Origin of the sequence: Streptomyces sp. NPDC006296 (assembly GCF_040613235.1) — a bacterium.
Classification (GTDB): Bacteria; Actinomycetota; Actinomycetes; order Streptomycetales; family Streptomycetaceae; genus Streptomyces.
This window is the reverse complement of sequence record NZ_JBEXRT010000003.1, coordinates 171044-262543: the sequence shown is the minus strand read 5'-3', so window position 1 is coordinate 262543 and position 91500 is coordinate 171044. Positions and strand designations below refer to the sequence as shown.

Here is a 91500-nt window from a genome sequence, read left to right as displayed (position 1 = left end):
CGCCGGTCCGCGCCGCGCTCGGCACGCCCCGGCCGGCCCGCGCCCGCCGGCCGAGCCCGGTGCGTACGGCGCCGCTCGCCGCCGCCCGGCTCCGACGGCGACGCGTCCTCCCCCTGGCCCGTGAGGCCCACCGCGGACAGCTCGGCCTCGAAGGCCGCCAGCCGGCCCAGGAACTGCCGGGTCGGCGCCGTCAGGTCCGTACCGCGCGAACTGCGCAGCAACAGCCGTGCTCCGAGACGGAGTTCGAGCCGGTGGATGCGCCGGGTGAGCGCCGACTGGCTGATCGAGAGCACCGCGGCGGCGCGGTTGATGCTGCCGTGGTCGGCCACCGCCCGCAGCAGACGCAGGTCCTCCACGTCGATCTGGGCGGACTCGGCGGGCAGCGGCGGCGGGGTGCGGAGACTGTCCACCGCCTCCTCCGTGCGCCGGGCCAGTTCCGCCCGCTGCCCGTGCAGCCAGTCCGCCCACCACGGATCGCGGAGCAGGTCCCCGTGGCGCTCGGTGAACCTGCTCAGACAGCGGTCGGTGAGCAGCGCGGCCAACTGCTGGGCCACGGCGCCCGGCACGACGGAGGGGTCGACCAGCAGGCCGGCCGCCCGCCGGGGGCGCTCCCGCAGCGAGCGGCGCACCAGCGAGGGCGCGAACACGGCGGGACAGGCCGGCGAGCCCAGCCCGACGGCGTCCCCGCGGCGCAGCATCCCCCGCGCCACCGAGGCCCCGGCCACCTGGATGCGGGCGGGCGGGGTGAGACCGGCCGACTGGTAGACCCGGCTCACCAGGACCTCTCCCCGCGGACCGGCCTCCGAGACCCAGTTCTCGTCCCGCAGGTCGGCGAGGGAGACGGTGTCGCTGCCCGCCAGCGGATGCCCGAGGGGCAGGGTCACCCAGAGCGGGTCGTCGAGGACCTCGTACGTGCGCACGGTCCGTTCGACCGCGTGGGAGAGCGTGTCCAGGCCCCAGGTGTGCGCGGCGTCCACCCGGTAGCCGTCGAGCTGCCGGAGCACCTGGAGCGGCGTGTCGTGACTGACCGACAGCAGCAGGCCCAGGGAGTCGGCCGCGTCCTCGACCAGATCCTCCATCAGCGGCTCGGCGGTGGCGATGTCCAGGATGCGGGGCGCGTTGAGCGCCTCCGTGCCCCGCCCGTAGATCTCGGTCTGCACCGCCTGGTCGACCTGCCGGAAGAAACGCCGCCCCGCCACCAGCACCCGGGTGCCGTCCGCGCTCAGCCGGGCCGTCCGCGCGTCCCGCAGCGTCAGCCGCAGCCCGGTCTCCCGGTCCAGCCGGTCGAGCCGCCGTTCGGCGGCCGGCGCCCTCAGCCCCGCCCTGCGCGCCGCTTCGGTGAGATCACCGCACTGTCCGATCGCGTCCAGCAGGCGGAGATCCGGACGCGACAGCGGCAAGCGCGTCACCCGGTCGGGAACGGAGGGCACGTGTATCGCAGAGGGCACGGACGGCTTCCTTACGGTTATGGACGACGCCTCTTCTTCACCGGTGACGGCCTGATGCGGCTCACGTTAGGCACGCGTTCTCTTCGCTCGCTCCTCTCGCCCGGCCCGCCCCCGGACAGCACGACGGCGGGCACCCCCGAGGGGGTGCCCGCCGCGCGGAAAGAGGTCAGGCCTGGTCGGTGGGGCGGATGAAGATCTCGTTGACCGTCGCGTGCGGGGGAGCGGTGACCGCGTACAGCACCGCGTCGGCGATGTCCTCGCTCTGCAGCTGACGGATCTTCGCGACCCGGTCGGCGATGGCGGCCTTGGACGGCGCGTGCGTGATGTGCTCGCGCAGCTCGGTCTCCACGGTGCCCGGCTCGATGACCACCACGCGCACCCCGCGCTCCGTCACCTCCTGGCGCAGCCCCTCGCTGAACCCGTTCACGGCGAACTTGGTCGCGTTGTAGACGGCGCTGCCGCGTCCGACGACCCGGGCCGCGATCGACGAGATCTGGACGATCGTCCCCTGGTTCCTGATCAGTTCGGGGAGGGCCGCGTGGGTCGTGTACATCAGGCCCATGACGTTGGTGTCCATCATCCGGGTCCAGTCCGTGGTGTCGGCGTTCTCCACCGGCCCCAGCAGCATCAGCCCCGCGTTGTTCACCAGGATGTCGAGCCGGCCCAGCCGCTCGGTCGCGGTCCGCACGGCGGCGGCCACGGCCTGCTCGTCGGTGACGTCCAGTTCGAGGACCAGGACCGTGGCGCCCCCGGCCTCCAGCTCGGCGCGGAGCTCCTCCAGCCGGTCGACGCGCCGCCCGGCGACGGCCACCGACGCCCCCGCGGCGGCGAGGGCGCGGGCGGTGGCCCGGCCGATCCCTGAGCCGGCTCCTGTGACGAGTGCGACGTGTCCCTCTAGCGATGAACTCATGGGGTCCTCGTTCTCGGGGTGGTGGGCCGGGCCCGGAGATCCGGGCCGAATGGCCTGCAACGGTACGGCGCGCCGAACGTACCAGCCGGTCCGGCGGCCGGTGAACGGCTTCCGGCACCCGCGGTTATGTGCGTTCGTGGCCGGTTATGCAGGTCGGCCCGCCCTCCGGGGAAGGGTGCCGGGCGGGCGGTGAGGATGGGGCCGCTACTTCACGTCGGCATGCCCGTGCAGCGATAGGTGGGACCCATGACGCAGGACGCAGCATCCCCGAAGGCGACCGCCGTGCCGTCCTACCCGATGGAGCGCGTCTCCCCGATCGACCCGCCACCGCCGCTCGCCCTGCTGAGGTCCGGGCCGGCCGCGAGCCGCATCACCATGTGGGACGGCAGCCAGGTCTGGCTGGTCACGGCGCACCCGCACGTCCGGACGGTGCTCGGCGACCGCAGGTTCACCGCGGTGACCAGCGCGCCCGGCTTCCCGATGATGACGACCACGTCCGTCCTGGTGCGGGACAAGCCCCACACCGCCTCCTTCATCCGCATGGACGACCCCGACCACTCGCGGCTGCGGTCCATGCTCACCCGCGACTTCCTGCACGGCAGGGCCGAGGCCATGCGGCCGCTGCTGCGGGAGCACCTGGACGAGATGCTCGGCGAACTGACCCGGGGCGAGCGCCCGGTGGACCTGGTACGCGGCCTGACCATCCCCGTCCCCTCGCGGGTGATCGCCCTGCTCTTCGGTGTGTCCGACGAACAGCGCGAACTGATCGAGAACCGTGCGGGCATCCTCATCGACCGCGGCTACCGGCCGGAACAGGTCGCCGCCGCCCGCGACGAGCTGGACGGCCTGCTGCGCGACGTGGTCGAGGAGCGCATGCGGATGCCCGAACCCGGCGACGACCTGCTGAGCCGGCTCGTCACCGACCAGGTGCGCACCGGGAGGCTGACCGTCGAGGAGATGGTCCCCATGTGCCGGCTGCTCCTGGTCGCCGGACACGGGACGACGACCAGTCAGGCCAGCCTCAGCCTGCTGAGCCTGGTCACCGACCAGGGCCTGGCCGACACCCTGACCAAGGACCCCGACCTGCTGCCGCGGGCCGTCGACGAGCTGCTGCGCTACCACTCCATCGTGCAGAACGGCCTCGCCCGCGCCGCCCTGGAGGACGTGGAACTGGGCGATGTGACGATCCGGGCCGGCGAGGGGGTGGTGGTGTCCCTGTCGGCGGGCAACCGCGACGCGTCGGTCTTCCCCGACCCCGACACCCTGGACCCCCACCGCGACGCCCGCCGGCACCTCGCCTTCGGGCACGGCATCCACCAGTGCCTCGGCCAGTGGCTGGCCAAGGTGGAGCTGGAGGAGATGCTGGCCGGCGTGCTCCGCTGGATGCCCGGCGCCCGTCTCGCCGTGCCGTTCGGCGAGCTGGACTTCCGGCACGAGGTGTCCAGCTACGGCCTCGGCGCGCTCCCGGTGACCTGGTGAGCGCCGGCCGGCTGCGCGTGACCGTGGACACGGACGCCTGCTGCGCCATGGGCCGCTGCGCGGCGACCGAACCCCGGGTCTTCGACCAGGACGACGACAGCGGCACCGTCGTCCTGCTCCAGGCCGAACCCCCGCCCGAACTGCACGAGACGGTCCGGCTCTGCGCCGACCTCTGCCCGTGCACGGCCATCACGGTCACCGAGGACTGACATCACCGGCCGGCAACGGCCGTCGAGGAGCGATGATGATCGATCTGCCCGGTTCCGACGCCTCCGCACGCCCCGGCGCGCAGGCCGCGCTCGACGGTGACGACACCCTGCTCGGGCGTCGCACCCGCTGGGCGGTGGAACTGCTGACCGCCCCCGAGGCACCCCGGGACGAGGACCTGTCCGGGCACTTCGTCCCCGTGTTCCTCGCCCGCCACCCGCAGGGCTTCGCCGCGACGGTCGAACAGTGGCGCGGGCTGGGCCCGTTCACCGTCGCCGACTACCAGCCGGTGGCCCACAAGTCGTGGGTGACCCTCCAGGGCCCGACGGGGGTCCGCTCCACGCTGTCCCTGACGCTCGACTCCACCGGACCGATCCGCGTCCTGCACCTGGGACCCGAGGTCGTGACCCCGCCCGTGCACAAATGGGACGACCTGGTCGCGGCGCTGGAGCAGCCGGGAGTGACCTGGTCGGCACTGGTGACCCGGGAGGAGGGCGGGGCGACCGAGACGCTGTACGCCAAGGACGCCGACCGGCCCATGCCCAACGGCTCCTCCTACAAGCTGTACCTGATGCGGGCCCTCGCGGCCGCCGTCGCCTCCGGTTCCGTCCGGTGGGACGACGAGGTCACGGTGACACCGGCCCTGCGCAGCCTCCCCACCGGGGACATGCAGGAACTGCCGGACGGCACACGGGTCACGGTGCGCGAGACGGCGTACAAGATGATCGCGATGAGCGACAACACCGCGGCCGACCTCATCCAGGACCTGCTCGGCCGGGACACCGTGGAACGGGCCGTCGAGGAGGCCGGACACGCTGATCCCGCCCTGCTGAGGCCGTTCCTGACGAGCCACGAGGTCTTCGAGATCGGCTGGGGCGCCCCCGGGCTGCGGGAGGAGTGGGCCGCCGCCGACGAGGCCGGCCGCAGACGCCTGCTGGAGCGGATCGCCGGCCCCATGACCGTGCGCGGCTCCGACCTCGGCCCCACCGTGCACCGGCTGGGGCTGGACTGGCACATGAGCGCCTGGGACGTCGCACGGGTGCTGGGCCTGCTCGCCGAGGACGGGGTGCGGGACGACGGCGGGGACGTCGAGGAGATCCTGACGGCGTACCCGGGAGTCCCCGTCGACACCGCCCGCTGGCCGCGCGTCGTGTTCAAGGGCGGCTCCTGCCCCGGTGTCATGATGTTCTGCTGGCTGCTCGAGGACCCCGACGGCGTCCGCTGCACGCTGGTCCTCCAGCAGCGCGCCGACGACCAGAAGCTCATCGGCGACGGGCAGTTCCTGCGGGGCATGGGCGGCCGTGTCATCGCATCCGGCCTGCTCTCCGGCACCTCCCGGTGACCGCCCGGGACCGCTCGCTGGCCGTCCTGGTGGCCGTGCTGTGGGGACTGAACTTCCTCGCGGTGCGCGTCGGCCTCGACCACTTCCCGCCGTTCTTCCTGGCCGCCCTGCGCTACCTCGTCCTGGCGGTGCCGGTGGTCCTGTTCGTCCCACGCCCCGGCGTGCCCCTGCGCTGGCTGCTCGGATACGGACTCGGCTTCGGCGCCGCCCAGTTCGGGCTGCTGTTCCTCGCCATCGAACAGGGCATGCCGTCGGGTCTGGCGTCCGTGGTCGTGCAGGCCGCGGCGCCCTTCACGGTGCTGCTGGGAGCCCTCCTGCTGCGCGAGCGCGTCACCGGACGACAGCTGGCCGGCATCGGGCTGGCCGTGCTGGGGATGGCGGTGATCGCGGTGGACCGGGCGCGCACCGCCCCGCTGCTGCCGCTGGTGCTCACCGTGCTGGCCGCGCTGGGCTGGGCGGTGGGCAACCTGGCCAGCAGGCAGGCGAAACCGGAGTACCCCCTGCGGTTCGCCCTGTGGATGGCGGTGGTGCCGCCGCTGCCCCTGCTCGCGCTGTCCGCGGTCATGGAGGGACCCGCCACGGGATGGCGGGCCCTCGGGTCCGCCTTCGGCCCCGACGGCTGGCCGAGCCTGGTCGCCCTCGTCTACATCGCGGTGCTGGGCAGCGTCGTCGGCTCCGGCATCTGGACCGCGCTGCTCAAGCGCTACCCGGCCGGAGTCGTCGCGCCGTTCTCCATGCTGGTCCCGGTGGTCGGCATGGCCGCCGCCTGGCTGGCCCTGCACGAGCGGCCCAGCGGATGGGCCGTGGCCGGCGCCGCCGCCGTGGTCGCCGGGGTTCTGCTCGGCACGGGCTGGCTGCCGCGCTTCCTGCGGGACCGCAGAACCGCGCGGAACGGCCCCCGCCTCCCCGAGGGGGACGGGGGCCGGTCCGCGGACGGTCAGCCGGCCGGCGCGACCGGTGCCTCCCAGGAGACGAACCGCTCCTGAGGGACAAAGCCCATCGCCTCGTTCAGGGCGATCATCGGACGGTTGCCGTCCGCGTTCGCCGTCTCGATCAGCCGCACCCGGGGCTCGTACTCCCGGACATGGGCGAGGTTGGCGAGCTTCAGCAGGAGCCCCAGGCCGTGACCGCGGTGCGCCTCGGCCACCACGGTCATGCCCTGGAGGAGGTGTTCCGGATTGCCGGTGGTCTTGGACGCGCTGGTGAACCCGGCGAGCCGGCCCGTCTCCTCGTGCACGGCGCCCACGTGGTACGCCCGCCGTCCACGGCCCACCCGCATCCGCTCGAAGCGCCGCACCCGGCTGGTGCGGACCGCTTCCGGTCCCTCCTCCCAGGTCTCCGGCAGGCTGGTGCCCAGCGAGGTCTCGAGCCGGGACACCGCGACCGCGAGCCGGTCCGGGGTGATCGTCCCCCACCGCTGGAGCCGGTAGCCGGCCGGGACCTCCGGCACGCCGCCGGACAGCGGGTCGTGACGGTCCAGGTCCAGCCACTGGTGGATCCCCTCGGGCCCGTCCGGCACGGTGGCGCCCATCGCCGCCGCGAACGCGGCGGGGCCCTCCTGCCGCTCGGGTCCTCCGGGCAGCGCCCCGACCACGTCGCCGACCAGCAGGGTGCGGCCGTGCTCCGCCGCCAGCGCACCGGCCCGCCGGAACAGCGCGGTCCCGATCCCCCGGCGGCGCTCCTTCGGAGCGGTCAGCAGCTGGTCGACGACGGCGACCGGCGCCCCGTCGGGAAGCACCAGGCGGACCGCGCCGACCGCCTCCCCGCGGAGGAGGGCGACCTCACCCGCCAGAGCGGTGTCCGGCGGCGCGAAGCGCACCGACCCGGCCAGGTCCACGGCGCAGGGCGGCGCGGCGGAGAGGGGGACGTCCTCCGCGCCGTCCAGGGTCAGCCGGAGCCAGGCGTCCAGGGTGGCCGGATCGCCGGCGTCCAGCGGGACGAAACGGAGGTCCGCTGCGGTGTCGTTCATACGGTGTCGCTCTCCCGTTCGGTGCGGGTGTCGGTGACGCCCATGGCCTGGACGTCGTACAGGCCGAAGGCGGGGTGGACGAAGACGTTGGTGGCACGGGGGCCCCGGTAGTGCAGGGTCTTGTCGTGGACCAGCGGGAGGATGACCGCGTGGTCCATGACCCGGCGCTCCACCTCCCGCCAGAGCTCGGCGCGGGCGGCCGGGTCCGCGGTGTGCAGCCCGGTGTCGATGAGTTCGTTGACCTTCGGGTCGTCGAGCTCCGCGATGTTCCAGTTGCCGCCGCCGGGGCGGATCAGCCGGCCGTCCACCAGCGGGGCCAGGAAACCGTACTCGGTGGGGAAGTCCGCGCCCCAGTCGGTGACGATCAGACCGAGGCCGTGGGCGCGGATCGTCTCCGGCGAACCGGCGCCCTGGCTGAAGTACGTCGCCACGTCGAGTTCCTTGACGGTCAGCCGGATACCGACCCGGGCCAGTGACTCCACGACGGCGTCCGCGACCAGCCGGAACTTGCCGCGCTGGGTGCCGATGACGGCGTCGAAGCCGTCCGGCAGGCCCGCGGCCCGCAGCTCCGCCCGGGCGGCGTCGAGGTCGCCGCGCAGATCGGGGCCGGTCGGATAGCGGTCCAGCGCCTGGTGGGCCGGCAGCCTCGGCGGGAACAGCGCGGTCGTCAGGTCGCCCCCGGTGACCGGTCCGCCACGGGCCTCCTGGAGCAGGATCTTGTCGGCCGCGTAGTGCACGGCCCGGCGCACGTGGACGTTGTCGAACGGCGGGATGTGCGGCTGGACCGAGACGAAGTGCAGGAAGCTCGTCCTCGGGTTGTCGGTGCGCGACCGCAGCACCGGGTCGTCGGCCAGACGCTTCTGGGCGGCGTGCTGGAGCCCGCGCCCCTCCAGGTTGATGTCGAACTCCCCGGCCGTCAGCCGCTCGTCCATGTCGTCCGGGTCGAACCCGATGGCGATGTCCACCCGGTCCGGGAGCGCCGGCCGCACCGGGTCGGTGGCACGGTCCCAGTGCGGGTTGCGTTCCAGCAGCAGCCTGCTGCCCGGCCGGTGCTCGGCGACCCGGTAGGGACCGGTGCAGCGGGGGTCCTCGCCGTACCGGGCCCCGGTGTCGGCGTGCCGCGGCACGGGGGAGACGCACGGCTGGGCCATCAGGTGGTCGAAGTCGGAGAACGGCGACCGCAGCCGGAAGACGATCGTGCGCTCGTCCGGGGTCAGCACGGACGGCAGACCCCCGGCACCGTCCCGGTAGGGCCCGGCGTACGGGCGGTCCGGATCGTCCAGGAGCGGCACCAGATAGGTCGGCCCGCCCGGCAGCACGTCCTGCGCGAACACCCGCTGCACCGCGTACCGCACGTCGGCCGAGGTCACCGGGGTGCCGTCGTCGAACAGCACGCCCTCACGGAGCCGGTAGGTCCACGTCCGGTTCCCGTCGCTCGCCACCCCCGGCCCCTCGGCGAGGTCCGGTACGGGCACCAGGCCGGCGGGCCCGGGATCGGTCGGGTACGCCATCAGCGTGCGGTTGAGCAGGCGCTGGAGCAGCCACACCCAGACGTAGTAGGTCCGTGCGGGGTCGAGGGAGTCGACGTCGGCGGAGGAGACCAGCCGCAGGGTCCCCCCGCGCCGGTCGGAGGGAGCGACGCGCGCCCCGACACCGGCGTTCCAGCCGGCGCCCTCCTGCGGATCGGTGGCGGCACTCATCGTGTGTTCGTCTCCCGGTCGTCGGCGGGCGCACCCGCGGTGCCTGCGCCACCCGGTACGGGCAGCAGGTAGGAGCGCTGCTCGCTGGCCCGGCAGCCGCGGGCGAGCTTCGCCTGGACGCTGCCGATCCCGGCGTGCAGGACGGTGGCGCCCTCCTTCGCCGCCGCGTCCAGCACCTGGTAGTACAGGACGTCGTAGTAGAGCGGCAGCTTGCCCTGGGCCTCGTAGTCGAAGCCCGCGCGGTGGCCGTACCACTGCTCCTCGCCGCGCGCCCGGGACCGCAGCACCATGCCGAAGCCGATGATGCTGCCGCGCTGCCGGGCCACGGACACGAGGACGTCGTCGCCCATGATCTCGGCGATCCGGCCGATCATCCGGGCCGAGCCCTCGTCACTGGCCGGATTCCCGTACTTGCGCAGCAGGTTGGCGTCCAGCTGCCCGAGTCGGGGGCAGAGCGCCTGGCTCAGCGGCTCGACGGTCACCTCGACCCCGGCCTCCGCGAGCGCCCGGCGCTCCAGGCGCACCCGGCGGCGGCGGTGGGCGCTCATCTCCTCGACGAACTGGTCGAAGCCGCCGGCCGGTATGTCCAGCCAGGCGTAGTGGTCCGAGGGATGGTGGCGGTAGCCGCGGCTCTCCAGCACGCCGGTCAGCGCGGTGTCCCGCACGTCGACGTGCGGGAAGCAGACGGTCGCCGCTCCCCGCTCCGCCGCCATCCCCTCGGCCCGCTCCAGCAGCGCGGCGAGGTCGTCCGCGGTGGCCTCGGGCGCGGCCAGCGTCCTGGTGCGCCCGAGGTGCCGCCCGCCGCACACCAGGGAGGGCAGCAGCCGGTCCGGGTCGCCCCCGGCGACCTCGCTCAGCACACCGGCGGCCTCGGGCACCTCCCGCTCCAGGGCGCGCTTCAGCATCGCGTCCGGCCGGGCCAGCAGCCAGGCCACCGAGGCGTCGGCCCACGCCGTCACCAGCCCGGCGACCGGCCGCCCGCCCCGCTCGCGCACCAGGAAGTCCATCGCCGTGCCCGAGTTGACCTCCTGCACGGTGAGCCACCGGGGGGTCTGGAAGAAGTCCTCCGCCCCCAGCAGCCCGTTCCAGCCCGCCGCTTCCAGCCCGGCCGCGTCCGCCACCGCGCGCACGGCGTCCGGGCCCTCGGTATACGGGCTCACCGAAGGTCTTCCTCGACGACGAAGTCCAGCAGGGCCGCCGCCTTGTCCGCCAGCTCCTGGGCGACGAGCCGGTCCGGGCCGTTGCAGTAGGTGAAGCCGACGCAGGAGGAGTTGTCCATCCGCTGCAGCAGATGGTCGCCCTTCTCGACGTGCAGCAGGACCTGGACGTTCTCCACGGCCGCGGCCGCCTCCAGGCCGTCGATGTGCGAGAGCGTGCCGCGCCGCGTCGGGTAGATCATGCGGACCGCGGCACCCCCTCGGTGCACGACCGGCTCGATCGGCGGGGTGACGCCGATGGTGAGCAGCCAGGCGTCCAGGATCGGGCTGCGGCCGGTGACGTCGGTCACCAGCATCGTCATGCAGCTCGACGGCGTACGCGGGTTGGCCTCGATGATCCGCCAGCCGGACTCGGTCCGCCGGACCTCGGTGTGGCAGGGCCCGTGCCGGTAGCCGATCATCTCCAGGGTCGTGCGGACCACGTGGTAGAGCTCGTCGCGCGACTCGTCGGAGAGCGGCACGGGGAAGGTGTGCCCGCACTCGATGTAGGCGGGGTCGCCGAAGAGGTCCTTGGAGGTGACGCCGAAGACATGGGTGTGCCCGTCCACGGTCATCGTCTCGACACTGACCTCCTCGCCCTCGACGTACTGCTCCAGCAGCACCTCGCCGCTGCGCGGCTGGCCCCGCAGGCTGTGCCGCACGGCGGACAGCTCCTCCCAGGCCTCGACGAGCCCGGCCATGTCGTCGACCCTGCGCACCCCGTAACTGATGGCCTCGGCCGGGGGCTTGGCGATCATCGGGAACCCGAGCCTGCGGGCCGCCTCGTCGAGCTGGCCCCGGTGGCCGACCAGCACGTGGGGGATGTTGAACGGCTCGTCGCCCAGCGCGATCCGCAGCTGGTCCTTGATGTTGGCGGTGCGCACGGCGGCCGGATCGGGACCGGGCAGGCCGAGGCTGCGGGCGGCCTGCGCCGCGAGTTCGGTGTGGTAGTCGGAGAACGAGGTGAGACCGTCCACCAGCGGGGCGCCGTCCTCACCGGTGACGACCGCCAGCACCGCGTCGAGGTCGGTGGTGTCGACGTCGATCACCCGGTCCACGATGGCCAGCGGGTGGGTGTCCCAGTCGTGCCCGTGGGTGTACCAGGTCCGGTCGCCCGTCAGCAGCCACACCTCCAGGCCGTGTTCCTGGGCCTGCCGCAGCCCCAGGACGAAGGGGTGGTTCTGCATGTGCTCGACGATCGCGATCCGTTTTCCGGCGAACTGTGCGTAATCGGCCAGAGGTGTTGTCATCGGACGCCTCCCGTGTGGGTGTGGGCAATCGACCGGTTCCGGGTCATCGGGGTTCAGTTGAACCGCCCCCGGCCCGGTGTGCCATGGATCGGGAGGCAGGACGCATAGGCGGCGGGCGAGGTGCATAGGAGGTGCGGCGGCCCGGGAGGTCCGGGTCCCCGGGGTGCGGGGAGCAAGGTCGTGCCTGGTCGCAGGTCTGGAGCGGCGCGGAGAGGGAAGACGGCGAGACGCCGGGACGAGCCCCGGCCTCCTCGTGGCCCGGGGGGACACACCGCAGCGACGGGAACGCCATGCCGACCGACACACCCGAGAGACCCGCAGCCCTCGCCGACGGGCCGGCCGGGGGACGGCCGCCGCGCTCCGGCCCTGACCGCCGGGCCGGGAGCGCGCACGGCGACGCCCCGCCCCGGCAGGAGGACGCGCGCCCGTCCCACGAGGCCGGTGCCGCGCGGGACCGCGCCCCCGGCGCGCACCCGCACGGCGACCCCTGGCACCCGCACGCGGAAGCGCTCCCGTCCGGCGACTCCGGGCGCCGCCGCGCCGGTGCCGTCCGCACGGCCGGGGGGACCGGCCGGGCCGCCGGGATCATCGCCTCGGCCGCGGTCTGCCAGGCCGCCCTGATGGTGGGGCTCGGGCTGCTGATCACCGGCCCCGGCGCCCGGCTGTGGCCGCTCACGTCCGAGGACGCGGTCACCGACGCCCTGGAGGGGGCCCGCACCCGCACCCTGGACACGGTGTCCCTCGTCGTGTCCGAGGCGGGGAACACCGTCACGGTCGTCGCCGGGACCCTCCTGGCCTGCCTGCTCCTGCTGCTCGTCCCGAGGCTGCCGCGCTGGCGTGACGCGCTCTTCCTGGCCGTCGCCGTCTCGCTCCAGGCCCTGGTGTTCCTGGCCGTCACCACGGCGGTGGACCGCGACCGGCCGGAGGTCGAGCGCCTCGACGCCTCGCCCCCCACCTCCAGTTACACCTCCGGCCACACCGGTGCCGCGACCGCCCTGTACGCCGGCCTCGCGGTCCTGGTCCTGCACCGGGTCAGGGGGCCGTGGCGCCGCCCCGTGGCGGTACTGCTGCTCCTCGTGCCCCTGCTGGTGGGCCTCGCCCGGATGTACCGCGGGATGCACCACCCGACGGACGTCCTGGGCGGCCTGCTGAACGGCGGGCTGTCCCTGCTGGTCGTCGGCCGCGCCCTGCTGGCCGGACCGCATGTGCCCGCCCCGGCGCCCGCCGAGGCGGAGCCCGTCCCCGCGACCCCGGCCGGCCCGGACACCGGCCGCACCGTCGTGGTCTTCAACCCCACCGTCACCGGCGAGACGGCCCGCGCACGGCTGGACCGCGTGCTCCAGGAGCACGGCCGGCCCGGAGCGGCCTTCGTGCCGACCACGGCCGACGACCCCGGGAGGGGACAGACGGCCCGAGCGGTCCGGGAGGGCGCCTCGCTGGTCGTGGTCTGCGGCGGCGACGGGACGATCCGGGCCGCCGCGGAGGCACTGGCCGGCACGGGCGTCCCGCTCGCCGTCGTGCCCTGCGGCACCGGCAACCTCCTCGCGCGCAACCTGGGGCTGCCGGTGAAGCCGGCGGAGGCCCTGGCGGGCGCCCTCGGCGGCACCCCGCACCCCATCGACCTCGGGTGGATCGAGGGCGACGACCTGCCGGCGTCGCACTTCACGGTCATGGCCGGGGCCGGGCTCGACGCCGCGATGCTGGAGAGCACCAGCGACCGCGTCAAGGCGATGCTCGGCTGGCCCGCCTACGTCATGGCCGGGCTGAGAGAACTGCGCGCACCCCGGATGCGGCTGACGGTGGCGGTCGACGGGGCGCGGCCCCTGCGGCGCACCGCCCGGATGGTGCTCGTCGCCAACACCGGCAAGGTGCAGGGCGGTGCCGCGCTCGTCCCCGCGGCCCGGCCGGACGACGGCCTGCTCGACCTGATGATCCTCGACCCCCGCGGACCGGCCGGCTGGCTGAGCGCCGCGGTGTCGGTGCTGCGGCCCCGTCCGAAGGCCGGTGACGGTGACGGCGACGGGGCCGGCCGGGCCGGCACCCACCGCTCGGTGGAGTACTTCACCTTCCGCCGCGCCGAGGTCCGCTTCGACACACCGCAGCAGCGCGAGCTGGACGGCGATCCGGTGGCCCCGGGCCGGCGCCTCCTCGCCGAGGTCAGGCCCGGCGCGCTGACCGTGCTCATGCCCCGGGGAGGCAGCTGAGATGGGCACCGCCACCCGGGTCCCGGAGACCCGCGACATGGTCGGCAGCGAACTCTCCGGTGACGAGGCCCTCGTCACCCTGCGCCGCTACGGCCGCTGGCCGCTGCTGCGCGACTCCTTCGTCCGCTTCCGCTACGCCGACGGCTTCAGCCACTCCCGGGCCCTCGCCCTGCAGACCGTGCTGGCCGTCGTCCCCCTGGTCATCGCCTTCGTCGGACTGTCGACGGCCCTGCACACCGAGGACCTGGGGAAGGTCGCGGAACTGACGATCCACCGGATCACGGCGGGCCCGAGCGCCGAGGTGGTCGACGACGCCCTGGACCGCAGCCGCCGCCGGGCCGACGACGGCGCCCAGCTGGCCCTGTGGTTCGGGCTGGTCTTCTCCCTGACCAACACCACCACCGCGATGTGCCAGATAGAGCGCGGCGCCAACCGCATCTACGGGGTGGAACGCGACCGGGTCTTCCACCGGAAGTACCTGCGGGGCCTGGTGATGTCGCTGACCGCCGGCATCCCCCTCGGGATCGGCTTCGTCGCGATGGTGGCCGGAGGCGACCTGGTCGCGGCCGTGGTCGACGTGTACGACCTCGGCGCCCGCGCGCGTTCGGTCTGGGACCTGCTGCGCTGGCCCGCCGGGGTGCTGCTCGTCATCCTGTCGGCCAGTGCCATCTTCCGCCGCTCCCCGCGACGCCGTCAGCCCGGCTACACCTGGCTCGCCTTCGGTGCGGCCGTCTACCTGGTGCTCTGGACCACGCTGACCTGGCTGCTCAGCCTCTACCTGGAGATCAGCGGTTCGTTCGACACCGTGTACGGCCCGCTCACGGCCTTCATGTCCCTGCTGCTCTGGGCCTACCTCACCTCCATCGCCCTCTTCCTCGGCCTCTCCTTCGCGGCCCAGCTGGAAGCGGTGCGGGCCAGGAGGCCCGGCCCCGTACAACCCGACCCGGGAGTCTGAATGACCGCACGACCCGCCTCTCCCGCCCTGCGACGGCAACGCCGGGACGCCGACCGCAGATTCGGGATCCGGCTGTTCGGCTCCGCGGCCGTCGCCGCGGTCGCCGCCGTCCTCTTCGGCGTGGTGCTCGTCCTGGTGGAGAGCGGCTGGCATCCGCTGCGCCGCCTCGACGCGGGCGCCGCTCGCTGGCTGAACCGGACCGCCCTCGACCATCCGGCGTGGACCGGCACCCTGCGCTTCTTCTCCGACGTGGTCTGGGACCCGGTGACCCTGCGCGCCGCGGTCGCGCTGCTCACGCTGTGGCTGCTGCACCGCCGCGCCTGGCGTCTCGCCGCCTGGTCGGCGGTCACCGCCGTGGCCGGGGGACTGATCGGGCTGCTCGCCAAGACCGTCGTCGAGCGGGCCAGGCCGGTCCTTCCGGACCCGGTCGCCCACGCGCCCGGCTTCTCCTTCCCGTCCGGCCACGCGATGACGGCCACGACCTCGTTCGCCATCCTGCTGCTCGTCCTCCTTCCCCTGGTGCGCCGCGGCCTGCGACCGCTCCTGTGGGCGGTGGCGGTGGTCTCGGTGCTGGGCGTGGGCTTCACCCGCGTCGCCCTGGGCGTCCACTGGTTCAGCGACGTGGCCGGCGGCTGGACCCTCGGACTGGCCGTGGTGGCGCTGACGGGCTGGTCCTTCGGCGCGTGGCGCACCGACGCGGGCCTGGGCCGTGCTGAAGTGACCGAGGGACTGGAGCCGGAACTGGGCGACGACGACCCCGAGGCGGCCGGCCCGAGCAAATAGGAACGGGTGTTCTAGTGAATGGGTAGACTCGTGGACATGTCCGTTCATCTCCAGGGTTCGCTGTTCGACCAGGCCGACCGCCCGCAGCTGGGCGACCTCTCCGGGCTGCGCAGGACGGTCCTCGGCGACGGGGCGTGGATCGACCTGCTGCCCGGCTGGCTGAGCGGTGCCGACGCGCTCTTCCCCGAGCTCGTGCGGGGTGTGCCGTGGCGGGCCGAGCAGCGCCGGATGTACGACCGCACGGTCGACGTGCCGCGGCTGCTCGCCTTCTACTCCGCCCGGGACGAGCTGCCCAGCCCGGTCCTCGCCGCGGCGCGCGAGGCGCTGTCCCGCCACTACGGCGACGAGCTGGGTGAGCCCTTCACCACGGCGGGGCTCTGCTACTACCGCGACGGGCGGGACAGCGTGGCCTGGCACGGCGACCTGACCGGGCGCAGCGCCCACCAGGACACGATGGTCGCGATCCTCTCCCTCGGCGCACCCCGGGACCTCCTGCTGCGCCCGTGCCGGGGCGGCGACACCGTGCGCCGGCCGCTCGGCCACGGCGACCTCATCGTCATGGGCGGCTCGTGCCAGCGCACCTGGCAGCACGCCGTTCCGAAGACGGCCCGGGCCGAGGGGCCGCGGATCAGCGTCCAGTTCCGCCCGCACGGAGTGCGCTGACCCGCAGGCGGGGTCCGCACCGCGGATGACGGCGCCCGGCGGCGGGCCCGGCCCCGGGCCGCGGCCGGGCCCGCCGGTTCACGCGCCCGGCGCGACGGCCTTCGGCGTCCCCACCGCCGGACGGCGCGGCCGGGTGCGCGGGCCGAAGACGGCGAGAGCCACGGCTCCCACCATCCAGACGCCGGCGATGAAGTAGAAGACGCTCTGGTAGCCGGTGCTGTTGTAGAGCGAGGCGATGATCAAGGGGCCCGCCGCGTTCGACAGCCGGCCGATCCCGTAGGTGATGCCCGTCCCCAGGGAACGGCTCCGGGTGTCGAAGAGCTCGGGGGAGTAGGCGTACGCCAGGGCGGTGTAGCCGCGCTCGAAGAGGTTCACCAGGAAGCCGAAGACCACGATCAGGACCGGGTCGAAGGTCAGCCCGTACAGCAGGCCGCACAGCGCGATGACCGTGCCGAAGGCGACCAGGCACCACTTGCGTTCGAACCGGTCGGTGACCAGCGAGGCCAGGAAGGAGCCGAGGGGCGCGCCGACCGTGGTGAGGGCGATGTAGAAGACCGACTTCTCGACGCTGAAGCCCTCCTTGGCCAGCAGGGTGGGCGCGAAGCTCGAATAGCCGAAGAAGCCGATCGTCTGCGTCACCCACAGGACCGTCAGCAGGAGCGTCGGCGCGAGGTACCTCTTCCGCAGCAGCAGGCGCAGCGGGGCCTTGACGGCCGGGGGCTCCGCCACGGGCGCCGCCGGTTCCGCCAGCGGTCCCTTCTCCGCGCTCACCGAGGCCTCGATCTCCCGCAGGACCGCGTCGGCGGCCGCGTGGTCACCCCTGCTCTCGTGCCAGCGGGGCGACTCCTTGAGGTGCCGGGAGAACAGCACGAGGAGGACGCCGAGCGCACCCCACAGGTAGACCAGGCGCCAGGACCAGTCGCTGAGCGGCACGACGAGACTGGCCACGAGGTTGGTGGCCGGAGTGCCGCAGATGCCGATGACCATGGCGTACGCCTGGTACTTGCCGCGGACGGCGGCCGGGTACATCTCGTTGACGTAGATGACCGCCACGACGGTCATGGCCGACAGCCCCGCCGATGTCAGCACCCGGAAGACGCCCAGGGACAGCACGTCCCAGGAGAACACCGAGACGAACGAGAAGAAGCCGAAGAACACCGTGGTGCGCAGCAGGGTCTTCCTGCGGCCCCACCGGTCGGCGACGGCTCCGGCCACGATGGACCCGAGGAACATGCCGACGAAGGACAGCGAGGTGACGTAGGCGACCTGGTCGACCGTCACTCCCCAGAGGTCGATGAGCTTCGGAGCCGTCGTCGCGAAGCTGTTGATGTCCGCGAACTCGAAGAAGTAGGCGAAGGCGACGGCCAGCAGGGTGGTCTTGTGGAAGCGTGAGATCGGCAGCCGGTCCAGCCGGTTCGCCGCATTGGCGTGCTGCATGGGGACGGTCCCTGTCGAGTGCGGGTGCGGGTGCGGAGGGAGTCAGGCGTCTTCGCCGGGCCAGTAGAGGTTCACGGGGTTGTCCACGAGGAGCCTGCGCTGCTGCTCGGGGGTGACCGCGATCCGCGGTACGAAGTCGACCAGGAGCCCGTCGTCGGGCATGTGGTCCGTGAGATTGGGGTGCGGCCAGTCCGTGCCCCACAGGACCCGGTCGCCGAACTCCTCGACCACGCGTCGGCCGAAGGGCACGACGTCGCGGTAGGCGTGCCGCTCCCCGTCGAGCGCGGCGGGTCCGGTCACGCTGAGGCGTTCGGGACAGGTCACCTTCACCCACACGTCGTTCGCGTCGACGAAGCGGAGGAAGCGGGTGAACTGCGGGCCGCCGGGCGGCAGGGTCACATCGGGCCGGCCCATGTGGTCGACCACGAGCGGGGTCGGGAGGGAGCCGAAGAAGCCCTCCAGCTCGGGGAGGTCGGCGCTCTCGAAGTAGAGCACCACGTGCCAGCCCAGCGGGGCCACCTTCCGGGCGATCACGGCCAGGTCCTCCTTCGGGGAGGTGTCGACCAGCCGGCGCAGGAAGTTGAAGCGGACCCCGCGCACCCCCGAGGCGTGCAGTGCGTGGAGCTCGGCGTCGGAGACGTCCGGCCGGACGGTCGCGATGCCGCGGGCCCGGTCGCCCGCCGCGCGGACCGCGTCGGTCATGGCGGTGTTGTCCGCACCGTGGCAGGTCGCCTGGACGACCACGGCGCGGCTGACGCCGAGCCGGGCGTGCAGCGCGGCGAGCTCGTCCTTCCCGGCGTCGCACGGGGTGTACTTGCGCTCCGGCGCGAAGGGGAACGCGGCCTGCGGCCCGAACACGTGGCAGTGGGTGTCGACGGTGCCGGCCGGAAGCCGGAACACCGGCACGGACGGATCCCGGTACCAGTCCAGCCAGCCCGGGGTCCTGGGGGAAGGCGCGCTCATGATGTCTCCTCGTGGTTCGTGGGGGAGGGCGTCCGCCCGTCCCGGCGCACGGGTGCGGACGGGGCGCACCCGGGTCCGCGGGACGGCGGAACCGGCGGGCCCGCCGCCCTGCGGCCGTTCAGTCGATGTAGCGCAGTCCCGCGGCGGCGAGCGGCTCGCGCATGCCGTACATGTCGAGGCCGAGCTCTCCCGCGGCGAGGCGGCGGCGCTTGTCCTCCTCGTTGTCCTCCCTGCGCCGGGAGGCGCCGGCGACCTCGGCGACCCGGCCGGCCGGCACGACGACCACCCCGTCCGCGTCCGCCACCACCACGTCGCCCGGGTGCACCAGCGCGTTGGCGCACACCACGGGTACGTTCACCGAGCCCAGGGTCGCCTTGACGGTCCCCTTCGCGTGGACGGCGCGGCTGAAGACGGGGAAATCCATCTCCCGCAGCTCGTCGACGTCCCGGCACCCGCCGTCGATGACCAGGCCCACCCCGCCCCGCGACCGGACCGAGGTGGCGAGCAGCTCGCCGAAGAACCCGTCCTCGCACTCCGTGGTGCACGCCGCGACGAGCACGTCGCCCGGCTTCAGCTGCTCGACGGCCACGTGCAGCATCCAGTTGTCGCCCGGCTGCAGCAGCACGGTGACCGCGGTGCCGATGAGGGCGGCCCCCGGATAGACGGGGCGGATGTGGGGGCGCATCAGCCCGGTGCGGCCCATCGCCTCGTGGACGGTGCTGACACCGAAGGGCCTCAGGGCCTCGACGTCCGCGGGGTCGGGGCGTTCGACCGTGCGGTGGACCACTCCGAGTTCGTACATGGCGGTGCTCTCACTTCCTTCGGGGGAGTTCTCAGCGGCCCTGGCGCTTCAGCAGGGCGTCCAGGCGCGGGTAGACGGAGCGCGCGTTGTGCTCCTGGATGCCGGCCAGCGCGGCGGGGGACAGCCCGGCGGCCTCGGCGTAGCGGCGCGTGTCGTCGAAGTGGTGGCCGGTGCGGGGGTCGACGTCCCGGACGGCGCCGATCATCTCCGAGGCGAAGAGGATGTTCCGGGCCGGCAGGACGTCGAAGAGGAGGTCCGAGCCGGGCTGGTGGTAGACGCACGTGTCGAAGAAGACGTTGTCCAGCACGTGCTCCTCCAGGGGCGGCTTCCCGAGCGCCATCGCCAGGCCCCGGAAGCGGCCCCAGTGGTACGGGACGGCCCCGCCGCCGTGCGGGATGACCAGCCGGAGGGTGGGGAAGTCCCGGAACAGGTCGCCCTGGACCAGCTGCATGAACGCGGTGGTGTCCGCGTTGAGGTAGTGCGCCCCCGTCGTGTGGAAGGCGGGGTTCACGCTGGTGCTGACGTGGATCATCGCCGGTACGTCGTACTCGGCCATCTTCTCGTAGAGGGGGTACCAGGACCGGTCGGTGAGCGGAGGGGACGTCCAGTGCCCCCCGGAGGGGTCCGGATTGAGGTTCAGCGCGACCGCGCCGTACTCCTCGACGCAGCGGGTGAGCTCCGGCACGCAGGTCGCGGGGTCGACGCCCGGCGACTGCGGCAGCATGGCGGCCGGGACGAAGCGCTCCGGGTAGAGGCGGCTGACCCGGAAGCACAGCTCGTTGCAGAGCGCGGCCCAGGCGGCGGACGTGCGGAAGTCCCCGACGTGGTGGGCCATGAAGGACGCCCGCGGCGAGAAGACCGTCATGTCGATGCCGCGCTCGTCCATCAGCCGCAGCTGGTTCGACTCGACGCTCTCGCGCAGCTGGTCGTCGCTGATGCGCAGATCGGCCGCGCGCGGGGCGACGGACGGGTCGTCGAGGCCGGCGATCTGCTGTTTCCGCCAGGCCTCCAGCGCGGGCGGGGCCGTCGTGTAGTGGCCGTGGACATCGATGATCATCGCGGTTCCTGTCCGAAGTTCCTGGGGTGGGGGTGGCCGGATGGCCGTCCGACCCGTGGCTCCCGGCCGGCTGCCACGCCACGTTAACCGTCGATGAAATTGTTGACAATATGCCTGACGAGAAAGTTTCGGGCATCATCGATCATGCTGTGGCGCACCTGGCGCCGCGGCGTGGATGTCCCGAGGACAGAGGGAAGGCGGAGGGGTGACGTCGAATCAGGCCACCGGCCGGGCGGGCCGGAGCGCGGTCGCCGGCGGGATCAGGCAGGCGCTCGCCGCGGGTGACATGGTGCCCGGGCAGCGGCTGGTGGAGCAGGAGCTGTCCGAGGTCTACCGGGCGACCCGGAGCTCGGTGCGCGAGGCGCTCCAGGACCTGGCCGCCGAGGGGCTGGTGGAGCTGATCCCGCGGCGCGGGGCGCGGGTGCGCGTGATCTCCGTCGAGGAGGCGGTCCAGATCACCGAGTGCAGGGCCCTGCTCGAAGGGCTGTGCGCCCGGCGGGCGGCGGAGTACGCCTCGGACGAGGTGCGCCAGGAGCTCCGGGACATCGGCGCGGCCATGCGCCGGGCCGTGGCGGACGGTGATCCCGACGCCTACTCCGTGCTCAACCGCAGGCTCCACGAGTGCATCGGCGAGGTCAGCGGCCAGAAGGTCGCCCAGGCCCTGCTGGAGCGCATGAACGGCCAGATGGTGCGCTACCAGTTCCGCCTCGCCCTGCGCCCCGGCCGCCCCGCGCGCTCCCTGCCGCAGCACCTGGCGATCATCGACGCGGTCGTGGCCGGCGACCCGGACGCGGCCGAGGCGGCGGCCCGGGCCCATGTGGACAGTGTCGTGGAGGCGCTGAAGGAGACCCCGGTCCCGGTCACCCCCGGCTGACCGCGCCGCCCGGCGCGCCGGGCGGCGGCGGGAGCTGACGGCGGCGGGAGCGCACGGCGGACGGCCCGCCCGGACGACGGTCCGGGCGGGCCGTCCGCCGTGTGCCGGCCACCGCCGGTCGTCCTCCGCGCGCTGCGCCGCAGGTCGCCCGCAGGTCGCGTGCCGCGTGGCGTTCACCGCACGGTGTCCGCCGCAGGCCGTCCGCCGCGCCGTCGCCCGTTGCGGGCCGGGCGTCGCGGCTCAGACGAGGAGCTTCTGCTTGGCCTTCTCGTACTCCTCCTGGCTGAGGTGGCCCCGGTCCTTGAGCTCGGCGAGCTGGGCGAGCTCGGACACATGTCCGCCGCCGGGCCCGGCCTCGCTCTCGTCGCGGGCCGCCTGGCGCACGTACTGCTTGAAGGCCGCTTCGCGCTCCTTCGCCTGCTGGACCTCGCGCCGGCCCATGCCCCGGCCGCGGGCGATCAGGTAGACGAACACGCCCACGTAGGGCAGGACGATCACGAAGATCACCCAGGCCGCCTTCGCCCAGCCGCTCAGCGAGTGGTCCTGGAAGATGTCCGTGACCACCTTGAACAGCAGGAAGAACCACAGCACCCACAGGAACACGTACATCATCGTCAGGAAGAGGTTCAGCAGCGGATAGTCGTTCACGGGTCCACTCCGATCGTCCGGATGGTCCCTTCCTTGATACGTCCGGCCCCGCCCGGCCGCACCTCCTGCCGCTCGCTCAGGTGGCGAGCAGGTCCAGGAAGGCGGTGAGCTTCTGCCTGGTCCGCTCGATCTGCTGCTCGACGGTCAGCGACTCGTCGAAGCGCCCGCCGGGGGCGGGGGTCTTCTTGCCGCGCACGTACAGCGAGCAGTCGAGGTCGGTGCAGAGGTAGATCCCGGCCGAATTGCCGTCCCGGCCCGCCTGTCCGCGCTTCCTGGCGGTCATCAGGGACACCCCGCTGCCCGGGTGCGTGGTCAGGCAGACCGAGCACATGCTGCGGTGCAGGAAGCCGCGGCGGTGCGACGGGAAGCGGAGGGTGACGCCGGTCAGCTCGCCGCGCAGCTCGGTGACGATGTAGCTCCGGTCCGGGGCCGACAGGTCGCGCCAGCCCAGGAAGTCCAGGTCCTCCCAGCGGCGCTCCTCCAGATCGCGGGGGAGGGGGAGTCGCTTCGCCTCTCCCTTGGAACAGTTGACGAACGACGCCCGGATGTCCTGCTCACTGACGGCTCTCATGGCGTCGACGCTAACTCTGCCTATGAGTCCTAGGCAAATAATTAAATGCCTTAGGCCCAATCCTGGGGTGTCACGATGCGCAGGTGGTGGGCGGCGGGATGCGCGATCGCGAGGTCGGGCCGCCAGACCGCCAGGATCTGGGCCGAAGGATCGAAGAGGGGGCCCGGCAGGTCCTCGGGCGCGAACCACCGCCACGCGCTGATCAGCTCCGGTTCGGTGACCCGGGCGACCGCGGACCCGGCCTCCACCAGTGCGGCCATGCTGATCCGGTTGATGCCCGCCACCACGTCGTGGACCATCGCGAACACGGTCACCCCGTCCACCGCGACCCGCAGCCCCGTCTCCTCGCGCAGTTCGCGGGCGGCCGCCGCGGCGACCGACTCGTGCGTCGGGTCGACCTTCCCGCCGGGCAGCTCCCAGGTGCCGCCCCGGTGCCTGCCGAGCAGGACCCTGCCCTCCCCGTCCCGCACCACGACCCCCACGCCGAGCGCGGCCTGGGCGATCGGCGGGCGGGAGTTCCGGGAGGGTGTGGTCGAGGGATCGGTGCTCATCGCTCATCTGCTCCGGCCGGTCGGGTACGGGGTCGTGCGGACCCGGTCATCCTCACACGGCGTTCACGCCACCAGATTGAGCGTGCTGCCGGCGACACCCAGCCGGACGGACTGCCCCCACGTCAGCTCCAGCGCGTCGGACTCCATCCCGTCGCCGAACACGACCATCCGGTCCGACTCGACGGTGAGACGGAGGCCGTCCCGCGGCCCCAGTTCGCCCGCGACCATCGAGGTGCCGGTGGCCGGCGACGGCCAGGCCTCGCGGACGAACCAGACCAGCCGGCTCTCCGAGGGGGCCGGCAGCCGCAGCCGGCCGCCGCGTTCGAGCCAGAGGGAGCGCAGCCAGCCGGTGGATCCCGTGCCGGTGCCGACCAGGACGCCCGAGGACGCCTGGGACTCGCCCGCGGACGGTTCCGCGTCCGGGCCGATGCGGTAGCGGGCGGTCTGATGGCCCGGCGACCCCAGATAGATCTCGTTGAGGGCGAGCAGGCGCTGCGTGTCGTCGGCGACGGCCTCCGTCATCGTGAGCGCGTCCACCCGCCCGCCGGGCGACACGGCGGCCCGGCAGAGCGCGGCCGTGTCGCGTGCCCGGTGGCGCACGAGCACCCCGGGGTTGCGGCCGGGGTCGGTGTCGATCCCCACCACCGGCTGGCCGGACAGGTACTTCGCGGCGTTCGCGACCAGTCCGTCCTGTCCGACCACGACGACCACGTCCTCGGGCCCGAACAGGAAACGGTCGAGATCGGCCCGCTCCACCCGGGTGCGGCGCCACCGCAGCGGCACGGCCGCGGCCACCTCGGTGAGCGCCTGCTCGTGGCGCCGGTGGCGCTCCGCCACCTCCTCGACGGACCGGCCGCGCCCGGCCAGCACGAACGCGGCCTGCCCGTGGGTCCCGTGCCGGGCCAGGAGCTCCTCGTACTCGGTCGTGCGGTGCACCAGCACCGCACGCGGTGCCAGGCTCACGCCCGCGCCTCCGGCTCCGGCTCCGGCCTGCCGAGCCGGGCGAGCAGGCCGGTCAGGACGTCGGGGGAGAGGGTGAGGCTGTCGATGCGCGGCAGGTTCTCGGCCAGCCGGGTCGCGGCCAGGGCGTGCAGCGTGCCGGGATCGACGTCCGCGTGCGCCCGGAGCCAGGCCGACTGCGCCTCGGCGCGCGCCGCCCCCACCTCGCGGGCGGCCTCCGCCTCCGCGCGCGCCAGCCGCACGGTCCGGTCCGCCTCGGCGGCCGACCGCACCCCGTCGGCCGCCGACTTCTCCTCGGCCTCCCTGCGGGCGTTGGTGCCCCGCTGGTCGACCAGCTGCTCCTCGCGGCGGGCGAGCTCGATCTTGCTGGCGAGCTCGTTCTCGGCGATGGTGCGCTCGCGCTCGACCGCGACGGCCCGGCGCTCGTACACCGACCGGTCGGCCTCCTGCTGGATCTGCTCCCTGGCCGGGGTGCGCAGCGCGCGCTCGACCTCCGCCTCGGGGCGGATGGCGACGACGCGCACCGCGACCACGTCGATGCCGGTGGCGGGCAGCCGGGGCTCGGTCGCGAGCCCGGTGGCCACCCGCTCGCGCACGGCCGCGACCCCGTCCACCAGGGCGGCGGCGAGAGGGGTGCGGGCCAGCACGTCCAGGGTGTGCTGCTGCGCGGTCTCGGTGAGCAGGGTGGCGATCTGCTCCAGCGGCGCACCGCGCCACACCCCGGAGTCCGGGTCCACCGAGAAGTCGAGCCGGGCGGCCGCCACGGCGGGGTCGTCGATCCGGTAGGTCACGGTCGCCTGGACGGTGACGTCCTGGAAGTCGGCCGTACGGGCGTGGAACGCCATCGCCAGCTCCCGGTCGTCGACCGGCACCTCGGAGAGCGCCGCGGAGAGCGCGCGGTACCAGAAGCTCAGACCGGGGCCGTCGTGGGCGAGGCTGCCGCGCTTGTGGTGGCGGATGTGGGCGGTCGGTGCGGAGCGCAGGTGCCGCCAGCCGAAGCGGCGGGTGATGTCGGCCATGTCAGGACCCCCTCTTTCTCGTCATGAAGACGATAAAGGGGATCGCCTCATATCGTCAAGAGGACGAGAAGGGGGTGCGGGCACGGAACGGCCGGCCGGCGGTCTCCACGGAGACCGCCGGCCGGCCGTTCGGGCGCCGTCCCCGTCCTCACGGTGCGGCGCGCGGGTGGCGCCGCTGTCCACCGGGGCGACGGGCCACGTTCCTCAGCTCACGTCTCTCCGTGCGCGGGGGCGGGACCGGGCGCGGGGAGTCCGAGGGCGGGGAGCACGGCGCACTCGATGAAGCGGGTCAGGAAGGCGTCGTCCCCGTACCGGCCCTCCAGCAGCGGCCGGGCGCGCATGATGCCCAGCATCTGGGCGGCCACGTAGTCCGCCGCGGGGTTGTCGGACGCGATCTCGCCGCGCCGCACGGCGCGCTCGACCATCGCGTCGATCGCGGTGATGGCGGGGGCGATCAGGGTGGAGCGCATCGCGCAGAGCAGGTCGGGATTCTGCAGGGCGGCGTGGCCGAGTGCGTGCATCAGCGCGGTGTCCCGGCCGGACGCCGCGTCCACCGCCCGTGCCGCCTCCCGCAGGTCGCCGGCGAGACTTCCGGTGTCGATGTCGGAGAACCCGGAGAGCGTGGCCCTGCGGGTGCCGTGCAGCGCGGCGACGACCAGCTCCGGCTTCGAGCCCCACTGGCGGTAGAGGGTCGACTTCCCGCACCGGGTGCGGGAGGCGACGCCCTCCATCGTCAGTGCGTCGTAACCGCCCTCCCGCAGCAGGTCCAGCACCGCGGTGTAGAGCTCCTGCGCCCGCTCCGGTGTGATCTTCGACCGGCGTGACGCGGGTACGGACTGCTGGGCGGGACCGGGCGGCGGCATCGGCTTCCCTCTCTGCGGCGGTGCGGCTGGGGATCCTCGGAGCGCCAGTGTACCGATACGCGTGTGTACCGATACGCCTCCGTATCGGTACACTGGCGTATCGATACGGCATGGAGCGGCCATGCCGGCGTCGTACAGCGCACCGTCAGTAAAGGGGCACGGGTGATGCACACCCGCAGTGAGCCTGCGGAGCGGGAGCCGGACAGCTCGGCCCGACCGCCCCTCGTCCGCGCGGCTCTTCCGGCGGCCGGACTCCTCTCCGCCCGCACACCCGGCCGGCGGGCCGCGGGCGGCCACGCCCGGGACGCCTTCCCGCACGCCGGACACGACCGGAGCGCCGCGGTCCCACCGCGCCCGCCGGTGCACACCCGGGCGCCCCGGTCCGTCCGTGACCAGGCGGGACCCGTCTGCGCGGCCCCGGGAGCGCACCGATGAGCGCCACGCTCTGGGCCGTCGCCCTGTCCCTCGTCTCCGCCGGTGCCTACGCGGCCGCCGCGGTCGCACAGGCCCGGCTCGCCGGCCGGACCCCGCCCTCCGCCGGTCCGCTCCGGCTGCTGGGCCGCGGCGCCTGGTGGTCGGCGGTCGGACTGAACGCCGGGGGAGCGCTGCTGCACGTCGCTGCGCTCCGGTACGGCCCGCTCACCCTGGTCCAGCCCCTCGGGGCGCTCACCCTCGTCGCGGCCGTCCCGCTCGGGGCGCGTTCCGCGGGCCGCCGCGTCAGCCGCGCGGAATGGCGCGGCACCCTCCTCACGCTCACCGGCCTGGCCGCGCTGCTGCTGGCCGCGGGCGGCGCCTCGCCGCACGACACGCTCAGCCTTCCCGAGGCCCTGGGCGTCGGCGCCGTCACCATGGGGCTGGTCGCGGTGCTCGGCCGTCCGGGGAGCCGGCCCGGCCTCCGGCACGCCGCGGCCTCGGGCATCACCTCCGGGGTGGCCTCCGCGCTCACCCAGACCCTCACGGTCGCCGCGACCGACCACACGGGCCCGCTGCTGAGCCTGCGGCTGGTGACCGTCGCGGTGCTCGTGTCGGCCTTCGCCCTGGGCGGGCTGATGCTCTCCCAGACCGCGTACCGGGGCGGCCTGGGCGCCCCGCTCGCCGTGGTCACCCTCGCCAACCCCGTCGCCGCCGCGGTGATCGGCCTGATCCTGCTCGGCGAACGCCTCCAGGGCGGGGCGCTCGGCCTGCTCCCGGCGCTCGTCGGCGCCGCCGCGGCCGGCCAGGGTGTGCTCCTGCTCAGCCGTGCGCAGGCCGGCGGCCCGCCCGCCGCCCCGGCGCCGTCCCGCGTCGTCGCCTCCGGCCCCGTCCGGTCCGTGCCGCCGTCCTCCGTGCCGCCGGAACAGCGGGTGGGGACGGCCGGGGCGACGGCGGACGGACTCCGGGTGGCGGCGGGCGCACGGGAGACGACCGGGGCGGGCTGACCGGGTCCGTCCCCCGTGCGCCCGCCGCCGGATCAGGTCAGGCTGCGCTGGAACCGGTCGGTCACGATGCCGTCGGTGAGGTAGAAGGTGGCGGAGGGCGGGAAGAGGCCGGTGGCCGCGGCGCAGTAGTACTTCTCGGCCACACCGTTCAGGGCCGGCCAGTTCGGATAGCTCTCCCCCTGCTGCACGCAGGAGTCCTGCGGAACCGCCGCCCACAGCTGGGCCTCGGTCATGCCCACCGAGGTCTTGTTGTAGTGCGACAGCCGCACCGACGGGTTCTTCGCCTTGTACAGGAACTCGTTGCGCTTGCTGAAGAGCTCGCCGTCCTCGGTGAAGGAGAAGCCGCCGTAGGGGGCGTAGTCGCTCGACTCGGTGAAACAGAGGATCGAGTCGCCGATGACGCCGCCGGTGTCGCAGGCCGCTTCCCCGCCGCCGATCTCCCAGACCTCGTCGAAGCTCATCCCGAACTGGATCTGCTCGTACTTCTCGACGGAGAAGCCGGAGTTGGCCTGCGCGGCCGAAGCCGTCGCGACCACCGCCGCCGCAGCCGCCACGAGGGCGACCCCCGTACGTGCCGTCCGTGCCTTCACCACATGTGTCCTCTCGTCGTCGCCCCGGGCGCCCGCGGCGGTACGCACCCGGCGAACGGGTGCCTGAGGCCGGTGCGGGCGGGCGGGACCACGGGGCCGGAGCACGGCTTCCCGCCACGGCGCCCGACGCTAGGGCGGGCCGCTCTCCGTCCCGTCTCCCCGCCGGGAGGCAGGGGCGGACTCCGGACACCCGCCGCGGGCCGCCGCCCCGCGCCCGGCTACCGGGCCGAACCGTCCAGATCGTCGATCGCCGCGGTCAGCCAGCCCGTCCAGAACGTCTCCAGGTCGATGCCCCCGCGCAGCACCAGACGGCGCAGCCGGTCCTCCTCGCCGGTCCGCTCCGGCGGGAAGTCGCGCCGCTCGATCTCCAGGTACTCCGCCAGCTGCGCCCGGTGCAGCGCCAGGTGCCGGCGCAGCTCCCCGGTCAGGCCGGGGGCGCCGACCACGGCGGCCGCGCGCAGCCGCAGCAGCAGCGGATCGCGGACGGGGCGCGGGTCCTCGGCCAGCGCCACCCAGGCCGTGAGCTCCGCACGGCCTGCGGGCAGCACCTCGTACTCCTTGCGCCGCCCGCGCGCCGGCTGTGCGGCGGGCAGGACCCGGACGTGGCCCGCGGCCTCCAGCTTCCCCAGCTCCCGGTAGATCTGCTGGTGCGTGGACGGCCAGAAATAGCCGATCGACCGGTCGAACCTGCGGGTCAGTTCGAGACCGGACGACGGCTTCTCCAGCAGGGCCGTGAGGATCGCGTGCGGGAGTGACATGGACCGCATCCTAGGGACAGCGGCACCGGTCCCTCACAGTTCCGCGGCGAGCTCCGTGCCCTGACGGATCGCGCGCTTGGCGTCCAGCTCGGCGGCCACGTCGGCGCCCCCGATCAGATGCACCGGACGGCCCGCGGCGCGCAGCTCCTCGTACAGCTCGCGGCGCGGTTCCTGACCCGCGCACAGCACCACCGTGTCGACCGGCAGGACGCTCCGCTCCCCGTCGACGGTGAGGTGCAGGCCCGCGTCGTCGATCAGGCCGTAGGACGCCCCCGCGATCATCGTCACACCGCGGTGCCGGAGTTCGGTGCGGTGGATCCACCCGGTGGTCTTCCCCAGCCCCGCCCCGACCTTGGTGGCCTTGCGCTGGATCAGATGCACCGTGCGCCCCGGCTTCGCGCGCTCCGGGGCCCGCAGCCCGCCCCGGTCCGCGTAGCCGGTGTCCACCCCCCACTGCCGGAAGAAGACCTCCGGGTCCCGGCTCGCCCCCTCGCCGCCGTCGGTCAGGAACTCCGCGACGTCGAATCCGATCCCGCCGGCCCCGATCACCGCCACCCGGTCGCCGACCTCCGCGCCGCCCCGCAGGACGTCCAGGTAGCTGACGACACTGGGGTGCCCGACGCCGGGGATCCCGGGGGTGCGGGGCTCCACGCCGGTGGCCAGGACGACCTCGTCGAAGCCGTCGAGCGAACCGGCGCCGGCCCGGGTGCCGAGCCGCACCTCGACCCCCTCCTCGGCGAGCCGGGTGCGGAAGTAGCGCAGCGTCTCGTCGAACTCCTCCTTGCCGGGGACCCGGCGGGCGACGTTCAGCTGGCCGCCGATCTCGTCCGCGGCGTCGAACAGGGTGACCGCGTGGCCGCGCTCGGCGGCCGTGACCGCGCACGCCAGCCCGGCCGGCCCGGCGCCGACCACGGCGACGCGCTTGCGCAGACGGGTCGGCGCGAGCACCAGCTCCGTCTCGTGGCAGGCCCTCGGGTTCACCAGGCAGGAGGTGATCTTCAGGCTGAAGATGTGGTCCAGGCAGGCCTGGTTGCAGCCGATGCAGGTGTTGATCGCGTCGGCCCGGCCCTCGGCGGCCTTGGCGACGAAGTCCGGGTCGGCCAGGAAGGGCCGCGCCATCGACACCATGTCCGCCCGGCCCGAGGCGAGGACCTCCTCGGCCAGTTCGGGGGTGTTGATGCGGTTGCTGGTCACCAGGGGCACCGACACCGCGCCCCGCACCCGCTCCGTCACCCAGGTGAAGGCGCCGCGCGGCACCGAGGTCGCGATGGTCGGGATGCGTGCCTCGTGCCAGCCGATCCCGGTGTTGATGAGGGTCGCGCCGGCCGCCTCCACCTCCCGGGCGAGGTGGACGACCTCCTCCAGGGTGGAACCGCCGGGCACCAGGTCCAGCATGGACAGCCGGTAGATCAGGATGAAGTCGGGGCCGACGCGTTCACGGACGCGGCGCACGATCTCGACGGGGAAGCGGATGCGGTTCTCGTACGAGCCGCCCCAGCGGTCCTCGCGGCGGTTGGTCGCCGACACGATGAACTCGTTGATCAGGTAGCCCTCCGAGCCCATGATCTCGACGCCGTCGTACCCCGCGCTCCGGGCCAGCTCCGCGGCCCGGACGAATTCCTCGACGGTCTCCTCGACCTCGTCGTCGTCCAGCGCGTGCGGGGTGAAGCCGCTGATCGGTGCCTTGAGCGCGCTCGGCGCCACCAGGTCGGGGTGGTGGGCGTAGCGTCCGAAGTGCAGGATCTGCATCGCGATCCGGCCCCCCGCCGCATGGACGGCCGACGTGACCTCGGCGTGCTGCCGGGCCTCCGCCTCGGTGGTCATCATGGCGCCGCCGGGGAACGAGCACCCCCGCTCGCTGGGCGCGATCCCCCCGGTGACCATGAGGCCGACCCCGCCGCGCGCCCGGGCCGCGTAGAAGGCGGCCATCCGCTCGAAACCGCGCTCCACCTCTTCGAGGCCGATGTGCATCGACCCCATGAGCACCCGGTTCGGGAGCGTGGTGAATCCGAGGTCGAGCGGGCTCAGCAGGGTGGGGTACGGGCTCATCCGGGTCTCCTCGCAGGTGTCGTCGAGCCAGTTGTAGACCACCCCGGGGGCCTTATGCAACAAGTTGCACAATGAGCTGCGTCGCAGTCCCCGCACGGCCGTGACACGAACGGCCCAGCACCACCGGCCCCCCGGCCGCGGTGCGCCGCACAGTGGAGCCGTACGGCTCAGGACTCCGCCCCCGACGGGAGACATCCCATGACCTGTATCAACCGGCGCGACCTCGGACTCCTCGTCCTCCGGGTCGGCACGGGAGCCGTCCTGGCGGCCCACGGCAGTCAGAAGCTGGGCGGATGGTTCGGCGGCGGGGGCATCGAGGGGACGACCGCGGCGATGGAGGCCATGGGCTTCGACCCGCCCCGGCACAGCGCGCTGGCCGCGGGCCTCGGCGAGACGGGCGGCGGGATCCTGCTCGCCCTCGGCCTCGCCACCCCGGCGGCCGGCGCCGCCGCGGCCGGCACGATGGCCGGAGCCGTCGCCGTGCACGCGCCCGCCGGATTCTTCGCGACGGGCGGAGGCTACGAGTACCCGGCGTTCCTCGGCTTCACCGCCGCCGCGATCGGGGTCACCGGAGCCGGCCGCTACTCGCTCGACCACGCCACCGGACACGTCCTGGACCGGCCCTGGGTCGTCGCGCTCGCGTTCGCCGGCAGCGCCCTCGCGGCGGCGGCCGTCGTCGGCCGCCGGGCCAGGGGGAGGACCGCAGGCCCGGACGAGCCGGAGGACACCGGGGCGTAAGGGTCGTCCCTCCGGCATTGATCGCCGATTCAGGGGCATCCGGCAGTGCATGAATGCGAACGCACTGTCGACGAACGCCCGGGGTCAGGCCAGAAGAGCCGCACGCAGCCGGGTGGTGGACATCGGCGCCCGCGCCGGGTTCGCGGCCCGCGGAGTCATCTACCTCCTGGTGGGCACGCTCGCCCTGCGCATCGGCTTCTCCGACGGAGGCGGCAAGCAGGCGGACCGGGGCGGGGCCATCGCGGAGATAGCCGAGAAGCCCTTCGGGAACATCCTGCTCTGGGTCCTCGGCGCCGCACTCGCGGGCATGGCCCTCTGGCGGCTGTCCGAGGCGGCCTTCGGCCAGGCCGGCCCCGACGGCGACAAGCCGGTCAAGCGCGTCATGGCCGGCGGCCGCGCCGTCTTCTACGCCTTCGTCTCCTACTCCGTGCTCTCCTACGCGGCCGGTGACAAGGGGAGCGGCAGCGGATCCAGCGACGCCCAGACCAACGACGTCACGGCCCGGGCCCTGGAATGGCCCGCGGGGCAGTGGATCGTCGGGATCGCGGGCGCCGTGGTCGCGGGCGCCGGCCTGTGGATCGCCTTCCGCGCCGTCGCCCGGAAGTACCACAAGCACCTCAAGACGGCCGAGATGTCGAAGAGGACCCGTCAGGCCGTCGACGTGGTCGGCGTCTTCGGCGGCGGCGTCCGCGGCATCGTCTTCGCGACGGCGGGCGGCTTCGCCATCGCCGCCGCCGTCCAGCACGAACCCGGCCGTGCCAAGGGCATGGACGACACCCTGCGCTCCTTCACCGAGACGCCCGCGGGACCCTGGCTGCTCGTCCTCGTCGCGCTCGGTCTCGCCGCCTTCGGCTTCTTCTCCTGGGCCAACGCCCGCTGGCGCAAGGTCTGAGCGGCGACGGCCGCCGCCGTCAGTCCAGCCCCCGCGCCTCCTTGAACCGGGTGAGCGCCTCCGACAGCCCGACCACCGGTGCCGGATAGCCGAGGCCCTCACGCTCCCGCCGCGGCAGCTTCCACGGCTCGTGCACGGCGGAGCCCCGGACCCCCGCCAGCTCCGGCACCCAGCGGCGTACGTAGGCGCCGTCCGGGTCGTACCGCTTGGCCTGCGTCACGGGGTTCAGCACCCGGTTGGGGCGGCTGTCCGTGCCCGTACCGGCCACCCACTGCCAGTTGAGCTGGTTGTTGGCGATGTCCCCGTCGACGAGCAGCTCCAGGAAGTGCCGCGCCCCGGCCCGCCAGTCCACGTACAGGGTCTTCGCGAGGAAGCTCGCGGTCAGCAGCCGGCCCCGGTTGTGCATCCAGCCCTCGTGCAGCAGCTGGCGCATCGCCGCGTCGACCACCGGATACCCGGTGCGGCCCTCCCGCCAGGCGGCCGTCTCGTCCTCCGCCGCTCGCCCGGTGCGCCAACGGTCCTGCCGCGTGCGGTAGTCGGACCGGGAAGCGGCCGGCCGGGCGGCCAGCACCTGGTGGTGGAAGTCCCGCCAGCACACCTGGCGCACGAAGGCCTCCGCACCCGGTCCGCCCGCGGCGCGCGCACGGTGGACCACCTCGGCGGGGGAGAGGGTGCCGAAGTGCAGGTGCGGCGACAGCCGCGAGGTCGCGTCGCCCGCCATGTCGTCGTGGCGGTCCTCGTACGCGGCGAGCCCGTCGCGGCGCCACGCGGTGAACAGCCTGCGGCCCTCCGTCTCACCACCCTCGGCGAGCCCGGGGGACACCCCCTGGGCCCGCGAGGGCAGCGCGGCGGACGCCGGCCCGTCCGGTACGCGCACGGCGCGCGGCGCCCGGAACGGGGACCGCAGCCCCTCACCGGACCAGCGCCGGAAGTACGGGGTGAAGACCGCGAAGTGGTCGCGTCCCGACCCGGAGGGGACCACCGCACCGGGCGCGACCGCGGTGACCACCGCGTCGTGCACGCTCAGCCGGCAGCCCGCCGGAGCCAGGGCCTCCCGCAGCCGCTCCTCCCGGCGCTGGGCATAGGAGCTGACCCCCGCCGCCATGTGCACCGTGCCCGCCCCCGTCTCGGTGACGATCCGGCCGACCTCCTCGGTGACGTCGCCCTCGCGGACGACCAGGCGCCCGCCGCGCTCCCGGAGCCCCGCGTCCAGGTCACGGAGGCAGTCGGCGAGGAAGGCGCGCCGGTTCGGCGAGCCGAACCCGGCGGCGTCCACCCCCTTGTCCAGGACGAAGAGCGGCACCACCTCGTCGGCCGAGGCAAGCGCCGCGTGCAGAGGCGGATGGTCGTGCAGCCGCAGGTCCGAGGTGAACAGCACGATCGCCACGGTCATCACTGACCACCTGCCTTTCCCCGGCCCGCCGCCTGGGCGATGTTGCGGGCCATTCCGCCGAAGACCACCGCGTGGAAGGGTGACACACTCCACCAGTAGGCGTGGCCCAGCAGCCCGAACGGATGAAAGACGGCCCGCTGCCGGTAGTGCGACCCGCCGCCCTCACGCTCCTCCGCGTACATCTCCAGCCAGGCCAGGCCGGGGAGGCGCATCTCGGCGCGGAGCCGGAGGAGCCGGCCGGGTTCGATCTCCTCGACGCGCCAGAAGTCGAGTGAGTCGCCGACCCGCAGGTGTTCGGCGTCGCGGCGTCCGCGGCGCAGTCCGACGCCGCCGACGAGGCGGTCCAGCCAGCCGCGGACCGCCCAGGCGAGCGGGAAGGAGTACCAGCCGTGGTCGCCGCCGATCCCCTCGATCACCTTCCACAGCGCCTCGGGGGAGGCGCCCACGTCCAGCTCGCGCACATCGGTGTAGAGGCTGCCGCCCGCCCAGTCCGGATCGGTGGGGAGCGGATCGCTGGGAATGCCCGGGGTGGACGCGGAAGACCACCGCGTCGTCACCCTCGCCTCCCGCACCCGTTGCAGGGCGAGCGAGAGGGCGGTGTCGAAGGAGAAGGGCAGTCCGGGGCCGTCGGGGACGTACTCGGCGATGTCGTGCTCGTGGCACACGACCTCGTAGCGCAGGGACTCGGCGAGGGGGCGTGCGATCGACGCGGGGACCGGGGTGACCAGCCCCACCCAGTGGCTGGACAGACCCGGCGAGAGCATCGGCACCGGCAGGATCAGCCGGTGGCGGAGCCCGGCGACCCGGGCGTACTTCTGCATCATGTCGCGGTAGGTCATGACGTCGGGGCCGCCGATGTCGAACGCGCGGTTCACCCCGGCGGGCATCCGCGCACTGCCCACCAGGTAGCGCAGGACGTCCCGCACGGCGATCGGCTGGATCCGCGTCGACACCCAGCTGGGGGTGACCATGACGGGCAGTCGCTCGGTGAGGTAGCGCAGCATCTCGAAGGAGGCCGAACCCGAACCGATGATGACCGCGGCGCGGAGCACCGTCGTCGGCACCCCCGAACCGAGCAGCAGGTGGCCGACCTCCGCACGCGAGCGCAGATGCGGTGACAGCTCCCGTTCGGGGACGTCCGCCGGGGTCAGCCCGCCCAGGTAGACGATCCGCCGCACCCCGGCGGCCTTCGCCCGCTCGCCGAAGGTGCGCGCCGCCGCGCGGTCGGTCCTCTCGAAGCCGGGCCCGGAGGCCAGCGCGTGCACCAGGTAGTAGGCGACATCGATGTCCCGCATCGCCGCGTCCAGGGAGTCCGCGTCGGTCACGTCCCCCTTGACCACCTCGACCTCGCCCGCCCAGGGGTGGTCGCGCAGCCGCTCCGGGGACCGTGCCAGGCATCTCACCCGGTGGCCGGCCTCCAGGAGCTCCGGTACGAGGCGGCCCCCGATGTACCCCGTCGCGCCCGTCACCAGGCAGCGCAGTCCGCCGGCGTCGTCGTCCTTGCTCTCCATGGCCCCTCGCTCCGGCTCGTGTCCCGTACGTCCACCGTGTCCCCGTACGGCGGATTCCGCTTGCCGGCGGGGCCGGAACACGCCGAAGCCCACCCCTCCGGGTGGCGGGGCGGGCAGGAGTGCGGGGGTTCAGCGAGGTCAGGGCTTCTCCGCGGCGGTCCCCCTGATGACGCGCGGGTCGTCCGGTCCGCCCGTGTACGGCTCCGGGTGGACGGTGGGCGGCGCGCCGTCGGACTTCAGGGCCCGCGCCTCGCTCTTCAGGATCCGCGCCGACTTGCCCAGGGAGCGGGCCAGTTCGGGGAGCTTCTTGGCACCGAAGACCAGGACGGCGATGAGGAGGAAGATCGCGATCTCGCTGATTCCGAACATGACGGCTGACTTCTCCCTGGTGGGTGTGAGGCGCTCTTCCGACGGCCCGGGGGAAGACCCCCGTGCCGCGGCGGCGCGCCAAATCTACAGCACTGTAGAGGGAGGCGGCAGGGCGTCTTCCGGCCCTGCCTCAGTCCTCGTCGCCCCCCTCTTCCTCCTCGTCACCCTCGAAGAAGTCGCCGACCTCGTCGACGACTTCGGCGGCGACCAGGCCGCCCACGACACCCACCGCGACCCCCGCGGCCCCGGCGGCGATCACGGTGCCCATCCCGGGGCCCGAGCGGTGCTCCGCGTGCCCGCCGTCGTGCCCGTAGGCCTCGTGCGCTCCGTACGCCCCGTGGGTCCCGTGCGCGGCGCGCGCCTCGGCCAGCGACCGCACCCAGCCGTCCACCTCGGTGGCCCAGTCGCGGCTGTGGGCCTCGTGGTGCCCCACGGTGAAACGGCCGAGGGAGTCCCCGCCGCCGGAGAAGAGCCCGCCCCGCTTGTCCGCCTCCAGCACGATCTCCACCGCGTCCGGGCCGGCCAGGAAGGTCACCTCGACCTCGTTGATCCGGCCCGCGTACTGCGGGGCCGGTGCGAGCTCGATCTCCTGGTAGAACGGCAGCCGCTGACCGGTGCCGCCGATGTGCCCCAGCTCCAGGTCGGCCGACCTGAAGCCGAAGCCGAGCTGCCCGAAGGCCTCCAGCACGGCTTCCTGGACGGGCAGCGGACCCACCGTGAGGCGGTCGAGGTCGCCCTTGTCCCGGGCGCCGGACACCGCGAGCTCCGTGCGCACCCCGAGGACGATCCCGAGGTCCTGCCCGTACAGCTCGGTGACCGGGGTCTCCCAGGGGAGGGTCAGCGTGAACTGGACGGCGCGCTCCTCGCCCTCCCCGAGCACGAAGCCCCCGGCGACGGTGAAGCGTTCGAAGACCACGGCCCCCTCGGACTCGCCGTCCTCGTGCTCCGCCTCCACGCGGGCCACCAGCTCCAGCGTGATGTGCTCGATCGTGGCCTCGGCGTTGCCGCCCTTCAGCCGGACCTCGCCGCTCAGCCCGCCACCGGGGACGACCGCACCGGGCTGCAGTACCGTGTCCACGGTGGGGCCGCCCACGCCGAGTGACCCGAGCAGCTTCTTGAACACCATCGTGGCGTTCACTCCTTCTTCCGTACGCGGAGAACGCTGTCAGCCGCGTTTCTACACAACTGTAGAAGTATAGAGGCGAGATGGGCCGCGTGAGGGGTCTTCGCGCAGGTCGGGAAGGTAGTCGGCGTGTCGTCGGGTGCGTCCTATCATGGGGCGGTGGACAGAGCAGAGGACCCTCGTGACGGCCCGGGCGCGCAGGCGGCCGGGAGGCCGGAGCTCCTGGCCCTCGCCATGGAGCTGCGCCGGATGAACGGCGAGATCAACCGGCTGGTCCACGCCTTCGCGCACGCGCAGGGTCTGCACGCCACGGACGTGCAGGCGCTCGGCGCGATCCTCGACGCCGAGACGCCGCTGACCCCCGGGCGGCTGCGCGAACACCTCGGCCTGACGTCCGGCGCGGTCACCGCGTGCCTGGACCGGCTGGAGCGCGCGGGGCACATCAGACGGGCGCGCGAGAGCGCCGACCGCCGCGTCGTGCACCTGTACTACGAGTCCGGGGCGAAGGCGGCCGCCCGGTCCTTCTTCATGCCCCTGGCGGAGGCGGCGACCGGCGCGCGCGAGGCCTCCGGGCCGGGTGAGCTGGAGGCGGCCCTCCGCTTCCTCGGACGGATGAACGGCGAACTCTCCCGAATACAGGTCCCGCGGGGCTGAGTTGCGCGCGCCCCGATGCCGGCACGGGAGTCCTGGATTGCCGGACCGGTTCGGGGGCAGTCGGTGGTGCATGTAATCTCAATCATTGAGATACATCATTATCGAGAGATCGCGGCGACCCAGGAGTGCCATGTCCACCGCATCGAAGCCGGGCCGCCGGCTTGTTCTAGTCCCCGTGTTCCTCGTCCTGGCCTGGCTCGTCGTGGGCGGGGCGTTCGGCTCGTACGCGGGGAAGCTCGGGGAGGTGGCCACCAACGACCAGGCCTCGTTCCTGCCCCAGAGTGCCGAGTCCACGCAGGTCGTCGAGGCCCAGAAGGCGTTCACCCGCCAGGAGACGGTGCCCGCCGTCGTGGTCTGGACGGCGAAGGAGGGCGGGGAGCTCGGCCCGCAGCAGCAGAAGCAGGCCACCGCCGCCCTCGCCTCCGCCAAGAACGGGCCGGGCGTCACCGGGGAGGTGAGCCCCGCGCTGCTGTCCGACGACCGCAAGGCGCTGGAGGGCGTCGTCCAGCTGAGGCCGGACCTCGGCGACGAACTCCCCGACGCGCTCGACCGGATCAGGAGTGCGGCGCAGGAGGTCCCCGGGACCACGGTCGGTCTCGCGGGCCCCGCGGCCTCCCAGGCCGACCTCTCGGACGCCTTCGCCGGCATCGACGGACTCCTGCTCGGGGTCGCCCTGGTGACCGTGCTCGTCATCCTGCTCCTGGTCTACCGGAGCGTCCTGCTGCCCCTGATCATCATCATCGGCGCGGTCTTCGCGCTCGGGGTCTCCTGCGCGATCGTCTACGTTCTCGCGGACCACGACGTCGTCCGCGTCGACGGCCAGGTCCAGGGCATCCTGTCGATCCTGGTCATCGGGGCGGCGACCGACTACGCGCTGCTGCTCACCGCACGGTTCCGCGAGGAGCTCGGGCGGTGCCCCGACCGGTGGACCGCGATGCGCGCCGCACTGCGCGAGTCCGCCGGCCCGATCGCGGCCAGCGCCGCCACGGTGGCCCTGGGACTGCTCGCCCTCCTGCTCAGCGACCTGACCAACAACCGCGCGCTCGGCCCGGTGGGCGCCATCGGCATCGTCTGCTCCGTCCTGAGCGCCCTCACCTTCCTGCCCGCCGTCCTGGTCCTGCTCGGCAGGGCCGCGTACTGGCCGTCCGGCCCGAAGAAGGGCGAGGACGCGCCCGAGGCCGGTTCGACGGGCATCTGGTCCCGGGTGGCGGGCCTGGTCGACCGTTCCCCCCGCAAGGTGTGGGCCGTCACCCTGGTCGGCCTCGTGGCCTGCGCGGCCTTCATGCCCACCCTCAACTCCAAGGGGGTGCCGCTCGAGGAGATCTTCGTCAACGAGGCGCCCTCCGTCACCGCGCAGGAGACCCTGGGCCGCCACTTCCCCGGCGGATCGGGCAACCCGGCGGTCGTGATCGCGGACGCGGGCCGCGCGAAGCAGGTCGTCGCCGCAGCCGAGGACGTCCCCGGAGTCGCGGCCGTCTCCGTCCTGTCCTCCTCCGGGCGTCCGGGCGGCGGGGAACCGCTCGTCGTGGACGGCCGGGTCCGCATCGACGCCACGCTGTCCGCCGCGGCCGACAGCGACGCGGCCAAGGAGGCGGTCACGGAGCTGCGCGACGCGGTCCACGCCGTCCCCGGCGCGAAGGCGCTCGTCGGCGGCTACACCGCGCAGCAGTACGACACCCAGAAGACCGCGGAGCACGACCGCAACATCATCGTCCCGGTGGTGCTGGTCATCATCCTCGTCATCCTGATCGGCCTGCTCCGCTCGCTGCTGATGCCGCTCCTGCTCGTGGCCACGGTGGCGCTCAACTTCCTCGCGACGCTCGGCATCGCGTCGCTGGTCTTCCAGCACGTCTTCGGCTTCAGCGGGACGGACTCCTCCGTACCGCTGTACGGATTCGTCTTCCTGGTGGCGCTCGGCGTCGACTACAACATCTTCCTGATGTCGAGGGTCCGCGAGGAGTCCCTCATCCACGGGACCCGCCAGGGCGTCCTCCGCGGACTGACCACCACGGGCGGGGTCATCACCTCGGCGGGCGTCGTCCTCGCTGCCACCTTCGCGGCCCTGGGCGTCATCCCGCTGGCCTTCCTGGTGCAGATCGCGTTCATCGTCGCCTTCGGCGTCCTCCTGGACACCCTCGTCGTCCGTTCGCTCCTGGTGCCCGCCCTGGTCCGGGACATCGGCCCCACGGCCTGGTGGCCCGGCGCGCTGAGCCGCACGCGCGAGAAGACGCCGGAGGGGGCCGAACCCCTGACGTAGCGGATGCACGAGGGGCCACCGGCGCGACAGACGCGCGGTGGCGCCGCGGAGGGCCGGGGCGGTCGCATGGCGCCCCGACCCTCCGGCGTTCCCGGGCCTCCGGCTGTGGTCGGTCCTCCGGCGTTCCCGGCCCTCCGGCTGTGGTCGGTCCTCCGGACGTGGTCCCGGCCGGCCTCGTGATGTCCCGCCGGGGCAGAAGTCCCACTGGGACATTTTCAGGTGTACGATGCAGCTATGCATCAGACGGGAAACGCCCCGGAACGGCGCAGCCGCAAGGCGCGCCGGACCCGGGACGCACTGGCCCGGAGCGCGTTCGAGCTGGTGCTCGACCGCGGTCTGCGGAGCGTCACGGTCGAGGAGATCGCCCAGGCGGCCGATGTCGACCGGCGCACCTTCAGCCGGTACTTCCCGAGCAAGGAGGCCGCCGTCCTCGACGCAGTGCGGGGCGACGGCGACCGGATCAACCGAGCGCTCCGCGAGCGACCGCCGGCCGAACCACCGCTCACCGCCTACCGCCGCGCCGTCCTCGCATGGCTCGACGACACGGAGGCCGAGCCCTGGCACCTGCGGCCGCGCATCTTCGACCTGCTGGCCATGGCCGAGGAAGAACCCACCCTGTACGCGGCGTACCACCACATCCGGGTGGACGCCCAGGAGGAGTCCGTCGCGATCCTCGCGGAACGCCTCGGTACCGACCCACGGCAGGACCCCCGTCCCGCCGTGGCCGTCGCCGCGGGAGCCGGAGCGCTCCTCGCGGCCCAGACGGCATGGGTGCGCGGCGGCCGGCCCGCCGCCCTGCCCGAGTTCGTCGTCCACGCCTTCGACGCCCTCTCCGCGGACCTGCTGGAATCCCGGCAGCACGGGCCGGCGCCGCACAGCACCACGCAAGGAAGCACATCATGAGCACCAACCTCCCCACCGCCCTCGAAGCGGAGTTCGCCGGCAAGGTCGCCCTCGTCACCGGCGGGGCGTCCGGCATCGGCCTCGCGCTCTCCCGGCGGCTCGCCGCGAGCGGAGCGGCCGTCGTCGTCGCCGACCACCACGAGGAGCGCGCCCGCGAGGCCGCCGCCGAGCTGGAGGCCACCGGCGCCCGCGCCACGGCCGTCGCCCTCGACGTCACGGACCCCGCCTCCGTCGAGGCCGGCGTGCGGACCGCCGTCGAGACCTTCGGCGCCCTGCACCTCGCCGTCAACAACGCCGGCATCGGCGGCCCCTCCCTGCCCACCGGCGAATACGGCGTCGAGGACTGGAACCGGGTCGTCGCGACCAACCTCAGCGGCGTCTTCTACTCCATGCGCTACGAGCTCCCCGCCATCCTGGCGGCGGGCGGCGGCGCCGTCGTCAACATCTCCTCGATCCTCGGCACCAACGGCTTCGCGAACTCCCCGGCGTACGCCGCCGCCAAGCACGGCGTCGTCGGCCTCACCAAGACCGCCGCACTCGAATACGCCGCACGCGACGTGCGCATCAACGCCGTCGGTCCCGGTTTCATCGACACCCCCCTGCTCCGCGACACCGACGGTCCCGCCCGGGACCACCTGATCTCGCTGCACCCGGCGGGCCGCCTCGGCACCTCCGAGGAGGTCGCCGAGCTCACCGCCTTCCTGCTCTCCGACCGCGCCTCCTTCATCCACGGCAGCTACCACCTGGTGGACGGCGGGTACTCCGCGTCCTGACCCCCGAGTGGCGCGCCGCCGCCACCCGGGCCACAAAGGACGTACGGAGACCGAAGGAGAGACATGAAAGCCGTCCAGTACCGCACCGTCGGCGCCGCACCCGAGGTCGTCGAGATACCCGAGCCCGTCCCCGGACCGGGCCAGATCCTGCTGAAGGTCAGCGCCGCGGGCGTCTGCCACTCGGACATCGCCGTGATGAGCTGGCCCGCCGAGGGGTTCCCCTACGCACTCCCGCTCACCCTCGGCCACGAGGGCGTCGGCACGGTCGCCGCCCTCGGCGACGGTGCCGAGGGCGTCCGTGTCGGTGACGCGGTGGCCGTCTACGGACCGTGGGGCTGCGGTACCTGCGCGAACTGCGCGGAGGGCCGGGAGAACTACTGCCTGCGCGCCGCGGACCTCGGCATCAACCCGCCCGGGCTCGGCAGCCCGGGCGCCATGGCCGAGTACATGATCGTCGACGACGCCCGGCACCTGACGCCCATCGGCGACCTGGATCCGGTCAAGACGGTCTCGCTGACCGACGCGGGCCTCACGCCCTACCACGCCGTCAAGCGCTCCCTGCCGAAGCTGCTGCCCGGCGCCACCGCCGTGGTCATCGGCACCGGCGGCCTCGGCCACGTCGCCATCCAGCTGCTGCGCGCCATGACCGCCGTCCGCGTCATCGCGCTCGACGTGACCGAGGAGAAGCTGGCGCTCGCCCGGGCGGTCGGTGCCCACGAGGCCGTACTGTCCGACGAGAACGCCGCCGCCACGGTCCGCGAGCTCACCGGCGGCACCGGCGCCAGGGTCGTCCTCGACTTCGTCGGCGCCGAGCCGACCGTGAAGACGGCCGGTGCGATCGCCTCCGTCGACAGCGACATCACCATCGTCGGCATCGGCGGCGGCCTGCTGCCCGTCGGATTCGGCGTCCTGCCGTTCTCCACCTCGGTCAGCGCGCCGTACTGGGGCTCGCGCGGGGAGCTCGCCGAGGTCATCGAACTGGCCCACGCCGGAGCCGTCGACGTCCACGTCGAGACCTTCTCCATCGACGAGGCCCCGCTCGCCTACGAGCGGCTGCACGCCGGCCGGATCAACGGCCGCGCGGTCATCCTGCCGCACGGCTGACCGCACACGACGACCCGCCGGGACGCCCGAAGGCTCCCGGCGGGTCGCGCCGTAGATCCCGTCAGCCGGGGGAGGACCGGCCGTCCCGGCTCACGGGGCGGCCGACACCACGTCCTCCCGGGTCAGCCGCACCGGCTCCGTGCCGGAGGAGCTGTGCCGTTCCGCCCAGTTCTCCAGGGCCGTGCGGCAGGCGTGGTCCAGATGGCTCAGACCGGACAGGTCCAGGGAGACGGGCCGGTCCTTGGGCAGGGCCTCCAAGCTGTCCAGTATCTTCGGCAGCCGCAGGAAGGTCGCGTTGCCCGACAGCCGCGCCCGGACTCCCTCTGGGCTGCTGTCCACGACCTCCAGCCGGATGTGGGACGCGTCCCAGGCCGCCTTCGCGACCGACAGGGCCAGGCCGATGAGGACACCCTCGAACATGTTCACCGCCACGATCGACACGGCCGTGACGATCAGGATCAGCGCCTCGCCGCGGTGCTCACGCCACAGGGCGGCCAGCGAGCGCAGCGGGATCAGCTTCCACCCCGCGTGGATGAGGATGCCGGCCAGGGCGGGCAGCGGGATGAGGGCCAGCGCGGACGGCAGCAGCGCCGCGAACAGGAGCAGCCACACCCCGTGCAGCACCCGGGAGGCCTTGGTCCGCGCGCCCGCCTGCACGTTCGCCGAGCTGCGGACGATGACCGCCGTCATCGGCAGCGCGCCGAGCAGACCGCACACCGTGTTCCCGGTGCCCTGGGCGATCAGCTCCTTGTCGTACCGGGTACGGGGCCCGTCGTGCAGCCGGTCCACCGCCGCAGCGCTGAACAGGCTCTCCGCGGAGGCGATCAGGGTGAAGGCGGCCACCGTCCCGAGCAGGCCCAGGCTCGCGAGCCCGCCGAACTCGGACAGCGGGGGGATCTGGACGGCGTCGAACAGCCCCTGGACCCGCACGGTCTCGACGGGCAGGTCGAACGCCAGGGTGACGAGGGTGGCCAGCACGACCGCGGCGAGTGCGCCCGGGACGGCCCGGACCCGCTTCGGCATCCTGCTCCAGCCGACCACCAGGACGATGGTCGAGACACCGAGCGCGAGCGAGGCGAGAGCCGCCGGACTGGACGCCGAGTCGATCAGCATCCCCGGGACACCGGCCAGCTTGCCGATGCCGGTGAGCGGCGCGTCCGCACCGGCGGCCGCGTAGAGCTGTCCCGCGATGAGGACGAGGCCGATGCCCGCGAGCATGCCCTCGACCACCGACACGGAGATGGCCCGGAACCAGCGGCCCAGCCGCAGGGCGCCCATGGCCACCTGGAGCAGGCCCGCGGTCAGCACGATCACCCCGAGCGCGGGGAGCCCGAAGGTCTGGACGGCCTCGAAGACGAGGACGGTGAGGCCGGCGGCCGGCCCCGACACCTGGAGGCTGCTGCCGCGCATCATCCCGGTGACGAGACCGCCCACGATGCCGGTGATCAGCCCCAGTTCGGCCGGCACCCCGGACGCGACGGCGACGCCCACGCACAGCGGCAGCGCGACCAGGAAGACGACGAGTGACGCGGCGAAGTCCTGCCGCAGGTACGGGAAGGAAGCACGGTCCATGACGGCCCTCATCCCGTGCGGAAGGGAGCGGAGCGCACGTCGCCGGGCGGACCCGCCCAGACGGCACTGTCACGGATGGCCGGTACTTCTCCTGCGGGATGTTCCATGAGGGTTTGCATGGCGAAGGGTTCCTCCTGGCGCGCCGGGGAACGGCGCGTCGTTACGCGTGCGAGAACGGGGCCCGGCAGGGCACGTCGACGCGACCCCTCGACGATGAGTCCCGCGGGATGCGGGGAGGAGGGGGCGGTACGCCGTGCGCCTCGGGTCAGCTCAGCAGCGGAACACCTGGAGGGCGGGGGCGGAGCGGGTGCCGGAGGATCTGGAGGCCCGCATCGCGTCGCCCATCGCGGCGACGGCCGCGGGGGCGAGCGCGCCGCCCGCGTCCTGCGCCACCACGGAACGCGGCGGCGCCTCGGGCGGGGGGACCGTCGCGGAGCGGTTCCGGTCGCGGTGGCGCAGCAGGCCGTTCTGCTCGCTCCCGCGGTCGACCGTGCCGCACGGGCCCTGGGCGAGGTGCGCCGCTCCGCCGACGGCGTGCGCGGGGCCCTCCGCCCGTGTTCCCGGAGCCGCCGTATGGGCATGGGCCGTGGACACGCCGAAGTCCGGAGCCAAAAGGAAGCTCAGGAGGAACGCGAGTACCAAGCGTACGGTCGCTACGCGCATCCTTCACCTCCTGGCGGACTTCACTCTCCACCATGAAGCTAACAGGCCGAAGTGCTTATCGAGTTAATCCCTTGTGAAGAGTCCGAAAGTCGACGCCGAACGAGCTGAATCGTTCGCTCACCCCGTGTGGCCTGCGGATGTGCCCCATGTTTCGTTCTCAGTATTTGAGATCATCCGCACTGCGTGGCCGTTGCATATGCCAGTCGCAGGCCCGGGTTCTATTCGTACACCGGTTCGGCATTGTGGATTTGTGGGGGACCGGAGGAAAAGCGGTCGAGATTGCGTGCGCCGGCCGTCCGGCCGACGCACCGTCACATCCCGGCCGGACTCCCGGAACCCCGCCGGAAAACCTCCGGGAGATCAGCCCTCGCCCGCGGTCCGCTCGGCGGCGACCGGCACACCGAAGCGCGCCGCGAGCTGCTCCGGGGTCCGCGGGCCGGGCGCCGAAGCGCCCAACAGCCCGTGGGCGCGCAGCAGCTGCGTGGTGGCGACCCCCCACGGCAGACGCAGCCCCGCCTCCCGCAGCAGATCCGTGCGCGCCAGCATCGCGGCGGCCGGCCCGGCGCGGACCCCGGCCGGGGTCAGCAGCGCGGCGTCGTCGGCCCAGCGCAGCGCGAGATCGACGTCGTGGGTGGCCATCATCACGGTCGTGCCGCCGTCGCGGAGAGCGCCGAGCGTGTCGAGCAGCCGCTCCTGGCCGTCCGGATCGAGGCCGGCGGTCGGCTCGTCGAGGATCAGCACCCGGGGCCGCATGGCGACGGCCCCCGCGATCGCGGTCCGCTTCCGCTGACCGTAGGACAGCAGATGGGTGGGCCGGTCCGCCAGAGCGGTGATGTCCAGAGCCGCGAGCGCCTCGTCCACCCGGGCGCGCACCTCGGCGTCCGGCAGACCCAGGTTCAGCGGCCCGAACGACACGTCCTGGGCGACGGACGCCGCGAACAGCTGGTCGTCGGGATCCTGCACCACCAGCTGGACGGTGGTGCGCAGCCGGGTCAGCCCCGCGCGGTCGTACGTGACGGGACGGCCCTCGACCGTCAACCGCCCGTCACGCGGCCGCAGTCCGCCGCTGAGGAGCCGCATCAGCGTGGTCTTGCCGCTGCCGTTCCGGCCGAGCAGGGCCAGCGCGCGCCCCTCGTGCGCCTCGAAGTCGAGTCCGCTGAGCACGGCGGGACCGTCCTCGTACGCGAAGGACGCGCCCCGCAGGGCGAGCAGGACGGAGTCGCTCATGACAGCGGCCTTTCCAGGACGAGGGTCAGCGCGGTGAGGACCGCGAGGAGCAGGACGCTCAGCGACACGAACCGCACCGAGACACGGGCTTCGGGCACCAGCACGCGCAGGGTCCCGTCGTAGCCGCGCCCGGCCAGCCCCGTCTGGAGCCGCGCCGCACGGTCGAAGGCCCGGACGAACGCGGTCGCCCCGAGCCCCGCCAGGGAACGCCAGGCCGCGGCCCGGGTGGTGTGCCCGAGCCGGGCCGCCTGCGCCTCCCTGATGCGGCGCACCGAGTCCAGGAGCAGGAAGCTCATCCGGTACGTCACGAGGGCGACGTCCACCACCGGCGCAGGCACCCCCGCCCTGACCAGCCGGGGCAGCAGGTCCGACATCGGCGTGGTGAACGCGAACAGCAGCACCCCGAGGGACGCCGCCGAGGTCCGCAGCAGCAGCTCACCGGCGCGCACCGGGCCCCCGGCGTCGAGAGCGACGAGCCCCTCCGGACCGCCGACGCGGACGAGGAGCGTGGCGGCCCCGGTGACACAGAAGCCCAGCGGCACCCGGTACGCCCGCCACAGATGACGGGGGCTCACACCCGCGGGCCCCAGCAGCACGGCCAGCGCGGCGGTGATCACCAGGGCCGCACCGGGCCAGGGCGGCAGCGAGACGGCCAGCACCGTGAGGCCCAGACCGAGTGCGGCCTTGTCCACGGGATGGCGGCGGCGCCAGCGACTGCTGTGCGCCGCCGCGTCGATCGGCAGCACGGGGACTCAGGACCTTCGGGCCGTCGACTCCCCGGCATCCTCCCCGGAGCCCGCTCTCTCCTGCCCCGCGGACGCGCGCAGTTCGCCCTGGCGGCGCCCTCGCCGCAGGCCGAAGTAGTAGGCGAGGACACCGGCGCCGAGCGCGGCCTGAAGGGCGAACAGCGCCGACTCGATCTCACCGGACGGCGGTTCGTACAGCGGCGAGAACCAGGGTTCGTAGCCGGGGTCGATCTCGGTGATCGCCGTCTCGGCCTGGGCGTCGGCGCCCGTGAACGGCTCCTCCTGGCCCTCGCCCAGGCCGAGGGCCAGGGGCAGGACGGCCAGCGCCGCCACGACGACCAGCAGCAGGACGTTGACCTTCGTGTGCTTGTTCATCGCGCCACCGCCTCGGTCTCGGCCTTCTCCTGGGTGCGGGCCCGCTTGCCGGTGAGGAACACACCGAGCCGGGTCAGGTCTCCCTTGCTGGACTGCACGAGGAGCCGCATCACCAGCACGGTCAGCAGCCCCTCGCTCACGGCGAGCGGTATCTGGGTGACCGCGAAGATGGAGCCGAACTTGCCGAGCGCGCCGAGGAATCCGCTGCCGGGGTCCGGGAAGGCGAGCGCCAGCTGCACGCTGGTGACGCAGTAGGTGGACAGGTCCGCGACGAACGCGGCGAAGAACACCGCGACCATCAGCGGCACGTCGTACCGGCGCAGCAGCCGGTAGACCGCGTACCCGGCCCAGGGGCCGACGATCGCCATCGAGAAGACGTTGGCCCCGAGCGTGGTCAGCCCGCCGTGCGCCAGGAGCAGGGCCTGGAACAGCAGCGTGATGGTGCCCAGCACGGCCATGATCGGCGGCCGGAACAGGATGGCCCCCAGCCCGGTTCCCGTGGGGTGGGAGCAACTTCCGGTCACCGAAGGGATCTTCAGCGCGGAAAGGACGAACGTGAAGGCCCCGGAGGCCCCGAGGAGCAGCGTGCTCTCCGGGTTCTCCCTGACCTCACGGGTGAGTGACCGTACTCCGTGGACGACGAACGGCGCGGACGCGACACCCCAGGCGATCGCGTGCGCCGGAGGCAGAAAACCCTCGGCTATGTGCATGGCTCAGCAGACCCTCTCCAGCACCTCGTGGATGGTTGAAGTGCCTTGGCCGGTCTCCTGGCTGACGGGTACCACCGCCCGAACTCCGCCTTCCCGGGTCGCAAGGACCCAGTGGCTGCCCGCGAGGGCCGGAGCCGGACTTCCCGATCACAGTGGCGAGGGCCGCACCGGCATCACACCGGATTTCCCGTTCACCAAGGCGTGGCGACAGTAGTGCCAGGTGGGGGGCCATGACAAGCACACCCGGTGGGCCCGTCCGGCGGGAGGCCGTGTGCGGCAGCGGATCGGGGGTGTGTGCGTGGGGCGGGGTGCATCCGATCCGGGGTGTGTGCGTGGGGCGGTCGCATCCGATCAGGAGGTGTGTGCGTGGGGGCGGGGCGCATCCGATCAGAGGTGTGCGTGGGGGCGGGGCGGACCCGGTCCTGGGTGTGACCGCGCGGCGGGTCGCGTCGGATCGGGGGAGTGCCCGTTGGGCAGGGCAATGGGATGTGAGGCGTCCTCACGCGGCGGGGCCGCCGTCAGCCCTCGTCGTCCGTGAGCCCCTCCTCCACGACCCCGCTCTCGTAGTTCCTCCGGTACGGCACGATCTCCACCGGGCAATGGGCGTGGTGGAGCAGGGCGTGCGCGACGTGCCCCAGTCCCAGGACGGAGTAGCCGCGCCGCTCGTGACTCCCCATCACCAGCAGGTCCGCGGACCTGCTCGCCTCGACGAGCGCGGAGGCGGCGGACCTGGCCGCGATCACCTCGGTCCGCACGACGAGACCGGGGACCTCCGCACGCATCCGGGAGGCGAGGCCGGCCAGAAGCCGGTCCTCCGGCCCCTCGCCGTGGCTCGTTCCGCCGAGCGGGGCCGCTTCGGGCTCTCCCGCAGGGCCGGGCCCTCGGGCCGGTCCGATGTCCCGGGTGTCGCCGGTTCCCGAGGCCTCGGCGGTTCTCTCGGCCTCCCCGGTCCCACCGGCCTGCTCGGTCCCGCCGGTCTCCTCGGCCCAGGCGGTCCCGCCCGCCTGCTCGGTCTCCGCGGCCCACTCGGTCCCGCCGCCGAACCGGGCGGCCAGGCTCCGGACGTTCACCAGCCGCAGCGGACAGTCGCGGGCCCGGGCCTGCTGCGCCGCACGGACCAGCCACCGCGCGTCGTCCTCGTCCCGTACGGCAGCCGTGACGGCCGCCCCGGCACGTTCGAGATCACCACGGACCACCACGACCGGAGCAGGACTGCCGATGACGACCTCCAGCCCGGTCGATCCGAGCAGGAGCGGGCCGAATCCACCGGATCCCCGGCTGCCGACGACGATCGTGCTGCCGGGCCGGACGGCCGCGTGAAGGGCCGGCACCGGCTTCCTCCGGCTGAGCTTGACCTGCACGTCCAGCCCGGGGAAGCGCTGCCGCACCCCGTCCGCCGTCCTCGTCAGCACGGCGTGCCCCGCGTCCCGTACGTGCTCGGAAGTCTCGAACGAAGCGAACCGGTCAAGACGGTCGAGATCGGCCGCGTGCACCAGCAGCAGGCTCTGGCCGTGCCGCTTCGCCTCGGCCGCACCCCAGAGCACGGCGTTCCAGGAGTGGCCGGAACCGTCCACACCGACGACCGTCCTCGGATCACGCGTGACATCGGACGAGCGCGTCGGCATGGCAGCTCCTCGCTGTTCGGGCATCCGCCCCTCCCATGCTGGCACCGAACCGCGCGATGCTGCCAGCGCAGATCCCGCGCACCGGGACGTTTCCGCTCGTCAGCGGCGCTTTCCCGGGACACGAGCAAGGGTGCGGGCGCGTGACGGAGCGGGCCCGAGGAGCGGTGCGGGCGCGTGATGAAGCAGGCCCGAGAAGCGGCGTACGGGCCCTGACCCGTAGGAGCCCGGGGCCGTACGGCCCAGGACCGTCGCCGCCCTGCCCGAGGAAGCTCCCTCGGGCAGGGCGGCACGAATCAGCCGGCGTCCGGGGCGTCGATCGTGTTGCCGTCCTCGTCGACCGTGTGCGTGTTCCAGTACACGTCCCACTTGTCGTCGACCTGCTGCGGCACCTTGCCCTCCGGGTACCGCGCGAAGCCTGCGGGCGGCTGCTCCTTGTCCGGGACACAGGCGGAACCGGTCCCGCCCACCGACAGCACGGGGTACTCGCCACCGCTGCATATCGCCTCGCGGTACTCCATGCCCGCACAGCCCGTGAGGGCGACGAGCGCGACCGCACCCGTGAAGGCGGCGGCGACGAGACGCGCCCCTGCGGGCCTGAAGGATGCGGCGGGCCGGTTCGTTCTGCGGGACATGTCTGAGGTCCTCTCCAGTTGCTGGGTCTGCCACTACCTTCGCGGGCCGAGGGGCGCCGCGGAGTGAGCGCTCCTACTCAGGTGCAGCTGTGCGGATACCCATATCGCGGGCCCTGCGCGCATTCCCGCGTGGGGGCATAAGTTCGCGGCGTACCGGGTGTGGGGCGAAGGGGGGCCGCCATCCCCGCACGCGCGGGGAGCAGCAGCCGGTCCAGGGCGTCCGGGGTCCACCGCGGGGACCATCCCCGCGCGCGCGGGGAGCAGACCTGGACGGTGTCGCCCGAGATGTACAGATGGGGACCATCCCCGCACGCGCGGGGAGCAGCCCCGACGGGAGCGGTAACTCCGGTCGGGGCCGGGACCATCCCCGCACGCGCGGGGAGCAGGCGGTGATGACGAGCCGCAGCGTGTACACCGTGGGACCATCCCCGCACGCGCGGGGAGCAGAAAACCAGGTGGTGCCAGCGTCCGTTCGCGAGGGGACCATCCCCGCACGCGCGGGGAGCAGGGGGGTGGGGAGCTGTTCCATGGGGTGTCTCCGGGACCATCCCCGCACGCGCGGGGAGCAGCCGGTGACGACACCCACCCCGTCACCCACCGGGGGACCATCCCCGCACGCGCGGGGAGCAGAGCCCGTCCGTGTCCAGGCCCCGCAGCCGCTGGGGACCATCCCCGCACGCGCGGGGAGCAGCGCCCAAGGCAGTGCGCGTCCCACTCGTACGCGGGACCATCCCCGCACGCGCGGGGAGCAGTCCTCGACCACGGGGTGCGATCGAGCCTGGTCGGGACCATCCCCGCACGCGCGGGGAGCAGTGTCCGGGATATAGCGCTTGTACGCGCCGTTCGGGACCATCCCCGCACGCGCGGGGAGCAGGTATCACCGCGGCCACGAATACGACCACGGAAGGGACCATCCCCGCACGCGCGGGGAGCAGCGGCTGGTCTCGTTCGGGACCCCGCACACCGGGGGACCATCCCCGCACGCGCGGGGAGCAGGGGGAGACCTCCGGTACGAGCATCTTCCACGCGGGACCATCCCCGCACGCGCGGGGAGCAGATCAGCAGCAGCCTCGGGGCCCGCGCAGCGAAGGGACCATCCCCGCACGCGCGGGGAGCAGTGGCGCCCCACCAGGTGGTAGGCCCGCATCCTGGGACCATCCCCGCACGCGCGGGGAGCAGGTGGTGCTGATCCACTGGCACGCGGGGGCGACGGGACCATCCCCGCACGCGCGGGGAGCAGCTCCCCACCACGACACCCATCCTGTGGGACGGGGGACCATCCCCGCACGCGCGGGGAGCAGGCGGGCAGTCGGTTCGGATTCCGCACCGAGGAGGGACCATCCCCGCACGCGCGGGGAGCAGTTCGCGCGCCCCGGATGTTCACGGTTCTGGTGGGGACCATCCCCGCACGCGCGGGGAGCAGTCCGGTGTGTTGTCGGCACAGCCAGACTACCGGGGACCATCCCCGCACGCGCGGGGAGCAGACTCCTGAGCCGCGGGAGGCGCCCGGCGCCCTGGGACCATCCCCGCACGCGCGGGGAGCAGACCCGTATGTTCACCGGGTAGTCCGGGACGACGGGACCATCCCCGCACGCGCGGGGAGCAGCCGTCGCACGCCGGACGGAAGTCGCGCGACCAGGGACCATCCCCGCACGCGCGGGGAGCAGATTTTCCGCGAACCGGAGACCACCGTGGCCTTCGGACCATCCCCGCACGCGCGGGGAGCAGACTGCGCGACCTGCAGGTTTACCGCCGCAGTGACTCAGTTCTGAGCACTTTCGAAGAAACCGACATACGGTGCATTCGGGGCTCCCTCTCTTCGAGCTGTCACCAGTGCTCAACTGGACGATCCTACCGGCGTACGGCCGCGTTCAAGGCGGGATTGAGCACGTTAACCACACATTCTCCGCTGTTTCTTCATTTTGCTGCGGACCCTCGCTCGCTCCGGATATTCATCTGGCATGACAGTCGAGGGGGGCGCTCACACCGGCATGCGCGCAAGGCTGCGCGGTGCTGTGCTCAAGGTGTGGGCCAAGCATGATCGGGACTCAGACGGGTGGTTGCCGCTGTGGCGGCACATGGAGGACAGTGCTGCGGTCGCCGGGCAGTTGTGGGACGCGTGGCTGCCGCTTTCGGTCCGACGGCTGATCGCCGCCGAACTGCCGGACGGTGCGGACGATGCACGTCGTCTTGCCGTGTGGCTGGCCGGCGCGCACGACATCGGCAAGGCCACCCCTGCCTTCGCCTGCCAGGTCGAATCGCTCGCGGAAGTCATGCGGGCCGATGGCTTGGACATGAGGTCCCAGCGGGCGATGGGGGCCGACCGGAAGCTGGCGCCGCACGGCCTGGCCGGGCAGGTGCTGCTCGGGGAGTGGCTGGAGAGTCGGCACGGCTGGGCTGTCCCGCAGACCGGTCAGTTCACGGTTGCAGTGGGTGGCCACCACGGGGTGCCCCCCGAACACGGTCAGATCACCGCGCTCGACAGGCACCCCCAACTGCTGCGCACCCCCGGCAGGAGCGAGGGGCTGTGGCGGCGCGTGCAGGAGGAACTACTGGAGGCGTGCGCGGCCGAGTTCGGCGTACAGGACAGACTCAGCTCGTGGCGGTCGGTGAAGCTGCCGCAGCCCGTCCAAGTGGTTCTCACTGCGATCGTCATCGTCTCCGACTGGATCGCCAGCAATCCGGACCTGTTCCCCTACTTCCCGCAGGACGCTTCCCGGAGCGGCGAGGATCGGATCGCGGCTGCCTGGCAGGGGCTGAACCTGCCGGGAGCATGGCGGGCCGAAGAGCCTCCTGCGGATGTGCAGGCGCTGTTCGCCTCCCGCTTCACGCTTCCTCCCGGGGCGGACGTGCGCCCCGTTCAGGAGGCGGCCGTGGAGCTTGCCCGGGAGATGGAGGAACCGGGACTGCTGGTGATCGAGGCACCGATGGGGGAGGGGAAGACAGAGGCCGCACTCGGTGCTGCCGAAGTCCTCGCCGCACGGTCGGGCGCAGGCGGTGTGTTCTTCGCCCTGCCGACGATGGCCACGGGCAACGCCATGTTCCCCCGCCTCCTGCACTGGCTCGAACGGCTTCCCGCACCGGACGGGGCGCGGCGTTCGGTCCTGCTGGCGCACTCCAAGTCAGCGCTGAACGACGACTTCACCGATCTGATGGAGCGGGGCCCCGTCAAGGCCCTCGACCTCGACGGAGCGAAGGAACAGGAGTTGCGGCCCTCCAGCCCTCGGCGGACGGCCTCCGCCGAGCTGGTCGCCCACGCCTGGCTGCGCGGCCGGAAGAAGGCCATGCTGGCATCGTTCGTGGCAGGGACGATCGACCAACTTCTCTTCGCCGGCCTGAAGAGCCGCCACCTGGCCCTCCGCCATCTCGCGATCGCCGGCAAGGTGGTCGTCATCGACGAGGCACACGCCTACGACACCTACATGAGCTCCTACCTCGACCGGGTGCTCTCCTGGCTCGGCGCCTACCGCGTCCCGGTCGTGGTGCTCTCCGCCACCCTCCCGGCCACCAGGCGGCGCGAGCTGGTCGAGGCGTACGCGGGGAGACGGAAGGGCGACACCCGCGACTTCGACGCCGTCGCCAGGTCCGACGATCACCCGCTGCTCACCGCTGTCTCGCCGGGCGGCGCTCCCGAACTGCGACGTCCACCGGTCTCAGGTCGCGGGGTGGACGTCGAGGTCGAGCGCATCGATGACGATCCGGGGCTCCTCGCCGACCGGCTGGAGGACGAGCTCGCGGACGGTGGCTGCGTTCTCGTCGTGCGCAACACCGTGCGTCGCGTCCTGGAGGCGGCAAAGGTGCTGAGGGAGCGGTTCGGCGACGCCCACGTGACCGTCGCGCACTCCTGCTTCATCGACGTCGACCGCGCGGCGAAGGACGCCTCGCTGCTCCGGCGGTTCGGCCCACCGGAGACGGCCGAAGGGCGACCGGCGCTGCATGTGGTGGTCGCGAGTCAGGTCGCCGAGCAGTCGCTCGACGTCGACTTCGATCTGCTGGTCACGGACCTGTGCCCGGCCGACCTGCTGCTCCAACGCATGGGCCGGCTGCACCGGCATCTGCGCGGCGGGGAGAAGCAGACGGAGCGTCCCGAACGGCTCCGCACAGCGCGTTGCCTGGTCAGCGGCGTCGACTGGACAACCGGAGTCCCCGAGCCGGTACGCGGCTCCGTCGCCGTGTACGGGGCGTACACCTTGCTGCGGTCCGCTGCCGCGCTGCTCCCGTATCTCGATGCCGGTCCGCGGCGCCCCGTACGGCTGCCGGCCGACATCAGTCCGCTGGTGCAGCACGCCTACGCCGAGGGATCCCCTGTTCCGACGGACTGGGCAGAGGCCGTGGACGCGGCACGTGCCACCCACGACGAGTTCCGGGCGGATCAGTCCGAGCGGGCGGCGACGTTCCGTCTGGGTGCGGTGGCCCGACCCGGCCGGCCGCTCTTCGGCTGGGTCACCGCAGGAGTCGGCGACGCGGACGACACCGGTCGGGGCAGGGCCCAGGTGCGTGACAGCAGGGAAGGGCTGGAGGTCGTCGTCGTGCAGAGGAAGCCGGACGGCACCCTCGCTACGGTCCCGTGGCTCCTCCCGGACCGACAGGACCGCCCCCTGGCCGGCCTGCCCCTGCCCACCGATCAGGTCCCCACGCCTCTGGCCGCGCGTACCGCCGCGTCGTGCGGGCTGCGGCTGCCGATGCAGTTCAGCTACGCCGAGACGATGGACCGGGCGATCGCCGAACTGGAGGAACTGCATCTGCCGGCCTGGCAGGTGAAGGACAGTCATTGGCTGGCCGGTCAGCTGGTACTCGCCCTCGACGAGGACGGCCGGGCCCAGCTGGCGGGCTTCACCCTCCGTTACAGCACGAGCGACGGCCTCGAGGTGACCCGTGCCTGACAGCAAACAGAGCGATCGCCGTGGCGGCCCCCTGTTCGACCTGACCACACAACCCTGGATCCCCGTGCTCAGGAGCAACGGCGAGCAGGACGAGCTCTCCCTGCGGGAGGTGTTCGCCCAGGCTTCCGGGCTGCGGCGGATCGTCGGGGACCTGCCCACTCAGGAGTTCGCCCTGGTGCGTCTGCTTCTCGCCGTCGCCCACGACGCACTCGGCGGGCCCGCCGAGATCGACGACTGGTGCGACCTGTGGTCCGAGGAAGAATGTTTCGCCCCGGTGGAGCCCTATCTCGATGCACACGCCCACCGGTTCGACCTGTTGGACACCACAGCGCCGTTCTTCCAGACGGCGGGCCTGCGGACGACGAAGGACGAGGTGTTCTCCCTCAACCGGATCGTGGCGGACGTCCCCAACGGGGAGCCGTTCTTCAGCGCCAGGATGCCGGACGTCGATCGCCTGACCTTCGCCGAGGCTGCCCGCTGGGTCGTCCACGCGCACGCGTACGACACCTCCGGAATCAAGACAGGCGTGGAGGGCGACCAGCGCGTCAAGGGCGGAAAGGTCTACCCGCTCGGCGTCGGCTGGGCCGGCAACCTCGGCGGGGTCTTCGTCGAACGCCCCACGCTGCGCGAGACGTTGCTGCTGAATCTCGTGGCGGCCGACACCCACGGCGTGCGGATCGACGAGCAGGACGCCCCGGCCTGGCGACGCGATCCCTGCGGGCCGGGTGGAGCCGAGCGGGCGGCCACCGGGGTGCGCGACCTGTACACCTGGCAGACACGACGCCTGCGGCTGCACCACGACGAGCACGGCGTCCACGGCGTCGTCCTCGGGTACGGCGACCCGCTCAGCCCCCGCAACAAGCACGACCGCGAGCCGATGACGGCCTGGCGGCGCAGTCCGGCCCAGGAGAAGAAGCTGCGGGAGAGCCCCGTCTACCTGCCGCGCGACCACGACCCCGAACGAGCAGCATGGCGGGGGATCGCCTCCCTCATCGCCGACACCCTCCCCGCCCTGCAAGGACCGGAACCTCCCGCCACGCTGCGTCCCGCAGTCCTGGAATGGGTGGCCCGTCTTGTCTCGGAGGGCAGGCTCGAGCCGGGCTTCCTGGTGCGGGCACGCGTCATCGGGCCGAAATACGGCACCCAGCAGTCCGTGATCGACGAGATCGTCGACGACTCCGTGGCCATGGCCGTCGTCCTCCTCCACCAGCAGGACCGCCGCTACGCCGAGCAGGCGATGGCCGCCGTCGAGGACGCGGACCGTGCGGTACACGCCCTCGGCGACCTGGCCACCAACCTGGCCCGCGCGGCCGGCACCGAGACCGAGGGACCCCGGGCCACTGCCCGCGACCACGCGTACGGGCTGATCGAGGCCCCCTACCGCGCATGGCTCCGAGGCCTGGCCGGAACCGGCGATCCGTACGAAAAGCGCCTGGCGTGGCAGCGGCAGGTCCACAGGATCGCCGCAGGGCTGGGCGACCGGCTCGTCGCCGCGGCGGGAGACGGTGCGTGGCAGGGGCGGATCGTCGAGACGAAGAAGGGCACCGAGTGGCTCAACTCGGCGCTGGCCCACAAGTGGTTCCGCATCGCCCTGAACAGAGGCCTGGGGAGCCCCGACCCGTCCGGCACCGACCCGGCCCCCGATGCGCGGACGGACTCCGAGACCACGGCGAAGGCACTGACATGACCACCGACACCAGACTCCTCACCGCACGCGGACAAGTCGCCCGGCGCGCGGCCCAGATCCTGACTCCCCTGCAACGCGGCTATCTCGCCGACCAGCCCCCGGACGTGGCGGCACTGGCACGGCTGCGCCGCGGCGCGGGACGAGGAGCGGGACAGCTCCCGGACCTGTGGAACCTCATCGACACCGGTCCCCTCCACGCGCCGCCGGACGACGCCAGACCACTGCGCGAGAACGAGCTCGTGCGCGCCGAGGACGCACTGCACGTGTCCCTCACCCTGTGGGCGCTGCACCAGCAGTCCCGCCCGACCGGCATGCACCAGACCGACCGAAAGGACCACCGCCGAGGGCTCGGCACCGCCGTACGCCGCATGATGACGCCCGGCGAGATCGACGAACCCCTGCGCAAGCGCCTGGTCCGCGCGGGCACCGCTCCCGACCTGACCAGCCTGGCCCAGCGGCTGCGCGACATCGTCGTTCTGCTGCGCCGCGCGGACATCCCCCTCGACTACGCCCTGCTCGCCGGGCAGCTCTACACCTGGCAGCGGCCTGGCGGCGCCGACGCCGTACGCCGTGAGTGGGGGAGTTCCTTCCACGCATGGCACGACCAGGACGCCGAAACACCGGAGTCCGGCCGCTCTGCTCCGGCCGGCGGCGCGATCACCGGGACCACGGACATCGACACCACGGACTCCGACACCACGGACATCGACACCACGGACATCGACAAGGACGCCTTGTGAACCGCATCTTCCTCGACGTACACGCTCTCCAGACCGTCCCGCCCAGCAACCTCAACCGTGACGACACCGGCGCACCGAAGACCGCCGTGTACGGGGGAGTGCCGCGTGCCCGGGTCTCCAGCCAGGCCTGGAAGCGGGCGGCCCGCACCTACTTCTCCGGCGAGCACCTGCTGGAGGCGAGCGAACTCGGGGTCCGGACGAAGAAGATCGTGGAGGCCGTCGCCACGCGGATCACCGCGCTTGATCCCTCGATCACGAGTGAGACCGCACTGCTCATCGCTGACGAGACCGTACGGGCCACCGGCCTCAAGACGGAGGTGCCCAAGCGCAAGGCGACCGCGGTCAAGGAAGGGGAGCCGGAGCCCGCGCCGGAGGCCAAGTACCTCGTCTTCCTCAGCACTCGCCAGCTGGACGGCCTCGCCCGGCTGGCAGTGGAGGGCGCCTCCGACATCGCCGCCCACCTGAAGGACAAGGAGACCAAGGCCAAGGCCAAGGAGATCGCCGACACCCACCACTCCGTCGACATCGCGCTCTTCGGACGGATGGTGGCCGATGCCGCCGACTTCAACGTCGACGCCGCCGTCCAGGTCGCCCACGCCATCAGCGTCCACCGCGTGGAGAACGAATCGGACTACTACACCGCCGTCGACGACGAGAACACGGACGAGGAGACCGGCGCCGGCATGATCGGCACGGTCGACTTCAACTCCTCGACGCTGTACCGCTACGCCGCCCTCGGCGTGCACCAGCTCGCCGCGAACCTCGGCGAGGGGCTGCGCGAGGACGAGCCCGCCACCACCCCGGTGCGGCGCGCGGTGGAAGCGTTCGTCCACGGGTTCACCGCGTCGCTGCCCACCGGGAAGATCAACACGTTCGGGCACCACACGATGCCTGACGCCGTGATCGTGAAGCTCCGCACCACCCGTCCGGTCAGTTTCGTCGCCGCCTTCGAGGAGCCGGTCCGGGGCGACCAGGGCGGTTACGTCCGCGAGGCGTCCGAACGTCTCGCGGAGTACGTCCCCGACATCGAGCGGGCCTACGGGGACGAGAGCTCCACCCTCACCTGGGTCCTGCGAGTGGGCCCGAACACCGCGAAGCTCGCCGGGATCGGCACCGAGGCCCAGAACATCGGCGAGCTCGTCGCCGCCGTCGGCCAGGCCGTCGCGGAGCGCCTGGAGAAGCCCGCATGAGCGTGCTCAGCCTGAGGCTCGCGGGTCCCCTGCAGTCGTGGGGGGCCACCGCGCGCTTCACCCGTCGCACCACCGAGTCCGCTCCCACCAAGAGCGCGGTCATCGGCCTGCTCGCCGCGGCCGCGGGCATCGAGCGAGGGGACGACGCGAGCCTCCAGCCGCTGGCAGCGCTCCGGTTCGGAGTCCGGATCGATCAGCCCGGCAGCCGGGTACGCGACTTCCAGACCGCGCATCACAGCGCCAGCGGCAAGTCCATGCCCCTGTCGGAGCGCTTCTATCTGGCCGACGCCGTGTTCGTCGCCGCCGTCGAGGGCGACACCGCCCTCCTCTCCCGCCTCCATGCCGCGCTGCGCAACCCGGTGTATCCGCCGTTCCTCGGCCGACGTTCGTGCCCGCCGGCCCAGCCCGTCGACCTGTGCCTCCACGAGGGGGCCGCCTCGTTGATGGACGTACTGGGCGAGGTGCCCTGGCAGGCGTCCGCCTGGTACCGCAGACAGCACCCCGACGGGACGGATGTGGAACTGACCGTGCTGCGCGAGGCCTGCGACGACGAGGGAGAGCTCGCCGACACCCTCCGCGACCAGCCGGTCAGCTACGCCGCCGCACACCGCCGGCACGCCCTGCGCACCGTCGTCGGCGACATTGTGCGCGTCGGCCGCCCGTCCGGCGGGAGCCTGCCCCGGCATGAACCGTTCGACGCCCTTCAGGAAGGGGACGTCTGATGTTCCTCACCCGCTTCCGCGTGAACACCGCACGCCCCGGCGCTCGCAGGCTGCTGTCGTCGCCCCAGGTCCTGCACGCGGCCGTCATGTCCTCCTTCCCTTCGCTGCTGCCCAGTGACGCGCCTCCTCCGGACGGACCGCGTGTCCTGTGGCGTCTGGACCACACCACCCGCGCCGAGGTCGTGCTCCATGTGGTCAGCCCCGACCGGCCGGACCTGACGCATCTCGTCGAGCAGGCAGGATGGCCGGCCGCCGCCACCCACGCGGCACCGGGCTGGGAGAGCCGCGCCTACGGTCCGTTCCTCGACCGACTGACGGCAGGCGAGCGATGGGCGTTCAGACTGACGGCCAATCCCGTCCACCACATCCGTCGCAAGGCCGACGAACCCACCAAGCGCACCGCACACGTCACCCCCGTGCACCAAATGGGGTGGCTGCTGAAACGGCAGGAGCAGTGCGGTTTCCATGTCCTCGAGAAGCCCGCCGAGATGCGTCTGCTTCCCAGCGGCACGACCCACGAAGGACAGCCCCACCACGGCGACCGCTACGCGCTCACGGTTCACGACAAGCGTGCCCTCGCCTTCGACAAGTCCCGCGACCCTGCCCAGCCTGGGGTACGCAAGGGAGCGGTCAGCCTGGTCACCGTCACCTTCGACGGCCGACTCGAAATCACGGATCCCGAGCTGATGCGCCGGGCGCTTCGGCAGGGAATCGGCAAGGCGAAGGCGTACGGCTGCGGCCTGCTCACCCTCGCACCTCTCGGGACAGCGGGGTGACGGGATGACGACGGTCTCCCGACGCGCGGCCCTCACCCCGCGTCAACTCACGCGCACGGGTGAGCGGCTCTCCTTCGTCTACCTCGAACGCTGCCTCGTGCACCGAGACGCCAACGCGATCACGGCCGAGGACGCGGAGGGCACCACGCACATCCCCTCGGCGACCATCGGTACCCTGCTCCTCGGCCCGGGCACCCGGATCACGCACCAGGCGATGAACGTCCTCGGCGAGACCGGCGCCGCCGTGTGCTGGGTCGGCGAGCAGGGAGTGCGCTACTACGCCGGCGGACGGGCACTCACCCGATCCGCCGCTCTCGCCGAGGCTCAGGCCGTGCACTGGGCGAACGTCCGCAGCCGGCTCGGCGTCGCCCGTGCGATGTACCGCATGCGCTTTCCCGACGAGGATCCCTCGGGCCTGACCCGCCACGAACTCCTCGGCCGCGAAGGACGCCGCGTCAAGGACTGCTACCGCGCGCAGGCCGCCCGGACGGGAGTGCCCTGGCGGGGCCGCCGGTACACCCCGGGCGACTTCAGCAGCGGAGACGCCGTCAACCAGGCCATCACCGCCGCCGCCCAGTGCATGTACGGCATCGCCCACGCGGTCGTCGCCTCCCTGGGCTGCAGTCCGGCTCTGGGCTTCGTGCACTCCGGCCACGAACTGTCCTTCGTCCTGGACGTCGCCGACCTGTACAAGACCGAGATCGGCATCCCCCTCGCCTTCGATGTCGCCGCCGAGGACGACGAGGACACCGGCTCACGCACCCGCCGTGCCCTCCGGGACCGCATCAACGAAACCTCTCTGCTGGACCGTTGCGTGAACGACGTCAAGAAGCTCCTGCTGGGGGAGGATCTGCCGGCGAACGCCGCCACCAGCGATGCCCCGGACGTCGTCACGCTGCAGACCGACGGTGGGCGTGCAGTGGCGGCAGGCCGCAACTACGGCGGGGGAGAGGACTTCGACGTCCTGGAGACGACCTGGTGACCGTCATCGTCCTCACCAACTGTCCCGCAGGCCTGCGCGGCTTCCTGACGCGCTGGCTGCTCGAGATCTCCGCCGGAGTCTTCATCGGCAACCCGTCCGCCCGCATCCGTGACCTGCTGTGGGCGGAGGTCCAGGAGTACGCCGACCAGGGCCGTGCCCTGCTCGCCCACACCACCGACAACGAGCAGGGCTTCACGTTCCGCACGCACGACCACGCCTGGCATCCGGCCGACCACGAAGGCCTGACCCTGATCCGCCGTCCGAACGCAGGCAGTCCCACCACCGGACAGAGCCCCAAGAAGGGCTGGAGCAACGCGGCGAAGCGTCGCCGCTTCGGACGGAGATGATGGGGGTTATAGGGCTTTTGGGTGGTGTGACCGTTTCGGTGAAACTACTCCAAAACAGCGGACGGGCTTGGTAAAGCTGCAGGTCACGAAGAGGTGCTCCCCGCGCGTGCGGGGATGGTCCCGAAAGGTAAACGGCCGTGACCACTGTCGAGAAGGTGCTCCCCGCGCGTGCGGGGATGGTCCCTCGACTCCGTCGTGTCCCGGCTGCGGACGGACGTGCTCCCCGCGCGTGCGGGGATGGTCCCGTGTCCGCGAAGACCGTCAGCCGGGCCCTGTCGTGCTCCCCGCGCGTGCGGGGATGGTCCCCACCCGCCGCCACCGAGGACCGTGCCGGCGGCGTGCTCCCCGCGCGTGCGGGGATGGTCCCCTGTGCAGTCAGCTCGTCTATCTGCGCCTGCTGTGCTCCCCGCGCATGCGGGGTTGGTCTCTGGCAGGTAGCTTCGTCCACTCAATTCCCCGGATACGGCCCAGTCGACTGCGACCCGCTCGTCATCGACCGGGTTGCTGGCGTCGGTCGGGCCGGATGTGCCGCAGGGCTGAGTCATGGGAGCCGCGGTCGCCCATGGGCTGCCGGGACCTCGCCATGTCTGGACGAGCACGGCGAGGCCCACACCGATCGCGTCGGGGATCGCCTCGCGCGTGCGCGAGACGGGAGGCCCGGCCGGCTGTCGGGGGGCTGGTGCGCGTTCGGGCCGGAGGTCGACCCCTGGGCTTCTACCGGGTGGGGTGCGGAGCTGGTAAGCAGAGCGGGAACGCCGCCACGTCTCCCCGGAAGGCCGCCCATGCGCGCGCAGGATCCCGCGAAGAACTCCGACCGAGCAGCCCCCGGCGTTCGCCCGCGAGCGATCGTCCCCGCGGTGCCGCGGATCGCGTCCGGTCCGGCGGCGCAGATGCTCGCGCTCCAGCGCACCATCGGCAACGCGGCGGCGGCCCGCCTCGTGGATGCGGCGAGACACACGGACGGAGCCCAGTGCGGCCACCAGGAGCCGCCGGTGCAGCGCTCCGCCGTTCATGAGGCCCTGCGGGGTCCGGGGCAGCCGATGGCGGCGCCGCTGCGCGCCGAGATGGAGTCCCGGCTGGGTGCCGACTTCTCCGACGTACGGCTGCACACCGACGCAGTGGCGCGGCGCTCCGCCTCCGGCATCGGCGCCCGTGCCTACACGTCCGGCAGCCGCATCGTGGTCGGTGAGGGCGGAGCGGACCGGCACACCCTGGCCCACGAGCTGACCCACGTCATGCAGCAGCGCCAGGGGCCGGTGGCGGGCACCGATCACGGGGGCGGGGTGGCGCTGAGCGACCCGTCGGACCGGTTCGAGCGGGCGGCGGAGGAGAACGCGTCGCGGGTGATGAGCGGCCCGGTGCCGCAGACCGCGCCGCAGACCCCGGTGCCGGCCGAGCCCGCCGCGCGGCCGGTGGCCGGCTCCGCTGCGCCGTCGGTGCAGCGGCAGCTGTCGTACGGTTCGTGGTCGCGGAAGTACGTCAAGGACGGCGGGTTCATGTCCCTGCTGGAGGCGGCGGATCCCGGTGGGCGGGCGCGGGGGATCGAGGCGCCGTTCGCGTCGCTGGCGGAGCAGGTGGAGGCCGCCGGACGGCAGGTGCACTTCCGGGAGGAGAAGCCGCCCCGCGGCCGGGCGGCGTTCCTGGTGGAGGCGGGCGAGGGGGTCCTCAAGATCGACCCTCCGTCGGACACCGCGAGCGCCAAGGAGCTGCGCGCCTTCGCCACCACGCTCGCCCATGAGCTGCAGCACGCCGTGGACTTCACGCAGAAGCGGTTCCCGACCGACCGCGAGGCGGACTACCCGGGGGACGACGACACGAAGCGGAAGACCGGGATGATCTCGGCGGAGCTCCGGGCGTTCGGTGTGGAGGCGGCCGCAGCGGCGAAGCTGGCGCTCGGCGACCACTACGAGGAGAAGGAGAAGCCGTTCAGCACGCTGGTGTCGGGGCTCGGATCGTCCTCCATCTCGCCGGAACAGCAGACGCTGGTGCAGGAGTTCCAGCAGATCGCCTCCTTCGAGGCGGCGCGGAGGGACCCGCTGCTCGCGCTGCACAGGTTCGGTGCGGCGCAGAGCCAGATCCTGGACCGCCTCTCCGCCTATCTCCTGCAGTACGGCATGATGTCCGACTCCGGTCCCGACAAGGCCCTGGCCTGGCTGGAGCAGAACCCGAAGGCCGTACAACGCGGGCTCGTCGAGGGCGCGAAGCTCTTCCTCGCCCGGCGGCCGCAGCTGCGGGCGGCGGCTCAGGCAGCGCCAGGCGGCGCGTGAGGAACAGGACGACGCCCGTGCCGGCCTGCACGGCGCTCTCGCGGCTCCACCGGCCTGTCGGCAGGCGGTCGCACCGGTTGTGTCCGAGGCCCGGTGGAGCGGGAAGAGGCCGCCCCGTGGCTCGACCACCTCGGGCGGCACGTCGGTGGCTGCCGGCCGGTGGTGGAGGTGTACCACGGCCGACCGCGGTGGACGCGTACGGTCAGCAGCTTCACCGGGGGAGCGGACCGGCGGACCAGATCAGGGCCGCCGGCCGGTACCGCCTGGGCGGAGTCTCAGCCTCCGCACGTGCAGCCCGTGGTCGCCGGCGCGGCGTCGCCCGCCGGTCGGCCGGTGCAGCAGGCGTCGCCGCGGTCGAGTGCCGGGCTCTGACCCATGTGGTCGGCGTCGCCCTTGACGACATAGACCTCCCAGGGCTCGTTTCCGGGGCCGTGGACCCAGACCTTGTCCTGGAGGGCGTAGCAGCAGGAGGTGTCGTTCTCCTCGAACGTGGCGAGCCCGGCCGCCTTGAGACGGTCGGTGGCCGCGGTGACCGACCCGGTGGACTCGACCTCGATGCCGAGGTGGTCCAGGCGGGTGCCCTGACCGGGCTCGCCCTCGATCAGGACGAGCTTCAACGGAGGTTCCGCGACTGCGAAGTTGGCGTAGCCGGGGCGTCGTTTGGCCGGTTCGACGCCGAACAGCCCGGAGTAGAAGGCCACCGAGGCTTCGAGGTCGGCGACCTTGAGTGCGAGTTGGACGCGGGGCATGGCGGTGCTCCTCGATCTATTTGAATCGATGTTCATCGATATAACCTTGCGTCTTGAATTGAAAAATGTCAACATAGAAGAATGTCGAAACAAGAGAGTGCGGCGCGCGGCCGGAACGACTCCGACGGGTGCTGTCCGGCACTGCTGACGGCCCCGCTGGACGAGGTGCAGGCCGTCGAGGTGGCGAAGGTCTTCAAGGCCCTGGGCGACCCGGTGCGCCTGCGGCTGCTGTCGATGATCGCTTCCCGGGCGGGCGGGGAGGTCTGCGTCTGCGACCTCACCCCGGCGTTCGACCTGTCGCAGCCGACGATCTCCCACCACCTGAAACTGCTGAGGCAGGCCGGCCTCATCGACTCCGAGCGGCGCGGGACCTGGGTGTACTACCGCCTGCTTCCCGAGATGACCGACCGGCTCGCCGCGATCCTCACACGCCCCGCCGGTCAGCCGCTGCCCGTCGCCACCCCCGTCGGCGGTACGTCGTGACGGCCCCGAGCGGGGTGACTGCGCAGTCCGTGCCGGTCGCGGGGCGCCTGTCGTTCCTCGACCGGTTCCTCGCCGCGTGGATCCTGCTCGCGATGGCGGCCGGCCTCGGCCTGGGCCGTCTCGTGCCCGGCCTGGGCGACGCGCTGGCCACGGTGACCGTCACCGGCGTCTCCCTGCCGATCGCCCTCGGCCTGCTCGTGATGATGTATCCCGTGCTGGCCAAGGTCCGCTACGACCGCCTCGACACCGTCACCCGTGACCGCCGGCTGCTCGTGGTGTCCCTGCTCCTGAACTGGATCGTCGGCCCCGCCCTGATGTTCGCGCTCGCCTGGACCTTCCTGCCGGACCTTCCCGAGTACCGCACCGGCCTGATCATCGTCGGGCTCGCCCGCTGCATCGCCATGGTCATCATCTGGAACGACCTCGCCTGCGGTGACCGTGAGGCCGCCGCCGTGCTGGTGGCCCTGAACTCGCTCTTCCAGGTGCTCGCCTTCGCCGCACTGGGCTGGTTCTACCTGTCCGTCCTGCCCGGCTGGCTCGGACTGGAGCAGACCGTGCTCGACGTGTCCGTGTGGGAGATCGCCCGCTCCGTCCTGATCTTCCTCGGCATCCCGCTGCTGGCCGGGTTCCTCACCCGACGCCTCGGTGAGAAGGCCCGGGGGCGTACCTGGTACGAGACGAAGCTGATTCCCCGGATCGGGCCGTTCGCCCTGTACGGGCTGCTGTTCACCATCGTCGTGCTCTTCGCGCTCCAGGGCGACGCCATCACCTCCAAGCCCCTCGACGTCGCCCGGATCGCGCTGCCCCTGCTGGTGTACTTCGCCGTCATGTGGATCGGTTCCATGGCCGTCGGTCGAGCCGTCGGCCTGGGCCACCCGAAGGCCACGACGCTGGCGTTCACCGCCGCCGGCAACAACTTCGAACTCGCCATCGCGGTCGCCATCGCCACCTTCGGCGCGACGTCCGGCCAGGCCCTCGCGGGAGTCGTCGGCCCGCTCATCGAGGTGCCGGTCCTGATCGGACTCGTCCATGTCGCCCTGGCCGCCCGCCGCTTCTTCCCCCAGCCACCACTCGCGACCGACCCGGCCGCCGTCCCGGAAAGCTCCGCCCGTGTCTGAGACCAAGCCGTCCGTGCTGTTCGTGTGCGTCCACAACGCCGGTCGCTCGCAGATGGCCGCCGCCTTCCTGACCCACCTCTCCCAGGGCCGGGTCGAGGTACGCTCCGCCGGATCCGCCCCCGCGGCCTCCCTGAACCCGGTCGCGGTGGCCGCGATGGCGGAACTCGGCATCGACCTCTCCGCCGAGACGCCGAAGATGCTGACCGTCGAGGCCGTGCAGGCGTCCGACGTGGTGATCACCATGGGCTGCGGAGACACCTGCCCCGTCTTTCCCGGCAGGAAGTACCTCGACTGGGCGCTCGAGGACCCCGCAGGTCACGGGATCGAGTTCGTCAGGCCCATCCGCGACCAGATCCAGCGGCACGTCCGCGGCCTGCTCGTCGAGCTGCTGCCTCGCTGACGCCGAACGGTCCGAGGCCGTCGCTCCCTTCGGCGGGTGACGGCGCGGCCGTCCGGCCGCATTCCGACGGCACGGGGCACAGGGTGCGGGTGGTGTGGGCGGCGGACCCATCCACTGTGCCGTGGCCGTCGTCGCCGCAGAGGTTCCCGTCATGCGCCTGCGCCGGCCAGCGCGTTGCCCCTGATGACCGGCGAGCCCGCCTGCGGCCGGTCGGCGCTCCTCCCGCCGGGAACCGGGCGGGGCCGGACCCGAGACGGTGTTCGTCCCGGACCCGGCCCCACCTCAGGCAGTGCGTGTTCTAGTTGAACGGGTCCAGCGTGATGTACGCCTGCTGCGGGTCGCCGTCGTGCACCAGCGACTCGTGCGCGCCCACGTCGTCGAAGGCGAAGCCGTAGGCCTTGCCGTCGGCCATCTGCGCGTGGATCTTGGCGGAGTAGTGGTTCGTGACCGCGTCCTTGTAGAAGTTCGCGTTGTTCGCGTCGGGCTGGTTGGGGTTGCTCAGCAGCGTCGACCGGTTGTAGCCGGCACACAGGGTCCGGGAGATGGGCCCGCGGACCAGGTCGTTGGGCGCGTCCAGAAGCTTGTAGCAGCCGAAGACGCTGTCGGAGTCAGGCTTCTGGAAGCTGGTGACGACCGCCCCTGAACTGTTCGTGAAGTTCATGGTGTTGCCCTGAACCCGGCCGAAGTACTTCGTGTTCGGCTGGTCCTTGAACGGCTGGACGGTCAGGGTCTGCGAGGCGTACTTGGTCCATACCCGGTTGATGTAGTCGTTCATGACGGAGGCCGGGAGAGCTCCGGCCTCGATGCCGTGACCGGGAGCGAGTGCCCGCAGGATCGTGCCGTCGGAGCGGGTCTTGATGAGCCCGCCCCAGCCGCCGGACTGGCTGCGCAGGGAGTCGAAGAACGCCTTGTAGCCGCCGGGCTTGAGGTGGCCGGTGGAGAGAGTGGTGCCGTTCGGACGCTTCACTCCGACCGCGTACGGCGCGGAGAACATGTCGACCTGCGTGCTGTTGATCCACAGGCCGGCGTCGTTGAGCGTGTACTCGGTCCAGTTGAAGAGGATGTTCGCGTTCGGATCGCTCGGGTTCTGCACCGCGGGCTGCACCAGGCCGCCGGTGGTGAGCTTGAAGACGAGCTTCTGTCCGTAGGAGAAGTAGACCCGGCCGGAGAACTTCGGCATGCGGATCGTCTTCGACTGCCCGTTGGCCGGGCCCGCGATGGACGCGTCGGGAGCGGGCGTCGGCGGGTTGCCGCCGGCCGGCCACGGATGGAAGGCGCCGCTCGCGTCGGCCCAGCCCTGGCGCCCGGACGCGAGCTCGGTGCCGATCACGTAGACGTGAACCTGCTCGCCGCGCCCGGAGTTGTTGGTCAGGGTGAGCGGGATGGTCGTGGGGACGGCGGCCGCCTCGGTGGCTGCGGTGACCTGGGTGACCACGAGGGTTCCGCCGGCCAGCGCGAGCGCGGCGATCAGGGCGGCGGGCCTGAGACGGGCGCGCCGGGCCCGGTGCGTGCGTGGGGCGGAAGGAAGGTTGGCAGACAAGCTCTACTCCTCATCCGGAGGGCCGTGCTGTGGAGGTAGCCGGTGCGAGAGCACTCGAAAGTGACTCTGAGAGCGCTCTCAGGGCGACTTCCTGGAGCGTATCGACCGGTCAGGGACGCGTCAATGTTCTGGTCTGGACCACCGTGGCCCGCCTGTGGGCGGGTGTCATGGGCGAGAGCGGAGCGGTGCCGATCTGCCGACGGCGGATTCACCTGGCCGAAGCTCCATGTGGCTCGGGTCGGGGTGGGAGAACCGGTTTCCCGTCGAGCGGCGAGCGAGCAGGTCCCAGTATCCGCAGCGGGCCTGCGCCAGCGTGTTTTCCGCGGTCCGGCCGACAACCCCCTGCCGGGAATGCGGGGCAGCAGGCCCCTGGGGGAGTTCCAGGGCGGACGAGGCCACTCGCTGGAACGCCTCTCACCGGCCATTCGGTGCCGACACGTTCGGGTTCTCCCGTCACTGAAGCGCTGTGTCATGCCGTCGTGACGGGCATGGAAAATGCCGAGAATCTGTCGCGCCACGGCAGCTACGGTGCCCCGCCGCGTTGCCGGAACGCCGAAGGCGTTCAGGAGCCGAATACCCCTACGCTGTGCGATGCAGCGCGTCTCACGGTGGATGCCGCTCCGATAGTCTGCGTGACCATGATGCGCGCCTGGGCCCTGCCGATGCTGTTTGTGCTCTGTGGCATAGCCGTCGCGACGGGGCAGATCTCCGCGGGGAACCAAGGCGCAGCCGTAGCGCTCCTGCTGGCGTTCTTGGTGCTCGCCGGTGTGAACTCGCCCCTGATCTTCCCGAAGTCGATTGACACGCGGGAGGCGCAACGCCGTAGCGCGTTGGACGGTCGGCCGGTCGTCTACTGGCGTCCGGGATGCACGTACTGCATGCGTCTGCGCTTCCGGCTTGGCCGCAGGGCCCGTCAGTTGCACTGGGTCAACATCTGGCGTGACACAGCAGGAGCTGCAGCGGTGAGGGCAGCTAACGACGGCGACGAGACCGTTCCGACCGTCGTCGTGTCGGGCCGGCCCCACACCAACCCCGATCCGGATTGGGTGCGCGGACAGCTCCCCCCGACCGTGTGATCAGAAACCATGCCCGGCTGAACAGGGGTGTGATGGGCGGGCTCCCTTCATTCGCCCACGGGCAAGCGGCAGACCGGACGAAGTGAAACGCTAGGTCGGGCAGCGGGTCGACCGGCCGGTGACGGTCGCGGAAACGGGCAGGTTGTCGCCCGCCGTCGCCTTCGTCAGGTATCAGGCGGCGTCGACCCGGGTGACGAGGGCGCGCAAGCGCATATCGGCGGTGTGCTTGTCCCGCCAGGTGAGTTAACGGCGGATCATGCTGCCCTGCGTGGCGGGTGTGATCGGTGCCGTCAGGCGTGAAGTAATTCCGCTGCTGCGCGGGGTTCCTGGACGGCGTACAGGAGCAAGCGAACCGTCTCGTCGAATCGATGCGGGAGCGGGATCGCTTCAGTCGGAGCGGGGAGCCTGCGGGAGAGCAGGGATTCCGGTCCGCGACCGGTCCGGAAGAGCGGGTCAGCACTGGGGCAGCCGTGGCACGTACCGGGGGACCTGCCCAACCCGCCTCGGCGCCGGCCGAACGGAAAGGAAGGCGCCTGACCGCAGACGGAACAGGCCAGGCGCCTCCCTCGGTGCCCTAGAAGAAGCCCAGCTTCTTCGACGAGTACGACACGAGCAGGTTCTTCGTCTGCTGGTAGTGATCGAGCATCATCTTGTGGTTCTCACGGCCGATGCCGGAGTTCTTGTAGCCGCCGAACGCCGCGTGGGCGGGGTAGGCGTGGTAGCAGTTGGTCCACACCCGGCCTGCTTTGATCTCACGGCCGAGCCGGTAGGCGGTGTTGCCGTCGCGGGACCAGACGCCCGCGCCGAGCCCGTACAGGGTGTCGTTGGCGATCTTCAGGGCTTCGGAGACCGAGTCGAAGGTGGTGACGGACAGGACGGGACCGAAGATCTCCTCCTGGAAGATCCGCATGTCGTTGGTGCCGCGGAAGACGGTCGGCTCGATGTAGAAGCCGTCCTCCAGACCCGCCACGGTGAGGGGGCCGCCACCGGTGAGGAGCTGCGCGCCCTCCGCCCGGCCGATGTCGACGTAGGACAGGATCTTCTCGTACTGCTCGTTGCTCGCCTGCGCGCCGATCATGGTCGCCGGGTCCAGCGGGTCGCCGCTGACGATCGCCCGGGTCCGTTCGACGCAGCGGGCCATGAACTCGTCGTAGATCGAGGCGTGGACCAGGGCCCGCGAGGGGGAGGTGCACACCTCTCCCGAGTTCAGGGCGAACATCACGAAGCCCTCGACGGCCTTGTCCAGGAAGTCGTCGTCGGCGGCCATCACGTCGGGCAGGAAGATGTTGGGGCTCTTGCCGCCGAGTTCGAGCGTGACGGGGATGATGTTCTCGCTCGCGTACTGCATGATCAGGCGGCCGGTCGTGGTCTCCCCGGTGAACGCCACCTTGGCGACACGGGGACTGGACGCGAGGGGCTTGCCGGCCTCGACGCCGAAGCCGTTGACGACGTTGACCACACCGGGCGGCAGCAGATCCGCGATCAGTTCGATGACGAGCAGCAGGCTGACCGGTGTCTGCTCGGCCGGCTTGATGACCACGCAGTTGCCCGCCGCGAGGGCCGGGGCGAGCTTCCAGGTGGCCATCAGGATCGGGAAGTTCCACGGGATGATCTGACCGACCACGCCCAGCGGTTCGTGGAAGTGGTACGCGACCGTGTCCGCGTCGATCTCGGCGACACTGCCCTCCTGCGCCCGCACCACCCCGGCGAAGTAGCGGAAGTGGTCGATCGCCAGGGGGATGTCGGCGGCCAGCGTCTCCCGGACCGGTTTGCCGTTCTCCCAGGTCTCGGCCACCGCGATCTTCTCGAGGTTCTCCTCGATCCGGTCCGCGATCTTGTTGAGGATGTTGGCGCGTTCCGTGGCCGACGTACGGCCCCATCGGTCGGCCGCCGCGTGCGCCGCGTCCAGGGCGAGCTCGACGTCGGCCGCGGAGGAGCGGGCGACCGTGCAGAAGACCTTGCCGTCGACCGGGGACGGATTGTCGAAGTACCGGCCCTCGGCCGGGGCGACCCAGTCGCCGCCGATGAAGTTGTCGTACCGGTCGGCGAAGGCGACGATGCTGCCGTCCGTACCGGGCTGCGCGTACACCATGGCGGCTCTCCTCGGTGACATGGATGGTGGGTGCGATGCCACGACGGCCCCGCCGTCGCAGTGCGCGCCCCACCATGACTCCGGAAGGTTGGTGCGAGGTTGGCGCGGTCCGCCCGGGACGCCCCGGCCCCGCGGCCCGGCTGACGGCCGAGGCGCGCCCTGGAGGCCGGCCGCCGTACGGTCCGGGCGGTTCCGCGCCCACCGGGGGCACGGTCCCTGCAGCTCTACAGCTCTACAGCCCTACGGCCCCGGCTCCTGAAGCGCGCAGGCCAGCCGGCCCGCCGCGACGGCCCGGCGCGCGTCCCCCGGGGCCAGGAGGCGCAGCGCGTGCTGGTGCACCTCCGCGTCGTACGGTGCCCGTTCGCCGTAGTGCAGGGCGTGTTCGGGGCGGTCGCTCGTCAGAACGGCCTCGCGCACCGCCACTTCCAGGCAGGTGCGCCATTCCTCGATGCCCGGTGCCTGGGAGCGGGGGAGCAGCGGGCCGCGGTACAGGCGCAGCGCGGTCGCGACGTCGCCGCCCCGCAACGCGTGCAGGACGTCGACGGCGTCGCAGGAGACCGGTGCGGTGAGCGCGTACCGGCGGGTCGCGACCGCCCCGCCCAGGGCCCTTCGCAGGTGGGAGAGCTCGGCCTTGAAGGTGGAAGCGGTGACGGGGCGGTCGCCGTACAGGGATTCACGCAGCCGCTCCGGTGTGTACCCCTCGGGTTCCAGCGCCAGCAGGGTGAGGATCTCCACCTGCCGGGGACGCAGCCTCAGCCGGGCACCCGCACGGACGGCGCTCCCGCTGCCGAGACACGTCAGGTGCAGCGGCGCGGCGTTCCCCGTGGGCGGGGCGCCGGACGCCTCGGAGCGGAGGCCGGCCTCGACGGCGGACACCAGTCCCCGCACGGTGGCCATGGCGAGGGGATGCGAGCGGTCCCAGGTCGTGGACAGGTCCAGGACCCCCAGGACGCGTCCGTCGGGGCCGTGGACGGGGGCGCAGTAGCAGACCCAGCCGTGCAGGGCCGTCACCAGGTGCTCGGCGGAGAAGACCGTGTGCGGGCGGCCGGTGTGCAGGGCCAGCGACAGGGCGTTGGTGCCCATCGCCTGTTCGTCCCAGCGCCCGCCGGGGGCGAAGTTGACCCGCTCCGCCCGCCGCCGCATGGTCCGGCCGCCGCACGTCCACAGGATCGTGCCGGACGCGTCGGTGACCGCGGTGACGAACCCGGCGTCGTCCGCGACGCTGCGGAGCTCCTCGGAGAGCGCATCGACCGGGCCGCGCAGCGGTGATCCGTTCCACCGGTGCTCCAGCGTCCCGTCCCCCGCCTCGGGGGCGCTGGCGCGGGCCGGGTCCACGCTCGCCAGGGAACGGGCCCACGACTCGGTCACCTCGTCGCTGAGGACGCGCCCGGTGCGGGGAAGCGGGCCAGGGGTGCCCAGGTGAGGGATCACGCGAGACCACTCGTTCTCCAACGTGGCCCTGCGCCGCGCGAGGTCACCGCTCCGTGGCATGTCTTCCCCCATCGTCGGACAGGGACCGTCGCCCTCGCCCGGTGACGGGCATGGGGCGCACCTGGTCCGGCCTTCGGTGTGAGGCCAGTGTGGCCCGGGCACCCTCCCGTACGCCATGGTGGTGCGCGTCCGCTGCGTCCCCCCGCCTCGGCGCGGCCGGTGCGAGGGGACCGGCAGAGGGGCCGGCCGGGTCCCGCAGGGGCCAGGCCGGACGGACCGGACGCCGACGGGCCGTTCGCGGCAACGAGGTGCGGGCATCGCTGCCCATACCGCGGACATCGCGCAGGGCCGGTGTGCCCGTCCGTATCCCGTCAGCGCAGGAAGTCCCTCAGTCGGTCGTTCAGCTGCTCCGGATCGGTGAGCGGCAGGGAGTGATGGGTCGTTCCGGGGAGCAGCGCCACCTCGGCGTGCGGAAGTGTCCGGCGGGCCCGCTCGGCGACCTTGACGGCGTGATGGGCGCGGCTGTGCTCCGCGAGCAGGACCAGGACCGGCATGCGGAGGCCGCCGGTCCGGGGGCGGCCCCCGGCGACGATCTTGCGGCCGGGAACCGTGCCGGCCAGCGCGTAGAGGCGCTGCCAGGTCTCGTCCGGGTGCACACCTGCGGTCTCCCAGGCCAGGAAGGCGCGGGCACGAGCCTCGCTCGGGCGGATCAGCATGGGCAGGGCGCGCAGCAGGTAGCGGGGGTGGAACCCGGCGAACACCTGAGTGGGGTCGACGAGCGCGAGGCGGTCGATCCGCTGCGGCGCGCACAGCGCGTACCTGACAGCCAGCCAGGCGCCGTAGGAGTGACCGCACAGGTGCGTACGGTCGAGCCCGAGGCCGTCCAGCAGCGCGTCCAGCCAGGCCGTCAGATCGTCGGCGCTCCTCAGCGGTGCGCCCCGCCTCTCGGTGCGGCCCGCGTCGCCCAGCAGATCGACTGCATGGATCCGGTACCGCTCGCCCAGAGCCGGTGCGTTGGCGAACCAGACCAGCCCGGTGGCCGAGCCGCCGGGCAGCATCACGAGAGGGACGCCGTCCGCCGGACCGTAGACGTGGACGCGGGTGCGCCCGAACGGCGTGACGACATCACGCTCCTGTGTGGACCGGGGCCAGCGGGCGCGGAGTTCGTCGTAGGCCAGGTCGAAAACGGGCAGGCTCACGGTACATTCCTCTCGCTCACCGATCATCTCGTTGGGCGAGATATTAATCGCCCTCGAAGGGAATGGGTATGAAGGATCAGAGTCCGGCGATGGAGCTGGTCCACCTGCTGCGTGCGGTGACCGTGGAGTTCGACCTGCTCGGCGCCGAGTTCGCCGCACGGCAGGGACTGCATCCCACCGATGTGCGCGCACTGATCCACCTGCTGGACGCGGGGCGGACCGGCACCCGTGCCACGCCTGGGTGGCTCGGCGGTCAGCTGCGCCTGAACTCGGCCGGGACCACCGCGCTGGTGGACCGACTGGAGCGGACCGGACTGGTCCGGCGCAGCAGGGACACGGGTGACCGGCGGCGAGTGCTGCTGGAGGTGGAGGAGAAGGCCATGGACATGGGATGGGCCTTCTTCGGGCCGGTGATCGGCGGGATGGTGGTGGCCGCCGAGGGTTTTGACGCGGGCGAGCTGGAGACGGTACGTCGCTTTCTGGCCTCCGTGCTGGAGTCCACCGGGCGGGCACGTCCGGAGTGACGGGCAGCGGCAGGGCGCCCTGAGGCGTGCGGTGGCGATCGGACAGGTCCTGGCTCGGCGCGGAATCCGCGTCATACGAACGTGAATCGAGCGCAGGCGGGTCCGCTGTCGTTCCACCACGAGGCCGGCACCGAACCCCGCCGCGGCTTCTGCACCTCCGCTCACCGAGGACGGCGGGATGCTCTGCGGACGCCTTGCCGACGTGCCCGCCACCACCGACCCGGCCTTCTCACCAGGTCTCCTACCCCTCTTCCGTGACGGTCGCCCGTCAGCGCCCGGCGTCGGCCTTGGCTGCCTCGGAAGTGAGGTCCTCCACCACCTGCGCCCAGTCGGGGCGCCGGGCGATCTCGGTGGCGGCCTCACGGGCGCGGCGGTGGTAGCTGCTGTCGGGTTCCAGCAGGCTCGGCAGCACCCGGGCGACGGCCTCGGCGTCTCCGACGCCGATCGCCGCGCCGGAGGCGGCTGCCCGGGCGGCGTTGAGGGGCTGGTCCGCGCCCTGGGGCCAGAGCACCATGGGGACACCGCGGGCCAGCGCGCCGAGGACGGTGCCCGCCCCGCCCGCGGTGACGACCACATCAGCGGCGGCCAGGAGTTCGTCGAGCGGGACGAACGGCACGTGGCGGACCTCCGCGCCACCGGGGCGGACTCCGTCGGCCGGAGCGGACCGGCCGTGTTCCGGCGCCGTGTCCTCGTCGAGGGTGAGGGCGGAGCCGAGGGTGGCCAGCACGTTGACGTCGTGGCCGGCCACCGCGTCGACCACCGAGGCGAGCACCGCGGGGTCGGAGAAGATGGTGCCGAGGGTGACCAGCACGGTGGGCTTGTCCGGGGCGTGGAACGCCGGTAGTGAGGCCGAGCCCTTCGTCCGCCGGTGGGCCCGGACCCGTACCGGCCGGACCGGGACGGCGCTGTGAAACTCGGGGTCCTGCAGCAGCGGGGGACAGGGGTCGAGGTAGCTCTCCGCCTCGGTGACCCGCACCCCGGCCTCCTCGTGCCGGGTCCGGGCCACGTCCGTGATGGCCTCCCGTATCACGGCCGGCAGGGCCGGTCCCAGGCCCGCCTGGTGCCAGGGGACGCCCAGGTGGGCCGCCAGGAGCGGGCCGACGGCGTCGAACGCCTCGGCGATGACGAGGTCCGGGGCGAACGCTCGGGCGCGGGCGACGGACTCGGCACCGCCCAGGTCCAGCCGGGAGCCGCCGAAGATCTCCCCGATGACCGCCGGAGTCGGGTGGAACACGTCGGCTCCGGTACGGCGGGCGGCGTCCGCGGAGAACTCGCCCGGCATGCTGCCCGCGGCCAGGAACAGCACCCCGGGCGGCAGTTCCGGTGCGATGTCGTCCTGGACGGCCCCGGCGGTCAGCAGGGCGACTCTGTGGCCGGCCTCGGCCGCGGCCTCCATCAGGGGTACGAGCGGCAGGATGTGTCCGTGGGCCGGGACCGCGCTGAACAGGAACCTCATGATTGTCCTCGATGTCTCATGATCGTGATGTGGAGCGATGTGCTGGGGCCTGCTCAGTCCGTGTTCGTCCCGCTCAGGCGGGGGAAGAGCTGCGCGGCGTTGCCGGAGAACATCTGACGCTTCTCGGTGTGGCCCAGGGTATCGGTGGCGGCCAGTTTCACGCCGAGGGCGGTGGCCACGGGTGCGCTGGTGAAGGGGTGGTCGCTGCCGTAGAGCAGCCGGTCGGGCGACACGAGGTTCAGCAGCGCCGGCAGGGCCCGGGGCAGCGCGAACCCGGCGACGTCGTAGTGCAGCCGCGACAGCGCTTCGATGACGTCCGTCGGGGGGATGTCCTCCATGGTCGCGAACGACGCGATCCGGTCGGCGAGTACGGGGAGTGCCGCGCCCGCGTGCGGGACGATGAAGCGGATGTCGGGATACCGGCCGAGCACCCCCTCGTAGATGAGCTGCATCACGGCGCGGGTGGTGTCGAAGAGGAACTCGACGACGGGGCGCGGCCGGCCGAGCGCCGTCGACTCCCAGCAGGCGGGGGAGGCCGGGTGCAGGAAGACGACGGCCTTGCGCCGGTTCAGCTCCGCGAAGAGGGCGTCACCGACCGCGTCCACCAGGTAGGTGCCCTCGTAGTTGGTCTCCAGGACGACGCCGTCCGCGTCCAGCGCGTCGAAGGCGTGCCGGGTCTCCGCCAGCGCCGCGTCGGTGTCCGGCAGCGGCAGTGAGGCGAACAGCCCGAAACGCTCGGGGTACCGGCGGACGAGGGCGGCGCCCTCCTCGTTCACCTGGCGCACGAGCTGACGCGTCCGCGCCTCGTCGCCGAGGGCGAAACCCGGCGAGGACACCGACAGGACCGCGGAACCGATGTGCGCGGCGTCCATGAACGTCAGCGCATCGGCGGCACTCCAGTCAGGGATGCCCGGCATGCCGTCGGGGTGTTCCTGACCGGCGTCGATCAGCGCCTGCCGGTAGGCGGGGGTGATGTAGTGGGCGTGTACGTCGATCGCGCCTGAAAGCTCGAACTTCCGCCGGTCCCGCGCCTTCTCGGTGTCCCCTGTCGTAGCGAGCGCCGTCGCCCCGGCGGCCACGGTGGCGGAGGCACCCACCGCGGCGGCGACGCCGAACGTACGGCGGCTGATTCTGCGCTTGTGTACGGGCATTGCTTCTCTCCTTGACGGGGCCGGGCACCCGTGTGGCGCCGATCCGGCCGACAGTAGGGCGGCGCGTGGACGGATCGGAAGCCCGGTCCGCCCGATCCGGTAAACCGTCAGGAAACCGTCAAGGAATGCACTGGTGTTCCGTCACCCCGTCGGATTTCCATGGGTTTTCGTCGATCGTCGCGACCACAGAGACGGGCTTTGACCATGGCTGTACTGCTGTACCGATGGGGGGTGTTCGCGGCGCGCGGTGCTGGCCGCTTGGCTGGTGCTGATGGCCGCGGTCATCGCACTGGGAGTCCGGACCGCCGGTGAGTTCACCGCCGAGACGGACATTCCCGGTTCGCAGGCGCAGAGCGCCCTCACCGAGATGAACCGGCATTTTCCCTCCTCCGGGCACCAGAGCGCCCAGATCGCCTTCGAGACGCCCGAGGACGCCACGTACAACGCCCCGGCCGTGGCCGGGGCGATGGGCAGGTCCCTGACCGCCGCAGCCACCGTGCCGGGCGTCACCTCGGTCACCGACCCCACGGCCGTCGGCACGGTGTCACCCGACGGGCGTACGGCGGTGGCGAAGCTCTGGTTCGGGGCGGCCCGGCACGAGGCCATCGAGGAGGGCGCCCTCGACGCGCTGGAGAGGACACCGGGAGAGCAGCCGTGCGGCCGGTATCGATGTCCTGTTCGGCGGTGAGGCCTATCGGGAGTCCGGATCGCCGAGCGGACCGGCCGAAGCGCTCGGTCTGCTGGTGGCGCTGCTGGTGCTGGCCGTGACCGTCGGGCAGTTGCTGAGCGCCGGGCTGCCGCTGCTGATGGCGGTGCTCGCGGTGGGCACCGGCCTGGCCGCGAGGTTCGACATCTACGAGAAGGCGCCGTCCCTCCCCGGGACGCGGAGACCACCGACCTCGTCAACTCGATGCGGGACCGACTCGCGCCGCTGGCCGAGCGCAGTGGCAGCGACATCGCCGTCACCGGCCAGACCGCCGTGAGCATCGAGGTGTCCGAGAAGCTCACGGCCGCCCTGCTGCCGTTCGCCGTGGTGGTCGTGGGGCTGTCGCTGCTGCTGTTGCTGGCCGCGTTCCGTTCCGTGGCGATCCCGGTCAAGGCGACCGTGGGGTTCCTTCTCTCCGTGGGCGCCGCGCTCGGCGCGACCGTCGCGGTCTTCCAGTGGGGGTGGCTCGCGGACCGTCTCGGGGGTGCCTTCCGCCGGCCCGGTGTCCAGTTTCGTCCCCGTCGTCGTGATGGCCGTCCTGTTCGGCCTGGCGATGGACTACGAGGTCTTCATGGTTTCCGCGGTGCGCGAGGAGTACGTCCGCACCCGGCAGCCCCGGGTCGCCGTCGTCGCCGGTGCCCGGCACGCCACCCGGGTGGTGGCCGCCGCCGCGCTGATCATGGTGGCGGTCTTCTCCAGCTTCCTGCTGGAGAAGGACCCCGCGCTGATGCCGATCGCGCTGGCCCTGGCGGTGGGCGTCGCCCTCGACGCGATCCTGGTCCGGCTCACCCTGGTCCCGGCCGTCCTGACACTGCTCGGCCACCGGGCCTGGTGGCTGCCGAGGGGACTGGACAAGCACCTGCCCGACCTGGATGTTGAGGGGGCACGACTGGATCATGACCGACCGGCGTCCGCCTCCACGGCGCCTTCACCCCGGACCGAGCAGGACATACCCGCATGAAATCCCCGGACACGGTCCTCGTCGTCGAGGACGACGACAACATCCGCGACCTGATGGCCTCGGCCCTGCAGTTCTCCGGCTTCGAGGTGCACTTCGCCCAGGACGTACCGCAGGCCCTGACCAGCCTGGCCCGCGGTCTGCCGGACGTCATCGTCCTGGACGTGGGACTCCCCGGCGGCGACGGGTTCGACGTGCTGCAGCTGATCCGCACACGGGGCATCACCACACCGGTACTGTTCCTGACCGCCCGGGACGCCGTGGAGGACCGTGTCCGTGGACTGCGCCTCGGTGGCGACGACTACGTCACCAAGCCGTTCAGCGTCATCGAGGTCGTCGCCCGCCTCCAAGCCCTGATCCGGCGCTCCCGCACCAGTGCCGGCCCCGCTCCCGACGGCCACCTCCTGCGTTACGCCGACCTCGAAATGGACGACAAACGACACACCGTCACCCGCGGCGGCGGCACCCTCATCGACCTGTCGCCCACCGAATACCGGATGCTGCTCTACCTGCTGTCGCACGCCGAGCACGTCATGACCCGCTCCCAGATCCTGGAGGCCGTGTGGCAGTACGACTTCGGTGGTGACTCCGTCGTCGTGGAGCGCTTCGTGTCCAATCTGCGGCGCAAACTCGACGGTGACGGACGTGAGCCGCTGATCCAGACGATCCGTGGCATCGGCTACAGCCTGCGCCGCGCCGCCCGGTGAGCGGGACACACCGCACCCTGCGGCTGCGGCCGGTCACCATCCGGGCCCGCCTGCTGCTGGGGGTCCTGGTCCTGCTGACGGCCGGACTCGTCGGCAACTCGGTCGCCGGGGCCCTGACCCTGCGCGCCTACCTGGAACACCGGGCGCAGGACGGCCTGCGGGACGCCGGGGACCGCGTTCACCGCGCGCTCGCGAAGGGTCCGCAGACCATCAAGCAGGTGCAGATGTCCAGCCTGGTCGCGCCGGTTCTCGGAGTCACCGTGATCGGACCGCACGGTGAGATCGCCGCCCGGTTCGGTGAAGGCGTGCCAACGGCGGTCAACGCACTGACCGCCGACCGGCTCGACCAAGTGATCGTGTTCGAGGACCGCACGGACGTCCCCGACCTCATCGCCCGGCGCATCCCCACCCGTGGACTGACCCTCACCTCACCGACGGGCTCGATCGAGGCCACCGCCGTCATCCTCACGGTGCGCACCGACGCCGACCGGATCACCGTCACCGACTATGTGTCCCGGCAGGCAGGCAGCGTGGGCATCACGCTGACCCTCGCCTACGTCACCGCGCTGCTGATCCTGCGATTCGGCCTGCGGCCCCTGGCGCAGATGGCCGACGCGGCCGAATCGATCGCCTCCGGGGCCCGTCAGGAGCGCCTGCCCACCTATGACAGGCACAACGAGACCGATCGTCTCGCCGACGCGGTCAACGACGCCTTCGACGCCCAGAGGCGTGCGGAGGAGAACGTACGCAACTTCGCCGCCGACGCCTCGCACGAACTGCGTACCCCCCTGGCCACCGTCTCCGGCTGGCTCGACCTGTTCCACCAAGGCGCCCTCGAAGAACCGGCCCGGCTGGAGCGGGCCTTGGAACGCGTGGACAGCGAGGTCGGCCGGATGCGCCTGCTGGTCGAGGAACTCGCCCTGCTGGCCCGGCTCGACGCCGGCCGCCCACTGGCGAGCGAACCGGTCGACCTGCGCCGACTCGCCGAGGACATCGTCCAGGACGCCCGGATCATCGCCCCCGGCCGGGACATCCGGCTGCACGCCCCCGAGCCCGTGCACGTGACCGGGGACGCCCCCCGGCTGCAGCAGGTCCTCAACAACCTGATCGGCAACGCCATCCAGCACACCCCCGCCGACGCCTCGATCGACGTCACTCTCACCTGCGGTCCTGACGGACGGGCCGTCCTGCGGGTCACCGACTCCGGACCGGGCATCCCGCCCGAGGACCTGCCCCGCGTGTACGACCGGTTCTGGCGCAGCGGAACCAGCCGTGGCCGCACCGGCGGTTCCGGCCTCGGCCTGTCGATCGTCCGCTCGGTGGTGCACGCCCACGACGGGAACGTGGACATCACCTCGGTCGCGGGAAGTGGTACCACCGTGACCGTCACCCTGCTCGCCGCGGCCCCGGCAGGGACCCGGTAGCCGGCCGCTGCGGCTTCCCCGGTGGCAGAAACCGCGGAGGCCCTGGTTCCCACCGATGCCGTGGGGCGCATGCCGGGCCGCAGCCCGGTCCGGCCGGTGCGCGATCAAGGGGAAGATGCGGCCCCTGGCTCCGGTGCTACCCGGATGGGGTTGTTGCACATGCCGTAGCGGCATGTGGTGGGGTCGGGGCACCACAGCACGAAAGGCTCTGTCTGCGATGTACCCCTCCCTCACGCCGCCCCGGCAGGTGAAGATCGGTGATGCCGCTGCGTTCGCCGGGATCACTCCACGCGCCGTCCGCCACTACCACCAGATCGGTCTGCTGCCGGAACCCGAGCGCGGTGGGGACGGCCGCCGTCGCTACGGCCATGACGACATGACCCGCCTGCTGTGGATCCGCAGGATGGCTGATGCCGGGATCAGCCTGGACGACATGCGGGCCGCCTTCAGCGAAGCCCGGCACGAAGCCGGAGACGAAGCCCGGAACCACGCCCCGCTCATCGGGTCGGTCCTGAGCAAGCTGGAGAAGACCCTGGCCGCGCAGGAGGCCGCCATCAAACATCGGCGCGCGGCTGTCCAGCGCCTGCAGGCGGTGGGCAGCCCGCTGGGGCTGCTCTGCGAACTGGTCACGGACCGGCTCAGCCACCTGCCCCCGGGCGCGTTGCGCCCCTCCGATCTGGACGCCCTGCTGGTCACGGAACGGATCTTCGGGCCGCTGGGCGCCGCCATCCAGGCCGGCACGTTCATCGTGCTGGCCACCCACCCCGGCCTGCGGGCCGAGGAGGACCGTCTCGAGGCGGCCGAGGCCGCCCTCGACGACGGCGTCGAACCCGACGACCCGCGCGTCGATGAGCTCGCCGTCCAGCGATGCGCTCATCTGATGGCCCTGAACCAGGCCATCGAGGCAGCTGGTCTCGACGCGGCCGAGGAGAGGATCTTCGAGGTCCACGACGCCGACCTGGAAGGGGAGGAGGGCGCAGCGATGTCTGCCACCGCAGCGATCACCAAGATGCCCTACGACTTCTCTCCTGCCCGGATGCGCTGCATGGAACTCGCCGGACGACTCTTCGGGGAGGCCCTTGCCGACGCCCACTCCGCAGACGGGTGACCGCCTTCGCCCGGCACCGACGTGGCCCGACGACCGATCACGTGACCCGTCGGTCGGACGGCGGGCCCGGGGCGTACCAAGAGTGACATCGCAACCGGCGTACATGGGGATCCCGAGCCGGTGCTCCGGGCGCGTCCTGGACACGATCGCGTCATCCGGTCAGCGCGGCTCCGCCGGGCGGGCGCCTCGGAGGAACTGTGTCACCGCCGTGCCCACGAGTCCTTCGAGTCGTGCGGGCTCGATCATGCCGCTGTTGAGCATGGAGGTGATCCCCAGGACTGTTGCGTAGATGATGAGTCCGGTCTCCTCCGGGTCGTCCCCCTCCAACTCCCCGCGCTCCTGGCCGTCTCTGATCAGGTCGCCGATCTGGCCGAACGTGGCTGCGGCGGCCTCCGCGACAGCGGTGGCTCCCGGACGGTGCTTGCTGGAGTTCATCAGCTCCGTCAGGGCGGCGTTCTCGGTCGCGAACCTGACGTAGGCCGACGCGAATGCGTGCAGGCGGGCCGGCAGATCGTCCTCGCCACCGATCTCGTCCACCGCGGCGCGCAGCTTCTCGCCCAGGCGCGTGAAGCCCGACTCGGCGAGGGCGTCGAGCAGTGCGCGGCGGTCCGCGAAGTGCCGACGGGGTGCCGCGTGGCTGACCCCGACGTCCCGTGCCAGATCCCGCAGGGAGAGTTGCTCGGGCCCGTGCGCCCGCAGGCTGCGCTCCGCCGCGTCGAGCAGGTCCGTGCGGAGATTCCCGTGGTGGTAAGGCCGCCGCTCGGTGGTGTCAGGCATGGGAGCAGCCTACCCACACTCAATGTTGCCATTGACAACAATGTTGCCAGTGTCTACTCTCGCGGTATGTCCAGATTCTCTCTTGCCGACCTGCCCGGCCTGACCGGTCGCACCGCTGTCGTCACCGGCGCGAACAGCGGCATCGGGCTCGTCACGGCCCGTGCCCTCGCCGAGCGTGGAGCTCGGGTCGTCCTGGCCGTACGCGATCCGGAGAAGGGGCAAGCCGCGGCGGCGACCATGACGAGGCCGGTCGAGGTCCGCGCCCTCGATCTCGCCGACCTCTCCTCCGTCCGGGCCTTCGCCCGTGACCTTCCGGGCCACGTCGATCTGCTGGTCAACAACGCCGGTCTCTCCCTGGGGCCGCTTTCCCGGACCGCGGACGGATTCGAGTTGCAGTTCGGGACCAACCACCTGGGTCACTTCGCCCTGACGAACCTGCTCCTTCCGCGCATCAGGGAGCGGGTCGTGACGGTTGCCTCGCTCGGGCACCGGATCGGCTCCCTGGACTTCTCCGACCTCCAGTGGGAGCGCAGGCGGTATCGGCCCAACGCCGCGTATGCGCAGTCCAAGCTGGCCAACCTCCTGTTCGCCGCCGAACTCCAACGCAGACTCACCCGCGCGGGATCACCCGTCATCTCGACGGCCGCGCACCCCGGTATCTCCTCGACGAACCTGATGCGAACGGTGCAGAAGCCCTCCCCGGGTCTGCGCTTCGAGAAGTTCCTCGTCGGGCTCGTCGCCCAAAGTGCCGAGGAGGGCGCCCTGCCCACCCTGTACGCCGCCACCGCGGACCTTCCCGGCGACAGCTATGCCGGCCCCGGCCGGCTCTGGGGCATGCGCGGCGCGCCGACGCAGGTCGGACGGTCCGCCCGAGCGCGTGACGGCTCGGCGGCACGGCGGCTGTGGGAGGTGTCGGAGCACCTGACCGGCACCCGATTCCCCCTGGACGTGCCCGCAACCCCCGCCTCGTGAAAGGAACCGCCTTCGTGATCCGTCCACCGCAAGACTCGCCGAGAGACCGGCGGAAGAACCACCGGAAGCCCGACGAACTCGTCGTCGTCTCCGGCGCCTCGTCGGGCATCGGAGCCGCGACAGCCCGTGCCCTCGCCTCGATGGGCTACCACGTCCTCGCCGGGGTGCGCACCGACGGCGAGGCGGACGCCATCCGGGCCGACGGCATCGAACCGGTCACCCTGGACATCACCGTCCCCCACCATGTGGAGGCCCTCGCCCGGCGGATCGCCGACGACCCTGAGCGGCGCGCCCTGCGCGTCCTGGTCAACAACGCGGGGATCGAGATCAACGCCCCCGTCGAGGTGCTCCCCCTCGCTCTGTGGCGCGAGCAGTTCGAGGTGAACCTCTTCGGACACATCGCCGTCATCCAGAAGCTCCTGCCCTTCCTGCGGCGGAGCCGGGGCAGGGTCGTCAACATCAGCTCCGTGGGCGGAGTGGCCGCGCTGCCCGTCTTCGGGGCGTACGCGGGAACCAAGTTCGCCCTCGAAGCGGCCAGCGACTCCCTCCGCCGCGAGGTCTCGGCGCACGGCGTACAGGTGGTCGTCGTCCAGCCCGGCGGCGTCCGGACCGACATGGCCGCCCGCAGCGGTGCTCTCTCGCTCGAACTCGCCGCCGCGATGAGCACCGAACACCGGCATCTCTACAGCCACCTCGTCAACGCGACGGTGGCGTCCAACGCAGCCTTCCTCGAACGCGCCCTGCCGGCGGCGAAGGCGGGGGCCAGGATCGCCAGGGTGGCGACCAGGCGCCGGCCGCGTGCCCGCTACACCCTCGGCACGGACGCCGCCATCATCGTCCCCCTCGCCCGGCTCCTGCCGGCCCGGCTGATGGACGCCATCCTCACCCTGAGCCACCGACCCCGGAACGCGAAAACCGTATCCGCGCCTGCACCCGGGTCACCAGAGGCCAGGGGCGCGGCAGAGTGACCTGTCCCGACCGGGAGTGGAAGCTCCTGCACGGCGGTACTGTCGCCGGCACGATCACCGTCGATCGAGGCGGGGGAGCGGGCGAGGCCCCTGACGGTGCCCGGTGAAGCGTCGGGAAAGTCGGCAAGTGGTGGGCATCAGTCCTGAGGGACCTGGAGAGCCGCCCGTGCCGTGCGAACCGTTGTAGAGTATGAAAATAGCACTTGACCTGCAAAAACGCAGGCAGGGAGCCTATGTCCAGGAGTACCTCAATGCTGCGAACGATATTCAAGTCCAAGATCTGACTATTTGGCGTTGCCTCAGGTCAGGGGCATCATGTGCCCCCCTCAGGTCAGCAAACGGTCAGCATGCGTCCGCATGGTGTCCGCGCTTGCTGACCATCGACCCGCAGTAGGCGCCTGAGCATGATTCTTGGGCTGGATCGGATGGTTCGCGACATGGCCCGACAGCTCGCCCGCGGCATGGGCTCGTTTTTCAAGGACTGCGGCTGCGCCAAGCCCACCCGCTGTCCCCACCCGTACTCGATCCGTTTCCGCGACGCCCTCGGTAAGCAGCGCGAGGAGTGCGGATACGACACGCAGGACGACGCGATCGAGCGCCTCACGCAGCTGTACGCGGAGAAGAAGACCACGACACCGTCCGTGGCGGCGGCCCGGCGCGAGCTGGGTCAGTTGACGGTCGAGGAGTACGCGAAGCAGTGGCGGCCCCGGCAGCGCAGGATGGCGGACTACTCCACCGGCTGGCACGTCGACAGCTCGATCAACGTGCACATCGTTCCTCGCATGGGGGCAAGGAAGCTGAATTCGGTCACGCCGATGGTGGTCGAGCGCTTTCTTGACGAGATGGAGGGCGATGGGGTCGGGCGGGGCAACCAGGTGAACATATTCCGGGTTCTCAAGACCATCCTGCGGGACGCGTACGCCAAGGGGGCCATGGCGGACGACCCGGTGAAGGGTGTCCAGGAGCCGGAGTACGTGCGTGAGCAGGTGGCCATTCCTTCGCTCAGCTATGTGAAGCAGGCTTTGGCGGTTGCCGATGCGGACCTTGCGCTGGAGATCGTGATGATGGCGGGATGCGGGCTCCGGAATGGCGAGGCGCGGGCGGTGAACGTCAACAACGTCGTGGCCAAGGACGTGTACCGGGTCGACGAGCAGATCCATTCCAATACGCACAAGCCGACGAAGCTGAAGCACCGGAAGACGGGGGAGTTCCGCGAGGTGCCTCTGCCCCGATCGGTCCATGAGGCGATCGAGCGCTACGCGGAGAAGTACGGCACAACAGGGGACGGATACCTGCTGCGAGGTCCCAGTGGCTGCTACACGGAGCCGATGGAGCGGCGGCGCGTGAAGCGACTCTTCGAGAACCTCCCGCCAGAGCAAGGTGTGGGGATGTACGGCTTCCGGCACTACTTCGCCTCGAACGCTCTCGGCAACGGCATCCCCATCACCGACGTCGCGGAATGGATGGGCCACAAGTCCATCGAAGAGACGTACCGCACCTACCGGCACCTGATGCCGGGCAGCATCACCAAGGCTGCCCGGATCCTGGACGCCGGCCTCTGGGAAGCGGCCTGATTTCACCGTTTCGGGAGCACAGCAGGTTCTTCGTCTGCTTGGTAGTACACACAGGGCGGCCGCGTTGATCTGCGGAAACGACAGTCCTAGCGGTAATGGCCGCCGCCTTGGTCCGGACATGGTCCGGATCTCGCTCGACGCCATGCCCGAAGTGCCCGGCACCCCGTCGCAGCCTGACGCTGAGGAGTCGCCCGCCTGGCGGGCGGGGTGTGTGTGGGGACCGCGTTCGGGGCTTGCTTCGTCATCCCGCGCCCTATGATGCGTGTGGGGGACCAGGGGGTCCTGTCGGCTGGTTGCTGTCCTTGGGGGTGGGGGAGTGGAGGACTGGGGGCCGCTCGTGTCGGTGGTCACGCATGTCTGGCCGAAGGCGGGCGACTTCTTGCGCGGTACGGAGCTCGAGCGCTTCGAGGCTCGGGCGCTGGTGGCGCTGCGTGCACTGGACGCCGCGCGGGACACGTCCGGTGAGGGGTTCGAGTTGGCGGAGAACGAGGCCATTCACGCCGCGGCGCGTGAAGTGGTGGCGGTCTTCGAGGCACACGAGCCGCTTGGTGACCTGCTGGCCGCGGAGTTCGACGCTCTGCTGGAGCGTCAGGAACGGTTCGGGCCGGCACCTCCGCCCCCGGACTGGGTTCCATGGCAGCGTGCCCTGCTGGTGCCCGTTCTCTACGCCACGGACCGGGCAACCGCCCCGGGACAGAGCGGCTTCAGTTCGGAGCGCGGCCCATTGGCCTACGGTGAGCTCCGCGTCAGCATCCCCGATGACCACCGCATGGGAGCCGCGGAGAAACCGCGCCTGTGGCGGCTACGGTTCCGCGATGACCCCGCCAGGGTGGCGACGCTCGGCGCGGTGACGACGTCGACCGCGCACGAGTTCGCCCAACTCGCCCGTACGCGCTTCGCGAAGGTCGAGGACGGACAGGCCTTGGTGTTCATCCACGGGTACAACGTGACCTTTCCCGACGCGGCGATCCGCGCCGCGCAGATCGCCTACGACCTGAACTTCACCGGTGTCCCCATCCTTTACAGCTGGCCGTCCAAGGGCGCCGTGCGTGGCTACGTCACAGACGAGAACTCCGTCAGCCGTTCGGTGCCGTACTTCCAGGATTTCCTGCGGCACGTGCTGACCGAGACGGGCGTGAGCGAGGTGCACATCGTCGCGCACAGCATGGGCAACAGGCTGCTCACCGAAGCCCTCGCCGACCTCGACACCACGACCCTGCCCGAGGGCTCCGGCAGGGTCGGCCAGGTGATCTTTGCGGCACCCGACGTCGACGCCGAGTCGTTCCGGCAGCGGCTGCCCCGGATCGTCCGGCAGGCAAAGGGCTGCACACTCTACGCCTCCTCCGCCGACCGCGCGCTGGCTGTCTCGAGTTCACTGGCCGCAGCCCCGCGGGCGGGTCAGTCCGGGGCGGGGATCATCGTGGCCCCGGGGCTCGACACGATTGACGCCACCGCACTCGACACCGGGCTGATGAGCCACGCGTACGTGGGCGACCACCGATCCGTCCTCGCCGACGTGCACGGGTTGCTGCGGCGGTCACTTCCGCCGTCCCAGCGCTTCGGGCTGGTGTCCGTGCCGCACACGGACGGGTCCTACTGGTCCTTCCAGCCGCAGAAGTGACGGGCGCGCAGGCTCCGTTCGACAAGGTGACAACGATGACGCATTTTCTGGACAGCCTCCCCTTCGACTGGAGCGACCCTGGTGCACGCGAACTGCGTGACCTGCTCGCCTCCTTCTACGACGATCCGGCCGCGGTGAAGGCAATGGCACGGGAGGCGGGCGTCGCCACCCAGCACGTGCCGTGGCAGCAGCCGATCTACGGGGTCTGGTTCGATCTCATCGCCGTCGCGCGCAACCAGGGCAAGCTGAGGGCTTTGCTCGCTCGGATTCAGGATGGACCGGACCTCGCCGTTACGGAGCGCCTCAAGGAGCTGACGGAGGGCCGACCGGTTCTCGAGGCTCCGGAGCCGGAGTCCCCGTCGGGCGCTTGGAAGCACTTCACCGATCCGGATTCCCTGGAGCGGCAGATCTTCTCCCGTAGCACGTTCCAGGACGTGGCTTTCCTCAGACGGGGAATGGAACAGGCTACGGCGGTCTGCCGGCTGCGCGTGACGGACAGCCAGGGGCAGCCCTACTACGGCACCGCGTTCCGGGTGGGCGACGACCTACTTATGACCAACCATCACGTACTGCACGATCGGGACGGCAGCCCCATGGTCCAGGCCGAGGCATGGTTCGGATACGAGCAGGACCTGGACGGACGCGATCTGGCGCACGTCACCGTGGCCTGCGATCCAGACTCCGTCATCGGCGACGCCAAGGATGACTGGGCGGTGATCAGAGTGGCCGAGCCGATGCCCGAGGGGGCGGTCGTCGTGCAGCTGCCCGAGCGCGTGAACGTGGAGGCCGGTGACCGCGTCTACATTATCCAGCACCCCCACGGCGGGGTGAAGAAACTGGCCGCACGGCACAACGTGGTTCGGCTTGCCGACGACCACGTTGTGCAGTACTGGACCGATACCGAACGAGGGTCATCGGGGGCGCCCGTTTTCGACGAGCGGTGGAGGCTCGTCGCGCTCCACCGTCGTTACGCAAGGACCGGCAAGCTGAGCGAGCCTGTACCCGAGTACCGAAACGAGGGCGTCAGGATCGAGCGGGTCGTCGCGGGCATGGCGAACGCGGGGCTGAGGTGAGACTGTGACATTTCTGCTCGACCGCACGGATTTCCGCCTCGATGATCCGCAGGCCAAGGAGCTGCTGGGCGTGCTGCTCAAGGTCCACGACGTCGAGGACGCCGTCAAGCGCTTCGTCAAGACCGCCGGCATGCTGCCGGCGGCCATCGAGTGGAGCGGCCCGATGACCGACATCTGGCCGCGGGTGCTGGAGCATGCCGCCGCTGCGGGCAGGTTGAGGACGCTGGTCCAGATCGTCTCATTGGACGCCAACAGCACTGCCTACGGCATCTTCAAGGTGCTTCTCACGCAGGAGCCCCCCGCGGGGTACGCCGATCCGTGCGCGGCGCTGCTGCTCGGCTCCGGCCTGCCGAGGGCGTTCATCAACCGTCGGGATCTGCGCGAGAAGCTGCGCCAGATGCTCGATGCGCAGAGCGGCCGCGTGCTGATCGTCGACGGCGCTCGCAAATCCGGCAAGACGTGGACCTGGTTCCTGCTCTGCCATGTTCTCCACGGGCAAGGCATCAAGCCGTACAAGATCGACTTCTCGACCTACGCAGAGCCCGTCGAGGTGCGTGACATCGTCGCCGAACTCAGCGACCAGATCGGTTGGGACCTTGGACGGGGCGATGCCTTTGCCACGGAGGACGCTCAGGTCAGGCGGGTGGTGAACCTCGCGAAGCAGTACATGCGGACGTCGCGGGAGGACCTCTGGCTGGTCTTCGACGGCCTGGTCAGGACAGCGCTGACCCCGCAGGCCCTGCGGCTGGTGGAGAGCCTCGCAGAGGCCGTGGCCAACGGAGAGATGGGCGAGCGGCTGAGCATGGTTCTCATCGCCTATGGCGGGAAGCTTCCGCCATCGGTCGATCCGTACGTGTGGCGCACCCGCCTGACACCGATCGGCATCCATGACCTGCGCGAGTTCTTCTGCGCGATCGCGGTGAGCGCCGGAGCCCAGATGGCCCAGGAGGTCGCCGACCTCATGGTGTCGGACGTGCTCCGCGAGACCGTCGGCGACGATCACGACCGCGACGCGCCCCTGCCGTTGGACAAGGTCTCCGCGGCGGCGGCGTTCCGCGGCCGGCAGTTGTATGAGAGGTACGGAGGAAGCGGTGTCTGAGTCCTCGCCGGCGCGGGAGCTCACCTTGCGCGACATCCTGCACCTCCTGCAGGAAGCCCCCGCGCTCAGCGGCGTCCTGCAGGTGCCCGGCGACGTCTCGGCTGAGCGGTGGGCCCTGCGGGAGAAGACCGCCCTGCTGGGCGCCTTCGACGCGGCAGAACTGGAAGAACAGGGGGCCCAGGAGAGCGCCGAGGCGGCGGTGCTGCGAGAGTTCCTCATCCACGACTGCGACAGGGCCCATACCCGCCGAGGCCGGCGCTGGAGGCTGGTCCCGGACGTGCGCACGGCGACCCTGGAGCGCCTGCGAACCCCGGACAACCTGCTGACGGCGATGCGCTCGGGCGTCCCGGCCGGGCATGACACCGCCCGGGACCACGCGGAGCAGTTGCTGACGGGCACCGCGCTGCTCCCCGACGAGCTGAGCCCCGAAGACCTGCACGCCGTCCTCACTCTCGTCCGCTGGTTCGACGACGCGCCGGGCGCCCGCGCCGCCCTTGCCGAGCACACCGTCACGCTGCCCGACCCGGACGACCTCGCGCGGCAGATCGAACTGGTAAGGCTCCTGCAGCCTCTGGAGGCGCTCGCCGATCCGACGTTCTGCGGGCGCGAGGCGGAACTCGACGTCCTGGCCGCGTACACCCACGCGGGTGACTCGCGCGCCGATGGAGAGCGCGGCTGGCTGATGATCCACGGTCCTGGGGGAGTGGGGAAGTCCTCACTGGTGGCTCGGTTCGCGCTCCACCACATCGACCGGGCACGGCCTGCGCAGGGACTGCTCTTCGTCCACCTTCCCTTCGACCGCACGGACCTGGTGCCGGAGCAACCACTTACGCTGCTCAGCGAAGCCGTGCGCCAGTTGCAGGTGCTCGTACCCGAGCTCGACGGAAAAGTGGTGCGTGCACTGGAGCACGTCCTGCTCACCACGCTCCACGCAGACACCAGGGCCGAGAGCGAACAAAGGGGCAGCAAGGGCTCGAGGTCGGGGCGAGCCCGCGACGAGCGAACCATCGCAGAGATGTTCCGCCGCCTGCTGGCAACGGCCTCGCCGGACGGCCGGCCGATTCTGTTGTTCCTCGATACGTTCGAGCACGTACAGCGCAAAGGGCCACTCGCGGTGGCCCGTCTTCTGGACTTCCTCGAAATGCTCCAGGACGCCTGCCCGCGGCTACGGATCGTCGGTGCCGGCCGGGCACCGATCGAGGACCGAAGGTTCACGGAACTGCCCCTTGAAGGCTTCGACCCCGCCACTGCTCTGGCCTTCCTGCGCCGTCTATTGCCCGGTGACGGCCAGGAGTACGAGGCGGCACTGCACGCCATCACGCAGACTGTCGGATCGGATCCGCTCAGCCTGAAGCTCGCCGCCGACCTGTTCCGCAGGGAAGGGCCGCAGGCACTGCGCGACCCCGCGTTGCGCCGCCTGGTCCAGCTGCGCCTCCGGCCCGAAGAACGCCAAGGGGTTCTGTACCGGCGCATCCTGGATCATCTGGAGAACCGGGACCTGCGCCGCATCGCCAGTCCAGGACTCACCGTGCGCCGAGTGACGCCGGATGTCATCCGCAAGGTGCTTGCGGCACCCTGCGGCCTGGGTCGCGTCGACGAGCGACGGGCCCGCGTGTTGTTCCATCAACTCCGCGACGAAGCTGCGCTGGTTGCGGACGTGCCGGGCCAGGAAGCCGTCGTCCACCGCGCCGATGTACGCCGCGTGATGCTGCCGATGCTGCGCGGCGACGCGGGCAAGGTCGTCAGAAGCATCCAGCGCAAAGCGGT

At 72.1% G+C, this 91500-nt stretch carries 83 protein-coding genes, 2 CRISPR repeat arrays and 1 riboswitch (1 of these 86 running past the window's edge); of the genes, 44 read left to right on the top strand and 39 right to left on the bottom strand.

Going from position 1 to position 91500, the window contains the following annotated elements; translation table 11 throughout:
• The coding region (locus ABZ172_RS03745) for a LysR family transcriptional regulator (protein ID WP_356879809.1) at positions 1-1448 on the bottom strand (1448 nt) is incomplete at its 3' end.
• 166 nt (positions 1449-1614) lie between these two features.
• The gene (locus ABZ172_RS03740) at positions 1615-2358 is read right to left on the bottom strand and encodes an SDR family NAD(P)-dependent oxidoreductase (protein ID WP_356879807.1); all 744 of its coding nucleotides are present in this window, start codon (positions 2356-2358) and stop codon (positions 1615-1617) included.
• 246 nt (positions 2359-2604) lie between these two features.
• Here ABZ172_RS03740 and ABZ172_RS03735 point away from each other — a divergent pair, with 246 nt between their 5' ends.
• Genes ABZ172_RS03735 through ABZ172_RS03720 form a run of 4 tightly spaced genes read left to right on the top strand, consistent with a single transcriptional unit; the run spans position 2605 to position 6372 of the window.
• Positions 2605-3837: a cytochrome P450 gene (locus ABZ172_RS03735; RefSeq protein ID WP_356879805.1), complete on the top strand. Its 1233-nt coding sequence runs from the start codon at positions 2605-2607 to the stop codon at positions 3835-3837.
• Complete coding sequence (locus tag ABZ172_RS03730; RefSeq protein WP_356879803.1) at positions 3834-4046, top strand: ferredoxin; 213 nt, start codon at positions 3834-3836, stop codon at positions 4044-4046. Before ABZ172_RS03735 ends, ABZ172_RS03730 begins: the two co-directional genes overlap by 4 nt.
• Before the next feature lie 32 nt (positions 4047-4078).
• Positions 4079-5386: a serine hydrolase gene (locus ABZ172_RS03725; RefSeq protein ID WP_356879801.1), complete on the top strand. Its 1308-nt coding sequence runs from the start codon at positions 4079-4081 to the stop codon at positions 5384-5386.
• Positions 5383-6372: an EamA family transporter gene (locus tag ABZ172_RS03720; protein ID WP_356879799.1), complete on the top strand. Its 990-nt coding sequence runs from the start codon at positions 5383-5385 to the stop codon at positions 6370-6372. Before ABZ172_RS03725 ends, ABZ172_RS03720 begins: the two co-directional genes overlap by 4 nt.
• On the opposite strand, the gene ABZ172_RS03715 is transcribed toward ABZ172_RS03720, so the two are convergent.
• From ABZ172_RS03715 to ABZ172_RS03700, 4 genes are read right to left on the bottom strand one after another with little or no spacing between them, the layout of a single operon-like run.
• A complete protein-coding gene (locus ABZ172_RS03715) occupies positions 6324-7355 on the bottom strand; it encodes a GNAT family N-acetyltransferase (protein WP_356879797.1) in 1032 nt (343 codons plus the stop codon). The two genes, ABZ172_RS03720 and ABZ172_RS03715, sit on opposite strands and share 49 nt — an antisense overlap.
• A complete protein-coding gene (locus ABZ172_RS03710) occupies positions 7352-9055 on the bottom strand; it encodes an ABC transporter substrate-binding protein (RefSeq protein ID WP_356879795.1) in 1704 nt (567 codons plus the stop codon). The genes ABZ172_RS03715 and ABZ172_RS03710 overlap by 4 nt, the downstream gene beginning before the upstream one ends.
• Positions 9052-10215, bottom strand: coding sequence for a GNAT family N-acetyltransferase (locus ABZ172_RS03705; RefSeq protein ID WP_356879793.1), 1164 nt, complete (start codon positions 10213-10215; stop codon positions 9052-9054). The genes ABZ172_RS03710 and ABZ172_RS03705 overlap by 4 nt, the downstream gene beginning before the upstream one ends.
• Positions 10212-11501 carry an ATP-grasp domain-containing protein gene (locus ABZ172_RS03700; RefSeq protein ID WP_356879791.1) on the bottom strand — a complete coding sequence of 430 codons (1290 nt, stop codon included), beginning with the start codon at positions 11499-11501 and terminating at the stop codon, positions 10212-10214. The genes ABZ172_RS03705 and ABZ172_RS03700 overlap by 4 nt, the downstream gene beginning before the upstream one ends.
• Before the next feature lie 620 nt (positions 11502-12121).
• On the opposite strand from ABZ172_RS03700, the gene ABZ172_RS03695 reads away from it, so the two are divergent.
• From ABZ172_RS03695 to ABZ172_RS03680, 4 genes are read left to right on the top strand one after another with little or no spacing between them, the layout of a single operon-like run.
• Complete coding sequence (locus ABZ172_RS03695; RefSeq protein WP_356879829.1) at positions 12122-13705, top strand: diacylglycerol kinase family protein; 1584 nt, start codon at positions 12122-12124, stop codon at positions 13703-13705.
• A gap of 1 nt (position 13706) precedes the next feature.
• Complete coding sequence (locus tag ABZ172_RS03690) at positions 13707-14660, top strand: YihY/virulence factor BrkB family protein (RefSeq protein WP_356879789.1); 954 nt, start codon at positions 13707-13709, stop codon at positions 14658-14660.
• On the top strand, positions 14661-15443 hold the full coding sequence (locus tag ABZ172_RS03685; RefSeq protein ID WP_356879787.1) for a phosphatase PAP2 family protein: 783 nt from the start codon (positions 14661-14663) through the stop codon (positions 15441-15443).
• 36 nt (positions 15444-15479) lie between these two features.
• Entirely contained in the window at positions 15480-16106 is a 627-nt protein-coding gene (locus tag ABZ172_RS03680; protein WP_356879785.1) for an alpha-ketoglutarate-dependent dioxygenase AlkB, read from the top strand.
• 78 nt (positions 16107-16184) lie between these two features.
• Here ABZ172_RS03680 and ABZ172_RS03675 read toward each other — a convergent pair whose 3' ends face one another.
• The 4 genes from ABZ172_RS03675 to ABZ172_RS03660 form a co-directional block, all read right to left on the bottom strand.
• The gene (locus ABZ172_RS03675; protein ID WP_356879783.1) at positions 16185-17543 is read right to left on the bottom strand and encodes an MFS transporter; all 1359 of its coding nucleotides are present in this window, start codon (positions 17541-17543) and stop codon (positions 16185-16187) included.
• A gap of 42 nt (positions 17544-17585) precedes the next feature.
• Complete coding sequence (locus ABZ172_RS03670; protein ID WP_356879781.1) at positions 17586-18506, bottom strand: amidohydrolase family protein; 921 nt, start codon at positions 18504-18506, stop codon at positions 17586-17588.
• Positions 18507-18624: 118 nt separating this feature from the next.
• A complete protein-coding gene (ligK, locus tag ABZ172_RS03665) occupies positions 18625-19308 on the bottom strand; it encodes a 4-carboxy-4-hydroxy-2-oxoadipate aldolase/oxaloacetate decarboxylase (protein WP_356879779.1) in 684 nt (227 codons plus the stop codon).
• A gap of 31 nt (positions 19309-19339) precedes the next feature.
• A complete protein-coding gene (locus ABZ172_RS03660) occupies positions 19340-20365 on the bottom strand; it encodes an amidohydrolase family protein (protein WP_356879777.1) in 1026 nt (341 codons plus the stop codon).
• 175 nt (positions 20366-20540) lie between these two features.
• Here ABZ172_RS03660 and ABZ172_RS03655 point away from each other — a divergent pair, with 175 nt between their 5' ends.
• Entirely contained in the window at positions 20541-21239 is a 699-nt protein-coding gene (locus ABZ172_RS03655) for a GntR family transcriptional regulator (RefSeq protein WP_356879775.1), read from the top strand.
• A 240-nt stretch (positions 21240-21479) separates the two neighbouring features.
• Here the strand turns inward: ABZ172_RS03655 and ABZ172_RS03650 are convergent, their stop codons facing one another.
• The 6 genes from ABZ172_RS03650 to ABZ172_RS03625 form a co-directional block, all read right to left on the bottom strand.
• Positions 21480-21887, bottom strand: a complete 408-nt coding sequence (locus ABZ172_RS03650; RefSeq protein ID WP_356879773.1) for an SHOCT domain-containing protein — start codon at positions 21885-21887, stop codon at positions 21480-21482.
• A 76-nt stretch (positions 21888-21963) separates the two neighbouring features.
• Positions 21964-22458, bottom strand: a complete 495-nt coding sequence (locus ABZ172_RS03645) for an FBP domain-containing protein (protein ID WP_356879771.1) — start codon at positions 22456-22458, stop codon at positions 21964-21966.
• Positions 22459-22508: 50 nt separating this feature from the next.
• A complete protein-coding gene (locus tag ABZ172_RS03640) occupies positions 22509-23009 on the bottom strand; it encodes an NUDIX domain-containing protein (RefSeq protein ID WP_356879769.1) in 501 nt (166 codons plus the stop codon).
• Between the two features lie 63 nt (positions 23010-23072).
• Entirely contained in the window at positions 23073-23972 is a 900-nt protein-coding gene (locus ABZ172_RS03635; RefSeq protein WP_356879767.1) for a hypothetical protein, read from the bottom strand.
• On the bottom strand, positions 23969-24988 hold the full coding sequence (locus ABZ172_RS03630; RefSeq protein WP_356879765.1) for an SPFH domain-containing protein: 1020 nt from the start codon (positions 24986-24988) through the stop codon (positions 23969-23971). The genes ABZ172_RS03635 and ABZ172_RS03630 overlap by 4 nt, the downstream gene beginning before the upstream one ends.
• A 209-nt stretch (positions 24989-25197) precedes the next feature.
• Positions 25198-25851, bottom strand: coding sequence for a TetR/AcrR family transcriptional regulator (locus ABZ172_RS03625; protein WP_356879763.1), 654 nt, complete (start codon positions 25849-25851; stop codon positions 25198-25200).
• Between the two features lie 431 nt (positions 25852-26282).
• Here ABZ172_RS03625 and ABZ172_RS03620 point away from each other — a divergent pair, with 431 nt between their 5' ends.
• Positions 26283-27269, top strand: a complete 987-nt coding sequence (locus tag ABZ172_RS03620) for a hypothetical protein (protein WP_356879761.1) — start codon at positions 26283-26285, stop codon at positions 27267-27269.
• 32 nt (positions 27270-27301) lie between these two features.
• On the opposite strand, the gene ABZ172_RS03615 is transcribed toward ABZ172_RS03620, so the two are convergent.
• The 3 genes from ABZ172_RS03615 to ABZ172_RS03605 all read right to left on the bottom strand — a co-directional run bounded on the left by ABZ172_RS03615 (position 27302) and on the right by ABZ172_RS03605 (position 30666).
• Positions 27302-27859, bottom strand: coding sequence for a BLIP family protein (locus ABZ172_RS03615; protein ID WP_356879759.1), 558 nt, complete (start codon positions 27857-27859; stop codon positions 27302-27304).
• A gap of 218 nt (positions 27860-28077) precedes the next feature.
• Positions 28078-28617 (bottom strand): PadR family transcriptional regulator, encoded by a 540-nt coding sequence (locus tag ABZ172_RS03610; protein ID WP_356879757.1) that lies wholly within the window; start codon positions 28615-28617, stop codon positions 28078-28080.
• Positions 28618-28650: 33 nt separating this feature from the next.
• Positions 28651-30666 (bottom strand): NADPH-dependent 2,4-dienoyl-CoA reductase, encoded by a 2016-nt coding sequence (locus tag ABZ172_RS03605; protein WP_356879827.1) that lies wholly within the window; start codon positions 30664-30666, stop codon positions 28651-28653.
• Between the two features lie 198 nt (positions 30667-30864).
• Here ABZ172_RS03605 and ABZ172_RS03600 point away from each other — a divergent pair, with 198 nt between their 5' ends.
• On the top strand, positions 30865-31404 hold the full coding sequence (locus ABZ172_RS03600; RefSeq protein ID WP_356879755.1) for a DoxX family protein: 540 nt from the start codon (positions 30865-30867) through the stop codon (positions 31402-31404).
• A gap of 49 nt (positions 31405-31453) precedes the next feature.
• A complete protein-coding gene (locus ABZ172_RS03595; RefSeq protein WP_356879753.1) occupies positions 31454-32296 on the top strand; it encodes a DUF1206 domain-containing protein in 843 nt (280 codons plus the stop codon).
• A gap of 19 nt (positions 32297-32315) precedes the next feature.
• Here ABZ172_RS03595 and ABZ172_RS03590 read toward each other — a convergent pair whose 3' ends face one another.
• From ABZ172_RS03590 to ABZ172_RS03575, 4 genes are all read right to left on the bottom strand, one after another.
• Positions 32316-33689: a deoxyribodipyrimidine photo-lyase gene (locus tag ABZ172_RS03590; RefSeq protein WP_356879751.1), complete on the bottom strand. Its 1374-nt coding sequence runs from the start codon at positions 33687-33689 to the stop codon at positions 32316-32318.
• Positions 33689-35200: an SDR family oxidoreductase gene (locus tag ABZ172_RS03585; RefSeq protein WP_356879749.1), complete on the bottom strand. Its 1512-nt coding sequence runs from the start codon at positions 35198-35200 to the stop codon at positions 33689-33691. The genes ABZ172_RS03590 and ABZ172_RS03585 overlap by 1 nt, the downstream gene beginning before the upstream one ends.
• 138 nt (positions 35201-35338) lie before the next feature.
• Positions 35339-35569, bottom strand: coding sequence for a twin-arginine translocase TatA/TatE family subunit (tatA, locus tag ABZ172_RS03580; protein WP_356879747.1), 231 nt, complete (start codon positions 35567-35569; stop codon positions 35339-35341).
• Positions 35570-35699: 130 nt separating this feature from the next.
• On the bottom strand, positions 35700-36695 hold the full coding sequence (locus ABZ172_RS03575; RefSeq protein WP_356879825.1) for a sporulation protein: 996 nt from the start codon (positions 36693-36695) through the stop codon (positions 35700-35702).
• Positions 36696-36851: 156 nt separating this feature from the next.
• Here ABZ172_RS03575 and ABZ172_RS03570 point away from each other — a divergent pair, with 156 nt between their 5' ends.
• From ABZ172_RS03570 to ABZ172_RS03550, 5 genes are all read left to right on the top strand, one after another.
• Positions 36852-37346, top strand: coding sequence for a helix-turn-helix domain-containing protein (locus ABZ172_RS03570; protein ID WP_356879745.1), 495 nt, complete (start codon positions 36852-36854; stop codon positions 37344-37346).
• 130 nt (positions 37347-37476) lie between these two features.
• Positions 37477-39603: an MMPL family transporter gene (locus tag ABZ172_RS03565; protein ID WP_356879743.1), complete on the top strand. Its 2127-nt coding sequence runs from the start codon at positions 37477-37479 to the stop codon at positions 39601-39603.
• A 234-nt stretch (positions 39604-39837) separates the two neighbouring features.
• Entirely contained in the window at positions 39838-40506 is a 669-nt protein-coding gene (locus ABZ172_RS03560; RefSeq protein WP_356879741.1) for a TetR family transcriptional regulator, read from the top strand.
• Positions 40503-41279 carry an SDR family NAD(P)-dependent oxidoreductase gene (locus ABZ172_RS03555; RefSeq protein ID WP_356879739.1) on the top strand — a complete coding sequence of 259 codons (777 nt, stop codon included), beginning with the start codon at positions 40503-40505 and terminating at the stop codon, positions 41277-41279. The genes ABZ172_RS03560 and ABZ172_RS03555 overlap by 4 nt, the downstream gene beginning before the upstream one ends.
• A gap of 63 nt (positions 41280-41342) precedes the next feature.
• Positions 41343-42383, top strand: a complete 1041-nt coding sequence (locus tag ABZ172_RS03550; RefSeq protein WP_356879737.1) for an NAD(P)-dependent alcohol dehydrogenase — start codon at positions 41343-41345, stop codon at positions 42381-42383.
• Positions 42384-42473: 90 nt separating this feature from the next.
• Here the strand turns inward: ABZ172_RS03550 and ABZ172_RS03545 are convergent, their stop codons facing one another.
• From ABZ172_RS03545 to ABZ172_RS03510, 8 genes are all read right to left on the bottom strand, one after another.
• Positions 42474-43955, bottom strand: coding sequence for a SulP family inorganic anion transporter (locus tag ABZ172_RS03545; protein WP_356879735.1), 1482 nt, complete (start codon positions 43953-43955; stop codon positions 42474-42476).
• A gap of 270 nt (positions 43956-44225) precedes the next feature.
• On the bottom strand, positions 44226-44618 hold the full coding sequence (locus tag ABZ172_RS03540) for a hypothetical protein (protein WP_356879733.1): 393 nt from the start codon (positions 44616-44618) through the stop codon (positions 44226-44228).
• A gap of 360 nt (positions 44619-44978) precedes the next feature.
• Positions 44979-45845, bottom strand: coding sequence for an ATP-binding cassette domain-containing protein (locus tag ABZ172_RS03535; protein WP_356879731.1), 867 nt, complete (start codon positions 45843-45845; stop codon positions 44979-44981).
• A complete protein-coding gene (gene cbiQ, locus ABZ172_RS03530) occupies positions 45842-46591 on the bottom strand; it encodes a cobalt ECF transporter T component CbiQ (RefSeq protein WP_356879729.1) in 750 nt (249 codons plus the stop codon). Before cbiQ ends, ABZ172_RS03535 begins: the two co-directional genes overlap by 4 nt.
• A 6-nt stretch (positions 46592-46597) precedes the next feature.
• Positions 46598-46966 (bottom strand): energy-coupling factor ABC transporter substrate-binding protein, encoded by a 369-nt coding sequence (locus tag ABZ172_RS03525; RefSeq protein ID WP_356879727.1) that lies wholly within the window; start codon positions 46964-46966, stop codon positions 46598-46600.
• Positions 46963-47676 (bottom strand): energy-coupling factor ABC transporter permease, encoded by a 714-nt coding sequence (locus ABZ172_RS03520; RefSeq protein ID WP_356879725.1) that lies wholly within the window; start codon positions 47674-47676, stop codon positions 46963-46965. The genes ABZ172_RS03525 and ABZ172_RS03520 overlap by 4 nt, the downstream gene beginning before the upstream one ends.
• Positions 47677-47705: 29 nt before the next feature.
• A riboswitch (cobalamin riboswitch) is annotated at positions 47706-47912 on the bottom strand.
• Positions 47913-48194: 282 nt separating this feature from the next.
• The gene (locus ABZ172_RS03515) at positions 48195-49301 is read right to left on the bottom strand and encodes a universal stress protein (RefSeq protein WP_356879723.1); all 1107 of its coding nucleotides are present in this window, start codon (positions 49299-49301) and stop codon (positions 48195-48197) included.
• A 293-nt stretch (positions 49302-49594) separates the two neighbouring features.
• Positions 49595-49933: a hypothetical protein gene (locus ABZ172_RS03510; protein ID WP_356879721.1), complete on the bottom strand. Its 339-nt coding sequence runs from the start codon at positions 49931-49933 to the stop codon at positions 49595-49597.
• 174 nt (positions 49934-50107) lie between these two features.
• A CRISPR array of direct repeats spans positions 50108-51661; the repeat unit is 29 nt; unit sequence GGGACCATCCCCGCACGCGCGGGGAGCAG.
• Between the two features lie 350 nt (positions 51662-52011).
• On the opposite strand from ABZ172_RS03510, the gene cas3 reads away from it, so the two are divergent.
• From cas3 to ABZ172_RS03465, 9 genes are all read left to right on the top strand, one after another.
• The gene (cas3, locus tag ABZ172_RS03505) at positions 52012-54816 is read left to right on the top strand and encodes a CRISPR-associated helicase Cas3' (RefSeq protein ID WP_356879719.1); all 2805 of its coding nucleotides are present in this window, start codon (positions 52012-52014) and stop codon (positions 54814-54816) included.
• Positions 54809-56503, top strand: coding sequence for a type I-E CRISPR-associated protein Cse1/CasA (gene casA / locus ABZ172_RS03500; RefSeq protein ID WP_356879717.1), 1695 nt, complete (start codon positions 54809-54811; stop codon positions 56501-56503). Before cas3 ends, casA begins: the two co-directional genes overlap by 8 nt.
• Positions 56500-57243: a type I-E CRISPR-associated protein Cse2/CasB gene (gene casB / locus ABZ172_RS03495; protein ID WP_356879714.1), complete on the top strand. Its 744-nt coding sequence runs from the start codon at positions 56500-56502 to the stop codon at positions 57241-57243. Before casA ends, casB begins: the two co-directional genes overlap by 4 nt.
• Entirely contained in the window at positions 57240-58433 is a 1194-nt protein-coding gene (gene cas7e, locus ABZ172_RS03490; RefSeq protein ID WP_356879712.1) for a type I-E CRISPR-associated protein Cas7/Cse4/CasC, read from the top strand. The genes casB and cas7e overlap by 4 nt, the downstream gene beginning before the upstream one ends.
• Positions 58430-59155 (top strand): type I-E CRISPR-associated protein Cas5/CasD, encoded by a 726-nt coding sequence (gene cas5e / locus ABZ172_RS03485; RefSeq protein ID WP_356879710.1) that lies wholly within the window; start codon positions 58430-58432, stop codon positions 59153-59155. Before cas7e ends, cas5e begins: the two co-directional genes overlap by 4 nt.
• The gene (cas6e, locus tag ABZ172_RS03480; protein ID WP_356879708.1) at positions 59155-59931 is read left to right on the top strand and encodes a type I-E CRISPR-associated protein Cas6/Cse3/CasE; all 777 of its coding nucleotides are present in this window, start codon (positions 59155-59157) and stop codon (positions 59929-59931) included. The genes cas5e and cas6e overlap by 1 nt, the downstream gene beginning before the upstream one ends.
• Before the next feature lie 4 nt (positions 59932-59935).
• The gene (cas1e, locus tag ABZ172_RS03475) at positions 59936-60913 is read left to right on the top strand and encodes a type I-E CRISPR-associated endonuclease Cas1e (protein ID WP_356879706.1); all 978 of its coding nucleotides are present in this window, start codon (positions 59936-59938) and stop codon (positions 60911-60913) included.
• Entirely contained in the window at positions 60910-61260 is a 351-nt protein-coding gene (cas2e, locus tag ABZ172_RS03470) for a type I-E CRISPR-associated endoribonuclease Cas2e (protein WP_356879704.1), read from the top strand. Before cas1e ends, cas2e begins: the two co-directional genes overlap by 4 nt.
• 93 nt (positions 61261-61353) lie before the next feature.
• A CRISPR array of direct repeats spans positions 61354-61688; the repeat unit is 29 nt; unit sequence GTGCTCCCCGCGCGTGCGGGGATGGTCCC.
• Positions 61689-62042: 354 nt separating this feature from the next.
• Entirely contained in the window at positions 62043-63527 is a 1485-nt protein-coding gene (locus ABZ172_RS03465; protein ID WP_356879702.1) for a DUF4157 domain-containing protein, read from the top strand.
• A gap of 275 nt (positions 63528-63802) precedes the next feature.
• On the opposite strand, the gene ABZ172_RS03460 is transcribed toward ABZ172_RS03465, so the two are convergent.
• On the bottom strand, positions 63803-64276 hold the full coding sequence (locus ABZ172_RS03460; RefSeq protein ID WP_356879700.1) for an ArsI/CadI family heavy metal resistance metalloenzyme: 474 nt from the start codon (positions 64274-64276) through the stop codon (positions 63803-63805).
• A gap of 81 nt (positions 64277-64357) precedes the next feature.
• On the opposite strand from ABZ172_RS03460, the gene ABZ172_RS03455 reads away from it, so the two are divergent.
• Genes ABZ172_RS03455 through ABZ172_RS03445 form a run of 3 tightly spaced genes read left to right on the top strand, consistent with a single transcriptional unit; the run spans position 64358 to position 66277 of the window.
• Positions 64358-64759 carry a metalloregulator ArsR/SmtB family transcription factor gene (locus ABZ172_RS03455; RefSeq protein WP_356879698.1) on the top strand — a complete coding sequence of 134 codons (402 nt, stop codon included), beginning with the start codon at positions 64358-64360 and terminating at the stop codon, positions 64757-64759.
• Complete coding sequence (gene arsB, locus ABZ172_RS03450; RefSeq protein ID WP_356879696.1) at positions 64756-65877, top strand: ACR3 family arsenite efflux transporter; 1122 nt, start codon at positions 64756-64758, stop codon at positions 65875-65877. The genes ABZ172_RS03455 and arsB overlap by 4 nt, the downstream gene beginning before the upstream one ends.
• A complete protein-coding gene (locus ABZ172_RS03445) occupies positions 65870-66277 on the top strand; it encodes an arsenate reductase ArsC (RefSeq protein WP_356879694.1) in 408 nt (135 codons plus the stop codon). Before arsB ends, ABZ172_RS03445 begins: the two co-directional genes overlap by 8 nt.
• A gap of 298 nt (positions 66278-66575) precedes the next feature.
• Here ABZ172_RS03445 and ABZ172_RS03440 read toward each other — a convergent pair whose 3' ends face one another.
• Positions 66576-67817, bottom strand: coding sequence for a glycoside hydrolase family 64 protein (locus tag ABZ172_RS03440; RefSeq protein ID WP_356879692.1), 1242 nt, complete (start codon positions 67815-67817; stop codon positions 66576-66578).
• 638 nt (positions 67818-68455) lie between these two features.
• Here ABZ172_RS03440 and ABZ172_RS03435 point away from each other — a divergent pair.
• Complete coding sequence (locus tag ABZ172_RS03435) at positions 68456-68893, top strand: glutaredoxin domain-containing protein (protein WP_356879823.1); 438 nt, start codon at positions 68456-68458, stop codon at positions 68891-68893.
• Between the two features lie 574 nt (positions 68894-69467).
• Here the strand turns inward: ABZ172_RS03435 and adh are convergent.
• The 3 genes from adh to ABZ172_RS03420 all read right to left on the bottom strand — a co-directional run bounded on the left by adh (position 69468) and on the right by ABZ172_RS03420 (position 73615).
• On the bottom strand, positions 69468-70985 hold the full coding sequence (gene adh / locus ABZ172_RS03430) for an aldehyde dehydrogenase (protein WP_356879690.1): 1518 nt from the start codon (positions 70983-70985) through the stop codon (positions 69468-69470).
• Between the two features lie 240 nt (positions 70986-71225).
• Positions 71226-72476, bottom strand: coding sequence for a GAF domain-containing protein (locus tag ABZ172_RS03425; RefSeq protein WP_356879688.1), 1251 nt, complete (start codon positions 72474-72476; stop codon positions 71226-71228).
• A gap of 311 nt (positions 72477-72787) precedes the next feature.
• Positions 72788-73615: an alpha/beta hydrolase gene (locus ABZ172_RS03420; protein ID WP_356879686.1), complete on the bottom strand. Its 828-nt coding sequence runs from the start codon at positions 73613-73615 to the stop codon at positions 72788-72790.
• 68 nt (positions 73616-73683) lie between these two features.
• On the opposite strand from ABZ172_RS03420, the gene ABZ172_RS03415 reads away from it, so the two are divergent.
• The gene (locus ABZ172_RS03415; RefSeq protein ID WP_356879684.1) at positions 73684-74139 is read left to right on the top strand and encodes a MarR family transcriptional regulator; all 456 of its coding nucleotides are present in this window, start codon (positions 73684-73686) and stop codon (positions 74137-74139) included.
• 268 nt (positions 74140-74407) lie between these two features.
• On the opposite strand, the gene ABZ172_RS03410 is transcribed toward ABZ172_RS03415, so the two are convergent.
• Both ABZ172_RS03410 and ABZ172_RS03405 read right to left on the bottom strand, forming a co-directional pair.
• Positions 74408-75595, bottom strand: a complete 1188-nt coding sequence (locus ABZ172_RS03410; protein ID WP_356879682.1) for a glycosyltransferase — start codon at positions 75593-75595, stop codon at positions 74408-74410.
• A 53-nt stretch (positions 75596-75648) separates the two neighbouring features.
• The gene (locus ABZ172_RS03405) at positions 75649-76746 is read right to left on the bottom strand and encodes an amidohydrolase family protein (protein ID WP_356879681.1); all 1098 of its coding nucleotides are present in this window, start codon (positions 76744-76746) and stop codon (positions 75649-75651) included.
• A 247-nt stretch (positions 76747-76993) separates the two neighbouring features.
• On the opposite strand from ABZ172_RS03405, the gene ABZ172_RS03400 reads away from it, so the two are divergent.
• The 6 genes from ABZ172_RS03400 (at position 76994) to ABZ172_RS03375 (ending at position 81649) form a co-directional block, all read left to right on the top strand.
• On the top strand, positions 76994-77434 hold the full coding sequence (locus ABZ172_RS03400; protein ID WP_356879680.1) for an MMPL family transporter: 441 nt from the start codon (positions 76994-76996) through the stop codon (positions 77432-77434).
• Positions 77435-77489: 55 nt separating this feature from the next.
• Positions 77490-77729, top strand: a complete 240-nt coding sequence (locus ABZ172_RS03395; RefSeq protein ID WP_356879678.1) for a hypothetical protein — start codon at positions 77490-77492, stop codon at positions 77727-77729.
• Between the two features lie 225 nt (positions 77730-77954).
• Complete coding sequence (locus ABZ172_RS03390; RefSeq protein WP_356879676.1) at positions 77955-78413, top strand: MMPL family transporter; 459 nt, start codon at positions 77955-77957, stop codon at positions 78411-78413.
• Entirely contained in the window at positions 78410-79117 is a 708-nt protein-coding gene (locus ABZ172_RS03385) for a response regulator transcription factor (RefSeq protein WP_356879674.1), read from the top strand. The genes ABZ172_RS03390 and ABZ172_RS03385 overlap by 4 nt, the downstream gene beginning before the upstream one ends.
• The gene (locus ABZ172_RS03380) at positions 79114-80541 is read left to right on the top strand and encodes an ATP-binding protein (RefSeq protein WP_356879672.1); all 1428 of its coding nucleotides are present in this window, start codon (positions 79114-79116) and stop codon (positions 80539-80541) included. Before ABZ172_RS03385 ends, ABZ172_RS03380 begins: the two co-directional genes overlap by 4 nt.
• 217 nt (positions 80542-80758) lie before the next feature.
• Positions 80759-81649, top strand: coding sequence for a MerR family transcriptional regulator (locus ABZ172_RS03375; RefSeq protein WP_356879670.1), 891 nt, complete (start codon positions 80759-80761; stop codon positions 81647-81649).
• A gap of 159 nt (positions 81650-81808) precedes the next feature.
• On the opposite strand, the gene ABZ172_RS03370 is transcribed toward ABZ172_RS03375, so the two are convergent.
• Complete coding sequence (locus tag ABZ172_RS03370; protein WP_356879668.1) at positions 81809-82426, bottom strand: TetR/AcrR family transcriptional regulator; 618 nt, start codon at positions 82424-82426, stop codon at positions 81809-81811.
• 66 nt (positions 82427-82492) lie between these two features.
• On the opposite strand from ABZ172_RS03370, the gene ABZ172_RS03365 reads away from it, so the two are divergent.
• The 7 genes from ABZ172_RS03365 to ABZ172_RS03335 all read left to right on the top strand — a co-directional run.
• Positions 82493-83398, top strand: coding sequence for an oxidoreductase (locus tag ABZ172_RS03365; protein WP_356879666.1), 906 nt, complete (start codon positions 82493-82495; stop codon positions 83396-83398).
• A 14-nt stretch (positions 83399-83412) separates the two neighbouring features.
• Positions 83413-84366, top strand: a complete 954-nt coding sequence (locus ABZ172_RS03360) for an SDR family NAD(P)-dependent oxidoreductase (protein WP_356879664.1) — start codon at positions 83413-83415, stop codon at positions 84364-84366.
• A gap of 404 nt (positions 84367-84770) precedes the next feature.
• Positions 84771-85940, top strand: coding sequence for a tyrosine-type recombinase/integrase (locus tag ABZ172_RS03355; RefSeq protein WP_356879662.1), 1170 nt, complete (start codon positions 84771-84773; stop codon positions 85938-85940).
• A 316-nt stretch (positions 85941-86256) separates the two neighbouring features.
• Complete coding sequence (locus ABZ172_RS03350) at positions 86257-87561, top strand: alpha/beta hydrolase (protein WP_356879660.1); 1305 nt, start codon at positions 86257-86259, stop codon at positions 87559-87561.
• Positions 87562-87596: 35 nt separating this feature from the next.
• Positions 87597-88634, top strand: coding sequence for a trypsin-like peptidase domain-containing protein (locus tag ABZ172_RS03345; RefSeq protein ID WP_356879658.1), 1038 nt, complete (start codon positions 87597-87599; stop codon positions 88632-88634).
• Positions 88635-88638: 4 nt separating this feature from the next.
• Positions 88639-89733, top strand: coding sequence for an effector-associated domain EAD1-containing protein (locus tag ABZ172_RS03340; RefSeq protein WP_356879656.1), 1095 nt, complete (start codon positions 88639-88641; stop codon positions 89731-89733).
• 25 nt (positions 89734-89758) lie between these two features.
• Positions 89759-91500 carry the beginning of an AAA family ATPase gene (locus tag ABZ172_RS03335; protein ID WP_356879654.1) on the top strand. The gene runs 2632 nt beyond the window's last position, so the window shows 1742 of its 4374 coding nt (coding positions 1-1742); its start codon is at positions 89759-89761; its stop codon lies beyond the right edge, outside the window.

Coding starts and splice junctions, on each gene's coding strand:
- ABZ172_RS03465 (WP_356879702.1), top strand. CDS start 62,043: ATGCGCGCGCAGGATCCCGCGAAGAACTCCGACCGAGCAGCCCCCGGC.
- ABZ172_RS03355 (WP_356879662.1), top strand. CDS start 84,771: ATGATTCTTGGGCTGGATCGGATGGTTCGCGACATGGCCCGACAGCTC.
- ABZ172_RS03365 (WP_356879666.1), top strand. CDS start 82,493: ATGTCCAGATTCTCTCTTGCCGACCTGCCCGGCCTGACCGGTCGCACC.
- ABZ172_RS03695 (WP_356879829.1), top strand. CDS start 12,122: ATGGTGGGGCTCGGGCTGCTGATCACCGGCCCCGGCGCCCGGCTGTGG.
- ABZ172_RS03575 (WP_356879825.1), bottom strand. CDS start 36,695: ATGGTGTTCAAGAAGCTGCTCGGGTCACTCGGCGTGGGCGGCCCCACC.
- ABZ172_RS03560 (WP_356879741.1), top strand. CDS start 39,838: ATGCATCAGACGGGAAACGCCCCGGAACGGCGCAGCCGCAAGGCGCGC.
- ABZ172_RS03645 (WP_356879771.1), bottom strand. CDS start 22,458: ATGAGAGCCGTCAGTGAGCAGGACATCCGGGCGTCGTTCGTCAACTGT.
- ABZ172_RS03590 (WP_356879751.1), bottom strand. CDS start 33,689: ATGACCGTGGCGATCGTGCTGTTCACCTCGGACCTGCGGCTGCACGAC.
- ABZ172_RS03460 (WP_356879700.1), bottom strand. CDS start 64,276: ATGCCCCGCGTCCAACTCGCACTCAAGGTCGCCGACCTCGAAGCCTCG.
- ABZ172_RS03600 (WP_356879755.1), top strand. CDS start 30,865: ATGACCTGTATCAACCGGCGCGACCTCGGACTCCTCGTCCTCCGGGTC.
- ABZ172_RS03690 (WP_356879789.1), top strand. CDS start 13,707: ATGGGCACCGCCACCCGGGTCCCGGAGACCCGCGACATGGTCGGCAGC.
- ABZ172_RS03540 (WP_356879733.1), bottom strand. CDS start 44,618: ATGCGCGTAGCGACCGTACGCTTGGTACTCGCGTTCCTCCTGAGCTTC.
- ABZ172_RS03435 (WP_356879823.1), top strand. CDS start 68,456: ATGATGCGCGCCTGGGCCCTGCCGATGCTGTTTGTGCTCTGTGGCATA.
- ABZ172_RS03700 (WP_356879791.1), bottom strand. CDS start 11,501: ATGACAACACCTCTGGCCGATTACGCACAGTTCGCCGGAAAACGGATC.
- ABZ172_RS03715 (WP_356879797.1), bottom strand. CDS start 7,355: ATGAACGACACCGCAGCGGACCTCCGTTTCGTCCCGCTGGACGCCGGC.
- ABZ172_RS03555 (WP_356879739.1), top strand. CDS start 40,503: ATGAGCACCAACCTCCCCACCGCCCTCGAAGCGGAGTTCGCCGGCAAG.
- ABZ172_RS03405 (WP_356879681.1), bottom strand. CDS start 76,746: ATGCCCGTACACAAGCGCAGAATCAGCCGCCGTACGTTCGGCGTCGCC.
- ABZ172_RS03740 (WP_356879807.1), bottom strand. CDS start 2,358: ATGAGTTCATCGCTAGAGGGACACGTCGCACTCGTCACAGGAGCCGGC.
- ABZ172_RS03455 (WP_356879698.1), top strand. CDS start 64,358: ATGTCGAAACAAGAGAGTGCGGCGCGCGGCCGGAACGACTCCGACGGG.
- ABZ172_RS03725 (WP_356879801.1), top strand. CDS start 4,079: ATGATGATCGATCTGCCCGGTTCCGACGCCTCCGCACGCCCCGGCGCG.
- ABZ172_RS03425 (WP_356879688.1), bottom strand. CDS start 72,476: ATGCCACGGAGCGGTGACCTCGCGCGGCGCAGGGCCACGTTGGAGAAC.
- ABZ172_RS03735 (WP_356879805.1), top strand. CDS start 2,605: ATGACGCAGGACGCAGCATCCCCGAAGGCGACCGCCGTGCCGTCCTAC.
- ABZ172_RS03415 (WP_356879684.1), top strand. CDS start 73,684: ATGAAGGATCAGAGTCCGGCGATGGAGCTGGTCCACCTGCTGCGTGCG.
- ABZ172_RS03525 (WP_356879727.1), bottom strand. CDS start 46,966: ATGAACAAGCACACGAAGGTCAACGTCCTGCTGCTGGTCGTCGTGGCG.
- ABZ172_RS03710 (WP_356879795.1), bottom strand. CDS start 9,055: ATGAGTGCCGCCACCGATCCGCAGGAGGGCGCCGGCTGGAACGCCGGT.
- ABZ172_RS03595 (WP_356879753.1), top strand. CDS start 31,454: ATGAATGCGAACGCACTGTCGACGAACGCCCGGGGTCAGGCCAGAAGA.
- ABZ172_RS03515 (WP_356879723.1), bottom strand. CDS start 49,301: ATGCCGACGCGCTCGTCCGATGTCACGCGTGATCCGAGGACGGTCGTC.
- ABZ172_RS03410 (WP_356879682.1), bottom strand. CDS start 75,595: ATGAGGTTCCTGTTCAGCGCGGTCCCGGCCCACGGACACATCCTGCCG.
- ABZ172_RS03385 (WP_356879674.1), top strand. CDS start 78,410: ATGAAATCCCCGGACACGGTCCTCGTCGTCGAGGACGACGACAACATC.
- ABZ172_RS03630 (WP_356879765.1), bottom strand. CDS start 24,988: ATGGCCGACATCACCCGCCGCTTCGGCTGGCGGCACCTGCGCTCCGCA.
- ABZ172_RS03550 (WP_356879737.1), top strand. CDS start 41,343: ATGAAAGCCGTCCAGTACCGCACCGTCGGCGCCGCACCCGAGGTCGTC.
- cas5e (WP_356879710.1), top strand. CDS start 58,430: ATGAGCGTGCTCAGCCTGAGGCTCGCGGGTCCCCTGCAGTCGTGGGGG.
- tatA (WP_356879747.1), bottom strand. CDS start 35,569: ATGTTCGGAATCAGCGAGATCGCGATCTTCCTCCTCATCGCCGTCCTG.
- ABZ172_RS03510 (WP_356879721.1), bottom strand. CDS start 49,933: ATGTCCCGCAGAACGAACCGGCCCGCCGCATCCTTCAGGCCCGCAGGG.
- ABZ172_RS03625 (WP_356879763.1), bottom strand. CDS start 25,851: ATGCCGCCGCCCGGTCCCGCCCAGCAGTCCGTACCCGCGTCACGCCGG.
- ABZ172_RS03565 (WP_356879743.1), top strand. CDS start 37,477: ATGTCCACCGCATCGAAGCCGGGCCGCCGGCTTGTTCTAGTCCCCGTG.
- ABZ172_RS03585 (WP_356879749.1), bottom strand. CDS start 35,200: ATGGAGAGCAAGGACGACGACGCCGGCGGACTGCGCTGCCTGGTGACG.
- ABZ172_RS03520 (WP_356879725.1), bottom strand. CDS start 47,676: ATGCACATAGCCGAGGGTTTTCTGCCTCCGGCGCACGCGATCGCCTGG.
- cas1e (WP_356879706.1), top strand. CDS start 59,936: ATGACGACGGTCTCCCGACGCGCGGCCCTCACCCCGCGTCAACTCACG.
- ABZ172_RS03685 (WP_356879787.1), top strand. CDS start 14,661: ATGACCGCACGACCCGCCTCTCCCGCCCTGCGACGGCAACGCCGGGAC.
- cas6e (WP_356879708.1), top strand. CDS start 59,155: ATGTTCCTCACCCGCTTCCGCGTGAACACCGCACGCCCCGGCGCTCGC.
- cas3 (WP_356879719.1), top strand. CDS start 52,012: ATGGAGGACAGTGCTGCGGTCGCCGGGCAGTTGTGGGACGCGTGGCTG.
- ABZ172_RS03605 (WP_356879827.1), bottom strand. CDS start 30,666: ATGAGCCCGTACCCCACCCTGCTGAGCCCGCTCGACCTCGGATTCACC.
- adh (WP_356879690.1), bottom strand. CDS start 70,985: ATGGTGTACGCGCAGCCCGGTACGGACGGCAGCATCGTCGCCTTCGCC.
- ABZ172_RS03660 (WP_356879777.1), bottom strand. CDS start 20,365: ATGATCATCGATGTCCACGGCCACTACACGACGGCCCCGCCCGCGCTG.
- ABZ172_RS03680 (WP_356879785.1), top strand. CDS start 15,480: ATGTCCGTTCATCTCCAGGGTTCGCTGTTCGACCAGGCCGACCGCCCG.
- ABZ172_RS03545 (WP_356879735.1), bottom strand. CDS start 43,955: ATGGACCGTGCTTCCTTCCCGTACCTGCGGCAGGACTTCGCCGCGTCA.
- ABZ172_RS03610 (WP_356879757.1), bottom strand. CDS start 28,617: ATGTCACTCCCGCACGCGATCCTCACGGCCCTGCTGGAGAAGCCGTCG.
- ABZ172_RS03640 (WP_356879769.1), bottom strand. CDS start 23,009: ATGAGCACCGATCCCTCGACCACACCCTCCCGGAACTCCCGCCCGCCG.
- ligK (WP_356879779.1), bottom strand. CDS start 19,308: ATGTACGAACTCGGAGTGGTCCACCGCACGGTCGAACGCCCCGACCCC.
- ABZ172_RS03535 (WP_356879731.1), bottom strand. CDS start 45,845: ATGAGCGACTCCGTCCTGCTCGCCCTGCGGGGCGCGTCCTTCGCGTAC.
- ABZ172_RS03375 (WP_356879670.1), top strand. CDS start 80,759: ATGTACCCCTCCCTCACGCCGCCCCGGCAGGTGAAGATCGGTGATGCC.
- ABZ172_RS03370 (WP_356879668.1), bottom strand. CDS start 82,426: ATGCCTGACACCACCGAGCGGCGGCCTTACCACCACGGGAATCTCCGC.
- ABZ172_RS03670 (WP_356879781.1), bottom strand. CDS start 18,506: ATGAGCGCGCCTTCCCCCAGGACCCCGGGCTGGCTGGACTGGTACCGG.
- ABZ172_RS03620 (WP_356879761.1), top strand. CDS start 26,283: ATGAGCGCCACGCTCTGGGCCGTCGCCCTGTCCCTCGTCTCCGCCGGT.
- ABZ172_RS03675 (WP_356879783.1), bottom strand. CDS start 17,543: ATGCAGCACGCCAATGCGGCGAACCGGCTGGACCGGCTGCCGATCTCA.
- ABZ172_RS03655 (WP_356879775.1), top strand. CDS start 20,541: ATGTCCCGAGGACAGAGGGAAGGCGGAGGGGTGACGTCGAATCAGGCC.
- casB (WP_356879714.1), top strand. CDS start 56,500: ATGACCACCGACACCAGACTCCTCACCGCACGCGGACAAGTCGCCCGG.
- ABZ172_RS03345 (WP_356879658.1), top strand. CDS start 87,597: ATGACGCATTTTCTGGACAGCCTCCCCTTCGACTGGAGCGACCCTGGT.